This window comes from Massilia frigida, from assembly GCF_011682175.1.
GTDB classification, from domain to species: Bacteria; Pseudomonadota; Gammaproteobacteria; order Burkholderiales; family Burkholderiaceae_D; genus Telluria_A; species Telluria_A frigida.
In genome coordinates this window covers 1-113,056 of the sequence record NZ_WHJG01000003.1, presented here as the reverse complement: position 1 = coordinate 113,056, position 113,056 = coordinate 1, and the positions used below count along the sequence as shown (strand labels likewise).

Sequence of the window (113,056 nt, the reverse complement as noted above, 5' to 3'; positions counted from 1 at the left end):
GCGCCACCCGCGGCAGGTAGCGCTCCTTGTTGGCGGCGCTGCCGAACAGTGAAATCGCGCCCGATCCCAGGCCCTGCATGGCGAACGCGAAATCGGCCAGGCCATCGTGGCGCGCCAGCGTTTCGCGGATCAGGCAAATGGCGCGCGTGTCGATCGCGCCAACAGCATGCTCAAGCCAGCCGCCCGTGCCAAGCTGGCGCACCAATGCACGACAGGCGCCATCGACATCGCGTCCGTGCGTGGGCGACAGCTTGGCGCTCGCCCACGTGTCCAGTGCCTGTTCCAGCGCAGCGTGTCCGGCGTCAAAAAACGGCCAGTCCAGATACGTTTTGTCAGCCATCTCAATCCCCCTCGAATACCGGCCGCTGCTTGGCCACGAAGGCGTGATAAGCGCGGTGGAAGTCGTTTGTCGCCATGCAGATCGCCTGCGCCTGCGCTTCGGCCTCGATAGCCTCGTCCACGCCCATATTCCATTCCTGCTGCAGCATTTTCTTGGTCATCCCATGCGCAAAAGTCGGCCCCGAAGCGAGCGAAGCGGCCAGCGCCTGCGCATCGGCCAGCAGCGTTTCCGGCTCGCTGACGCTGTTGAAAAAGCCCCAGCGTTCGGCTTCAAGGCCCGACATCGAACGGCCCGTGTACAGCAGTTCGGCGGCGCGTCCCTGACCGATCACGCGCGGCAGCAGCGCGCACGCGCCCATGTCGCAACCGGCCAGGCCGACCCGCGTGAACAGAAACGCCGTCTTGCTGCGCGCAGTCCCGATCCGCATGTCCGACGACAGCGCCAGGATCGCACCGGCGCCGGCGCAGATGCCATCGACCGCGCTGATCACCGGCTGCGGGCAGGCACGCATCGCCTTGACCAGATCACCCGTCATGCGCGTAAACGCCAGCAGGCCGGGCATGTCGAGCTGCGTCAAGGGACCGATGATGTCGTGCACATCGCCGCCCGAGCAAAAATTCTCGCCCGCGCCGGTAATGACGACCACCTTCACATCGTCCGCATACGCCAGCGCGCGAAACAGGTCGCGCAGCTCGGCGTAGGACTCGAAGGTGAGCGGATTCTTGCGCTGCGGCCGGTTCAGGGTCAGGGTCGCGGCCGCGCCCTCGACCTCGAAACGAAAGTGGCTGGCCCGGTACGACGCCAGCGCGCTGCGGTTGCCGGGCAATTGCTGTGCCTGGCCTGGTAGGTAACGCATGGTATTCCTTATTGAAGATGCTGTTTCATTTGCGAGAGCAGCGCGATGAGCTGCCCCTTGTCGTCGGGCGACATATCCTTGAGCAGGTCGGCGATCCACTCCTCATGCACCACCGCCATTTTGGCGAACGCGATGTGGCCTTCGCGCGTCAGCTTGACGCTGTAGGCGCGCCGGTCCTTCGGGTCGGGCACGCGCACCACCAGCGCTTCCTGTTCCAGCTGGTCGGTGATGCCGGTGATGTTCCCGCCGGTGACCATCATGCGCTTGGACAGCTCGCCCATGCGCAGCCCGTCCGGATGGCGCTCCAGCTGCGCCATCAGGTCGAACCGCGGCAAGGTGATGTCGAAGGTGGTGCGCAGGCGGCTGCGAATCTCGTTCTCGATGCGCACCGTGCACGAAAGCATGCGCAGCCACAGCTTGAGCGACTGGTGATGATCCTGCGTCAGGCGGCTGGCCAGGTCCAGCGCCGTGCCATCGTCCTGCGCTGAGAGGTCGTCCATCAGCCCTCCAGCAATCTGGCCGCGACCTGCTGCGGACTCAAACCGGCACCGGCGGCGGCCAGCTGGCGTTCGCGTTCCAGGTTGCGCTCCAGCTGCAGCTTGGCCGGCCGGTACTGCTTCGGCCAGTCGATCGCGGAAAAGCCGATGCGCGCCGCCTCGGTCAGGGTCCACGCCGGGTTGGCCAGGTGCGGCCGCCCCACCGCGCACAGATCGGCGCGGCCGGCCGCGATGATGCTGTTGGCGTGATCGGCCTCGAAAATCGAGCCCACCGCGATGGTCGGAATCTTCGCCTCATTGCGCACGCGGTCGGCGAACGGGGTCTGGAACATGCGTCCGTACACCGGTTTTTCGCGCTTGCTGACCTGCCCCGACGAGCAGTCGATCAGGTCGGCGCCGGCATCCTTGAACAGGCGCGCGATCAGCACCGCGTCGTCGGGCGTGATGCCGCCGTCGACCCAGTCGTGCGCCGAAATGCGCACGCTGATCGGCCGGTCGGCCGGCCAGGCGGCGCGCATCGCGCGAAACACCCGCAGCGGATAGCGGCAGCGGTTTTCCAGGCTGCCGCCGAATTCGTCGCCGCGCCGGTTGGTCAGCGGCGAAATGAACGACGACAGCAGATAGCCGTGCGCGCAGTGCAGCTCCAGCCAGTCGAAGCCCGCGTCAAACGCCGCGCGCGTGGCGCGCACGAAATCGGCTGCGATGCGGTCCATGTCGTCGACCGTGGCGGCGCGCGCGGTCTGCGAAACGCCCTCCAGATACTGTTCGCCCGAGGCGGCCACCAGCGGCCAGTTACCGCTTTCGAGCGGCTGGTCGATCCCGTCCCACATCGCGCGGGTCGATCCTTTCGGCCCCGCGTGGCCCAGTTGCAGCGCGATCCTGGCGTCCGAACCGGCATGCACGAAGTCGACGATGCGCTTCCACGCCGCCGTGTGTTCGGGCGCGTACATGCCCGGGCAGCCTGGGGTGATGCGCGCATCGGCCGACACGCATGTCATTTCGGCGAACACCAGTCCCGCGCCACCCAGGGCGCGCGCGCCAAGGTGCACCAGATGATAGTCGCCCGCCACGCCGTCAACCGCCGAATACTGCGCCATGGGCGAGACCACGATGCGGTTTTTCAGCGTGACGCCGCGCAGTTTGAAGGGAGTGAGCATCGGCGGCATGCGTGCGCCGGCCGGCAATGCCAATCCCGCCTGCTCGCAGGCGCGCCGCGCTATCCAGGCCTCGAAACCGGCGACGTAACCGGGGTCACGCAGGCGCAGGTTTTCGTGCGACAGGCGCTGGCTGCGCGTGAGCATCGAGTACGCGAACTGCGGCGCCTCCATGGCGGTGTAGCGCTCCACGTTTTCGAACCACTCCATCGAGTTGCGCGCCGCGCTTTGCAGCTTGAGCACTTCAACCGCGCGCACTTCCTGGTAGGCCGCCAGCGCCTGCGCCGCATCCGCGTGCGCGCCGAAACAGCGCGCCAGCTCGATCGCGTCTTCCAGCGCCAGCTTGGTGCCCGAACCGATCGAATAATGCGCCGAATGGGCCGCGTCGCCCATCAGCACCACGGGAACCGCCCCGTTCCAGTGCACCCACTGCGCGCACACCACGCGCGGAAACGTAATCCACATGGCCGAACCGCGCAAATGCGGCGCATTGGACATCAGTGCATGCCCGTCCAGCTGGCCGGCGAACAGGCGCTCGCAGTACGCGATGCTCTCGTCCTGCGTCATCTGGTCCAGTCCCGCGCGGCGCCACACCTGCTCCGGCGTTTCGACGATGAAGGTCGAGGTATCGCCATCGTACTGATATATATGGGCCTGGAACCAGCCGTGCTCGGTCTCGGCGAAGGCGAACGTGAACGCATCGAACTTCTTGCGCGTGCCAAGCCACACGAAGCGGCAGCGGCGCGCCTCGATCTCGGGCCGATAGGTGCCGGCGTAGCGCTTGCGGGTACGGCTATTCAAGCCGTCCGAAGCAATCACCAGGTCGGCCCCGTACCTGGCGGCCAGCGCCTGGTCGTCCTCGACCTCGTTTTCGAACACCAGCTGCACGCCCAGTTCCTCGCAGCGCTGCTGCAGGATGTTGAGCAGGCGCTTGCGGCCGATGCCGCAAAAGCCATGCCCGCCCGACGTCACTTTCTCGCCCTTGAAGAAGATATCGATATCGTCCCAGTGATTGAACGATTGCAGAATCTCGCGCGCGCTCTGCTCGTCGGCGTTCACCAGGTTGCCCAGCGTCTGGTCGGAAAACACCACGCCCCAGCCGAAGGTATCGTAAGGCCGGTTGCGTTCGACGACGGTGATCTGGTGGGACGGGTCCTGCTTTTTCATCAGCAGGCTGAAATACAGTCCGGCGGGGCCGCCGCCGATGCACACAATATTCATGAGGTTCGTCTTCGGTTTAGTTTGCGCGCAGCTTGAAGCGCTGCAGCTTGCCGGTTTCGGTACGCGGCAGTTTGTCGATGAACCTGAGCGAGCGGGGATATTTATAGGGAGCGATCTGCAGCTTGACGAACTCCTGCAACTGGGCGGCCAGCGCCTCGGTCGGCTCGAAACCGGGCCTGAGCACCACGTGCGCCTCCACCACCTGGCCACGCTCCTCGCAAGGACGCCCGATCACGCCGCATTCGGCCACCGCGTCGTGGCGCAGCAGCACTTCTTCGACTTCGGCGCCGGCGATGTTGTAGCCGGCCGAGATGATCATGTCGTCGGTGCGCGAACGGTAGTGGAAATAGCCGTCGGCGTCCATCTCGTAGGCGTCGCCGGTGAGGTTCCAGCCGCCGACCACGTAATCCTTCTGGCGCTCGTCGGCCAGGTAGCGGCAGCCGGTCGGCCCCTTCACCGCCAGCCGGCCGATCACGCCCGGCCCCACCTGCTGGCCGTTGGCATCGAGGATGCAGGCCTGGTAACCCGGCACCGGTTTGCCGGTCGCGCCGGGCCGGATCGCGTCGCCCGCCGCCGATATGAAGATGTGCAGCAGTTCGGTCGCACCGATGCCGTCGATCATGCGCAGCCCGGTGGCCGCCTGCCAGGCTTGGCGCGTGGCCAGCGGCAGCGCCTCGCCGGCCGACACGGTGCGCGTCAGGCTCGACAGGTCGTAATTCGCCGCCAGCGGTGCCATCTGGCGGTAAAAGGTCGGCGCGGTAAAGCACACCGTGGCGCGGTATTTTTCGATGGCGGCCAGCAGCGTCTCGGGCGTGAGTTTTTCCAGCAGCACCCCGGCCGCGCCAACGCGCATCGGGAACAGCAGCAGCCCGCCCAGCCCGAAGGTGAAGGCCAGCGGCGGCGTGCCGATGAAGATATCGTCCGCGCGCGCGGCCAGCGTATGGCGCGGAAAGCAGTCGCAGATGGCCAGCACGTCGCGGTGAAAATGCATGGTCCCCTTGGGAACGCCAGTGGTGCCCGAGGTAAAACTGATCAGGCACACGTCGTCGGCGGCACTGGCGTGCGCGGCGAACGGCACCGGATGGCGCGCCATCATGGCCTCCAGCGAGGCCGGATTATCAGGGTCGTTGAACGTCACCACATGGCGCGGCAAGGCGGCGATGGCGTCGATCTCGCCGCGCAGGCTGGCCGCGCACAGCACCGCGTCCACGCTGGCCTTGTCGACGATGGCGGTCAGCTCGCGCGCGCGCAGCAGCGGCATGGTGGGCACCGCGATCAGGCCGGCCTTGAGCACGGCCAGCAGGCAAGCGGCCATCATTGGATTGTTCGCGCCACGCAGCAGCACGCGGTTGCCGGTGACCAGTCCCAGGTCGGCGCGCAGCACGTGGGCGATGCGGTCGACCCGCCGTTGCAGCTCCGCGTAAGTCCAGCTTTCGTGCTCGCCGGCGATGGCGGTGCGCTCCCCCCAGCCGCGCTCCACGGCGGCGTCGAGCAGTTCGGCGGCGCAGTTCAGCTGCGCCGGATAGTGCAGCTCCGGCAGGTCGAACAAAAAGTCGGGCCACTGGCCCGGCGGCGGCAGGTGTTCGCGCGCAAAGCCGTCCTGGTAGGCCGAAGCGCTCAGTAGCGATGCTGTCAATCGTGTCATGGTCGCCCCGAAAAAAGTATCAGTGGTCGGGTCCTCGTTCACCCGACGGATACTTTAGACTTAAACTATCACAACATCAAGCGCTTTCGCGCATCGTCGTCAGGAAGCGATTCCCAGGCGTTTGAGCGCCTCGCTCTGGTGCATCGCCGAGCGCACCACCTCGGCCAGTGCCAGCTTGACCTGGGCGCCATCGAGATCGCCGGGCGGCAGCGCCTTGAGCGTGTCGGCCGCGCCGTTCAGGCCCAGCGTGACGCAGCCGGCGTGCAGGCGGTCGATGCGCACATGGGCCGCGCCATGCTCGCCGCGTTCGAGCATGGCGGCGATGTCGGTGCCGGCCGCCGCCGCCTGCGATTGCAAGCCGCCCAGGTAGACCAGCAGGCGTTCGGCGCCGATCCCGAGGCGCAGCAGCGTGGCCTGTACCTTTTCGGCGCGCAGCGGTACCGCGATCGGGGCGTGCCTGGCCAGGCCGGCCATGTGCTCGCGCACCTGCTCACCCTGGAACGGTTTGACGATATAGCCCGACGCGCCAAGGCCGCTGGCCTGGTCGACCGTGTCGCGGTCGGTGGCCGAGGACACCAGCACGAAGGGCATCGCGCCCAGAGCGCCGTCGGCGCGCACGCGCTGCAGCAGGTCCATGCCGGACAGGCGCGGCATGCGCAGGTCGCAAAAACAGATTGCAGGGCGCAAGCCCTGTTCGAGCTGGTTCCAGGCGTCGACCCCGTCCTCTGCTTCGAGGATTTCGAATTGGCCGCAGGAGTCGATCAGGTGCATCAGCACCATGCGCGATACGATGTCGTCATCCACCACCAGAACCTTCATTCGGCCACCTCCCGTACGCAACAACGCCAAAAAACCCGCAACAACCGATTCCGGAAGTTTATACCAATAGTTTATACGCCAATATTACAGCATATGCATAGCGGGTCGGCACTTGAGGAGCTACGCGTTGTCGTAAGCGGACAGCAGTTCGCGCAAGCGCGGCATGGCCACGGCGATCAGGTCCCAGCGGCGCGCGTCGGCCGCTTCTTCCATCTCGCCCGACAGCTGGTGCAGTTCGGTCGCCTCCAGGTAGGAAGAGCTGCCCTTGAAGCCGTGCAGCAGGCGCCCGGCCGTCTCGGAATCATGGGTGACAATGGCTTCTTCCAGGTCGGCGCGGCGGCTCGGCAGGTCGCTGGCGAAGGCGGCCCGCATGCGCGCTTTCAGGTCGCTGGCGCGGCGCCCGGCATTGTGGGCCGCCGGTCCGGCCAGCGGCGCAGGGCCGGTATCGACGCCGAACATGGCGTCCAGTTCGGCCGTGGTGGGCGGGCGTTCCACGCGCGGCTGCGGCATCGGCGCCAGGCTGATGCCACGCTGGAGCTGGCGCTCGATGGCGCGGCTCAGGTGATGATGCAGGGCCGCTTCGTCGATCGGCTTGGTCAGGAAGTCGTCCATGCCGCAGGCCAGGTAGCGGCTGCGGTCTTCCTCGCTGGCGTTGGCAGTCAGCGCCACGATCATCAGCTCCTGGTCGCGCACGGGCGCTTCCGGCGGGCCGCCGGCGCGGATCAGGCGCGTGGCGCTGGCGCCATCCATCTCGGGCATGCGCCCGTCCATCAGGATCAGGTCATAGCGCGTGCGCGCGCAGGCCGCCACCGCCAGCAAGCCATTGTCGGCGATGTCGACCTTGTGCCCCAGGTCTTCCAGCATCATGCGGATGATGATCTGGTTGGTCGGGAAGTCTTCCGCACACAGGACCTTCAGGCGGTGGCTGTGCGGCTCGCGCGGCACGTGCTGCACCATCGGCGGGGCCACGCCGTCGGCCAGCGGCAGCAGCACGCTGAAGGTGCTGCCCACGCCCTCGGTGCTGTCGACGCTGATGGACCCGCCCATCAGGTCGACCAGCTGGCGGCAGATCGCCAGTCCCAGCCCGGTGCCGCCGTAGCGGCGCGTGGTGGTACTGTCGGCCTGCTCGAACTTCTGGAACAGGCGTTCCACCGCATCCGGGGCGATGCCGATGCCGGTGTCGCTCACCGCAAAGCGGATGGTGTTGACGCCCGGCGCGCTGCCCGGCACCGGCGCCACGCGCTCGACCGCCAGGCGCACCGCGCCGTTGTTGGTAAACTTGAAGGCATTGCCGACCAGGTTGACCAGCACCTGGCGCAGGCGGGTCGGGTCGCCTACCACGAAGCGCGGCAAGTCATCGGCCAGCGACACATTGAAGCCCACGCTTTGCGCGGCGGCCTGCTCCTCGAACAGGCTGACCACGTTTTCGACGGCGCCGGTGAGCCCGAAATCGATATTCTCGATGGTCAGCTTACCCGCCTCGATCTTGGAAAAGTCGAGCAGATCGTTGATGATGGTCAGCAGCGACTGCGCATTGGCCTGGCCGCGCAATATCTGTTCGCGCGTGTTTTCCTGCAGCTGGCCGTCGCGCAGCGCAAACCCCAGCATGCCGATCACGCCCGCCAGCGGGGTGCGCATTTCGTGGCTCATATTGGCCAGAAACTCCGACTTCTGGCGGGTGGCGTCTTCCGCCTTCTGCTTGGCCAGGCGCAATCGCTCGTCGTTTTCCTGGAGCGCGCGGTTGGCCAGCGCCAGTTCGTCGGTGTTCAGGCGCACCTGGCGCTCCTGCTCGACCAGGCGCGCCTGGGTTTCTTCCAGCTCGCGGTAGGCGCGCGCGTTGTCGAGCGCCACCGCCGCGTGCGCGGCCAGCGTCTTGAGCATGTCCAGGTGCACGCGGTGGTAGGCATTGAGCTCCACGCTCTGCACGCACAGCACGCCCATCATGCGTTCCTTGACGATCAGCGGTACGTACATCATCGCCACCGGCAGCGAGCGCGGGCTGCCGTCCACGCGTAGCGGCGGGATCGGCACCGCACTCTGCTCGGCGTCCAGGTAGCGCCCATATTCGGCGTCCAGGTCGTTGATGAACACTTCGCGCCGGTGCTTCAGGCACCACACCGCGAACTGGTGCGGATCGTCCAGCGGGCGCGTATAGAACTGGCTGCGCAAGCCCTGGTCCATCGCGAACGGGAACTCGATCACGCCCTGGTCTTCGCGATAAAAGCCGATGCCGAAGATGCGCGCATCCATCAGGTGGTGCACATGGCGGTACACGGTGCTCATGATGGTTTCCATGTCGAGCGTGGCGGTCAGCTCGCGCCCGATCTCGGACAGCACCGAGATATTCCGGTGCGCCAGCTCCACGTTCTCTTTCTGGCGCTCGACTTCTTCTTTCTGGCGTTCGGCGTCGAAGCGGCGCTGCTCGGCCTCGGCGCGCTGGCTGTCGGCATCGCGCCGCTGCGCTTCGAGCTCGCCCTTCTGGCGCTCCAGCAGGCGGTTCTGCTGCTCGATTTCCTCGGTGCGCGCGGCCACCTGGGTTTCCAGCATGTCTTTCTGGCGCCGCAGTCCGGACATGCGCGCGCGGTAGGCCCAGTAAGCGCTGCCCAGCACCAGCAATGCCGACAGGGTGCGGAACCACCAGGTTTTCCAGACCGGCGGCAGGATCGTGATGGCCAGCGTGGCGCCCTCCTCGCTCCACACGCCATCCTTGTTGGCGGCGCGCAGGCGGAACGTATAGGTGCCGGGATCGAGGTTGGTGTAGGTGGCGAAGCGGCGGCTGGCGTCGGTGCTGACCCAGTTCTGGTCGAAGCCATCGAGCCGGTACGAGAACAGGTTGCGCTGCGGCGCGGCGTAGTGCAGGGCCGAGAATTCGAGCGAAAACACCGAATCGGCCGCGCCCAGCGTGACCGCGCGGGTCGACTCGATCGGCCCCTTGAACAGGCCCGGACGCGCCAGCGCGGCCGGCCGGTTGAAGATCTGGAAGCCGGTGATGACCGCGCGCGGGGCGATCCGGTTGTCGCTGATGGCCTTGGGATTGAAGGCGGTCACGCCATTGAAGCCGCCGAAATACATGGTGCCGTCCGGCGTGCGCAGGGCCGAGCCGTCGAAGTAGGCGCCTTCGATGGTGCCGTCGCCGGCGCTGTAGTTGCGGAATAGGCCGGTCAGGGGATCGAAGCGCGAAATGCCGGTATTCGTGCTGAGCCAGAGTTTGCCCTCTTCATCCTCCAGGATGGCGGCGATGGCGTCGTCGGCCACGCCGTCGGCCACCGTGTAGCGGCGAAAGCTCACCGCGCCGCCGGCGCCGATGCTCATCTTGTTCAAGCCGGCCGCGGTGCCGACCCACAAGACACCCTTCTTGTCTTCGTGCAGATAGTGCACCTCGTCGTGACTGATGCTGGCCGGGTTGGCCGGATCGTGGCGGAAGTGGCGGAACTTGCCGCTGGCGCGGTCGAGCATGTCGAGACCGTCGAAGGTGCCGATCCACAGCTGGCCGCGGCGGTCTTCCAGCAGCGGGCGCACCACGTTGTCGGCCAGGCTGGAACTGTCGGCGGCATCGTGGCGGTAGGTGACGACGGCGCGCGTGGCCGGATCGAGCCGGTGCAGGCCGCCGCGCGAAGCGATCCACATCACGCCGGCGCGGTCGGACAGCATGCCGCGGATATGGTTGCCGTCCGGGTCGCCCTCGGCGAAGGACTGGCGCGTGAAATTGCCGCTGGCCGGGTCGAAGCGCGCCACGCCCGAATGGCTGCCGATCCACAGCATGCCGTCGCGGTCGTGCGCCAGCGCGCTGGCCGGAATGCCGGCCAGGCTGTTGGGATTATCCGGGTCGTGCCGGTACAGGCGCGCCTGGCCGGTTTCCGGATCGAGCCGGTTCAAGCCGCTGTTCGCCCCGATCCACAGGTCGCCCCCGGGCGCGGCGGCGATCGCGCGCACCTTGTTGTCGGACAGGGTATCGGGAATCTCGGCATGGCGCGCAATGCGCGCGAAGCCGCCGCTGTTCAAGTCGACCCGGCTCACGCCGGCGTACCAGGTGCCGACCCAGAAGGTGCCGACGCGGTCGCGGTACATGGCCGAAATCTGGTTGTCGGCCACGCTATGCTTGTCGCCCGGCAGATGGCGGTAGTTGGCGAAGCGGCGCGTGGCCGGCTGCCAGCGATACAGGCCGTCGGTATGGCTGCCGACCCACACGTTGCGGTCCTGGTCCTGGTACAGGGTGGTGATGTAGCCGGAACGCAGGCCGTCCGCCACGCCCAGTTGGCGGCGCTGCGAGGCAGCGCTGCCGATCTTCCAGCTTTCCAGGCCACCCAGGCTGCCGATCCACAGGGTCTGGTCGGTGTCGACCAGCAGCGCCTGCACCATATTGTTCTTGTGGTCGACCCCGAGCGCGGGATAGTGCTCGAAGGCGCGCGCGCCGACCGCCAGGCTGTCCACGCCGGACGAGGTGCCGACCCACACGCGCCCGCCGGCGTCGACCGCCAGCGCATTGACCTGGTCGTCGGCCAGGCTACCCGGGTCGCCCGGCACGTGGTGCCAGACCTTGAATTTTCCGCTGACCATGTCGAAGTGCTGCAAGCCGTCGCTGGTGCCCAGCCACAGTCCCTGGCGGCCGTCGCCGGCGATGGCGCGCACGTGCAGGTTGCCGTTGCCGCGCTTGACCGGTTCGTCCGGCGCGTAATGGGTGAAGGTCTGGGTGGCCGGATCGAAGCGGTCAAGGCCGCCGTCGGTGCCGATCCACAGGCGGCCGCCCTCGTCCACGTGCAGCACGCGCACCCAGTTGTTGACCAGGCTGCGCGGGTTGCCGACCACGTTGCGGTAAGTGGTGACGCGGTAGCCGTCGAAGCGCGACAGGCCTGCCTGGCTGCCGAACCACATGAAGCCCTCGGCATCCTGGGCCACCGCCAGCACCGATTCCTGGGCCAGACCCTGTTCCACGCTCAGGTGCTCGAAGCGCAAGGTACGTGCGGGCGCGGCCTGGCTGCCCGCGAACGGCAGGCAGCACAGCAGGAGGAACAGCGCCGCCAGGGCGGCAAAACGTCGGATCGGGTTCAGGCAAGCGCTCCTTCGTTGTCGGCCGCGCCGGCGCGCAGGCGGCTCAGCTGGCGCCGCACCGATTCGCTCACCTCGTCCAGCACCGCCGCCACGGCGCGCGCGTCGGGCAAGCCGCGGCGCGCCGTATCGAGCTGCGAGGCGACATGCCACAGGCCGAGCGTCATGCAGCCGGTGTGCACCGAATCGATGCGCAGGCGGGCGTCGGCGCCCTCCCCGGCTTCGAGCAGCGCGACGATGGCGGCGCGCCCGGCCAGCAGCTGTTCGGCGAAAGCGTTCAGGTAGGCGCCCAGCCGGTCCGACCCGATGTTCAGGCGTTTCATGGTGGTGGCCGGGTCTTCGGCCAGCTTGTCGAGCGTAATGCGGAAGATTTTTTCCAGATGGGCGCGCGCTTCGGCCGCGTGCAGCGGTTTCAGGATGTAGCCGACCGCGCCCAGGGTCACCGCCTGCAGCACGGTGTCGCGGTCGGAGGCCGACGAAACCAGCACGAACGGCACCTGGGCCAGCGCCGGATCGCCCTTCATGCGCTCGAGCAGGGCGATGCCGGACATGCGCGGCATGCGCACGTCGCAAAAACAGATCACCGGATGCAAGCCTTGCTGGAGCATGGCCCAGGCCGCGGCGCCATCTTCCGCTTCGACCAGGTCGAAAATGCCATACACCGACAGCAGGTCCATCAGCGCGATGCGCGAGACCACGTCATCGTCAACAATCAGTGCTTTCATGAAGTTCTCCATGGCGGTTCCGGCGCGCGCGGCTCAGGAGCCGAAAAAAGTCAGGACATCGGCGCGCCGCGCATGGGTGTCGCGCTGGCCGAGCTGGATCAGTTCACAGGTGTAGCTCGATTCGAACAGCAGGTACGAGGCCAGCGCCGAACCGCGCGCCTCGGTCGCGCCTATCCCGGAGAGCATGGTGCGGATCGGCGCCGGCAGGCTGGCCGTGTGGCGGCTGGCGATCACGTCGAGCCGTTCGGACGGGGCGATCACCAGCAGCTCCACCGGTTTCAGGGGCATCTTCTGGCGGTATTCCTCCGGCAGCAGCGACAAGGTCAGGTTGATGCGGTTCAGGCGCTCGATGTCGACCGCCAGGCTGTCGAGAAAAATCGAGGACATGGCGTGGCCGGCGATCTGCGCCAGGCTCGGATAGCGCGCCTGGCCGGGCGTGTCGCGGTTCGGTTCGGACAGGCGCCCGGCGCCCACCACCAGCACCTTGGACGCGCCCAGGTGGATGGCCGGCGAAATGGGCGCGAGCTGGCGCATCGAGCCGTCGCCGCAAAATTCGCGGTGGCTGCCCAGGTACAGCGGCACGGCCGGAAAAATGAAGGGAATCGCCGACGACGCCAGCAGGTGCTCGACCCCGATCTGGTCTTGCAGCGCGATGCGCTGCATGCGCACCCAGGGCGCGATGTCGGCGGCGGTCTGGTAAAAGGTGATGTGGTTGCCGGCCGTGTAGGACGAGGCGGTGACCGCCAGCGCATGCAGCAGGCCGTCCGACATGGCCGCGTCCAGGCGCGGCAAGTCGAGCATGCGGTGCAGCAGGCCCACCAGCGGGGTGTTGTCCAGCAGCGAGGCCGGCGGCGCGGCGCGCCATTTGCGCAGCAGCCAGCCGAACGAGAGCAGCGACAGCCAGCGCGCGCCGGAGCGCAGCACGCCCAGCGAATCGGCGCGGTAGACCTGTTCGACGGTGAAGTTTTCCCACACGTCGAGCAGCTTTTGCACGCCCTCGCCAAAGTTATCGGCGCGGCAGGCCAGGGCCACGGCGTTGATGGCGCCGGCCGAGGTGCCGCAGATGATGTCGAAGGGGTTGCGCGCGGGCCGCCAGCCGGCCTCCCACAAGATTTGCGAGATCGCCTGCAGCACCCCCACCTGATAGGCGGCGCGCGCGCCACCGCCGGTGAGGATCAAGCCCGTTTTTTGTTCCGTTTCCATTCGCCAAGCGTATCAGGGTCTGCCCGCCTTGCGGGAGAAACTTAGGACTTGTACACTTTTTACAATAGCGCCTCAGTCGCCCCTGGCCACGCCTTCGCGGCGCGGATCGGCCCCGCCGAACCACCATGGCTGGCCGTGGATCAGGATGCGCTGCACGCCATGCAGGCCGGAAGTCATTTCGTAGCTGCGCAGGGAGTGGCCGCGCGCCTTCAGTTGATCCTGCAGGGCCGGACTGAAACGTCCCTGTTCCAGCTCGGTCGGCCCGTTGCGGCTGCCGAAGTTGGGCAGGCTGATGGCCTGCTGCACATTCAGGCCCCAGTCGAGCGTGCCGACCAGGGTCTTGGCCACGTAGTTGATGATGGCCGGGCCGCCCGGCGAACCGACCGCCAGCACCAGCTTGCCGGTCGCGCGGTCGAACACCACCGTCGGCGACATGGCGCTGCGCGGGCGCTTGCCGGCCTGGACCCGGTTGGCCACGGGGCCGCTGGCGTCGGCCGAATCGAAGGAGAAATCGGTGAGCTGGTTGTTCAGGATGAAGCCATCGACCATCTGGCGCGACCCAAAAGCGTCTTCCACCGTGGTCGTCATCGACAGGCCGGCGCCTTTGCCGTCGACCACCACGAAGTGCGAGGTGGACGCGGTTTCGATGGCGTTATCGAGACCCCACGCCACTTCCATGCCGGGCGGCGTGCCGGCTGCGGCGGTGCCCATCGACTTGTCGCCGATCAGGGCGGCGCGCTGGCGCAGATAGGTTTTGTCGATCAGGCTCGGAATGCCGCGTCCCGGCAGCGGCACGAAATCGGTGTCGGCCGCATAGCGGTTGCGGTCGGCGTAGGCCAGGCGCCCGGCTTCGGTAAACAGGTGCACCGCGTCGGCGCCCAGCACGCCATCGACCGGCGCGTAGGCGCGCATATCCTTCGTTTCCAGCATGCCAAGCATCTGCGCCACGGCGATCCCGCCCGACGACGGCGGCGGCATGCCGCACACGGTGTAGGCGCGGTAGTCGCTGCACACCGGCACCCGCACCTTGGGCTGGTAGCCGGCGATGTCCGCCGCGCTCAAGAGGCCCGGGTTGCTCGGATGGGCCGCCACCTTGGCCGCGATGTCTTTGGCGATGTGGCCCTTGTAGAAAGCGTCGGCGCCGCCGGCGGCGATCTCGCGCAGGGTCGACGCCAGCGCGGGATTGCGCAGCAGGTGGCCGATCGGCCAGGGCTTGCCATCCTTGTCGTAGAAATAGGCGGCGGCCACCGGGTCCTTGCGCAGGTGCTGGTCGAACATCAGCATGCCGTTCAGGCGCTGGCTGACCGGGAAACCCTTGTCGGCCATGGCGATGGCCGGCGCGAACAGCGCCTTCCACGGCAGCTTGCCGTGCTGGCGGTGCGCCAGTTCCAGCATGCGCAGCACGCCCGGCGCGCCCACCGAGCGCCCGCCCACCACGCCGGCGGTGCGCGAGAGCGGCGTGCCATCCTTGTTCTGGAACAGGTGTTCGTCGACCGCCGCGGGCGCGGTTTCGCGGCCATCGAAGGCTTGCACATTCTTGCCGTCGTAATGCATCAGGAAGGCGCCGCCGCCGATGCCGGACGATTGCGGTTCCACCAGCGTGAGCATCAGCTGGGTGGCGATGGCGGCGTCGATGGCGCTGCCGCCACGGCGCAGGATCTGATAGCCGGCATCGACCGCCAGCGGGTTGGCGGCGGCGACCATGAATTTCTTGGCGGCCCAGCCGGCCTTGTCGGCATAGGCGGTGTGAATTTCGGGCGAGTCGGCCGGACGCACGGCGGCATCCTGGGCCAACACGGGGGCGCTGAACACGAGCAGCGCGAAAGGAAGGTACTTCAACCTGAGCATGGATTCTCCAATGAGAAACGCGCGACCACAGCCGCGCGTCCGATCCCGCTATCGTACAGTAAATGAATTACTTCGGTTGCATGCGGATCGCGCCGTCAAGACGGATGGTTTCGCCGTTGAGCATGACGTTTTCGATGATGGCGCGGGCCAGGTGGGCATATTCGGCAGGGCGGCCGAGGCGCTGCGGGAACGGTACCATGTTGCCCAGCGCGCCGCGCACTTCTTCCGGCATGCCCATCAGCATGGGGGTCTCGAAAATGCCGGGAGCGATGGTCATCACGCGCACGCCGCTGCGGGCCAGGTCGCGCGCCATCGGCAGGGTCATGCCGGCCACCGCCGCCTTGGACGAGCCGTAGGCCGCCTGGCCGATCTGGCCGTCGAAGGCCGCCACCGACGCGGTATTGATGATGATGCCGCGCTCGCCGGAATCCATCGCTTCGGTCTTGCCCATGGCATCAGCCGCCAGGCGCGCCATATTGAAAGTGCCGACCAGGTTGATGTTCACGGTGCGCTGGAATACTTCCAGCGGATGCGGGCCATCCTTGCCCACGGTTTTCACCGCCGGCGCCACACCGGCGCAGTTGACCAGGCCGCGCAGGGTGCCCAGCGCGACAGCGGCGGCAACCACGGCCTGGCCATCGGCCTCGGAGGTCACGTCGCATTTGACGAACTTGCCCTTCAGTTCAGCGGCCAGCGCTTCGCCCGCCTCGACCTGCACGTCGGCCAGCACCACCTTGCCGCCCGCTTCGGTGATCATGCGCGCCGTCGCCGCGCCCAGGCCCGATGCGCCGCCCGTGATGATGAATACATTGTCTTGAATTTGCATGGTGTCCTCTTCTCTTATAAGTTCTTTTTGACGTTTACGTAAACGTCAACTAACCGGATTGTAGCGAACTTTTCACGGAAAACACCAATCGTGGTGCATTAAAAACACTGGATCGTGGCGCCATTGGCGGTGCAGGGGCGGCCCTGCGCGCCGATCACGGTGTTGCCGGCCGCGCCGTTGTAGCGCGTGCCGTTGACGTCGGTGCAACCTCCAGCGTCGCAGCGGTTGATGACGGCGGGCGGCGGGGCGATGGACGATGGCGACGTCGATGGCGCCGGCAAGGCGCTCACCGGCACCGCTGGCGGCGCGTGCAGGCGCGGCCCGTAGGCGGGCATGCCATCGACGATCTGGCGGACGGCGCGGCGCTCGATGGGTGATTTCTTGGGCGGTTTCTTGGGCGGCGCCGGTTTGGCCTGCGCGGGCGTGGGCGGGCGCTCCTCGCGCGCCAGGACGCCGCCCGCAGCCAGCGAAACCATCAGCACCAGGGCGATGTTCGGGACCAGCATCGTGCACCCCGCAAGAAGATGAGTAACCCAGCCAGCCTACCATGTTTGCCCGGAACGCGGCGCGTGCAGCCCGTACCGATGCTGGCCAAGCCGGAACCGGATATTTGCATAGACATAATGTTTATTGTTGACCAAAAGTATTGATAAGACGATAATTTCGGCACACTAAAAACGCGCACACCACTATCCATGCACACCATCCTTGACCCCATCAGCGCCAGCCAGCTCGACGCCTACCTCGACCAGACCGAAGCCGCCCTCGAACAGCAGGACGACGCCGACCTCGACCCCGAACTGATCCAGGCGGGCCTGAAGGCATCGATGGACGGCCAGCGCTTCCGCGCCGATACCCTGGCCAGCGCGGGCCGTTTGTTCAGGCTGTGGCTGCGCGCCGGCGACCCGGCCGCGGCGCTGCGCGTGATCGAGGGCGACGGCCGCGACGCCCTGGCCGCCCTGCCCGCCGCCGAACGCCCCGACTGGGACTTGACGCTGGCCTTCTGGCGCCTGGAACCGCTGTTCGCGCTGGACGACGCCGCCGCCCTGCGCGCCACGCTGGACGCCGCGTTCGCATTGCTGACATCGCTGCCGGGCGCCCTGCAGTACGACAAGGCCTGGGGACATCTGGACGAGCAAGCCACGCGGGCCGGCGCGCACGCCCTGTCGCGCCGCTGCGCCGCCGCGCGCAACGCGCTGCAGCACGCCGACCCGGAACGCGCCGCCTACCGCGCCTGGGACGATGCGCTGATGGCGGTGCGCCAGGCCCAGAGCTTTGCGCTGGAAGGGCAGGAAACGCAGGCCGGGGAAGCCGCCGCGCGCGCCACTGCCAGCCTTGCCACGGCCGGCCCGGAGCAGGATATCGACGTGGACGACTGGCTGCGCATCGGCCATGCCCTGTTCCAGATCGCGCCCGAGGCGATCGACGGCGTGGTGCGCCAGGTGCGCGCGCTGACCCCCGCCAGCACCGTGTTCTTTGCGCGGCGCGACATCGACGTGCGCGTCGCCCGGCTCGAAGCGCTGACCTTGCACCGCCAGGGCGCGCGCGACCAGGCACTGGCGCGGCTGGTCCTGGGGCGCTCCGTGATCAGGGGCGACGACGACGACCGCTATGCTGCCATCATGCTCGACTGGCTACTGGAAGCGGGACGGCACGACGATGCCGCCCGCCTGGCCTTCGAATCGGTGTTCCACGAACGCCAGGTCTCGGCCGAACATGGAACGCACGCCGCCCTGCGCGCCGTCAGCGAGGGCCTGGCCGGCCAGCTTTACTGGCAGCTGGCATTGGCGTACGCCGGCATGGCCGACGACACCATGGAGGTACGTGGCGACGAGAGCGAGGCCGCTTACGTGCACCGCCACCTGGCGCTGGCGCGCGCGCAGGCGCATGCCCATCCGGCCATCGATGCGGTCGAGGCCCTGTTCCTGATCAAATCGGCGGGCGACTACCACCAGGCCCTGCCCCTGCTCGAAACGGCGGCGCGCGACCTGTCGCTGGCCCAGTCGGATGTGCTATTCAAGCTGTGGGTGGCGCGCATCCGCGTGCACGGTGCGCAAGCCGCGCTGGCCATGCCGTTCGTGCCGGCGTCGAGCGCCGGCTCGTGCTACAACCTTGGCGTGAACCTCGGCTACAACCTCAAGGAACAGTTGCCGGAAGGGGTGACGGTACCGAAAGACGAAATAAAAGCGCTCGCCGCGCGCTACTACGAAATAGGCCTGGCGCGCTTCGAAGCCTTCGTCATGAGCGGCGAAGGCAATGCGCGCGACGGCCATGCGCATACCTACTCGATGCTGTGCAATAACCTGGCCATCTACTACCGCCACGACAAGTCCGATGCGGCCGCCGCGCTGCCGCTGCATCACAAGGGCATCGCCGCCAGCCCGTTCTCGGAACACTACCAGGGTGTACTGAACTGTCACCGCAATAGCGGCGACGATGCCGCCATGATCGACGGCGCCGAGCAGCTGTGGCACTACTCGGCCGACCATGGCTACAGCCGGCACGATCCGGCCGACTACATCGACGACGTGGCCGCCGCCCTGCACCGCCTGGGGCGCGGCACCGACATCGCCATCTGGCTGCAGCGGCTCGACGAATGGTGGGCCAGCCTGGAGCAGGACGAGCGCGCCGAATACGAGAAGCCGTATGTGCGGGCGGTGACGTCGGTGCTGTACCACCTGGCGCATTCCCAGCCGGACGACGCCATGCTGCGCCTGGACGCCATGCTGCCGCGGGTGCGCACGGCCGCCACGCCCTACACCAGCCGCATGGCGGCGCACGCGCTGCGCACGGCCGGCCGGTTCGAGCGCGCCCAGGCGATGTACGCGGAAGCGCTGCGCCAGGTCAAGCCGGACGATGCCTGGCACGAAACGCAGCGCAAGGCGATCGTCGAGGGCGTGGCCGAATGCAAGCGCCTGCAGCGCGCGGCCAAGCCCTGGTGGAAGGTCTGGTAATGGCGGCGGCAAGGATGGGCCGGGCCAGCGCCTACGGCGCGCGCGACGTGGTCAACGCGCCGGCGCTCAAGCAGGCCATCGCCAGGCGCAGCGCGCAGCGCGGCGATGCGCCCGAGGTGGCCGCATGGCTGGCCAACCACTTCTTCCGCTACGCGGTCGGCAACCTCGACGCGCCCGAGCCGGCGCTGGCGCGCATCGCCTCCAGCGCGCAGGCGCGCTCCCTGTTCGCTCCCGCCGCGGTGCCCGAGTGGGTGTCCGCACGCCTGCACCAGGCCGACGGCGACGCCATGTGGTGGGTGGTGCCCGATGGCGCCGAACTGCTGGCGCTGGAAGCGAAACTGGTCGAATTCCTGGGGGCGCGCCACGGTACCGCGCTCGAAGGCAAGCTACAGCGCATCAACTGCCGCCAGGCGCTGGCGCTGTGGAGCGCGGAGCATGCCGCCTTCGAGGCGAAAAGCGCGGCCGGCTGGCGCGAGCACCAGCCCGAGGCGGTGGCGACCCGCTGGGAGGGCGAGGCCGGCAGCGTGGTCGAGCTGCTGGGGTCCAACCCGCTGCTGCGCGCGGAGATGGCGTTCGAGAGCCAGGTGATGCGTCATTGCCTGGGCCAGTTCAGCGACCGGCGCCAGCTCAGCGGCGGCTACGGTGAGCACTATGCGGCAGCCTGTGAGCAGGGCAAGATGCGCCTGTTCAGCTACCGTGGCCGCAACGGCCATGCACACATCACCATCAGCGCCAACGTCGTGGCCGACGGCCGCCTGCGCCTCGAACAGATCAAGGGCAAGCACAATCGCCCGCCGGTGGAGCGCTACCGGGGCGAGCTGCTGGCGTTCTTGCGCAGCGTCGATAGCGACCTGCACACGCCGCCGGACGCCCTGAGCATGGGCATGGTGCGCCTGCCCTCGGGCTGGGCGATGGTGGAAGATGCGCGCGACGAGGCCGACCAGTTGTTCGTCGCGCACCACTTCCCCGCCCTGTTCCGGCAATTGCCGGCGCCCTCGGTGCTGGCCCAGTGGATCGCCGCCGCGCGCGCGCCGGGGCAGTTGCAGGGCATGGCGCTGCACCCGGTGGTGGCGCACGCGGTCAGGGGCGCGGCATGAACTGGCTGATTCTTTTACTGTTCCTGTGGGTGATGCGGCGCCTGTATGTGCTGATCCGCAACCGCATCCGGTCCTGGACGGGAAGCGCCACGCGCGTGCGCTACAAATTCGACGCGCGCCAGAACCGCGCGCTGGCCCTGGCGCACCCGATTGCCAGCGCGCGCGCGCTGGTCGCCTACGCCAACCCAAAAGCGCCGGCGCCGACGGCGGAGCAGGCGCAGGCACTGCGCGCCAGCCTGCTGCACATCATCGGCCTGCGCGCCAGCATGCAGGACGACGCCGTCAAAGCCGCCCTGCCGGAGCTGCTGCGGCGCCACTGGTTCCGCATCGACCTGGACCGCCTGCGGCCGGAAGACGATCCGCGCGCGGCGATGGCGTTCGCCTCGGCACGGGTGGCCTTCGCGGTGCGCACCGCGAGCTTGCTCGGCTGGCTCGATCCGGCGCTGCAATGGGAAGTGCTGTTCCAGAACGCCCAGCGCGCCAACGACTGCTTCGCCAGTTGGGAGGAGTTCGGCGCGGCGCTGGCGCGCGGGCGCCAGCAATGGATCGCCGGCGCGCGCGCCGACAGCCTTGGTGCCGCCTTCGACGAGGCGACGTTGGCACAGTGGCTGGCCAGCCGCAGCCACCCGTGGCGCAGCATGCCCTGGCGCGGCCAGGTGCTGTTCGAGCCGCCGGCCACGGCATGAACATTCTCTACCATCCGCTCAAATGCAGCGGCTGCGCGCAGGAGTTTGCGTTTCCTTCGATAGGACGCGCCTACACCGATTTACCGCAAACGGGGGGACGCTGCGGCGCCCATTTCAGCCAGATGCTCCTGCTGCCGGTCTGGTGCCACCAATGCGAAGGCGCTTCCTGGGGCGAACGCATCCCCAGCGCGCGCGAATTTGCGCTGGCCGCCGGCTTGCGGCGCATGCCAGGGCGCGCGAGGCAGGAAGGCATCGACGATGATTTGCTCGATCTCGATGACGCCGATTTCGCCTGGCTGTTCCAGCACCTCGCCGGGCGCAACGCGCCGCCCTTCTGCCTTGAGTGCGGCAGCACCCGCGTGGTGCCGATCGACACCACGCAACGCGACACGGGCTTGCTGCACGAGGGGTGCTGGGACAGCCCGATTCTGTTTCATGGCTTCCCGATCGGGAGCGCCGGCCTTCGCACCGGCAGAGAGCCGTACGCGCGCCAGTTTCATGACGTCATGGGCCAGATCGCCTGGACCAGGATGCTGGTCCAGGAATTTTTTCGGTACAGGCTCAGTACCGTCCTCGAGGTGCGCCGTGACGATCCCTTTCATGCCGTCCTGGCGTCAACGATCCGGCTGATCGCCAACGGGTCCGCTGAACGCGCCCTCGGCGCGCTTGCGCCGCTGGTGGACGCACAGGTGCCGGCCGCACTCGGACTGCTTGGCGCGCTACACGTACTGGGAGAAGGCGTTCCCCATTGCGGATCGACGGCGGCACCGTTGCTGGAAGACGCCAAGGCCCTGGGCGACGCCTGCGCCGCGCACAACCTGGCGTCGCTGTACGCCACAGGCGCGCCTGGCGTTCCCCAGGACGTGCCGCGCGCGCGCCAGCTATTTGGCGATGCGCTGTCGATGGGTGGGCAGTATGAGGGCGATGACTTCTATGCGCAGGACGATTACGCGGCCATGACGGGCCACTTTTACCGCCCGGCCTGATGTCCGCTCCATTGCGGCGCTTGCAGTAAGCGCTCGGTCAGTTTCCCGGGGTACTATTTACCCATAATAAAGGAGACAGCCATGCAAACCCCGCACCAGCTTTATCAGCAAAAACTGACCACGCCCGCCGAGGCCCTGCGCCTCGTGCGCGACGGCGACATGATCGTGGTGCCGACCGGCGTGGGCGAGCCGCCCGCGCTGCTCACCGCCTTGTCAAGCCAGCGCCAGCAGTTCCACGACGTGAAAGTGGCGCAGATCCTGGCCATGCGCAAATTTGGCTACTTCGACCAGGATACCGCGCATCACGTACGCCACGCTTCGCTGTTTTTCGGCGGCGCCTCGCGCGCGTCCGGCCAGGGCGGCTGGTGCGATTTCATCCCGAACTATTTTTCCGAGCTGCCCGGCCTGATCGAGCAGGGCCTGATGCCGGCCGACGTGGTCTTCGCCATGGCCTCGCCCATGAACGAGCAGGGGTTTTTCTCACTGAGCCTGGCGGTCGACTACACCATGGCGGCCATCGCCAAGGCACGCGCGGTCGTCCTCGAAGTCAATCCGCACGTGCCGTTCGCGCACGGCCAATGCCATGTGCATGTGTCGCAGGTAAGCGCGCTGGTCGAGAGCAGCGAAGCGATCCTGGAAGTGGGATTGCCGAAAATCGGCGCGGTGCAGGAAGCCATCGGCAAGTACGTGGCCGACATGATCGACGACGGCTCGACCCTGCAGATCGGCTATGGCGGCATTCCGGACGCGGTGGTGATGCAGCTCACCTCCAAGCACGACCTCGGCATCCACACCGAAATGATCGGCGACGGCATCCTGACCCTGATCGAAGCGGGCGCGGTCACCAACCGCAAGAAGACCTTCTTGCCGGGCAAGATGGTGGCGACCTTTGCGCTAGGTTCGCAAAAGCTGTACAAATTCTTGCATCACAATCCGATGATCGAGATGCATCCGTCGAACTTTACCAACGACCCCTACCTGGCGGCGCAAAACGACAAGCTGATGACGATCAACGCGACCCTGCAGATCGACCTGCTGGGCCAGTGCGGCTCGGAGAGTATCGCGCACCTGCCTTATTCCGGCACCGGCGGCCAGGTCGATTTTGTCAGGGCGGGCAACCGTTCGCGCGGCGGCAAGTCGTTCATCGTGCTGCCGTCGACGGCCAAGGACAACACCATTTCGCGCATCGTGCCCATGCTTACGCCCGGCACGCACGCAACGACCAGCAAGAATGACATCAATTATGTGGTGACCGAGTATGGCGTGGCGCAGTTGCGCGGCAAGTCGGCCAAGCAGCGCGCGCAGGCGCTGATTGCGATCGCCCATCCGGACTTCCGCGCGTCGCTGCGCGCGGAAGCGAACCGGATGTGCGTGCTGTAATCCGGGTTCAGGCAAGCCGGCGGCGACGGCGCACCAGGCCAATGACAGCAACGCCGGCCAGCAGCATGCCGTAGGTTTCCGGCTCCGGCACGGCCGAGGTGTAGATGGTCAGGGTCGGGTTCAGGACTTGCATCGAGGCCAGGGTGAGCACTTGCGGGCCCGAGCTGCCATCAGGAGCTCCCGGCGGGGAGTAAGGCCTCGACGACACGTACACCGGACTCCACATCCCCACGTAGACCAGGCCCGTCAGCGACATGGGGCCGCTGTTCATCACGAAGGGAATCGCACCGTCAACCATGCTGTGCTGCATGGTCTGCTTCATGGACCAGGCGCTGTCGCGCGCTGACGCGGACAGATCGATTTTCGTGGAGTTGGTGGTAAAGCCGTCGCCCGGTTTGCCGCGCGGCGTCGTGACCGGTCCCAGTTCGCCCAGCACGGTACCCGATAGGGAAAAGCCCGTCATCCGATACCCGGGGCGCAGCGTGATGCTGAACCAGCCATTGTAAGCGTCGCCATTGTCGTAGTGGGTGGTGGCGGTCTTGAGGGTGCTTGCGGCGTCGATCAAGGCGATCTTGGTGACGCCGTTGGCGTCCGACGTGATCACGTCGGACGTGGAGGTCCAATCATTTTCCATCGAGAAGGTGGTGGCGTCGATGGTGATCGGGCCATTGGCGAACGCAGGGGTGGCGGCGCGAATGCGAACAGCGCCGCGCGCGGCAGTAGTGAAGTCATCAGATTCTTTCTTTTATGGCTACATTGCATGATCTGCATGCAGAATCATTCTGTCAATTTTATAAAATTGCCTATATTTTTTTTGGCGACGCCGCAGCACGCCCACCAGAGCCAGCCCGGCCAACAGCATGGCGTAGTGATCGGGCTCGGGCACAGCCATGGTGTAGATCGTAAAGACCGGGTTGACGACCCGCAAACTGGCAAACGCATCGATCCCGGACGGATTCTCCGGCGTGACCGTCGGGTAGGCCGATACCAGGATCAGGCCTTGCATCGACAGGTTGAAATCGGTGGTCAGCGACAGCTGTCCGATCGACATGTCGAACGGCATGGCGCCGTCGAGCATGTCGACGCGCATGGAATGTTCTCCATAAAGGATGCCGTACGGACGCGAACCGGCGCTGAACTCGACGTTGCCGGAGTTGTAGGCAAGGCCGTTGCCGGGTGTGCCGTCCGGATTGGGCGGGACGTGGAGCAGCCCTTCAAAGCTGCCGGAAAAGGAAAAACCGGTGACCCGGTAGCCGTCGTGCACGGAGAATTCGAACAGGCCGCCGTAAAAGTTCCCGTCCAGGTAAGCCGAGGTGGCGGCGTTCAGGCTGGCGGCGGCGGAGTTCAGGCTGATGCGGGTGACGCCGTTGGCGTCCGACAGCAGCGCGTCGGTCGCATCGCCCCACTGGTTCACCATGGAAAAGGCGGCGGTCTCGATCCGTTCGGGGGTTTGCGCATTGGCGGGCACAGCGAGCACCAGCGCTGCCATCGCGGACAGCCGAGTCATCAAGTTCATCGTTCATCCTTCCGGTCACAGTGGGGAGCGGCCGGGTTTCCGGCCGGGACAGGTCGTCTTGCCGGAAACTGAAATGATGAGCGTCAAGAACGACCAAGAAATAGTACGTTGATCTTGCAAACGGAAAATCATCTCGATGATGATTTTTTGCAATCGTAGCGATAAAACATCAGCTTCGCGCGGTAACAAAGCAATGGCCGTCCAGTCGAGCGACCGGACGGCGTAAAAAGGCGCGAGGCGCCCCGGATTACGGCAAGACCAGCTTGAGCACGCGGCCGTTGGCGCTGAGGTACAGCGCGCCGGCGGCGTCGGTCGCCAGGCCGACCGGCTTGCCGGTCGCCAGGCCGGCTGGCTTTTCGAGCCCGGCGGCACCAGTGAAGCGTTCATCGCTGCCGTTCGGATCGGCCGCTACCGACAGCTTGCCGTCCGCCGCAATCTTGCCGATGGCGCCGGCGGGCCAGCTGCTCTGGCGGCCGCTGAACGGTTCGGTCGTGAAGAACAGGTTGCCGCCGGCATCGACCGCGATGGCGCTGATGAACGCCTGGCTGTTGTCCATCAGCGTGACAGCGACGCCGGCGGCATCGAGCGTGCGGATACCCCTGTCGTCGAGCACGTACAGCTTGCCATTCTTGTCGACAGCCAGGTCGGTGATGGTGGCGCTGGCGGAGTGCGGGCCCAGGTTTTCGAACACGGTCGTCACCGTGCCATTCGGAGCCACTTTACGCACGATGGCGCGTTTAAAGCACGAACTGCATGCTGGCTCGCCGGGACGCGTGACTTCGCTCGCGACGTACAGATTGCCGGCAGCGTCGCTCGTAATCGCGGTAAACGCCGGCGGCGCGATGCCGGTCCCGGCCGGGTCGCCTTGCGTGGTGCCCAGCTCGATGGTGCTGGCCGCGCCGTCGGCGCCGATCTTGCGCACCAAGGTCGACGCCGAACCGTCGGCGCTGTCGATCACATACGTGACGCCGTTTGCGCCGGCGGCGACATCGCGCGGGGAACGCAGTGCCGATGCGGTCGTGCCGCCAATGATGGCGGTGCTCACCACGCCGGCGGGCGTGATCTTGCGCACCGACTTGAGGCCGGTATCGACCAGCAGCAGGTTGCCGGCGCCATCGCTCGCAAGCGCTCCGGCGTTCAGAAAACGCGCCAGCTTGCCGACGCCGTCGACCTGGGCGCGGGTCGGTTCGACCGCGCCGCCAGCCAGCACGCGTGCGCCGATGCCTTCCACCTGCAGGGCGACAGCGTCGCTGGTGCTGGTGCCGCCATCGTTACGCACGACAACGCTCAGCACGTCGCCGCTGTCGGCCAAGGTGGTCGCCAGCGTGGTGTAAATGGCGCTGGTGGCGCCAGGGATCGCCACACCGTTGCGCCACCATTGGTAAGCCAGCGTGCCGGTGCCGGCGGCCACCACCGAAAACGTGGCAGGCTGGCCGGCCTGCACTGCTTGCGTCTTGGGCTCGATTGTGATGCTGGCCACAGTGGCCGGTTGCGACGTGAGGATCGGGTCGGGCTGTTTCACGGGCGTCGTGCTGTCGTCGTCGCCGCCGCAGGCGGTCATGCCAGCGAGACAAATCAAGCCACCGGCGAGGGCGCCGCCCCGCATGAAGCGGGATTTCAAGTTACTCATACTGGCATTCCCTCCAAAAAAGAAACATTAATAAAGAAGGAACATTACTCCAATAATAAGTTTGATGCCAGATATATCTGGCCCGGCTGGACACCGGGCCAAGGAGGCAACAGCGCTCAGGGCGCGGGCGCGGCAGCCAGGGTGGCTGGCACGGGCGCCGGCGCGCTGTGGGCGACCGGACCCGGCACCACGGTATTGAGGGGCGCATGCACCGGCACCGTCACCGCGATCCAGCCGGTAACCGGCAGCAGCGGCACCAGCAGCAAGGCCACGATATTGATGATCTTGATCAGCGGATTGACGGCCGGGCCGGCGGTGTCCTTGTACGGGTCGCCCACGGTGTCGCCGGTCACGGCGGCCTTGTGCGCTTCCGAGCCCTTGCCGCCGAAGTGGCCATCCTCGATGTATTTCTTGGCGTTATCCCAGGCGCCGCCGCCGGTGGTCATGGAAATGGCCACGAACAGGCCGGTGACGATGGTACCCATCAGCAGCCCGCCCAGCGCGGCCGGCCCGAGCAGCATGCCGACCACCACCGGCACCACCACCGGCAGCAAGGATGGCAAGATCATTTCCTTGATGGCCGAGGCGGTCAGCATGTCGACCGCCTTGTCGTATTCCGGCTTGCCGGTGCCATCCATGATGCCCTTGATGTCGCGGAACTGGCGCCGCACTTCGACCACCACGGCGCCGGCGGCGCGCCCCACCGCTTCCATCGCCATGGCCCCGAACAGGTAGGGAATCAGGCCGCCGATGAACAGGCCCACGATCACCATCGGGTTCGACAGGTCGAACGAGACTTGCTTGCCGACCGATTCGAGCGCGTGGGTATAGTCGGCGAACAGGACCAGCGCGGCCAGCCCGGCCGAACCGATCGCGTACCCCTTGGTGACGGCCTTGGTGGTATTGCCCACGGCGTCGAGCGGGTCGGTGATGGCGCGCACCGATTCGGGCATGCCCGACATTTCGGCGATGCCGCCGGCGTTGTCGGTGATCGGTCCGTAGGCGTCGAGCGCAACCACGATGCCGGCCATCGACAGCATCGAGGTGGCGGCAATCGCGATGCCGTACAACTGCGCCATCTGGTAGGACGCCAGGATGGCGGCGCACACGGCCAGCACCGGGTAGGCGGTCGACTTCATCGACACGCCCAGGCCGGCGATGATGTTGGTGCCGTGGCCGGTGGTGGAGGCTTCGGCGATGTGCTTGACCGGTTTGAAGTCGGTGCCGGTGTAGTACTCGGTGATATACACCATCAGGCCGGTCAGGACGATGCCGACCAGGGCGCAGCCCATCATCTTCATGCGCATGGCCTCGTCGCCCCAGACCAGCCAGGTGACGCCGGCAAAGCCGATCAGCGACAGGCCGGCGGCCCACCACAGGCCGGTGTACAGGGCCGACATGATTTTCTTGCCCGGCTTGGCCTTGACCAGCGAGCAGCCGACGATCGAACCGATGATCGACACCGCACCCAGCAGCAGCGGATAGATGACCGCTTCGCCACCCGGGGTGGCCATCATCAGCGCGCCCAGCAGCATGGTGGCGATCAGGGTCACCACATAGGTCTCGAACAGGTCGGCGGCCATGCCGGCGCAGTCGCCGACGTTGTCGCCCACGTTATCGGCGATCACGGCCGGGTTGCGCGGATCGTCCTCGGGAATGCCGGCTTCGACCTTCCCGACCAGGTCGGCGCCGACGTCGGCGCCCTTGGTGAAGATGCCGCCGCCGAGGCGGGCGAAAATGGAAATGAGCGAAGCGCCGAAGGCCAGGCCGATCAGGGGCTTGATGACGTCATGCTGGCTGGCGCTGCTGCCGGCCGCCTGGGCCGTCAACATCCAGTAGAACAGGGTCACGCCGAGCAGGCCGAGCCCGACCACCAGCATGCCGGTGATGGCCCCGCCCTTGAAGGCGACGTCGAGCGCTTCGTTCATGCCGCGCGTGGCGGCCTGGGCGGTACGCACATTGGCGCGCACCGACACGTTCATGCCGATGAAGCCGCAAGCGCCGGAAAGCACCGCGCCGATCAGGAAGCCGATTGCGGTATTGAGGTCGAGCAGGACGCCGATGGCGATCAGCAGCACCACGCCGACCATGCCGATGGTGCGGTACTGGCGCCCGAGGTAGGCGGCGGCGCCTTCCTGGATGGCCTGGGCGATGGCCTGCATGCGGGCATTGCCCGGGTCCTGGCGCAGGATCCAGCTGCGCGTGACCAATCCATAAATCACGGCAATGACGCCGCACACAACTGCAAAGACAAGAAATCTTGCTGCCATATCGTCCCCTCGCTTTTTTATCAAGTAACACAACAACACATTTGAAAGACCGCTCCAACCACATGTGAAAGAGATGGGCCAACCTCACTGCGTACTGCAAAACGTTGAATCCAAAAAAACCGGGAACGCCCGCCGCGCGGGGCGGCATGGCAAGACAAGACATTCAGTGCACCACATGGCCGCAGGGCGCGGCCATCAAAAAAGCGGACCGAAGTCCGCTCTTGTACCGTTTATTCCGACAGCGCCGCGAAAGCCGCCTCGCGGATGTGCTCCACAGGGCCGATGCCGGAGATGCGGCGGTATTTCGGCGCGCCGGGCAAGCCCGATTGCGCCCACTGGTTGTAGTAGCCCAGCAGCACTTCGGTCTGGTTGTGGTAGACCGACAGGCGCTGCTTGACGATGTCTTCCTTGTCGTCGTCGCGCTGGATCAGCGCTTCGCCGGTGATATCGTCCACGTTATCCACTTTTGGCGGATTGTTCGTGATGTGGTACACGCGGCCGGAACCCGGATGGGAACGGCGGCCGCTCATGCGCTCGACGATGAATTCGTCGGGCACGTTAATTTCGAGCACGTAATCGACGTCGATGCCGGCTTCTTTCATGGCATCGGCCTGCGCGATGGTGCGCGGGAAGCCGTCGAACAGGTAACCGTTCTGGCAATCCGATTCCTTGAGGCGATTCTTGACTAGGCCGATCATGATGTCATCCGACACCAATCCGCCCGCATCCATCACTTTTTTAGCCGCAAGGCCCAGCTCGGTGCCGGCCTTGATCGCCGCCCGCAGCATGTCGCCGGTGGAAATTTGCGGAATATTATATTTTTCCTTGATGAAGTTAGCTTGGGTGCCTTTGCCGGCTCCAGGAGCTCCTAACAGAATCAGACGCATGAACATTCCTAAAACAGATTTTAAAATTGGGGGCGATGCATACTTGACTACCTTGGTACGAAACTTACCACAAAAGTCGCGGAAAACGCCAATCGGAGGGCGTATTCGCCTTTTTTTTGCTTGATCTGGCGCAAGCTATGCGTCGGTTACTGATGAGAACCGCCACAAGTGCTGCGCCGTAGCAAAGCTATTCCGGGTAATGCCGGCGTACCCGTTCGAGATCTTCGGGGGTGTCGACGCCGGCCGCCGGGGCGCTGCCGGTCACGTGCACGGCGATCGGATAGCCATGCCATAGCACGCGCAACTGCTCCAGCGCTTCGAGCGCTTCGAGCGGCGCCGGTTCCAGGGTCGGATAGGTTTGCAGGAAGGCGTTGGTGTACGCGTACAGGCCGATATGGCGCAGCGCGACATACGACGCCGGCAAGCTTTCTTTCGACTGCGCGAAGCCGTCGCGGTGCCAGGGAATGGTGGCGCGCGAAAAATACAGGGCGCGCCCGGCCTTGTCGAGCACCACCTTGACCACGTTCGGATTGAAGGCGTCGGCGGCCTCGTGCAGCGGATGGGCGCAGGTGGCCATCGGCACGTCCACGCCCACGCGGGCCGCGGTGGCGGCCAGCAGCGCCGGGTCGATCAGCGGCTCGTCGCCCTGCAGGTTGACCACCACGGCGTCGGGCGCCAGGTTCAGCGCGCGCGCCACTTCGGCGATGCGGTCGGTGCCGGACGGATGGTCGGCACGCGTCATGCATACTTCCACCCCGTGTTCACGGCAGGCGGCGGCGATGGTCTCGTGGTCGGTGGCGACGATGATGCGCGACGCACCGGACGCGGCCGCGCGTTCGGCCACGCGCACCACCATCGGTTTGCCGCCCAGGTCGGCCAGCGGTTTGTTCGGCAGCCGGGTCGAGGCCAGGCGCGCCGGAATGATGACGATGAAACCCATCGCTTACAGCGCTTCGATCTTGCGCGCCTGGTCGGCCCACATGATGGGAATGCCGTCGCGGATCGGAAACGCCAGGCGGTCGCCACGGCAAATCAGTTCCTGGGCCTTTTTGTCCAGTTCGAGCGGGCCCTTGCATACAGGGCAGACCAGGATATCAAGCAGTCGAGCATCCACGACATTTCTCCACAATGTGTTCGGCCAGCGCGCTATCAAGCTGCGCCGTCACCGGTACGACCCACAGTCTCGGGTCGTTTTTGAGATTTTCAATTTGCGCACATTTTACTGCATCCTTCTCGGTGATCAGGATGCAGTCCGCTTCGATGGCGGCAAATGGCTGGTCGAGGAAATCGTGATGGTCCGGCAGCGGCAGTTCGGCGACCTCCAGGCCGGCGCCGCGCAGCAGGGTGAAGAAGCGCTGCGGATTGCCGATGCCGCAGGCGGCCACCAAGCGGCGGCCAGCCAGGCTGGCCAGCGGCACGCGCTGGCCGGGGCGCGCCAACGGCTCGGCGAACTCGCCTGCCAGTTGCATGCGGAATGGCTGGCCGCCGACCGCCTGGCGCAAGGCCGGCGTCAGTTCGGGCGCGTTGACGATGGTGAAGTCGCGCCGGCGCGACGGCGCTTCGCGCAAGGGCCCGGCCGGCAGCAGCCAGCCATTGCCCACGCCGCGTCCGTCGAACAGCATGATTTCGATATCGCGCCGCAGGGCGTAGTGCTGCAAGCCATCGTCGGTGAGGATCACGTCGACGTCGGGATGGGCGGCCAGCAAGGCGCGTCCGGCGGCGCCGCGGTCGCGCCCCACCACCACCGGACAGCCGGTGCGGCGCGCAATCAGGAGCGGCTCGTCGCCGACATCGCGCGCGCTGGAGTCGGCCGTGACCGCGCGCGGGGCGCTATGCGGGGCGCTATGCGGCGCGCTATGCGGCGCGCTATGCGGCGCGCTATGCGACGCGCTATGCGGCGCGCTGTCACCGCCGCCGTGGCCGCGCGAAATGATGCCGGGCGTGAAGCCGGCGCCGCGCAAGGCCTCGGCCAGCCAGATCGTCAGCGGGGTCTTGCCGGTGCCGCCGATAAAAATATTGCCGACCACGATGACCGGGACCGGCAGCCGGGTCGAGCCCAGCACACCGAAGCGAAACAGCAGCGCGCGCAGGCCGCTCACGCAGCGGAACAGCAAGGACAGGGGCCACAGCGCGCAAGCGAGCGCGCCACGGCGCTGCCAGGCACGCTGAAGCGTCGTTGCGAGGGAAGAGGAGGAGGAGGCCATGTGGCGGCAGGCGAATCGCTTCGCCTGCGCTGCTTACTTCTTCTCGCCGGTCTGGGCGGCGAAGGTCAGCTTGTCGTAGCCTGCCATGCGCGCCGCTTCCAGCACGTTGATGACCATCTGGTGCATCGCGAACTGGTCGGCGTTGACGACCACGACCGGGCCTTTTTCGCCGCTCGGCGCCGGCTGGCCGTTGTTGCCGGTACGGGCCGCCGCCTTCAGATCTTCCGCCAGGCCAGCCACGTTGTTGAACGAGACTGGCTGGTTGTTGATCGTGTAGTTACCCTTGGCGTCGACCGTGACGTTCAGTTCGAACGGCTTTTCCAGCGCTTTTTCGGCGTCGGCGGTCGGCAGGGTAATTTTCAACTCGGTAAACTTGCTGTAGGTGGTCGTGACCATCAGGAAAATCAGCACCACCAGCAGCACGTCGATGAAGGGGATCAGGTTGATCTCTGGATCTTCACGTTTCTGGCCGCGGCGAAAGTTCATCATTTGCGGGCACCGTGCACGATGTCGACGAACTTAACTGCCTGCATTTCCATGTCGATGATGAAGCTGTCGACCAGGGCGCGGAAGTGGCGATAGGCAATCAGGGCCGGCATGGCGATGGCGATACCGAAGGCGGTGTTGTACAGCGCGACCGAAATACCATGAGCCAGCTGGGCCGGATTGGCGCCCGTGGAATTGGTGGAGCCGAAAATCTCGATCATGCCGATCACCGTGCCGAACAGACCCATCAGAGGGGCCAGCGAAGCGATGGTGCCGAGCGTGGTCAGGAAGCGTTCCAGCACGTGGGCCACGCCGCGCCCTGCTTCTTCGATCGATTCCTTCATCACTTCGCGCGGGGCGTCGACGTTGCGCAGGGCAGCGGCGAGCACGGCGCCGAGCGGCGAGTTCTTTTCCAGCGACTCGACCACGTCCTTGGTGATTTTGCCGTTGTGATACACGCGCACCACTTCGTCAAGCAACTGCGGTGGGAGGATCTTGGCGCGGCGCAGATAAATAATGCGCTCGACGATCAAGGCCAAGGCCACCAGAGAGGCGATCAGCAATGGAATGACAGGCAAACCTGCAGCTTGAAGAATGGGCAGCAAAACAAACTCCTGAGTGAATGGTAATTCTTGATAAGAACGAACTCCGGCAATGTAACGTGTTGCCCGTCACTCGGCAAGTCCACTTCTGCACACCTTCTGTGGATAAGATTGTGTGCAAGCGGCCCCAATGGGCAGGATGTGCTTGATTTTAAAGGGAAAGTTTTCCATGCGTAAAAACAAGGCATGTGGAAAATTAAAAATTCAGCCAGTGTTCTGAACAAAAACTGTGGATAAGATTGTTAGCAATACCGGGGGTGGATGGTCAAGTCCCTGATTAAAAAGGGAAAAAGGTCCCAGCGTAAAAATAAGGCAGGCTGGCGCGCAAATCTTCTGCACATCTTTTGTGGATAAGATTGTGCGCAAGGGCGCGCAAGTCCCTCGAAGTCCTTGATTCCATTGACTAATACGGTCGTGCACAAATATGCGGCAAACAGGGATAACCCGCTGTTTGGGCGCCCAAAATGCCATCATGGGCGCCCATTTTCCGGCTTGTGGACGGCGCTGGACAAGTCGGCGCGTTCTGCACACCTTTTGTGGACAAGATTGTGAGCAAGCCAGCCGACACTGCATCAAGCCACTGATTTCAAAGGGAAAAACCATTGTGCTTAAAAGAATGGCAGGGCCGGCGCGGCGGCTTGGCAGTGGATAAGCCAGGCAGTTCTGCACAGCTTCTGTGGACAAGATTGTGTGCAAGGCGTTGCAGAACCACGTAAGTGCCTGATTACAAACAGATAGCTAGGCGGTGCGCACGCGGCAGGCAGGTGCCCGCGTGTACGTACAGAAAAACTTCTACACAATTTCTGTGGATAACTTTGTGAGCAACTCCCGCCCGGACCGCCAAAGTGCTTGATTTAGAAGGGATTTCAGGCATTGCGTTGAAAACCAGCACATTCGCTTTTTCGTTTAAAATCATCGACTTAGAAAAAAGTCTTGTTGTTTTACGCGATATGTGACATAAGCATGACCGCTTTAAAATTTTGTGGACAGTTATTCCGGAACTCTTCCCATGCACACCGATTTCGACCAAGACCCGCCCCTCGCCGCCCCGCCGGTGCTGACCGTCACCGCGCTCAATGCGCAAGTGGCGCGCCTGCTGGAGCGCTCCTTTCCGCTGACCTGGATCAGCGGTGAAATATCGAACTTCACACGCGCCAGTTCCGGCCACTGGTATTTCACGCTCAAGGATGACGCGGCCCAGGTGCGCGCCGTGATGTTCCGTGGCCGCGCCCAGTACGCCGGCTTCATTCCGCGCGAAGGCGACAAGGTCGAGGTGCGCGCCCTGGTGACCCTGTACGGCGCGCGCGGCGATTACCAGATCAACGTCGAGGCGATCCGCCGCGCCGGCGTGGGGGCGCTGTACGAAGCCTTCCTGCGCCTCAAGGACAAGCTGGGCGCGCAGGGCCTGTTCGACCAGGAGCGCAAGCGTCCCCTGCCGATGTTCACGCGCAGCGTCGGCATTGTCACCAGCCCGCAGGCGGCGGCGCTGCGCGACATCCTCTCCGCGCTCAAGCGGCGCGCGCCGCACCTGCGCATCGTGCTCTACCCTGCCCCGGTGCAGGGCCAGGGCGCGGCCGAGCGGATTGCCGGCGCCATTCAAACGGCCTCGCGCCGGGCGGAAGTGGACGTGCTGCTGGTATGCCGTGGCGGCGGTTCGATCGAAGACTTGTGGAGCTTTAACGAAGAAGTGGTGGCCCACGCGATCGCCAACTGCGGCATGCCCGTCATTTCCGGGGTCGGCCACGAGACCGACTTCACCATCGCCGATTTTGCCGCCGACCTGCGCGCGGCCACTCCGACCGCCGCCGCCGAACTGGCCGCCACCCCGCGCGCGGACTGGCTCGCCTCGCTGTCGGCCGATGCCGGCGACCTGCGGCGCGCCATGCGCCACACCCTCAACGAAGCGCACCAGGGCCTGGACAACTGGCAGCGCCGGCTGCTGAGCCCATCGGCACGCATCGGCCACCAGCGCCTGGAGCTGGTGGCCTTGTCGACCGCGATGACGCACGCGCTGCGCGCGCCGGTGCAGCGCCAGGCCTATGTGCTGGCACAATTACGCGCGCGCTGGGCCAGCCACCGGCCGGACGTGCGCGCCCTGCGCGCCGACATCGCCTCGCAGCAGCGCCGCACCAGCAGCAGCCTGGCCAGCCAGATGCAACAGAAGCGCGATGCGCTCGGCGCGCTGGCGTCTCAACTCGAACTGCTCAATCCCCAGCGCACGCTCGAACGCGGTTACGCCATCGTGCACGACGCCAAGGGCAAGGTGGTGCGCTCGCCCTTGCAGATCAAGCCGAACGAGGTGCTCACGGTACGCCTGGCCGAGGGCAGCGCCGAGGTGGGCGTGTCGAGCGTCCAGACCCAGCTGGAGTAAGCTGACTGGCTCCTGGGCAAGCGCGCTTTCCGGCGCGAAGCAAATAAGCAACGAACGCCCATCCGAATTACAATAAGCACCGGTTCAGAATCATTGACGCTTTTCCAAACAAAAAGGACACAACATGGAACACACACTGCCGCCTCTGCCGTATGAAATGGACGCCCTGGCTCCCCACATTTCGAAAGAAACGCTGGAATACCACTACGGCAAGCATCACCAGACCTATGTGACCAACCTGAACAACCTGATCAAGGGCACCGAGTTCGAGAACCTGTCGCTCGAAGAGATCATCAAGAAATCCTCCGGCGGCGTGTTCAACAACGCAGCCCAGGTGTGGAACCACACCTTCTACTGGAACGGCATGAAGCCGAACGGTGGCGGCGCGCCAAGCGGCAAGGTCGCCGACGCGATCAACGCCAAGTGGGGTTCGTTCGACAAATTCAAGGAAGAATTCACCAAGTCGTGCCTCGGCAACTTCGGTTCCGGCTGGACCTGGCTGGTGCAGAAAGCCGACGGCGGCGTTGACATCGTCAACACCGCCAACGCCGGCTGCCCGCTGACCAGCGGCGACCAGCCACTGCTGACCTGCGACGTCTGGGAGCACGCTTACTACATCGACTACCGCAACGCCCGCGCCAAGTATGTCGAAACCTTCTGGGGCCTGGTCAACTGGGACTTCGTCGCGCAAAACGCGGCCTGATTGCGCGGCAAGCGCCGCGCTCAGGCACGCTTGCCGACGATCCAGAAAAGAAGCCTGCGCGCTTAGCGCAGGCTTCTTTTTTTATTGGCGCTTCAAATCTTGATGCACCTTCACGTCCAGGCGCTTGAAGGCCTTGACCACGCGCGCAGCGGGAACCAGCTCGCGCACCACCGGACTCGCATGGCGGCCTTGCAAATCGCCTCCCTTGATGCGGCAGGCGGCCAGCGGGTTGCCGGTCCCTGGCATCAGCCGATGCGGGATCGAGGAAAATGACCGGCTTGGTGCCGTCGATCACGCGATGAGGCGATGGAGGCCGGGCCGGCCAAGCGCCATATCGAGCAATTGGTGTGCTGCGCGTGTCGCGTTTTGGTGCGTATCGAGCGCTCGGGTATGCTCAATTGCACCAGAATGGACCCAGGATTCACCAGCTTGGTGATGGACCACGGCCAAGTTCACCAAGAAGCAACACTTCGATGAAATTCTGTGCGTGCAAAATCCTAAGGTGTGGTTGCATTTAAGACACAAAACAGTAATTTTGCTCGAATGGATTCGCATTCATCCATGAAATATTAAGCATATTTCGCCATATACCAAATTTTCATAATGCTTACTGGCGTTGCTTTTCATACACACAAATGTCCACAGATCAGTCATAATGTTCGCTAATACGGCTGATTTAACCCTTCCGCATGACTTGGCGTGCCCACGCTGTTGATAGGAAAGTGACTTGAGAAGAATGGACGGTGACATGAATTCCCCACACAAAGCCTGCTTATTGCAGACGCGTCGTTTAACCACGGGTATTTCTGCACTGTCTGGACCTCGCATGGCCACGCTATTGTTTCCGCTAGCCTTGCTGCTGGGCGGCGCGGCGCAGGCGCAAACCATCAACCCGGCCACCGCCGCCGTCTTCTCCAAACCCGCCCTGCTCGGCGTGCAACTGTCGATGAAGGCCGGGGCCAAACAGGGCAAGGTCACGGCCGACCAGTTGAAATGCGTGCAAGGGCTCGACCCCGCCAGTTTCGACGAGGTCTACAAGCAATTGCTGCTCGCCAATCTCGACAGCAATGAATTGATGCGCACCCAATCCTTCCTGACCAAGTCGGTCGGCAAGAAGTTCGCCAAGCACGGTTACCTGGGCGTCTTTGCGGCCGCCGGCGAGCCGCTGCCGGAAGCGCTTCCGCGCTTTACCGAGGATGAGATGGTCGATTTCGAGCAATTCCGCACCAGCTCGGCCGGCGAAAAACTGGTGACCAACCGTGTCCTCGAAGCGCCCGCCGCCCGCACCATCCTCAACGAGCGCATCGAAAAAGTGCTGGAAGTCTGTATTCCCCAGCAGTAAGGTAGCCAGAGTGTCATGAAAGTGTAGCAAATTGTCCGCGCCGGCCTGCAACTGACTTTTTTTGGTAGTAGCTCTTATACAATGGGCGGCTAGGAGAAAATTCATGTTTCGTGTAATGCTGGTGGAGGACGATGCGCGCCTGGCGCAATTGGTCACGGAGTACCTGAGCGGGTACGAGTTCACGGTCGACCTGGTTACGCGCGGCGACGCCGCGCTGGACCGCTTCAAGGCGCTCACCCCGGATGTGGTCATTCTCGACCTGATGCTGCCCGGCCTGGACGGCATGGTGGTGTGCCGCCAGATCCGCGAACTGAGCGAAACACCCATCCTGATCCTGACCGCGCGCGAAGATTCCTACGACGAAGTGTCGGTGCTGGAACAGGGCGCGGACGATTTCGTCAACAAGCCGGTGCAGCCGCGGGTGCTGCTGGCGCGCCTGCGCGCCCTGCTGCGGCGTGCCCAGGGCAAACCGGGCGGCGACCCGGCGGCGCTCGAATTCGGCGCCCTGTCGATCATCGCCAGCGACCGCATCGTCACCTGGCGCGGCGAGCAATGCCTGCTCAGCAATACCGAATACAAGCTGCTGCTGGTGCTGGCCGAATCGGCCGGACGGGTGCTCTCGCGCGATGCATTGCTGAAAAAAATGCGCGGCATCGAGTTCGACGGGCTGGACCGCAGCATCGATAACTGCATTTCCAAGCTGCGGCGCAAGTTCGACGACGTCGATTCCGAAAAAATCAAGACTGTGTGGGGCGAAGGCTATCTGTTCTCGCCCTCGGCCTGGGCCTGATGCGCAACGGGGCGCCGCCAGGACGCCCCGCCATTCCGGCTAGCGCTTGTAGAACAACTGCTCCACGAACTCGACCGGGTCGTCCGAGCGCGCCACCAGCGCCGCCGCGCCGGCATTGGTGATCGCCGCTGGCGCCAGGCCCAGGCTGTAGCGTCCCATCGTTTTTTCGACCATGGTCACGCGCAGCTTGCCCCCAATGCGCTCGACATCGCTGACCGCCAACTTGTACGCTAGCACCGGCCGGTCGCCGATGGTGGCGAACAACACCATGTGCTTGCTGAAGTCCACCTCCGGCGGCAGCGGTTCGCCGCTATGCCGTTTCCACAATGCGGCCCAAGCCTGCGCATCCTTGATCACCAGCTGGGTGCGCTCGTGCATCTGCGATTTGCCGTAGCCCTCGACCGGCGTGAACGCCACCCGCAGCGGCGCGACTTTTTCAAACGTCACGCTGGCGTAGCTGCGGTCGACCATGACCATCTGCATCGGCGTGCTGACGGTCGGCGCGCAGGCGGTACCGGGCGCATGAATACGCTTTGCGGCGAAAATATTAATTTAATTTAAATATTTCTTAAATATATACCAGTCGTTCTGCGGACTGGCGTCCATCCCCGGCGGGTGGGGACGGTCAGCGCAGCGCCAGCACGGCGCTTGACTTTGGACGACAAGGGCACAATAGTTGATGCGGAATATAGGCGCGCCCGCGATGCCTTCGCGCGGCGTTCGACCCGACTCCGCATGACGACTTAGGGCAGACATGAAAATCCTTGTTTACGCCGCATGCCTGGTGTGCGCCGCCTGGTTGACGAATGCGCGCTCCGAGACGTTCAAGGTCGGCTTCTACAATTACCCGCCCATGATGATCGAGAGCGGGCGGACGGGCATTTACCAGGAGCTCCTCGACGAACTGGGCCAGATTACAGGGCATCGCTTCCAGGCCGAGTACCTTCCCTACGCGCGTCTTGCCAAACGCTTCGACCTGGGACAAATCGATCTCGAACTTGGCGTGTTCCCCGGCTGGGTAAAGCAGGAAAGAATCCCCGGCGTGTTTTCAATACCGTTTGGCAAAGTGATCGACGTACTCGTGTTTGCCCCTGGAAAACATTTCAAAGTGAGCACGCCAAGGGATTTGAGTGGCAAGACAGTGGGATTGGTCAGGGGTTATAGCTATCCGGAATTGCGCGAGCTGTTTGCCAGTGGCGTCGTGCATCGCGCCGACGCCGTGAACGAGCAGCAGCTCATGGCCATGCTCGCTGCCGGGCGGATGGACCAGATCCTGATCAACAAGGCGGTCGCGCAATACAGCGTGCTCCAAGTACCCAATTACAGTGAGTTGGTCATCGGTGACGTGCTGGGTTCGTATGATGTCTCGATACGCGTCCAGCCCAGCAAGAAAGCCTTGTTGCCGAAACTGGACGAAGCGATCCTCATCATGAAACGCTCGGGGGCGATCGCCCGGATCTACGGCAAATACGGCGTGAGTCCCTGAGCCGCGGGGCCTTGTCGCCACATGCAAAACCCATCTGGCGGGCCCGAGCTATTCCAGCAGCGGCGCGATCGCCAGCGGCGCGCTCCGGGTCACCAGCTGGCCCTTGTCGGCATGGTCGCCGAAACGGTAATTGACGACCCGGAAGCCCTCGTTGTTGTCGTCCCCGAAGGTGGTGCCCTCGGCCACCGACAGCAGGGCCACGTCGCCGCTACCGTTGCGCAGCTTGACCACCGGGTCCGGCCCCTTGCGCAGGTAGCTCAGGCGCACTCCGCCGCAACGGCGCGTGCGCGCCGACGCATCCACATGGCGCAGATACGTGAGCGCTTGCTCGCAGGCCGCGCGCAGGTCGCTGGTTTCGTACACGCCGTCGGAGCGCACCACGATCGATACGCGCGCCCGGAACACGTACTGGGCGGCATTGCGGGTGAGCATCAGCGTGGCATTGTCGTCATACGCGGCCTTGAGCAGCGGGAAGACGGTGCGGCCGGTCGGATCGAGCGGCAGGTTCAGGCTGCTGGCCTTGCTTAGCAGGCTCAACTGCAAACCGTCGGTCAGCACGCCCTTCTCTTTCAACATGACCTGGAAATGGTTCTGCAAGAAATTCTTGGGCCTGCCGTATTTCTCAAACACCACCATCGCGCGGTAAGCGTCGCGATAGCTGAGCCATTCGCCGCCAACCTCATTGGCCGTCGTGCCGCCTGCCGTAAACAGCAAGGCAAGGATGGCGGAAACGTGGCGTACAAATGGCATGATCAGAATCGGTAAGCAAGTCCGGTGGACACGGTGACATGATTGGGGCGTTCGACCAGCGGGCTGCGCCGCGCATCGCCCTGCAGGCGCGCGGCGCGCACCGTGCTGCCGAGCATCCAGGAAGGCGACAGCGCCCAGTTCCAGCGCGCAGCCACCGCTACCTCCTTGAGGCCGCCCGACGGCGCATACACGTCATTGCCGCTGCGCAAGCTCTCGACCTCGGTCACGCCGAAGTAGCTGCGGTTGTAGCTGCCGTTCACCAGCGTCAGATCGGCCGATAGCGATACCGTGTGGTGCGGCGAGATGGCCCGCGCCACGTGCTGCAGGCCCACGGTCCAGGTGGCGCCATGGCGGTCCCGTCCCGAGCCTGCCAGCAAGTTATTGGTGATGCGCAAGGATGGCGTCAGATAATAATGGAAAAAAAACCCGCCTTGCAGGCGCGCACCGATGGCGTCGGTGCCGCTGAGCCGGTTGCCGCTGCGCTTTTCCGCCGCCGGTGGCGTTGGGCGGTCCGGCTGGCCGGTCTTCGGATCGGTCGCGCCGAAGGTCGGCACCGACTCGCCCGCAAACCCGGCCACGGGCGCCCCCAGCCACTCGCCGTCGTTGCCGGAATGGTTGCGGCGTGGCAGCAGCGCAAGCAGGGGGCCGTATTCGAGCACCGGATTGGTCGACAAGTGCATCCCCGCGCTCATGCCCGAGACAAACACGCCATTGCTCCACTCGACCTGCAGCAGCGGCAAGGCTGTCACGCGGCGCGCGTGCGCCCCCTGGTAGCGCGGCGCAGAGACGGCGCCCAGCCCGACATACATGTCGCGGCTGCCGTCCGGCATCGGATTGGTGGCAGGGGTCTGGGCCCAGGCGGCAGGCAAGACGCCGGCCAGGACGAGGGCAAAAAGGGTTCTCATGAAGTTCGCCGAAAAGATGATCAGCCGCCATTTTACGGCCTGCCGCCGACATCGCCGAAATCGCTGAGTTTTCGTCAAGACCGCACGCGCCTCGCCTGCGCGCCACGGCGTCCCACGATGCGCGGCTGGCGGGCGCCTTCATGCGTCCCGCTGCATCGCCATCATGCTGTTATTGCGAAGAAAAAAAGCCCACGACACCGGAGAGCATCGAGGGCGAACGGAAAACCCGATGCGCATAGCTTAGGCGCTTCGCGCTTCCCTTTCCGCCTCGAAATGTCTGGCAATTGTCGTAAATATGTATTCGACATCACCGAACTGCTGAGTACGCTATTCGATGAGGGGCGTGATCGCCAGCGGCGTACTGCTGGTGATGAGCTGGCGCGCTTCGGCGCCACGACTGAAACGATAATGAACGATGCGAAAGCCATTTTGTCCATCGCCGGGAAATGCGCCGCCCTCGGTCACCGGCAGCGCCACCGCGTCGGCCGCGCCGCTGCGCACGCGCACCGGCGCGGGGGCGCCTATCTCGTGCGGAAAGACGAAGCGTACGCCCACGCAGGCGCGCGTGCGGGCACTGGCATCGGCATAGCGCAGGTAGTCGAGCGCCTGGCCGCAGGCGGCGCGCAGCTCGGCGCTGTCGTACAGGCCGTTGGCACGCGGCACGATCGACACGCGCGCGCGAAAACCGACCGGTCCGGCGCCGCCGCTGACCAGCAAGGGCGCGTTCTCGTTATAGGCCGCCGTGCTGAGGGGAAATACCGCGCGCCCGCTGGGATCGAGCGCAAGGTACTGGTCGCCGTCCCGGGTCTGCAAGATCAGCTGTACATTCGGCGCCACCGCGCCCTGCCGCGCCGGCACCAGCTGCAACTGGTTTTGCAGATAGTGTTTCGGGCCGCCGTATTTCTGGAACACCACCATGGCGCGGTAAGCGTCGCGATAGCTGAGCCATTCCGGCGCGGGCGCATGCGCCGTGCTGGCGCCGGCCGACAACAGCAGCGCGATCAGGAGGGCGACGTGGCGTGGGGCATTCATCATCAAAACCGGTAAGCGAGCGCAGTGGACAAGACAAAGCCGTTGGGACGCTCCACCAAGGGACTCTTTTGCGCAGCGCCCAGTACCCGGGTCGCTTGCACGTTATTAATCAGCAGCCACGATGGCGACAAGGCCCAGTGCCATCTCAGGCCCGCGCTGGCGCCGTTCAGGCCGCCGCCGGGCGCGTACGCCGGGTTGCCGCTGCGCAGGGATTCAGCCGCGCTGACGCCGAAAAAGCTGGTGTTGTAGTGACGGTTGACCACGCTCACGCCAGCCGACAGCGACACGCTGTGGTGCGGCGAAAACTGCTGCACCACATGCTGGATGCCGAGGTTCCACAGCAAGCCGTTGGCATCCCGGCCGGCGCCGTACAGCACGCTGTTGGTCAGGCGCAGGCTGGGGCTGAGATAGACGTTGACGAAGCCGCCCGCCTGCAGGCGCGCGCCAACCACGTCCATGCCGGACAGGCGGTTGGGGCCGCTGCTGCGCGCGCCCAAACCGGGGGTGGCAGTTGGCTCGGCCGGCGTGCTGTCGATCGGCGCCAGCGGCGCACCGCCGTCAGTCATGGAGGTGAGCGAGGTGCCGCCCAGCGCGGTCCCGTTGCCCGATTCGCTGCGCCGCGCCTGGACCGACAGCAGCGGGCCGAATTCGAGCGATGGCTGGTCCGACAGGTGCACGCCTGCGTTCATACCGGAAATAAACACGCCATTGCTCCACTCACCCTGCAGCACCGGCACCGCCATGCGGCGCGGCCGGCGCGCGCCTTCATAGGCGGGCGCCGCCACGAAGCCCAGCCCGACATACATGTCGCGGCTGCCGTCCGGCATCGGATTGACGGCCGGGGTACGGGCGGTGGCGCTGGCGCACGCCGCCCCGAGCACAAAGGTCAACAGGATTTTCATACATCGGGGTCCGGGCCCGGCGGCGCTTGCGCGCCACCAGGGAAACGGAAAACTGCCTTAACGTTGCCGCGATTGGGTCGAAAACTCGACCGTGTCATCCGAGCGCGCCAGCTTCACCAGATGCCCGGGGTGCGAGATCGCCGCCGGACACATGGCGCCGTTGTCGGGCTTGAGCGACCAGTTCACGCTGGACACCTGGATCTTGCCGCTCTCGCGGTAGATGCTCTCGATTTCGGTGGTATGGCAACCGTTCGAGCCGCCACGGCCGAAGACCGCGACCACCATGTCCTTGCTGAAATCGACAGCCGGCAGGTCGGCGTTGTCATGCGACTGGCGCCACACGGTGGCGAAGGTGGCGGCATCCTTGATCACGATATTGCGCGGCGTATCGATGTGCGAAAACGGGCTGCGCCACAGATCGGTGAAGGCGATATTCTGCGTCGTCACCTTCACGAAGTCGACCACTGCGTCGATGCGCGGCACCGTGATCATGTGCATCGGATTGGCCACCACGGCGATGCAGATGGTGCCGGGATCGGGTGCCTTGTCCTCGTAACGGATCACCAGATGCCCGTCGCTGGCGTTGGCGCGGCGCACGCCGAAGCTGCCGCAGGCCGAGCCGTTGCCGCCGAACAAGGCGATGACCATCTCTTTCGTGAAGTCGACCTTGGGCGCCGGCGGCGGCGGGATGCGGATGGCGCTGTGTTCGGCCCACAGCGCGTCGAGCGCCGCCTGGTCGCGCACTACGACGTTGCGGGCCGTGCCCACGCCCGAAAAGGTATCGCTGGCGATGGTATTGAAATCCACACTCAATCCGTTTGCAGGGAGGAACTTGATCTCTTCGACCACATGGCCGGCGCCAAGGCCGAAACCTTCTTCATTGCTCTTCTCGATGATCGTGTTAAAAATGGGCAGCATGACTGCGTCGCTGCATTCCCGCTTGGGGCCGGCGATGGAGTCACTCAGGCTGCATACTTTCGCGTCCGGTGTCAGGGCGAACAGTTCGGTGCTGTAGCGCTTGTCGGCGCAATCGCCCGACTGGTTCCACAGGACGTATTTGTGATCGATCACGAACAGGCGGTTGGTCACGCTGGCGCACGAGGCTTGCTGGGCGCGCGCGATGAAGGGGGTGATCACGGTGACCGGAACCGGCGTCGGCGTCGGCGTTGGTGTCGGCGTCGGCGTCGGCGTCGGCACGACGATGTCCGGTTGCGTTTTCGGTGGGACGGGCGTGCTGCCGCCGTTGTCGCCGCCGCCGCAACCGGCAAGCGCGACAGCGCCAGCCAGCGGGAGGCAGGAAAGTGCGCGAATCAAAACAGACATGGCAAATCCTTTCATAAGGGAAGCGATACCTGCCAGCGCGCAAGCGCGGCGGGCAGACCTGGAATTCGAGTAAGGCCATGATATCGAGAATCGCGCCACACTTCCGCCATGAACTGTCCCCTATTTGTCACTTATTTGTAATACCCCGATCCGCCCCGCTCTTATACAATGCTGCGCAAGGAGAAGCGATGGCGACGGCAACAGTTATTGAACAACGTTGTGGCGGGAAACACGCGTGAACCGGATCTTCTTCCGCTTCTTCGTGCTGGTCATGCTGTCGATTACGATTGCGACCTTCGCCATCTATTTCGCCACCAGCCGCCTGTTCGGCGATCCGCTGGACGATATCGCGCGGCGCCAGGCGGCCGCCCAGATTTTCCTGCTTGAACAATACATCGACAAAGCCCCGGCCGACGACTGGCTGGTGCGGCTCAACAAGGTGCGCGAAGTGTCGGGCGTCAAGTTCTACCTGGTGCCGCTGAGCAGCGTGCGCGCCTCGCTGCCGGTCCAGCAGCACGCCGCGCTCAACCGCGGCGAACTGGTGCTCGATACCGCCAACAAAGCCTTTTACCGCCGCGTCGACCTGCATGGCGAAAGCTATATCGGCAGCGCCGAGGAAGTCATCCATGCGCAAGAGCTGCCGATCGACATCGACCTGGCGCTGAAGATGGAAGCGGTGCGCTACGTGATCGTGGCGCTGTTCCTGCTGGTGCCGATCGCCCTGTGGTCGCGCTCGCACTGGCTGGGGCTGCAGGAACTCTCGCGCGTGGCCGACGAAGTCGGTGCCGGCAAGCTGTCGGCGCGCGCCAGCTTCAAGACCGGCGCCATCATTTATCCGCTGGCCGAGCGGCTCAACCACATGGCCGGGCGCATCGAAGGCTTGCTCGACGCGCAGAAAAACCTGCTCCATTCCGTTTCGCACGAACTGCGCACCCCGATCGCGCGCCTGGAATTCGCACTGGAACTACTCAGGTCGGCAGCGGACGATCCGGCGCTGGAACAGCGCATCGTGGCGATGGAAGGCGATGTCGCCGAGCTGAACGGGTTGGTGAATGAACTGCTGGGCATGATCCGGCTCGACAGCCGCCAGGCCTTGCAGCAAGCCAGCTTCGAGCTGGCGCCGGCGCTGCTGGGCTGCGTGGACGCGCTCGACCCGCTGGCGGCCCAGCCCCAGGTCCGGCTCGACAGTGCGCTGGGCAGCATGACCGGCGACCGGCGCCTGCTGCTGCGGGCGGTGGGCAACCTGCTGCGCAATGCGCAAAAATACGGCAATGGCCGGATTGCGCTGTCGGCGCGGCGCGTGGACGGCGTGGAAATCGTGGTGGAGGATGACGGGCCCGGCATTCCGGAGGCGGAACGGGGCAAGGTGTTCGAACCGTTTTACCGGCTCGACCGCAGCCGCGACCGCAGTACCGGCGGTTTCGGGCTGGGATTATCGATTGCACAGAAGGCGGTAGCGCTGCATGGCGGCACGATTGCGGTGGAACAGTCGGCGCTGGGCGGGGCGCGCTTCGTGATTGCCTTGCCGGCCTGAGAACTGCCGTTTCTGCGAAGGCAAAAACGGCAGTGCAATGACTGCTGTTACTTTTCCGCCGGCTTCAGATGCGTGATGCCGTACCAGAGGTGTTCCCACCAGTGCGGACGCGAACTGACCACCTGCATGCAGCGCGTGTCGACCTCGCCCTTGAACACCGGATCGGCGCATTGCTTGGTGATAAGCGCATGGCGCTGGTTCTCGGCATTGACGATCGCTATCGAAAACCACACCACGACGCTGCACAGCACGACCACCAGGCTCCATGCCAGCTGGTTAATCCAGTTGCGCTCGAACAAATCTTCCTCTATGGGGCGCGAGGCGTCGTAGATTTTGATGATTTTCTCTTCAGGATCGCTCATTTTCCGGCGGACTTGGCAGGTGTGGTACTCGCTTTGGCAGGCGCCTTGGCCGGTGCTGCGGCAGCGCCCTTCTCTTTCTGGGCCTTGGTCACGAGCGCGTCGAGCGCCTGCATGAACACCACGTACTCGGTGGCCTTGGTCACGCCCGGATTGGCTTCGGCAACGACCGATGGCGAGGTCACGAAACGGCCATCGACCACCACCGTTGGCGCACTGTCGACCTTGTAGTTCTGGGTCAGCTGCGATGCGCTTTTCAGCTTGGTCAGCACGCCGAACGAATTCCAGTATTCCAGGAACTTGGCCTGGTCGATGCCCTGCTTGGGAATCCACTCAAGAATGGCCGCGTCCTTGTTCAGGCGAAGGCGCTCGACATGAAAGGCATGCAGCACTTTCGGATGCATTTCTTCGGCCTTGCCCATCGCTTCGAGCGTCAGGTGCAGATGCGCCTCCGGATCGGTACCGCTGGAGGCGAAGTGCACGCGCCGCAACAGGACGTTGTCGCCCTGCTTTTTGACCCATTCGGCCAGATGCGGTTCAAGCGTATAGCAATGCGGGCAGTGGTACATGAAAAATTCGATGACTTCGACTTTCTTGCCGGTCGCCTTGGTCGGCTGCGGCGCGGCCAGCGTCACGAACTCGACACCGTTTTTCGGATCGGTGGGCGAAGCGAACGCCGTACTGACGGCCAGACTGGCCACGGCCAGAGCAATACGCAGGAAACGCATAAATATCCTTCATGTTAAGTTGAGACGACGATCGCGAGATTACCACTTTTTGCGGCAGGTCAGAGGCCAGGGACCCGCATTTTACATTGCGTTGCACATGCCGGCCCAGTGATCGCCCGGTCATGCAGTAAACGCAGGCCTACCTGCGGCGTTGACGCGCCAGGTCGAGTTTTTCGCACAGGATGGCGGCGCCGTCGGGCAGGCGCGGCCCGGCGCGGGTCAGCAATTCCCCATCCAGGGTGAACAGATTGCCCTGGCGCACCGCCAACAGAGTTTTGTAAGGCGCCCAGATCGCCAGGCCCTGTTCCGAGGCATCGTGCGGCTCGCTGCCGACGATCGCTTCCGGATTGGCCTGCAACACCGCCTCGATGCCAACCGAGGGCGCCTTGACCGCCAGCGCGGCGAAGATATTCTCGCCGCCGCACAGGCGGATGGCGTCGCTGGCGATCTGCTGGCCATTGAGGGTGTACAGCGGCTTTTCCCACACCTGGTAAAACACCGTGACCGGCGCTCGCTTGCTGTAGCGCGCCGCCAGCGCCGCGATGCGGGCGCGGAACGACGCTGCCGCCGCCTGCGCCACTGTTTCAGTGCCGAGCAGCTGGCCGAAGCGCAGCATGCTGCCGGCCACCTGGTCCATCCGCGCCGGCTCGCTGTAAAACATTGGAATGCCGAGCTGGCGCAGCTGCTCCAGCTGGCGCGCCGTGTTCCCGCTCTGCCAGACCACCAGCAGGTCGGGTTTGAGCGCCAGCACGCGTTCGATGTCGATCTGGCTGTTGTCGCCGACCAGCGGGATGCCGCGGGCGGCCGGCGGATAGTCGCTGTAGCTCATCGCCCCGACGATGCGCGCGCCGCCGCCGGCCGCGAACAGCAGCTCGGTGACGTGCGGCGCCATCGACACGATGCGCCGGGCCGGCGCGGCCAGCGCCACGCGCCGGCCGGCGTCGTCGACCACCGTGATGGCGGCGCCGGCAACACCGGCCCACAGGGCCAGCGCGGCGAAGACGAGGCGCTGGCGCATCAGAAGTCGTAGCGCGCCGAGACCTTGATCTGGCGCCCGTCGCTCGGATAGATGCCGCTGTTGCAGCCGTAGGCATTGCTGGTGTAATGCTTGTCGGCCAGGTTCAGGCCCGCCACCGCGAATTCCCAGGCGCCGATCTGGCGCGCGTAACGGGCCTCGAAGGTGGTGCTTGATGCCATGCGCGCACCGCAGTTGTTGGCGAAGTCGGCGCCGAAACGCTGGCTGCCGGCCCATTGAAAGCCGATATCGGCGCTGTGGCCATTGCCCGGTACCCAGGCCAGGCGCGCCGAGACCACGTTCTTCGGCACCAGCACCATCGCGCGCCCGGCGTTCGGGCCGTCGGTGAAGCGCGCCAGCACATGCTGCCAGTTGCCGCTCACGCGCCAGTCGCGCGCGATGCTGGCGTGGACATCGAACTCCACGCCTTTGCGCTCGGTCGGATCGAGGTTGGTGTTGGCGCCGTAGCCGCCGTTCACGGTCGGGTCGTAGAAAATTTCATTACGCAGCTGATGGCGGAACACGCGCGTATTCGCGCCCAGGGCCGCGTCGCCGTAAGCGACGCCCAGTTCCAGGTCGCGCGAGGTTTGCGGCGCCAGCACGCCGGGCGCGGCGCGGTAGCCGTTCTCGTCGACGTTGGCCACGCGGTAGCTGCGCCCGGCCTTGGCGTACAGGTTCACCAGCGGCATGACATCAACGCTGCCCTGCACTTCCCAGGCGTTGAGGGTGGTCTTGCTGGCGTACGGCGCGGCGAAGGCGCGCGCGTCGGTGGCATCCTTCTCGAAGCGTTCGCGGCGCGCGCCCACGGCCACGCGGGCCTTGTGCGCGCCGCCGAACTTGAGCTCATCGCGCACATACAGCGCCCTCGATTTTTGCGTGGCGTCGGCATCCGAATACGCCGAATCGGTCACGCGCGACCACTTGACCATATCGACGCCGGCCACCAGCTCATTGAGCACGCCGCCCATTTGCGCCAGATGGCGCAGGCGCGGCGAAAACTGGGTCTGGGCGCTGTCATAGGTCGCCTTCGACGCCATGCGCTTGCCCTCGATGGTGTAGAAATAGGTCGAACGGGTGGTGCGCTCGCGGCGCGACAGTTCGGCAGCCAGGTCGACGCTGCCGACGCGCTGCTCCACGAACGCGGTCCGGCGGTCCGAATCGAGCGAGCCAATATCGTCAGGCGTATTGGCCTGGCGCGGGTTCTCGCCGAACTGGCGTGCGCTCAGGGCGCCCGGCAGGTCCGACTCCTGGCGCGCGCGGTCGTAGCGCACCCCGGCGCGGCCGCCCTGGTAGGCCCACTGGGCGCCGCCGCTGAAGGTATCGAGCGCGAACTCGTTATGGTCACGGTAATTGTCGGTGCGCTGGCTGCCGACCGAAGCGTCGAGCGCGAAGCCGTTCCACGACTGGGCCATGGCGGCGCGCAGGTCGCGCAGGCCGAACTGGCCGGCTTCGGCGCGCAGCATGCCGCGCCGGCCGTTCGCTTCCGGACGGCGCGTGATGATGTGGATCACGCCGCCGGTGGCGCCTTCGCCATACAGCACGCTGGCGCCGCCGCGAATGATTTCGATGCGTTCGACGGTCTCGATCGGGATCGACGACAGCGTCGCATTGCTCAATTCACTCTCGGACATGCGCACGCCGTCGAGCGTGACCACCATGTTCTGGCTGCTGTTGGTGCCGAAGCCGCGCAGATCGAGACTGAAATCGGGCGAGCCGTCCAGGCTCTGGCGGCCGTACACGCCGCCGATCTGGCGGATGGCCTGGTTGACGTCGGCCGCACCGGCGCGGCGGATCTCGTCGGCGCTGATGACGGTCGCGCCGATCGGGGCCAGCGCCGGGTCGCTGGCGAAGCGGGCGCCGGTCACGGTCACGGCGGGCAGGGTTTGGGTTTCAGCGGACAGCGCGGCGCTGGACAGGAAACACAGGGACAGGGCGGAAACCAGCGCGAGCGGCCTGGCGGAGAGCGCGCGGCGCGGCGATACTGCAGAAATCATGATGTCGTCTTCAGAAAAAAGAGTCCTGGCCTGCGTCCCCGCAAGCCGGATTGCACGGAACCGACGCGCGTTGCGGCATCGGGTCCACCTGTTTTGGCCGGTATCCGGGCTCGCAAGCCACGATGAGCGGCTTGCAGTACCGTTGCGGGGGCAGCACACTGGGTGTTTCCCGTTTAACTGCCGGCGTGAGGACGCGGGCGGGCACCAAAACTGCGCCATTATAATCGGATACGCCAGCCGGACTGCGGCCCGGCGGGCGTTGTGGCATGCTGTGCGGCTGGCCGCCGGCCCCCTCTACCCCATCGCAAGCGCCCAGCGGCGCAGGAGAATGCATGCAAGCGCGTACCCTAACCATGGCCCTCAAGGCGCTCCTGCTGGCGGCAGCCGCCATCGCCGGCGCCGAGCTGCTGGCCCAGGGCGACATCACCATCACCCCGATCCCGCAACCGGTGACCGACGTCGGCATCGGCCTGGCCCTGCCGTCGGCCAGCGCGGTGAGCGTGCCGAGCGCCGCGGATGCGTGGGGCGGGCCGCGCAGCGGCAGCGAAGCGACCCTGTCGGAGCGCGTGGTCGACTACCGCATCGAAGCCACGCTCGACCCGGTCGCCCACACGGTCGACGGCAAGCAGAAACTCACCTGGCGCAACCGCAGCAAGGAGACCGTGCGCAGCGTCTACCTGCACCTGTACATGAACGCCTTCAAAAGCGCCGGCAGCACCTACTTCACCGAACAGCGCGAGGCCGGCGGCAGCGTCACCACCGCCCCCGGCGAATGGGGCCAGATCGACCTGCGCAGCGTGACCCAGGGCGGGGCCAAGGTCGACTGGTCGTTCGTCCATCCCGACAATGGCCCCGCCTCCGACCAGACGGTGGTGCGCTTCGACCTGCCGGCGCCGGTGGCGCCGGGCGCCTCCACCAGTTTCGACATATCCTTCCTGACCCAGTTGCCGCGGGTGGTGTGCAGCACCGGCTACTTCGGCAGCTTTCACCTGGTGGGCCAGTGGTTCCCCAAGATCGCCGTGCTGGAACTGCCGGGCGAACGCGGCGCCACCCGGACCCGCTGGAACGCCCACGAATACCACCACGAGACCGAGTTCTACGCCGACTTCGGCCGCTTCGACGTCAAGCTGACCGCGCCCAAGGGCTACACCGTGGGCGCGACCGGCGAGCTGCAGGGCGCGCCGGTGGAGCGCGGCGGCATGCTGACCCACCACTACGTGCAGGGCGACGTCCACGATTTCGCCTGGACCGCCGACAAGCGCACCGCCCCGCCACTGCGCGCCACCTGGAGCGCGCCGGGCAGCCCGCTTGTGCAGCTGTCGGTGCTGTTCCCGCCCGACCGCGCGGCCAGCGCCGCACCGGCGCTCAAGGCAGCCACCGATGCGCTGACCTATTTTTCAAAAACGCTGGGGCCGTATCCGTACAAGACGCTGACCATCGTGATCCCGCCGCTCAATGCCGACGAAGCCGGCGCCATGGAGTACCCGACCTTCATCACCACCGCCGGCCACGACAAGGTGGTGCCGCAGACGGCCGCCGCCTTCGACCTCGATTTCGTCACCATCCACGAAGTCGGCCACGGCTACTTCTACGGCATCCTGGCATCGAACGAATTCGAAGAACCGCTGCTCGACGAAGGCTTGAACGAATTCTGGAACTACCGCATGCTGCGCGATACCGGCCAGCAGTCGTATCTCGGTTCGCCGCTGCTCAAGGCGCTCGGCTTCGCGCCGGGTTTCAAGGGCTTCGACGTCGAGCGCCACGAGGCGCCGCGCCTGGAACCGGCCGACGCGATCGGACAGAATGCCCACATGCGCCTGCAGGGCATTGGCCCGGTGTACGTGCGCAGCTCCACCATGCTGCGCGACCTGGAGGCGCGCATCGGCCAGGAGGCGACCGAACGCGCCTTCAAGGAATACTACCGGCGCTGGAAATTCCGCCATCCGAGCACCGCCGATTTGCGCGAGACGCTGGCCGAGGTGAGCGGCCAGCGCGCCGCCGTCAACGCCATGTTCGCGCAGCAGGTGTACGCCACGGCCCCCATCGACGACCGCGTCTCGCGCTTTTCGAGCGAGGAAGAGGCGGCGGCCAAGCCCGGCGCCGCGCGCACCTGGCGCACCAGCGTCACGGTGCAGCGGCGCGGCGCCCCGGTCGCGCAAAGCGTGCTGGTCAAATTCGCCGACGGCAGCAGCGAAACGGCGGTGTGGGACGACCAGCAGCGCTGGCGCACCTTCAGCTGGGTCAAGCCGGCCAGGGCGGTGTCGGCCGAACTCGATCCGCAGCGCCTGCACTACCTCGACACCAGCAAGCTCGATGACAGCCGCACCCTGGAGCCAAGCGGGCGCGCCGCGCGCCGCTGGGCCGGCGATGTGGCCGCGTTTTTCAATATCCTGTTTTCCCTGATTGCGACCGTGTGATGCATCCATCTCCTGCCTTTTCGATCGCCTCCGTTCCACGGGCGGCACGCGCGGCGCTGCAATGGCGCCTGCTGCTGCTGTGGGTGTTGTGGATGCTGGTGCCGGCCCTGATCATGGCGCTGCCAGCCTGGCACCTGTTGTCGGCCAGCCTCGATTACTCGGTCCACGCGGCGGCGCTGGCGCGCGCGCTCGACATGACGGCATTGAGCGACCTGATGGCCGTGCACGCGCGTCACCAGGTGGTGTTTACCCAGGCCGGCAGCATGGCGCTGCTGGCCACCCTGCTGATTTCACCGATGCTGTCGGGGATGGTGGCGACGGCGGCGCGCGCGCAGCAGGTGCCCGGCTTTGCGGCGCTCACGCGCGGCGGCGCCGACTATTACGCACCCATGCTGCGCCTGCTGGCCTGGGGCGCGCTGCCGCTCGGCCTGGCCTTCGTGGCCGGCATGGGCGCCATCGACGCCGCGACAGCCTACGCCGCCAAGGTCATCTCGGCGGACGACGCGGCGCTGGCGCTGATGCTGGCGCAGGCGCTGATGGTGCTGCTCATCGGGCTGGTGACTGTCTCGCTCGACGCCGGCCGCGCTTTTTTGGCCTACGACCCGCGCAAACGCTCCGCGCTGGCGGCCTGGCTGTCGGGCTGCATGCTGCTGGTGCGCCATCCGCTGGCGGCGCTGGGCAGCTACGCCGGTATCAGCATCGTCGGCCTTGCCCTGGCCGGCCTGCTGTCGCTGGCGCGCGCGAACATGGCGGGGATCGATGCGCTGGGTTTTACCGGCGCCCTGCTGCTGACCCAAGCGGCGGTCATCGCCATCGGCTGGATGCGCAGCGCGCGCCTGTTCGCGCTGATCGACCTGGCGCGCACGCGCATGACTTGATAAAGAGCGCGCACGTCCCTATATTGGATAGATAAACCACCGTCTGGAGCACTGCCATGAGCCACCGCCTGCCGACCTATTTCGTCTCCCACGGCGGCGGTCCGTGGCCATTCATGAAAGAGCAGTACGGTGAAACCTACGACGTGCTGGAAGCGTCGCTGGTCGATATCCGGCGCCAGATCGGCGACGTCAAGCCGGCCGCGGTGCTGGTCATTTCCGGTCACTGGGAAGAAAAGGAGCTGATGCTCTCGTCCGGCGCGCAGCCGCCGATGATCTACGATTACGGCGGCTTTCCGGCCCATACCTACCAGATCAAATACCCTGCGCCAGGTTCGCCGCAACTGGCAGAACGCGCCGCCGCCCTGCTGGCAGCGGCCGGGCACGCGGTGTCGCTCGATCCGCAGCGCGGTTTCGACCATGGGACGTTTTCGATGCTGTATCCGGTCTACCCGGAGGCCGACGTGCCGGTGGTGCAGCTGTCGCTGCAGCACGGCTTCGATCCGCTGACGCACGTGAAGATCGGGCGCGCGCTGGCGCCGCTGCGCGATGAAGGGGTACTCATTATCGGCAGTGGCCTGAGCTACCATAACCTGCGCCAGTTCGGCCCCGAAGGCAGGCTGGCATCGCACCAGTTCGACGGCTGGCTGCAATTGGTGCTCAAGCTGCCGCCGTCGGAGCGCACCATCGCCCTGCTGCACTGGGGCCAGGCGCCGTATGCGCGCAATGCCCATCCACGCGAAGAGCATCTGCTGCCGCTGATGGTGGCGCTGGGCGCGGCCGAATCCGAGGATGCGGCCTGCGTGTATCACGAAGATGAATTTTTCGGCCACCTGGCCGTGTCGAGTTTTCGCTTCGGCGAACCGGTGGCGCCGTAACAGCGCCACCGGTTTGACCAGGCCTCGTCAGAACTGGTTGCTGCCCTTGACGACCAGGCCGCCCTGGGGCTCGGGCAACGTTTGCAGCAGGGTGGCGCCACCCAGACCTGTGATGCGAACCTGCATCGGACCTGCCGCAATCGGGCTCGGATACACGAAGTAATTGTATTCTTCGCGCTTGACGGCGATCCAGTTGGTGCTGCCGTTCGGGCGGATCTCGAGTTTGGTGATCGGCAGGCGGTGGTTGAGCACCTGGATGCCCTGCCAGTAGATGGTGCTGCCTTCCTTGAAGCGGTAGCTGACCGTCCCCGTCGTCTCGCCGGCGACCACATACCAGCTGATCGGCACCCTGCCCGCCGACTTCTCGGCCACCTTGACGAAAGCCTGCTCGCTCAGGTCAACGTCACCCGGTTTGCATTCCGGGCAGCGGTCGGTGATGCGCACCGTGACCTTGCCTTTGGGACCGGTGACGGCGATGTACTCGCCGCACGCCCCGCTGTTGGCGTAATCCGTCTGGTTCATCGCGGCCACCATCAGGTTGCCGGGACTGGCGTCGTAGCTGCAATTGCCCTCGCCCGTTGCGCCGTAAAAGGTGCCTTCGCCTTTGTAGACTGGGGAGAGCGCGCCTGTCGGCGTTGGCGTTGGTGTCGGAGTAGGCGTCGGTGTCGGTGTTGGTGTTGGCGTCGGTGTCGGTGTTGGTGTCGGTGTTGGCGTCGGAGTAGGAGTCGGTGTTGGCGTCGGAGTAGGAGTTGGCGTCGGCGTGACGGCATCCGTCGCGCAAAAGCCGATCGACTCCATCGTCGACTTGCCCTGGATGATCTTGTTCCAATCGAGCCCGCCGGTGAAAACGATGGCGCCGCCGGACTGCTGGCCGACCGCGTTCCATAGCGACGTCACCGTGCCCCGTATCGGGAGCGAACCGCTCCACTGGACCGCCTGCGCATTCGGATTGGACACCTTGACGATGGCGCAGTACCCGCCCACCCACGGATTGTTGACGACATACGTCAGCGACACTGGCATTGCAGCCTGTGCCGAGGTGGCAAACAGGCCGGCGACGATGGTTTGACAGACGACGGTGGAACGCAGCATGAATCGCATTCGGACTCCATTTCGGTTGAAGTAATCGGTGTGCGCCAGAGCTGGGCGCAGGCAAGCGACACATTCGCCAACCGAGAGACCGATGTTCGGATATCCGCTCAGTCAACCCTCGGCCGCCTCTGAAATCCTTTGCACGATGCTTTCATTAAGCGCCATAGTTGAACAGATGTCAATGCAATGCGGGAAGCGCCGCATGCCGGCGCACGCCTTGTTCAGCGGTTCTGGACGGCATCGAAGCGCGCAAACAGGTCTTCCAGGATAGCATCCTGGTCCATTTTGGCGCCGGATATCGGCCGGATGCCCGGCGTCATGAAGCTGAACATTTTGTGTTTCCCGACCATGCTGATGTTGCCGCCCACCGTGGTCAGGCAGAACGCCCGCCGCAAACTGCGTCCAGCCTGTTTGACCGCCACGTCGGGATTCACGTAAAAGACGATATTGAGGAAACTGCCGAAAACATTCGGAAATGGATTGATGGTTGTAATTTTTTCCATGTCCGAGAACGCCACGGACAAGCCATCGGCAAAGCGGACGCCCTCGTCGCTCACCGTCATCGTGGCGTGCCTGCCATTCATGGCAAATTGAAGCACGCCCATCACGGCGGCCCACCCGCCCAGCAGGAGCCCGGCGATGAAAAAGCCCGTCTTGCCTTCCCTGAATGCTGCCACACTGAGCGCCAGGACGATGGCACTGACTGGAATACACGCCCAGGCAAATCGTTTGCCTTCGGTATAGGTGATCGGGGGACGCGCTACGTTCATGGAGGACTCCAGGCAAATGAACGGAAAGTATAGCATGTTGACGAATATGCAATATTCGTCAACATGCGCTCCCGCTCATCGGGAGATGGCGGCGCTCAGGTACCGCGCTTGCCGCGCGCCGAATTCGCCGCTTTTTCGGCTGCAATCGCTGCCGCCTTGGCGGCCTTGGCGGCCATCTCGGCCTCATGCTGGGCCAGGCGCACGGCGCGCGTTTCCGGCGTTTCGAGGCTGATGCGACCGAGCGCGCCGGTGCGGTAATCCTGCAGGAAGATGTGCGAGGCCTTTTCGAAATCGAGGTCGCCGCCCTTCTGGCGGTAGCCGCGCCGCGCCGCCACGCCTTCGACCACGGCGATGCCGTCCATGCCCTCGGTCTTGAAGCCGTAGCGCGCCGTCAGCAGCGCCGGATAGCGCACCAGCAGTTCGTCGGCCAGGAACACGGCCACTTCATCTTCGATCAGCGCGTTCGAGCCGATGGCGTGGCTGGCGGCCAGCATCAGGCCATCGCTGGCCAGCGCGATCTTCGGCCACAGCATGCCGGGGGTATCGACCAGGATCGTGTTCTTGCCGAGGTAAAGCTTTTGCTGCATCTTGGTGACGGCCGGCTCGTCGCCCACCTTCGCCACTTTTTTCTTGAGCAGCGCGTTCATCAGGGTCGATTTGCCGACGTTGGGAATCCCCATGATCATGATGCGCAGCGGCTTGGTCGGTACGCCCCGGTGCGGCGCCAGCGACTGGCACAGGTCGGGAATCCGGGCCACCTCGCCCGGCTTCTTGGTGGTCATCGCGTAGGCGGTCACGCCTTCCTGCGCGTTGTAGTAGGCGCTCCAGGCGGCGGTGGCGGCCGGGTCGGCCAGGTCGACCTTGTTGAGGATCTTGAGGCAGGGGCGCTGGCGGAACAGGCGCAGCTCTTCGACCATCGGGTTGCAGCTCGCCTCGGGCAGGCGCGCATCGAGCACCTCGATCACCAGATCGGTGTTCTCCATCTGTTCGGCCGCCTTCTTGCGGGCGGCGTTCATGTGGCCCGGGTACCATTGTATCGACATGCTGTGCTTTCGGAATTCTCGTATAAGGCGCTATTTTACCCGCCCCCGGAAAACACTACTCCAGATCGGCCAGCACCTTGACGTGCGCCACCACGCTGCGGCCCAGGGCCGACAGGTTGTAGCCGCCTTCGAGGCAGCTGACGATGCGTCCGCGCGCGTACAGGCGCGCCACCGTCATCACCTGGCGCGTGATCCAGGCGTAATCGGCTTCCACCAGGCCCATGCCGCCCACATCGTCTTCGCGGTGGGCGTCGAAACCGGCCGAGATGAAGATCATTTCCGGCTTGAAGTCGTGCAGCGCCGGCAGCCAGTGTTCGGTGATCAGCTGGCGTACCACGTCGCCCCCGCTGCGCGCCGGTACCGGAATATTGATCATGGTGGCGGTGCGCGGCTCCGGTTCGGTGTACGGATAAAACGGATGCTGGTAGAAGCTGGCCATCAGCACGCGCGGGTCGTCCCGGAACGAGGCGGCGGTGCCATTGCCGTGATGGACGTCGAAGTCGATGATCGCCACCCGTTCCAGGCCATGCGAATCGAGCGCGTGGCGCGCCGCGATGGCCACATTGTTAAACAGGCAGAAGCCCATCGGCTCGGTCGGCATGGCGTGGTGGCCGGGCGGGCGGACCGCGCAGAAGGCGTTGGCTATGCTGCCGGCAATGACCGCGTCGGTGGCGGCCAGCGCGGCGCCGGCGGCGCGCAGCGCGGCCTGGTAGCTGTACGAACACAGCGAGGTGTCGCCATCGAGCGGATAGGTGTCGCCCTCGGCCGTGGGCGTATTGTCGCGCACCAGGGCAATGGCTTCCGGCGTGTGATTGCGGCCGATCGCGGGAATTTCGGCCAGCGGTGCCTCGCGCCGTTCCAGCAGGCCATCGAGGCGGGCCGAAATCAACTGGTCTTCGATCGCCTGCAGGCGCGCCGGGGATTCCGGATGCCATTCGCCCATGTCGTGGCGGCGGCAGTCGGGGTGGCTGTAGATTGCTGTGCTCATGTGCGTCATTTCAATAGCGGTGTCATCAATGTTGCACCGGACATGCCGTTCTCGCATAGAATCCTGAGAACGGGTCGTGATGACGGAATAGTCGGTGCCGATGGCGCTAATCTACCATGCCGTGCCCCACGCGGGTGCGCGCGACCACCCACAGCACACTGTAAAGATAACCACCATGTTCAAAAAGATGCACGCCGTCGCCCGCCAGGTCAGCCAGATTGTCGTCGGCAAGGACCTGCAAGTGCGCCAGGCGCTCACCTGCCTGCTGGCCAACGGCCACCTGCTGATCGAAGACGTGCCCGGCGTCGGCAAGACCACCCTGGCCCACGCGCTGGCCATTTCGCTGGGCCTGAAATTCAACCGCGTGCAGTTCACCAGCGACCTGCTGCCGGCCGACGTGGCCGGCATCTCGGTGTACGAACGCGAAAAGAATGGTTTCGTGTTCCATCCCGGCCCGATCTTCACGCAAGTGCTGCTGGCCGATGAAATCAACCGCGCCACGCCGAAAACCCAATCCGGCCTGCTGGAAGCGATGGAAGAGCGCCAGGTGACCGCCGACGGTGCCACGCGCGCCCTGCCCTCGCCATTTTTTGTCATCGCGACCCAGAATCCGCTGCACCAGGTGGGCACCTTCGCCCTGCCGGAATCGCAGCTGGACCGCTTTCTGATGTGCCTGTCGCTGGGCTACCCGGACGCCGCCGCCGAACGCGCGCTGCTGATGGGGGACGACCGCCGCAGCATGCTCAAGACGCTGCCGGCGGCCATGCAGCCGGCCGAACTGACGGTGGCGCAGAAAGCGCTGCGCGAGATCCACGCCTCGGCCTCGCTGATCGATTACGTGCAGGCGCTGGCGCAAGCGTCGCGCCAGAACGGCATGTTCGCCGAGGGCTTGTCGCCGCGCGCCTCGATCGCGCTGCTGCAAGCCGCGCGCGCCTGGGCCGCCATGGAAGGACGCGACCATGTGGTGCCGGAAGATATCCAGGCGGTGCTGGTGCCGGTTTGCGCGCACCGCCTGCGTCCTCTGAAGTCGGCGCACGGGGTGGCGCTGGCCAGCCGCGACCTGGTCCTGCAGCTGCAGAAATCCGTACCGGTGTGAGGCAATGGCTGCCTCCCTGAACCGCTTCATTCCCGCCGCGGTGCGCGCCAAGGCCGACACCTGGCTGTTCCAGAAGCGCGGCGTCGACCCCGGCGAAACCTTGCTGACCCAGCGCCGCGTGTTCATCCTGCCTTCCGGTGCCGGCATGGGATTTGCCGCGCTGATCCTGATCCTGCTGATCGGCTCGATCAACTATTCGCTCGGCCTGGGTTTCGCGCTGACCTTCACCATGGGCACCTGCGCCATGGTCGACATCTACATGACCTATAAAAACCTGGCGCACCTGCACCTGCGCCCGGGCCGCGCGCAGCCGGTGTTCGCGGGCGAAGTGGCGCAGTTCGAACTGCACCTGGTCAACCGCACCAAACTGGACCGCTACGCGCTGTGGGTCGACTTCATGGAGGCCGGCGATGCGCGCCACGTGACCGACGTGGCGGCTGGCGCGAGCAGCGCCGTGCTGCTGTCGGCGCCGAGCACGGAACGCGGCTGGCTGGCCGCGCCGCGCATCCGCCTGACCACGCGTTTTCCGCTCGGCCTGTTGCGCGCGTGGAGCTATTGGCAGCCGGACCTGAACGCGCTGGTGTATCCCTTCCCCGAGGAAAACGCGCCGCCGCTGCCGATATCGGGCGTCGAGAGCGCCGACGGCCATGGCCACGCCGGCCACGACGACTTTGCCGGCATCCGCAGCTACCAGCCGGGCGACTCGCCGCGCCACATGGCCTGGCGCCAGATCGCGCGGCTCGACCCGGCCGACGGCGGCCAACTGGTGACCAAGCATTTCGAGGGCGGCGCGGTGGACGAACTGGTGCTCGACTTTAACGCCATGCCCGCCATCATGAACCTCGAACTGCGCCTGTCGCGCATGACGCGCTGGGTGCTCGACGCCGAACAGCGCGCCCTGCCCTACGCCTTTCGCATCGGCGCCACCGACTTCGAGGCGGCGCTCGGCGAAGCGCACCAGGCGGCCTGCCTGCGCGCACTGGCGCTGCATGGCCTGAAGCAGGCGCCATGAGCGGCGCCAGCGTCGGCGCACCGCGCGCCAGCCTGGCGCGCCTGGCCGCCCAACTACCGCGCGACAAGGCCGACACCCTGCTGCTGCTGGGCGCGGCCCTGATGGTGCTGGCGCCCCACGCCGGGCACCTGCCGCTGTGGGTCTCGAGCCTGTGCGCCCTGACCCTGCTGTGGCGTACCCTGGCCACCGTGCGCGGCACCCGCATGCCATCGGCCTACCTGCTGCTGCCGCTATCGATGGCGGCCATGGCGGGCGTGTTCATGAGCTACCGCACCCTGTTCGGCCGCGATGCCGGGGTGGCCATGCTGGTGCTGCTGGTCGCTTTCAAGATGCTGGAAATGCACGCCAAACGCGACCTGTTCGTGGTGGTCTTCCTGTCGCTGTTCCTGGTGCTGACCAATTTCTTTTATTCGCAGAGCATCCTGACGGCGCTGATGATGGTGGCCTCGGTCATCGCGCTGCTGACCGCCCAGCTATCGTTCCAGTTTACCGGCAGCGTGCCGCCGCTGGGCCGGCGCCTGTGGATGGGCGCGCGCGTGTTCCTGCTGGCCGCGCCGCTGGCACTGATGCTGTTCTTCCTGTTCCCGCGCATCCAGGGGCCGCTGTGGGGCATGCCGAGCGACGCCCAGGGCGGGCGCACCGGACTGTCGAACAGCATGGCGCCGGGGAATCTGTCGAACCTGGCGCAGTCGGACGACCCGGTGTTCCAGGTGCGCTTTCTCGATCCGGTGCCGCCCAAGCCGCAACTGTACTGGCGCGGCGTGGTGATGGGCGACTTCGACGGCCGCACCTGGACCCCGCTGCGGCGGCGTGGCCGGCGCTTCCCCGACCAGGTGTCGCTGACCGTGCGCGGGGAAGCCGTGCGCTACGAACTGACCCTGGAACCGTCGTCGAACAACTGGCTGTTCGCACTCGACCTGCCGGACCGCTTGCCTGTCCTGAGCGAGAATGCGGCCGCCGTGTCGAGCGAGATGGAACTGACGTCCAGCCTGCCAACGAGCAAGCGCGTGCGCTACGAGCTGTCGTCGCACACGGATTACGGCCTTGACGATGGCGCCGAACTGAAAGACCGCGCACGCTGGCTGGCCCTGCCGGACGGCTTCAATCCGCGGGCGCTCGAGACCGGCGCGCAGATCGCGCAGATGAGCGCCGATCCGGCCGCGCGCGCCAATGCGGTGCTGGGCATGTTCACCAGGCTGCCGTTCTCGTACACGCTGCAGCCGCCCCTGCTGGGACGCGACTCGGTCGACGAATTCCTGTTCAAGACGCGCGCCGGCTTTTGCGAGCACTTCGCCAGCGCGTTCGTGGTCTTGATGCGCGCGGCCGAGGTGCCGGCGCGCGTGGTGATCGGCTACCAGGGCGGCGAACTCAATCCCATCGACGGCTTCCTGATGGTGCGCCAGTCGGAAGCGCATGCCTGGGCGGAAATCTGGATCGCCGGGCGCGGCTGGATCCGGGTCGACCCGACCGCCGCGGTGGCGCCGGAACGGGTGCAGCGTGGCCTGTCGAGCGCGCTGGCGCAGAATACCCCGGCCTTCGCCGGCCTGGGCGGCCTGCTCGATTTCGGCGGCGAGCGCAATGCGCTGTTCGAACAGCTGCGCTTTCGCATCGGGGCGATCAACACGGGCTGGAACCAGTGGATCCTGAACTACACCCCGGAACGCCAGAGCGGGTTCCTGGAAAGCCTCAAGCTCAGCCTGATGCACTGGCGCAGCCTCGCCATCCTGGCCGCGCTCGGCGCCGTGTTGCTGCTGTGGCGCGCGGTACGCCAGCGGCGCGAGACAGACCCGGTCGATGCGCTATACTCGGCCCTGGGTCGACGGATGAGCCAGCTTGGCATGGCGCGCGCCGCCGACGAGGGCCCGAACGCGTACGCGGCGCGGCTCGCGCACGGCACGCTGGGGCAAGACAAGCTGGCGGCCATCGACCGCTTCCTGGCGCTCTACAGCGCCCATAAATACAGTGCCCGGCCACCCGCTCCCGGGCTGGCTTCCACCTTGAAAAGTTTGCTGAACAACATTTAATGAAACTGATATCTCTCTTGCTGGCACTGGCTGTGTCGGCAAGTCCCCTGAGCCAGGCGGCGCCTGCCAAGAAACCCGGCAAGAAAAGCGCGCATAGCCGCGCCAAGGCGGGGGCCAAGGCGGGGGCCAGGGCCGCAGCGCGCACGGCGGCGCCGCTCGTGGCCGCGCCCGCTGCGGCCGCAGCCCTGGCCGGCGACGCCATCGTGTTCAGCGAGTCGGAGGCGGTCATTGCTTTCGCCGACGAGCTGGCCTTGCGGCACGGCTTTCCGCGCGCCGAGCTGGGTGCGCTGATCGGCCAGATCCGCTATATCGATGCGGCGGTCCAGCTGGTCAAACCGGCGCCCAAGGGCAAGCCCAAGAACTGGCAAAACTATAGCCGGGTGACCATCGAACCGATCCGCATCCGGGCTGGCGTGGCGTTCTGGAACCAGCACGCCGCCGTACTGGCGCGCGCCCAGGCCGAATACGGCGTGCCGGCCGAGGTTATCGTCGGCATCATCGGCGTGGAAACGATTTATGGGAAGAATACGGGGCGCTTCCGCGTGCTGGACGTGCTCACGACGCTCGCCTTCGCCTATCCCGAGGCGCCCAACCAGGCGGCGCGCATGGCGTTCTTCCGGGGCGAACTGGAAAACGCGCTGCTGCTGGCGCGCAAGTCGAATATCGACCCGCTGTCCATGCTCGGCTCCTTCGCCGGCGCCATCGGCATGCCGCAGTTCATGCCGGGCAGCGTGCTGGCCTACGGGGTCGACTACGACAACGATGGCAATATCGACTTGCGCAACTCGGCGGTCGATGTGATCGGCAGCGTGGCCAGTTTCCTGGTGCAGCACGGCTGGCAGCCCAAACAGGGCGGCCCGATCGTCTATCCGGCGCGCGTGTCCGACGACCGGGTGTGGGAAAGCTTCCTCAACCAGGGCCTGGCGGCCAAGTTCCGGGGCGACGAATTGCGCGCCGGCGGCGTGAGCAGCAGCGCCGCCCTGCCCGCCAGCCAGCGCTACGGCTTGATCGACCTGCCCAACGGCAGCGAGCCGACCGAGTACCGCATCGCCACCGATAATTTTTTCGCTATCACGCAATACAACCGCTCTTACTTCTACGCCATGTCGGTCATCGAACTGGGGCGCGCCATCCGCCTGGCCCGGTCGGGACAGCCTCTTGCCTCCGGGGAAACTTTGTAAAGGAATGTCACGCGCAGGGCCGGTTTTTGGCGCGCAAAGCGCGCCTTGTCCGGCTCATGCGGCTGCGGCGCATGCGCACGCATATTCATTCGTGCCCCATAGAAACCCCTCTTGCGTTAATATACTCAGAAACATGTTGCTAATAAGCCAGTTCTGTTTAGAATTGTGCGGCGGAGGCATCTAAATTGTCTTACACTTAAGTTTTCTTGGAAAACAATTAGCTTTTCAGTGATTTTGTGAGAGAATTGCAATGCGGCTATGTTGCGATCAGACAACACAACCGACATCATTTTGTAATCTGTTATTGCTTATCGGTATTAGATTACAAAACGTTGTACAATTGTGTATATTTTTTAAAAAGTGTTACCCAAGATAAATTCGCAAGCGCACTTCGACGGTGGTTGACCAGCAGCGAGAGCTCCGCGTGTTTGACTTAGCAGCACCACTCACAATAGGAATTATTGACATCATGACAAACCAAGTCGGCATTGATATGAACAGCGATTCGGACTCCGATGATCTGCTGCAATACAACCCAAATCGTTTATTGGACACGCTGATCGAAAATCTGCGTCTCAAGAACGATGCAGCCCTGTCGCGCGCGCTGGAAGTGGCGCCGCCAGTGATCTCGAAGATCCGTCACCACCGCCTGCCGGTCGGCGCCTCCCTGCTGATCCGCATGCACGAAGTAAGCGACCTGTCGATCCGCGACCTGCGCTACTTGATGGGCGACCGCCGCAACAAGTTCCGCATCAGCGACAAGCAGTTCAAGCCAAAAGAAGGCGATCCAGCGTAATAGCGGGATTGGTCGGGCCGCGCAGGCCGGGCCGCGCAGGCCGGGCCGCGCAGGCCGGGCCGCGCAGGCCAGGCCGGAAAAGCCCGTGCATTGCCCTGTGGGGGGCGGCGCGCGGGAAGCATGCAAAAACGCCTTCCACCATGAACGGGTCCTCGACTCGTTCGCGGTGGAAGGCGTTTGTTTTTTTGTGCGGGCCACCGTGCAGGCCCGCGCCGCCGCTTATGCGGGGAATACGCCGGTCGACAGGTAACGGTCGCCGCGGTCGCACACGATGAACACGATGGTGGCATTTTCCACCGTTTGTGAAATGCGCAGGGCGATCTCGCAGGCGCCGGCGGCCGAGATGCCGCAAAAGATGCCTTCTTCGGCCGCCATGCGGCGCGCCATCTGCTCGGCCGCGGCCTGGCTCACGTTCTCGACCTGGTCGACCCTGGCCTTGTCGAAGATCTTGGGCAGGTAGGCTTCGGGCCACTTGCGAATGCCCGGGATCTGCGAGCCTTCTTCCGGCTGGGCGCCGATGATCTGCACCGCCGGGTTTTGCTCCTTGAGGTACTGCGACACGCCCATGATGGTGCCGGTGGTGCCCATGGCGCTGACAAAGTGGGTGACGCCGCCCTTGGTATCGCGCCAGATCTCGGGACCGGTCGATTCGTAGTGGGCGCGCGGATTGTCGGCGTTGCCGAACTGGTCGAGGATGATGCCCTTGCCGTCGCGCTGCAACTGCTCGGCCATGTCGCGCGCGTATTCCATGCCGCCCGTCTTGGGCGTGAGGATGATCTGGGCGCCGTATGCCGCCATGCTCTGGCGCCGCTCGATCGACAGGTATTCGGGCATTAGCAGCAGCATCTTGTAGCCGCGGATCGCCGCCGCCATCGCCAGCGCGATGCCGGTGTTGCCGCTGGTCGCTTCGATCAGGGTGTCGCCCGGCTTGATCTGGCCGCGTTCTTCGGCGCGGCGCAGCATCGACATGGCGGCGCGGTCCTTGACCGACCCGGCCGGATTATCGCCTTCCATCTTGCCGAGGATGATATTGTTACGCGCGGCCGCATCGGCGCCCGGCAGGCGCACCAGGCGTACCAGCGGGGTGTTGCCGATCGTGTCTTCGATGGTCATGTAAGGCATGGGCTACTCTTTGCAGTTCAACAAAACACCATTCTAATCCACGATGCGCTTGTCCGTTTGAGACAGGCTGGCTTGCGGCCAGCTTGCTGCTAGACTGACAGCTGTTTCCCCTACCAGAGCCGATCTCCCATGAGCACCCTGCCCGCCCCCGACTTCTTTCCCGACAACAGCATCAACGAGCGCGTCCAGAGTTCGATGAGCAAATACGAATCGCGCCGCGACCAGATGTTCCCGGTGCTGACAGAAGCCGAAATTGCGCGCCTGCGCCGCTTTGGCAGCGAGGGACACTGGCACGACGGCGAAGCCATTTTCGTGGCCGGCGCCGCCAATCCCGGCATGATGATCGTGCTGGCGGGCGAAGTGCGCATCAGCCAGCGCGACGGCATGGGCAACAGCCACAAGATCGTCGACCACGCTCACGGCCACTTCACGGCGGACGTCGGCCAGCTGTCGGGCAGCCCGGCGCTGGTCAGCGCGCATGCGGTCGGCGAGGTGGACGCGCTGATCATCACACCGGAAGCGCTGCGCGCACTGGTGGTGGCCGAAGCCGAGCTGGGCGAACGCATCATGCGCGCCCTGATCCTGCGCCGGGTGGGCCTGATTGAAGCGGGCAGCAGCGCGCCGGTGCTGGTCGGCCCGCCCGGCGGCGCCGATCTGTTCCGCCTGCAAACCTTTTTGACCAGCAACGGCCATCCGCACATGGTGCTCGATCCGGCCACCAGCCCGAACGCCGAAGCGCTGATCCGCATGTACCAGCCCGGTCCGCACGAACTGCCGCTGGTGGTGTGCCCGGACGGGGTGGTGAAGAAAAATCCCAGCCTGGCCGAGCTGGGATATTGCCTCGGCCTGCTGCCCGACCTGGCCCCGGACAAGGTGTACGACGTGCTGGTGGTCGGCGCCGGGCCGTCCGGGCTGGCGACGGCGGTGTATGCGGCCTCGGAAGGCTTGTCGGTGCTGGTGCTGGAAAACCGCGCCTTCGGCGGCCAGGCCGGCGCCAGCGCGCGCATCGAAAACTACCTGGGTTTCCCGACCGGGATTTCGGGGCGGGCGCTGGCGGGGCGCGCTTTCGTGCAATCGCAAAAATTCGGCGCCCAAGTGGCGATTCCGGCGGTGGCCGAGAAACTGCTGTGCGACCAGTATCCGCTGCGCCTGTCGCTGGCCGGCGGCGGCCAGGTACAGGCGCGCGCGGTGGTGCTGGCCTGCGGGGCGCGCTACCGCAAGCCGGACCTGGCCGACTTGGCCACCTATGAAGGCTGCGGGGTGTATTACTGGGCCTCGCCGCTGGAAGGACGCCAGTGCCAGGGCGACGAGGTAGTGCTGGTCGGCGGCGGCAATTCGGCCGGGCAGGCGGCCGTGTTTTTGTCGGGGCATGCGAAGACGGTGCACATGCTGATCCGCGGGGCGGGACTGGCGGCGAGCATGTCGAGTTATCTGATCGAGCGGATTGCGGCCACGCCGAATATCGTGCTGCACACGCATACCAAATTGACCGGGCTGGAAGGCGATGGGCAACGGCTGACGGGCGTGCGCTGGCAGCATCGCGACGAGGAGGAAGAAAGCCACGCGGTGCGCAGCGTGTTTTTGTTCGTGGGGGCCGATCCGAATTCGGGCTGGCTGGAGGACTGCGGCGTGCAGGTCGACCAGCACGGGTTCGTAATGACGGGGACCGATGTGATGATGGCGCGCTGCCGGGTGACCGGCCAGATGCTCAATACCGATGGGACGCTGCACGGGCATCTGGAGACCACGGTGCCGGGGGTGTTTGCGATTGGCGATGTGCGGGCGGGGTCGACCAAGCGGGTGGCTGCGGCCGTGGGCGAAGGCGCGGCGGTGGTGGCGCAGTTGCATGCGTACTTGGCGGTGAAGTAGCGCTCCTCGTCGTTGCCAACACCACCTCAGTCGTTCGCGCCGCCATCTCTGTCGTACCCGCCCCTACCCTCGTCGTTCCCGCCGAGTGCTGCCTTGGCGCGGGAAGTCGGTTCTGGCAATGCCAGAGACGACGGAGTTAAGTGTCGCGAATCCGCCGAGTGCGTACTAGCGCAGCGGCGTCGGATACGTCGCCACGCTCACATTGCCATCCTTGTCCACCGCCTGCACGCCGAAGAAGTAGTTATCCTTCGACAGTTTCACCGTCGCCTCGGTCACATTCCCCACATACAAAGCCCCCTGCCACTGCGCGGCGGTGGTCTCGCGCCAGACGATGCGGTAGCCTGCCAGATCCGGCTCGCCGTTGGCCTGCCACACCAACGACGAATCGTTCTCCAGCTTCGCGGTGCGCATCTGCACCTTCTGCGGCGCGGCGGGTGCCAGCGACAGTGTCGCCAGCGCCGCCGCGTTCACCCGCGCCACGCGCGCGATGTAGTTGTAGTCATTGAACTCGGGCAGGTCGCCATACTGCAGCGCGCCTTCCTTGCGCACGTTCTGGTGCTGGTGCGTGAAGTCTTCGTTCGGCTCCGTGAAGCGCAGCGCCGGATAACCGCGCTCCAGGAACGGCATATGGTCGCCGCCACGCAGATAACGGTCGCGCCGCTGGATCACATTCACCGTAAAGCCAGGCACGTAGCGCTCCCCCGCTTCCTTCACATGGCGCGCCAGCTGGCGCGAGGTCGAATCGTTCTCGCCGCCGGTCGCCAGCAAGGCGCGGCTGGTTTCGCTGTTCTCCTTCGTCGCCGGAATCGATTCGGCGAACAGGCGCACCTGCTTGTCGTCCACGCGGCCGTCATCGGCGCGCGAGCTGCCGATGATATCGTTGGTGAACATACCCTGCAGATTCAGGTTCTTCAGCCTTGCCTGTTCGGCCCAATGCGCGGCGCCCAGCAAGCCCTGCTCCTCGGCGGCCACCGTCATGAAGACCAGGGTCGCGTCGAACTGGTGGCGCGCCATCACGCACGCCATTTCCATCACGGCCGCGGTGCCGGAAGCGTCGTCATTGGAGCCGGGCGAATCGCCCGTGGCATCCATGATCTCGGTATTGCGCGAGTCGTAATGGCCGCTGACGACATAGATGCGCTCTTTGGATGCCGCCTGCGTGCCGGGCAGGGTCGCCACCACGTTGACGATTTCGGTCGGGCGCGAGATGCGCGCCGATATTGGCGTGATGTGGCTGTCGAAACTCACTTGCAGGCGTCCCCCGGCGGCCGCACCGCAGCGTTCCAGTTCGGCCTTGATCCAGCGCCGCGCGGCGCCGATGCCGGCCGTGTCGGACACGGTGTCGGACATGGTGTGGCGCGTCTTGAAGCCCACCAGCTTGCGCACATGCGCCTCGATGCGCTGCGGCGAAATGTCGCCGACGATCTTGTCGATCTGCGCCTGGTGGCGCATCACGTCGGGGCCGGCGGGAGCGGCGTCGGTGTCGGCGCATGCGCCCGCAATGGCGGCGGCGATCAGGACAGCCAGCAGGGATTTGGTGAGCGGAACAGATGCCATGAGGGGTCCTTTGCGACGGGCGACAGTTGAATGGGCGCCGTTATCTTCTCACGACCCGGCGCGCGCAAGTGCGTCCATACAGCGAAAAAACTTTGCCCGTACCGCGCAGGTACGCATGAAAAAACCCCGCGGCGTAACGGCGGGGTTTTTGGCAAGACGCGCAAGGCTTACATTTTCGCCGGCGCTGGCGCAGGCTTGGCGGCTGGCGCGGGTTTGCCCGCCGCAGCGGGCGGTTTGGCCGCGCCGGCGCCGTCGAACGACTTGCCCGCTACCTGCAGCCCCGCCTGCGACAGCTTGGCGGCGCGCTTGTCACCCACACCCTTGACGCGCTTGGAAAAGTCGGCCCAGTCCTTGAACTCGCCGCCCTTGGTGCGCTCCTCCAGGATCAGCTTGGAGGTGGTAGGCCCGACACCCTTCACACTGTCGAGTGCGGCTGCGTCCGCCTTGTTTACGTCGACTTGGGCAAACGCCATGCTCATCGCGGCCACCAGCGCTGCAACTGCAAGCATCAATTTACGGATCATGTTGTGTCTCCATCAGATTGCAGGGACGCGGTTGCGCCCCCAACAAGCTAACGGACGATGCAGCACAATGTTGACCGCTCCGATTGAGCGCTATCAGAACAGCAAAATGCCAATCGTGTAGGCAGGCTCAGCCTACTTACAGGCCGAACAGTTCCTCGCGCGTCACGGTCGCCGTGCCGAGCTTGCCTACGACAATGCCGCCGGCGCGGTTGGCGGTCATGATGGCGTCGGCCATCGGCATGCCGGCGCCGAGCATCGAGGCCATGGTCGCAATCACCGTATCGCCGGCGCCGGAAACGTCGAACACTTCACGCGCATCGGCGTGCATGTGCAGCACTTCGGTGGCGGTGTACAGACTCATGCCCTCTTCCGAGCGCGTGAGCAGCAGCGCGTCCAGGCGCAGTTCGGCGCGCAGGGCCTGGGCCTTGGCGGTGAGCTGGTCTTCGGACGACCAGCTGCCGACGATGCGGCGGAACTCCGACTTGTTCGGCGTGAGCACGGTGGCGCCGGCGTAGCGCGAAAAATCGTCGCCCTTGGGATCGACCATGACGACCTTGCCGGCCGCGCGGCCCGCCTCGATCATGTGCGCCACGTTCACCAGGCTGCCCTTGTTGTAGTCGGACAGGATCACCACGTCGTAATCGGGCAGCAGCGCGTTGAACTGGGTGAGCTTGTCGCGCAGGACGGTGTCGGTGGGCGCGTCTTCGAAATCGATGCGCAGCAGCTGCTGCTGGCGGCCGATGACGCGCAGCTTGATGATGGTGGAAATGGCGGCGTCGCGCTGCAGGTAGCTGTCGATGCGCGATTCGGCCAGCAGCTGCGCCACCTGCTCGCCCGCTTCGTCGGCGCCGACCACGCCCAACAAGCCACAGCGGGCACCGAGAGCGGCCGCATTGCGCGCCACGTTGGCGGCGCCGCCCAGGCGCTCTTCGCGCTTTTCGATGCGCACGATCGGCACCGGCGCTTCCGGCGAAATGCGGCTCACGTCGCCAAACCAGTAACGGTCCAGCATCACGTCGCCGACGACCAGGATGCGCACCGATGCCAGGTCGGGCACGGCGATGAAGGGATGGCTGTCGGCGCTGAGCAGGCGCGCGGGAGTGGCAGTGAGATTGGTCATCGGTTTCAAATACGCTTAGTTCATGACATTGAGTTCTTCGGTGCGGCGCGGCGGGTAGGTCTCCCAACGGCTGCATCCCGGGCACTGCCAATAGAACTGGCGCGCCTTGAAGCCGCAGTGGCTGCACTGGTAGCGCGCCAGCTTCTGCGTGTAGCCGCGCACCAGGTTCTTCACCATCGACAGCTCGTCCCAGACATCGGCGGGTGCGTCCATCAGGCGCGCTTCGAGCAGCTTGTCGAGGCCGAGCAGGGTTGGGTTGCGGCGCAGTTCCTCAACCATCAGCTGCTTGGCCGCGTCCACGCCATCGAGTTCGATGACGGCCTTGAACACCACTTCGATCAGGTCGATCGAGGATGCTTCGGCCAGGTAGGAACGCAACAGGTTCACGCCTTCCTGCGGGCGGCCGACCTTGCGGTAGCCATCCATCAGGCGCTGCGCGACCAGGGCCACGTGCGGCACGCTTTGCTGCTCGACGCGGCGCCAGGTGACCAGCGCGCCTTCGGCGTCGCCCTTCTCCAGCTGGGCGTCGCCGGTCAGCAGCGTCGCGCGCACGTTCTTGCGGTCCGCGTGCAGGGCCTTGTCGAGCAGCGCCAGGGCGTCATCGGTGTGCATGTGGACCAGCGCATCCTGGGCCAGCTCGCAGTAGAACTGGGCGATTTCCTTCTGGCGCGCACCGGCGCCCGATTCCTGCAGGCCGAGCGCGGCTTCGATGGCGCGCGGCCACTCCTTTTCGCGCTGGTAGATTTCGAGCAGGGCGCGACGGGCCTGGGCGCCGTACGAGGTTTCGAGCAGCAGGTTGAAGGTTTCCTCGGCGCGGTCGAGCAGGCCGGCCTTGAGATAATCCATGCCCAGTTCGTACTGGCCGTGGGCTTTCTCATCGGCCGGCAAATCGGGGCGCGAAAGCAGATTCTGGTGGACGCGGATGGCGCGCTCGATCTCGCCGCGGCGGCGGAACAGGTTGCCCAGGGCGAAGTGCATCTCGACCGTTTCCGGATCGAGCTTGACGATATCGATGAAGGCATCGATGGCCTTGTCGGGCTGCTCGTTGAGCAGGAAATTCAAGCCGCGGAAGTACCCGCGCGGCAAGGTGCGCGATTCGGAGAGCAGCTGCTTGATATCGACGCGCGCGGCGATCCATCCCAGGGCAAAAAACAATGGGATGCCAAGCAACATCCAGATTTCAAATTCCATGCGGTTCTTTTTGTTGGTTTTTCAGATGGGTTACTGCTGGGTGTTGACGCTGTCCGGCTGCGGTTGCGACACATTGGTACGCGCCACGGTTTGCAGGGCGACGATGGTGCTCTTGTGTTTCGACGTTTCGCGGCGATGGCGGAACACGGTGGGCGTGACGGCCAGGATACCGAGGGCGGCGCCGGCGACAAAAAAGCCCAGCAGCATCAGCACCAGGGGGCCGCGCAGTTCGTAATTCAGGAAAAAGTGCAGGTCGACTTCCTGGGTATTTTTCAGCGCGAAGCCGAAAAACAGGATAAACAGAATAAATCCAACGATGGTGGATACAAATTTCATCAGCCAGGTCCAGTCTGAAAAGGTCGCAAGTGTCGCATATTACACCAAAACAAAGGGGGGCCGGGGCAGCCAGGCAACTCCTGCGACGCCCCGTAAAGGCACAACGTTTCCCAACCGGGGTCAGACCTCCGAGGCGAAGGTGGCTCTCGGCAGGGTGCCATAGCACCTTGGATCATAGGTACTATGGATCCCCGCCTTCGCGGGGATGACGGAGCCTAAGTTAGCGCGATAAAGCCGGCCAACAGTGCGCGACTTTGCGGACGAAAAAAAACGGCATCCGTGGATGCCGTTCTTCTGTGTCGACAAACGACTCAGTCTTCAATAATCGGCTGCCCGACCATCGCATCTACCCGTTCGCGCAATTGCTTGCCCGGCTTGAAGTGGGGAACCCGTTTTTCGGGAACCATCACCTTGTCGCCGGACTTGGGATTGCGTCCGATGCGCGGCGGCCGGCTGTTCAGGGCAAAACTGCCGAAACCACGGATCTCGATGCGCTGACCAGTCGCCAGGGCGTTGGTCATGGCATCGAGAATGGTCTTGACAGCGTACTCCGCATCCTTGGCCACCAGCTGAGAATAGCGCTCAGCCAGGCGGTTAATCAACTCGGACTTCGTCATCTGTCGATTCCGAGTATCTTAGTTCTTGTTGTCGAACTTAGCTTTCAACAGCGCGCCCAGGCTGGTGGTGCCCGATGCTGCATTGTTGTCGGAGGTCGAAGCCATTTTCTGCATCGCTTCCTGGGTCTCGACATTGTCTTTCGCTTTGATCGACAGCTGGATGCTGCGCGCTTTGCGGTCAATGTTGATTACCAGAGCTTCAACCGAATCGCCAACCTTCAGGTGGGTACCGGCATCTTCAACGCGGTCGCGCGAGATTTCGGAAGCACGCAGGTAGCCTTCAACTTCTTCGGACAGCTGGATCACAGCGCCCTTAGGCTCGACCGACTTGACCGTACCCGTTACCAGGGAGCCTTTGTCGTTCATTGCAGCGAAGTTGTTGAATGGGTCGCCTTCGAGTTGCTTGACACCCAGGGAAACGCGCTCGCGCTCGACGTCGATCGCCAACACGATGGCTTCCAGTTCGTCGCCCTTTTTGAAACGGCGGACAGCTTCTTCGCCGGTTTCGGTCCAGGACAGGTCGGACAGGTGTACCAGACCATCGATGTTGCCGGCCAGGCCGATGAACACGCCGAAGTCGGTGATCGACTTGATCGCGCCGCGGACTTTGTCGCCCTTCTTGTGGGTAACGCCGAAGTCATCCCATGGATTTGCTTTGCACTGCTTCATGCCCAGCGAAATACGGCGACGCTCTTCGTCGATCTCGAGAACCATGACTTCCACTTCGTCGCCCAGCTGGACAACTTTGTTTGGTGCCACGTTCTTGTTGGTCCAGTCCATTTCGGAAACGTGAACCAGACCTTCGATACCCTGCTCGACTTCCACGAACGCGCCGTAGTCGGTGAGGTTGGTTACTTTGCCGAACAGACGGGTGCTTTGTGGGTAACGACGGGACAGACCGGTCCAAGGATCGTCGCCCAGTTGCTTCACGCCCAGCGAAACACGGTTCTTTTCCTGATCGTACTTCAGGACTTTGGCGGTGATTTCCTGGCCAACGGTCAGCACTTCCGACGGGTGACGCACGCGACGCCATGCCAGATCGGTGATGTGCAGCAAGCCGTCGATACCGCCCAGATCCACGAACGCGCCGTAGTCGGTGATGTTCTTGACGACGCCGGTAACCACGGTGCCTTCTTTCAGCGTTTCCATCAGTTTCTGACGCTCTTCGCCCATCGATGCTTCGATGACGGCGCGGCGGGACAGAACCACGTTGTTACGCTTACGGTCGAGCTTGATGACCTTGAATTCCAGGGTCTTGCCTTCGAACGGGGTGGTGTCCTTGACAGGACGGGTGTCGACCAGCGAACCCGGCAGGAACGCGCGGATGCCGTTGGTCAGAACGGTCAGGCCGCCCTTGACTTTGCCATTGACGGTACCGACGACGATCTCGCCCGATTCCATGGCTTTTTCCAGAGCCAGCCACGACGCCAGGCGTTTTGCCTTGTCGCGCGACAGGATGGTGTCGCCGAAGCCGTTTTCCAGCGATTCAATCGCTACGGAAACGAAATCGCCGACTTGAACTTCCAGTTCGCCCTGGTCGTTCTTGAATTCTTCGATAGGAATGAAAGCTTCGGATTTGAGGCCAGCGTTCACGATCACGAAATTGTGGTCGAGACGCACGACTTCAGCGGAAATAACTTCGCCGGAGCGCATATCTTGGCGCGACAACGATTCCTCGAAGAGCGCTGCAAAACTTTCCATACCGGTTGCTTCAGTTGTTGCTGTTGACATAGTTTGTACACGAGTTAGCCAGCAGAGATCGCACCATGCGACTTAAACTGGGTTATAGGTTGATTCAACGCTTGCAATGGCACTATTGCTACTGCAAGCACCCATTGCTACTTCAGACTACGACTGCTTAGCGTGCGCATACCATTTCAGCACTTCCTCGACCGCTTCGTCAGCGGTCATATTGGAAGTATCGAGCAGGTGCGCCCCTTCTGCCGGCATCAATGGCGCGATGGCCCGGTAAGTATCACGGTTGTCGCGCGCCTTCAAATCGGACAGGAGGTCTTCTATATTAGCAGAAAACCCCTTGTCAATCAATTGCTTATATCGGCGTTGCGCGCGCGCCTCTGTGCTGGCTGTCAAGAAGACTTTCAGTTGCGCGTGCGGAAAGATTACCGTACCCATGTCGCGGCCATCGGCGACCAGGCCGGGCGCGCGGCGAAAGCCGAGCTGGAGTGCGAACAAGGCTTGGCGCACGGCGGGCAGCGCGGCGATCTTCGATGCCATGTTGCCAACCTCTTCCGCGCGGATGAGTTGGGTGACATTTTCGTTGGCCAGCAAGATTTCGCCGCCGCTGAAGCTGGCGGGGAGGTGTTCGGCCAGCTTGGCGAGGGCGTGCTCGTCAGTAATGTCCGTAGCGCGGCGCAAGGCCATCAAGGCGGTGAGGCGGTACAGGGCACCCGAATCGAGGTAATGAAAGCCGAGGCGATCGGCCACCTTGTGCGCGACGGTGCCCTTGCCGGACGCGGTAGGGCCATCGATGGCGATGACGGGGATGTTCGAATGTGGCATGGGACGGTGTCCTGGTGAAATCACGATAAAACGTACAAAAACGGTGGTCTGGCAAAAATCCTACAACCGGAACCAAAATCCTACAACCGGGGTCAGAGCTCTGACTCGAAACATTGCAAAACCGCGCAACCGGGGTCTGACCTCTGATTAGAAATTAGTTGCCGAACCGAGAACAGCCACCGGTTCGCCAGCCAGCCAGCCGCCGGTTTTGCAACAATGTCCGACCGTGCTTGGGCGTTTGCGTGCGCGAACGAGACGGAGCTCAGTTTAGCGGCAACAGCTTCAATCGCTGTCATGCAATTAGTTTCAAATTAGAGCTCTGACCCCGGTTGTAGGACGTCGGAGCTACGCTGCAGGAGAAAACCGGGGACGGTTCCCGATTTTGCAACTATTCTGACTTTAAATCAGGTTCTCGTGGGCGATGCCGGCGAAGGCGTCGAAGTAATCGGGGAAGGTCTTGGCGACGCATTTCGGATCATTGATACGCATCGTGTTGCCGCGCCGCGCTTTGCCGTCCAGGCTCGCCAGCGAGAAGCACATCGCCATCCGGTGGTCGTCATAGGTGTCAATCGTCGCGGCGCTCAGCTCGCCCACCGGCGGCGTGACCGAGATGTAGTCCGGCCCCTCCTCCACTATCGCCCCCAGCTTGCGCAATTCGGTCGCCATCGCAGCCAGGCGGTCCGTCTCTTTCACCCGCCAGCTGGCGATGTTGCGCAAGGTGGTCGTGCCCTCAGCGTACAGCGCGGCCACGGCAATCGTCATGGCGGCGTCGGGAATGTGGTTGAAGTCGGCGTCGATGGCTTTCAGCACGCCGTTCGAGCGCGCTTCGATCCAGTTGTCGCCGCGCGTGATCGTCGCGCCCATCTGTTCCAGCGCTTCGGCAAAGCGCACGTCGCCCTGGATGCTGTCGCGCCCCACTCCTTCAACCCGGATCGGACCGCCGCCAATCGCGCCGGCCGCCAGGAAGTACGAGGCCGACGAGGCGTCGCCTTCGACGTGGATCGTGCCCGGACTGGCATAGCGCTGCCCCGGCTGCACCGTGAACGATTGCCAGCCATCCTGCTCCACCGTCACGCCGAAACGCCGCATCAGGTTCAGGGTGATTTCGATATACGGCTTGGAGATCAGCTCACCGACGACATCAATCGTCACCGGCTGCTCGCGCGCCATCAGCGGTGCGGACATCAGCAGCGCCGTCAGGAATTGGCTCGATACATTCCCGCGCACCGACAGGCGCTGCGCGTGGATATGCCCACGCCGGATGCGCAGCGGTGGAAAACCTTCCACGCCGGTGTACTCGATCTGCGCGCCGATCTCGTTCAAGGCGTCAACCAGGTCGCCGATCGGGCGCTCGTGCATGCGCGTGACGCCGTGCAGGGTGTAGTCGCCGCCAATGACCGCCAGCGCCGCCGTCAGCGGCCGGATCGCGGTGCCGGCATTGCCCATGAACAGATCGGCTTCGTGCACCGGCAAGGCGCCGCCACCGCCATGCACGATGTGAGTATGCTCGTCGACCTGCTCCCATGCCAGGCCCAGCGAGCGCAGTGCGCCCAGCATGACCAGGGTGTCGTCCGACGCCAGCAGGCCGACGATGGTGGTCGTGCCTTCGGCCAGCGCGGCCAGCAGCAAGGTGCGGTTGGAGATGCTCTTGGACCCCGGCAGCCGCACCACGCCCTCGACGTGCATGACGGGCTTGAGATCGATATGGTGCGGGTACTGCTTCTGCTGGGTCATGCTGGGGTTCCTTGAAATGCTGGGTTTATTCCGGGCTGCTGTCCTGCGCGGGCGGCGCTTCGGCCGTTTCGATCGCTTCGATCCAGCGGCAGCGCGCGCGCTGGGCGTTGGCGTAGACCGCTTCGATGGCGGCGCCGTCGCCATTGGCGAGCATCGCGCGCAATCCTGTTAATTGTGCCAGATATGCGTCCAACTCGCCCAGCAGGGCCGACTGGTTGGCCAGGCTGATGTCGCGCCACATCTCCGGCGAGGAGCCGGCGATGCGCGTGAAGTCCCTGAAGCCACTGGCGGCGTATTGGAACAAAAGGTCCGCGTGCGGCTTGCGCGCGATGTCGTCGACCAGCGCGTAGGCCAGCAAATGCGGGAGGTGGCTGACCGAGGCGAACACGGTGTCGTGTTCCTGCGGCGTGAGGCGGTGGATGATAGCGCCGCACGCGCTCCAGGCGGCGGCCACGCGGTCGATATCGCCGGCCGCGTTTTCCGGCAGCGGCGTGAGCACGGTCTTTTTGCCGTGGTACAGGTCGACGATGGCGGCGTCCGGGCCGTTGGTTTCGCGCCCGGCGATCGGGTGCCCGGGCACGAACTGGCCCACACGCTCTTTCATCACGGCGCGCGCGGCCGCCACCACGTCGGACTTGGTGCTGCCGGCGTCGGTGACGACGGTGCCCGCTTCCAGATACGGCAGCAGCGAGGCCAGGATCGTCGCGGTCTGGGCCACCGGCGCGGCGATCAGCACCAGGTCGGCGCCCGCCATCGCATCCTGCACCGAAGCCGCCACCTGGTCGATGATACCCAGTTCGAGCGCACGCGCCATCGCTTGCGGCGAGCGGCCCACACCCACCAGCGTGGTCACCACGCCGGCATGGCGCAGCGCGCGCGCGAACGAGCCGCCGATCAGCCCTACGCCGAAGATGACGACTTTATTGAACACGTCAGGCCAGCGCTTTCTTGAGGGCGGCGATGAAGATCGCGTTTTCCGCTGGCAGGCCGATGGAGATACGCAGCCATTGCGGCAGGCCGTAGTTGCCGACCGGGCGTACGATCACGCCTTGCTTGAGCAGCGCGAGGTTGATCCGCGCGCCGGCGCCGTCGTCGTCGCCAACCTTGACCAGCACGAAGTTACCAAACGACGGCACGTACTGCAGCCCCAGTTCGTCGAACGCTTCGACAAACTGGGCGTAGCCGGCGGCGTTGTTCTTGGCGCCCTGCTCCAGGAACGGCTTGTCGTTCAGGGCGGCGATGGCCGCGGCCTGGGCCAGCGAGTTCACGTTGAAGGGCTGGCGGATGCGGTTCATCAGGTCAGTCAGGGCTGGCTGCGCGATGGCGAAACCGACGCGCAGGCCGGCCAGGCCATAGGCCTTGGAGAAGGTGCGCGAAACCAGCAGATTAGGATGCTTGCGCGCCCACTGGGCCGATTCGAACTGGTGCTCGGGTGCCAGGAATTCGTTATAGGCTTCGTCCAGTACCACGACCACATTGGCCGGCACCTTGTTCAGGAACGCTTCGATCTGCGCAGCCGGAATGAAGGTGCCGGTCGGGTTGTTCGGGTTGGCAATGAAGACCAGGCGCGTGTCGGCGTCGATGGCCGCTGCCATGGCATCGAGGTCGTGGCCATATTCCCTGGCCGGCACCACGATGGCGCGCGCGCCCACGCCTTGGGTGGCCAACGCGTACACGGCGAACGAATACTGCGAATACACCACGGCCTGGCCTTTTTGCACGAACGCGTGGGCGGCGATTTCGAGGATGTCGTTGCTGCCGTTACCCAGCGTGATCCAGTCGGCCGGCACCTCGTAGCGCGTCGACAGCGCGGCTTTCAGGTCGAAGCCATTGGCGTCCGGGTAGCGTCCCAGGTCGGCCAGCGCGGCGGCCATGGCTTGCTGGCTCGATGCGGGTAGGCCGAACGGATTTTCGTTCGACGCCAGTTTGACGATGTTCGCTTCGTCGAGGCCGAATTCGCGCGCGACTTCGGCGATCGGTTTGCCCGCCTGGTAGGGAGCGATGGCACGGACGTATTCTGGACCGAATTGCTGGGACATGGTTTATCTCTGGGTAGTTGTTATAGGTTGCAAATCAAAGACTGAGCGGGTACGACCCGAGTACCTTGAAAAACGCGGCGTTATCGCGCAGTTCGTCGAGCGCCTTGGCCACCGCCGGGTCTTGCACGTGGCCTTCGATGTCGACATAGAAGTAGTATTCCCAGGTGCCGATGCGGGCCGGGCGCGACTCGAAACGCGTCATCGACACGCCGTTCACGGCCAGCGGTGCGAGCAGGTTGTAGACGGCGCCCGCCTTGTTCGGCACCGCCAGCACCAGCGAGGTCTGGTCGGCGCCCGAGGGGTTGGTCTGCAAGTGGCCGATGACGGCAAAGCGGGTACGGTTGTGCGGGTCGTCCTGGATGTGGCCCTTGACCACGCCCAGGCGGTACTGTTCGCCCGCCATTTCGCTGGCAATCGCCGCCATCGTCGGGTCCTTGCTGGCCATGACGGCCGCTTCGGCGTTCGATACCACCGCGCGCCGTTCGATGCCGGGGTAGTTCTGGTTCAGCCAGACCTGGCACTGGGCCAGCGCCTGCGAGTGCGCGCACACCACCGTCACGCCGTCCATGTTGCCGGTCTTGGTCATCAGGCTGTGGTGCACGGGGATCGAAATCTCGCCGCTGATGATGGTGGTGGTGCCGAGCATCAGGTCGAGCGTGCGGTTGACCGCCCCTTCGGACGAGTTTTCGACCGGGACCACGCCGAAATCGGCGGTGCCGGCTTCGGTGGCGCGGAACACTTCGTCGATCGAGATGCAGGGCAGCCCTTCGATGGCGCTGCCGAACTGCTGGAACGCGGCCTGCTCGGTGAAGGTGCCGGATGGCCCGAGGTAGGCCACGGTGACGCGCTTTTCGAGCGAGCGGCAGGCCGACATGATTTCGCGGAAGATGGTCTGCACTTCGGCCGCCTTGAGCGGACCGGGATTGCGTTCGGCCACGCCGCGCAGCACTTGCGCTTCGCGTTCGGGACGAAATACCGGAGCGCTGGTTTCGGCCTTGACGTGGCCGACTTCCTGCGCGAGGCGCGCGCGGGCGCTGAGAAGGCTGAGAATCTGGGCGTCGATCGCATCGATCTGTTCGCGCAATGGTGTGAGTTTGTCTGTCATGGATGCGGCATGGTTTGCGGTGAATCGGGTGTTCGCTTGGGCACAAGGCCCGCAGTTACGTACGGCCGGCGAACTCGTTCAGGTAATCGACCAGGGCTTGCACGCCCTCGATCGGCATCGCGTTGTAGATCGATGCGCGCATACCGCCCACGGACTTGTGGCCCTTGAGCTGCAGCAGGCCGCGCGCTTTTGCACCGGCCAGGAATTTGTCGTTCAGTGTTTCGTCGCGCAGGTAGAACGGTACGTTCATGCGCGAGCGGCAGTCTTTCGCCACGCGGTTCTGGTAAAAATCATCAAGGTCGAGCGCACCGTACAGCAGCTCGGCCTTGGCGATGTTGCGCTGCTCCATGGCGGCCACGCCGCCCTGGCGCAGCAGGTGCGCGAACACCAGGCCGGCGATGTAGATGCCGTAGGTCGGCGGCGTGTTGTACATCGAGTCGTGCGCGGCGACGATGCTCCAGTCGAAGGCGGACGGGCAAATCGGCAGCGCGTGCCCAAGCAGGTCTTCGCGCACGATGACCAGGGTCAGGCCGGCCGGGCCGATGTTCTTTTGCGCGCCGCCGAAAATGACGCCGTACTTGCTCACGTCGATCACGCGCGAGAGGATGTGCGAGGACATGTCGGCCACGATCGGGGTGTCGTCGCCCAGTTCGGGCACGAAGTTGTATTCGACGCCGTCGATGGTTTCGTTGGTGCAGATGTGCAGGTAGGCCGCGCCGGGCGTGCGCTTCCAGTCGCTTTGCGGCGGCACGCTGGTGAAGCGCCCTGCCTCGCCGCTGGCGGCGACGTTGACGTTGGCGTAGCGCGCCGCTTCCTTGATGGATTTACCGGACCAGGAGCCGGTCTGCACGAAGTCGATGGTGGCCGGCGCAGGCACGCGGCCGACGAGGTTCATCGGCACGATGGCGTTTTCGCCCAGGCCGCCGCCCTGCAGGAACAGGATCTTGTAGTTGGCGGGGACGTTCAGCAGCAGGCGCAGGTCGCGCACGGCCGCTTCGTAGATCGAGATGAACTCGGGACCGCGGTGACTCATTTCCATCACCGACATGCCGCTGCCGTGCCAGTCGAGCATGTCGGCGGCTGCCTGTTGCAGCACTTCCTTGGGCAGGACGGCGGGGCCGGCGGAGAAGTTGTAGATCTGGGTCACGGGCTTCCTTGCGTAAAAGTTGGCTATTTGGCGGCGGGGACGGCTTCTTGCATGATCTTGCCCATACGCGGGTTGATGACCCTCTGGCCAATCTGCATTGACTCATTCATGATCTGCGGCATTACCGACAGCATCTTGGCGCCCACCGGGCTACGGTGGAAGGCGGCGATCTGCTCGATCTCGGCCACCGTGAAGCGGCTGGCGTAGAGCGGCACCACTTCTTCGATCATCTCCTCGGCCAGGGCCGGATCTTCCAGCACGCGCTGGACGCGCGCGGCCACTTCCGGCACCTTTTTCTCGGCGGCGGCGATGGCGGTTTTCTTTTGCGCAGGGGTCAAGCGCGGATTGGCGTTGATGATGGCAGTGGCGTTACCGAGGATCATCTGCGGCATCGATCCGCGCATCTGGGCAAAGCTGTCCTTGATCAGCTTGCGGTAATTCATGGAATCGAGCAGCGAACGTACCGCTTTGTCGGCGCCAGGATCGATCGGCGCTTTCTCGGCAAATGCCGGCGCGGCAAGCAGTGCCAGCGCGGTGCACATGATGGCGGTCAGTTTTTTCATCATGGTTCTCCAAATGAAACCGTGGGTTGGCCTGGACGAGGGTCAAAAAAAAGGCCGGTATCATTTTCGCACGAAGTGCAAAAACAAGACCGGCCCCGCGCCGTTTTTTACTCCGGCGGGTTTTCGAGGTCGACGTCTTCGAGGTCGGTTTCGACGATGCGCTGCAAGCCACTCAGCTTGGTGCCGTCTTCGACCGCGATCAGGGTCACGCCTTGCGTGGCGCGGCCCATCTCGCGAATTTCCGACACGCGGGTGCGAATCAGCACGCCGCCGGTGGTGATCAGCATGATCTCGTCGCTTGGCTCGACCAGGGTGGCGGCGACCACGCGGCCGTTACGTTCGCTGGTCTGGATCGCGATCATGCCCTTGGTGCCGCGCCCGTGGCGGGTGTACTCGGTAATCGGAGTACGCTTGCCGAAGCCGTTCTCGGTGGCCGTCAGGACCGACTGCTGCTCGTTTTCGGCGACCAGCAGGGCGATCACGTTCTGGCCCTCTTCCAGGTTCATGCCGCGCACGCCGCGCGCGGTGCGGCCCATCGGACGCACATCGTTCTCGTCGAAGCGCACGGCCTTGCCGGAGTCGGAGAACAGCATCACATCGTGCTCGCCATCGGTCAGCGCGGCGCCGATCAGGAAGTCGCCGTCGTCCAGGTCGACCGCGATGATGCCGGCCTTGCGTGGATTGCTGAAGTCCTTCAGCGGCGTCTTTTTCACGGTACCCAGGCTGGTCGCCATGAACACGTAGTGGTCTTCCGGGAAGGTGCGGTTCACGCCCGACAGCGGCAGCACCACGGTGATCTTCTCGTTGTCCTGCAGCGGGAACATGTTGACGATCGGCTTGCCGCGCGAGTTGCGCGAGCCTTGCGGCACTTCCCACACCTTCAGCCAGTACATGCGGCCACGGTTCGAGAAGCACAGGATGTAATCGTGCGTGTTGGCGATGAACAGCTGGTCGATCCAGTCTTCTTCCTTGGTCGCCATGGCTTGCTTGCCGCGCCCGCCGCGCTTCTGGGCGCGGTATTCGGAGATCGGCTGCGACTTCATGTAGCCGGTGTGCGACAGGGTCACGACCATGTCCTGCGGCGTGATCAGGTCTTCGGTTTCCAGGTCGGTGGCGTTGTGCTCGATGGTCGAGCGGCGCACGTCCTTGTTGCCGACGCCGTACTCGTTCATCACCAGCGTCATTTCGTCGGTGATGATGACCGTCACGCGTTCCGGCTTGGCCAGGATGTCGAGCAGGTCGGCGATGTGCGCCATGATGTCTTTGTACTCGTTGACGATCTTGTCCTGCTCAAGGCCGGTCAGGCGCTGCAGGCGCATTTGCAGGATCTCTTGCGCCTGTTCGTCGGACAGCTTGTACAGGCCGTCCGGCTGCATGCCGTAGTGCTTCGGCAGGTGCTCGGGACGGAACGCTTCGATGCCGCCGACGGTAGTGCCTTCGGCGGTCCGTAGCAGCATTTCGCGCACCAGGGACGAATCCCAGGCGCGTGCCATCAGTTCAGTCTTGGCGATCGGTGGCGATGGCGCGGCCTTGATGATGGCGATGAAGTCGTCGATATTGGCCAGGGCGACAGCCAGGCCTTCGAGCATGTGGCCGCGTTCGCGCGCCTTGCGCAGTTCGAACACGGTGCGGCGCGTGACCACTTCGCGGCGGTGCGACAGGAAGCACTGCAGCATCTGCTTGAGGTTGAGCAGTTTCGGCTGGCCGTTGACCAGCGCGACCATGTTCATGCCGAAGGTATCCTGCAACTGGGTCTGCTTGTACAGATTGTTGAGGACCACTTCCGGCACTTCGCCACGTTTCAGTTCGATCACCACGCGCATGCCCGACTTGTCGGACTCGTCGCGGATGTCGGAAATGCCTTCGAGCTTCTTGTCGCGCACGTTCTCGGCGATGCGCTCGAGCAGCGATTTCTTGTTGACCTGGTACGGCAGTTCGTCGACGATGATGGCGATGCGGCCGCCATCCTTGCCGTATTCCTCGAAGTGGGTCTTGGCGCGCATCACCACGCGGCCACGGCCGGTGCGGTAGCCGTCGCGCACGCCCGAGACGCCGTAGATGATGCCGGCGGTCGGGAAGTCCGGCGCGGGAATGATCTCGATCAGTTCGTCGATGGTGCAGTCGGGATTGCGCAGCACGTGCAGCGCGGCGTTGACCACTTCGGTCAGGTTGTGCGGCGGGATGTTGGTGGCCATGCCGACCGCGATGCCGGACGAGCCGTTGATCAGCAGGTTGGGAATCCGGGTCGGCAGCACCGTCGGTTCTTTTTCCTTGCCATCGTAGTTGGGCTGGAAATCGACCGTGTCCTTGTCGATGTCGGCCAGGATTTCGCCGGCGATTTTATCCAGGCGGCACTCGGTGTAACGCATGGCGGCGGCGCTGTCGCCGTCGACCGAACCGAAGTTACCCTGGCCATCGACCAGCGTGTAGCGCAAGGAGAAATCCTGGGCCATGCGCACCAGCGTGTCGTAGATCGACGCGTCGCCGTGCGGGTGGTACTTACCCATCGTTTCGCCGACCACGCGCGCGCACTTCACGTACGGGCGGTTGTACACGTTGTTCATTTCGTGCATGGCGAACAAGACGCGGCGGTGCACCGGCTTCAAGCCGTCGCGCACATCCGGCAAGGCGCGCCCGACGATCACGCTCATCGCGTAATCGAGGTAGCTCTTGCGCATCTCTTCTTCGAGGGAAATAGGGATTGTTTCTTTTGCGAATTGATCCATTGGCGGGACTGATCTCAGGCTGTGGTTATATTAGCTGTACGCAAATGCTGCAGGTTCGATGCTGCCAGAGCGACGCGTGCACGATGATGGTGCGCGCGTCCACTTAGCGACAGACAAGCGTGGGATTTTAGCATGCGCCGTATAGCAGCTGCGCAATTGATCGATGGCCAGCAATGAGGGAAGCGTGATCGAAATCATAAAAACGTTCATCATTTGTCAACCCGCTCATGTCGCACGAGACACGATGTTGCGTGGATACAACATGATCTACCCCATTGCGGCGTGTTTGGTTTAACAGCCTTCGTGCTAATTAAGTGCATGTGGCAAAATGATTCAGAAGTTAATTGCCTGTTTCACAAGCTGTCACGGAACTGTCACGGGTAATGGCTGGGGCAAGCTGTTACTATCTTGTCCACGCTCGAAAAGTTGCGCAGCTATAAAGCTGCGGATATCACCCCCGAAAGGAAGAAAAACTATGAAAAAACTCGTCTCGCTCATGCTCGCGGCCTCCGCGATTGCAGGCAGCGCAATGGCTCAGCAATCGCCGCCGTTCGCTCCTGTAACCACCGACATCATGGCAACGAAACCAAACAGCGCCTATGTCCAGGATGCCCGTGGCGTGATCGCGCGCGATCCTTTCGGCCTGTGCTGGCGCACTGGCTACTGGACCCCGGCCGATGCGGTCCCAGGTTGCGACCTGCCCCTGTGCGTTGAGCCAGCTAAACTGGAAAACGGCAAATGCGTCACGCCGCCAGCGCCGGTAGCGCCGCCGCCAACCCCGGGCGCGGTCACGCCGCCGCCGGCAGTGGTAGTAGCGCCGGCAGTGACGTCGGAAAAAGTCAGCTTCTCCGCCGACGCCCTGTTCGATTTCGACAAGGCTGTCCTGAAAGCGGAAGGCAAAGGCAAGCTGGACGACCTGAGCTCGAAACTGCAAGGCATCAACCTGGAAGTGATCATCGCCGTCGGTCACACTGACTCGGTCGGTACCGATGCGTACAACCAGAAGCTGTCGATCCGCCGCGCTGAAGCTGTCAAGGCTTACCTGCAAGCCAAAGGCATCGAAGCGAACCGCATCTACACCGAAGGCAAGGGCGAATCGCAGCCAGTAGCAGACAACAAGTCCGCTGAAGGCCGCGCCAAGAACCGTCGCGTCGAAGTCGAAGTGGTTGGTACCCGCGCCAAGTAAGCTGCGCCTCTGCCAGCACACCCGCCCCGGCGCATGCGCCGGGGCGGGCCAGCATGGCAGCGCCGACGATCGCATCGTCAGTTGAACACCCCTCGTGCAGGGGTGTTTTTTTTCGCCTGCGACAAGGCCAAGCCAGCTTGAATTGCCGCGCCGCGGCTTGAAACATCGCCGCTCCTGGCGCCCGCAATGTATACCGGGAATATCGACGTGCGCCTTTGCTAGCTCGGCGCTACGAGATGGCCCCGGGCGGTTTTTTTATGCTTGCGTCCGTCGCATTCCCCGAATTCCCGCTATTATTCCGCGTATGAATGCCGACCCTCTCGAAATCCAGAAATTTAGCGAACTTGCCCACCGCTGGTGGGACCCGACGTCCGAGTTCAAGCCCCTGCACGAAATCAACCCGCTGCGCCTCGAATGGATCAACGCGCGTGCCGCGCTGGCGGGCAAGAAAGTGATCGATATCGGTTGCGGCGGCGGCATCCTGACCGAATCGATGGCGCGCAAAGGCGCCGACGCGACCGGCATCGACCTGTCCGACAAGGCGCTCAAGGTGGCCGACCTGCACAGCCTGGAATCGGGCGTGCAGGTGCGCTACGAGTTGATCGCCGCCGAAGACATGGCCGCGCGCGAAGCCGGCCAGTATGACGTCGTCACCTGCATGGAAATGCTCGAACACGTGCCCGACCCGGGCGCCATCGTCAAGGCTGCCGCGACCCTGGTCAAGCCGGGCGGGCATGTCTTTTTCTCGACCATCAACCGCCATCCCAAAGCCTATCTGTACGCCGTGGTCGGCGCCGAATACCTGCTGCGCATGCTGCCCAAGGGCACCCACGACTACGGCAAATTCATCACCCCGGCCGAGCTGGCGCAATTCGCGCGTGAAGCGGGCTTGCAGGTGGACGGACTGAAGGGCATGACCTACAATCCGCTGACCAAGATCTACTCCCTCAACAACGACACCAGCGTCAATTACATGGTGGCCTGCAGCCGCCCCCTGTAAGCCGCCGTTCCGAACCGCCGAGCAAGCCGCCATGACCCGATCCCACGCAACGCCGCCCCCGCGGGCCATCCTGTTCGACCTCGACGGCACCCTGGCCGACACCGCGCCCGACCTGGCGGCGGCGGTCAACCGCCTGCGCGCCGACCGTGGCCTGGAGCCGACGCCCTACGCCCTGCTGCGCCCGACCGCTTCGGCCGGTGCGCGCGGCATGATCGGCGCCGCCTTCGGCCTGGCGCCGGGCGACCCCGGCTACGAAGCGCTGCGGGTGAGCTGGTTCGATTACTACCAGGCCGACATGGCGTCGCACAGCACCTTGTTCGACGGCGTGCCGGAACTGCTCGATGGCATCGTCCAGGCTGGCATGGCCTGGGGCATCGTCACCAACAAACCGGCGCGCTTCACCGACCCGCTGATTCCCCTGATCGGGCTGGCGCACGCTGGCTGCATCGTGTCGGGCGACACCACGGCGCACGCCAAGCCGCATCCCTTGCCGCTGCTCGAAGGCGCGCGCCGGCTCGGCATTGCGCCGGAACAGTGCTGGTATGTGGGAGATGACTTGCGCGACATCGAAGCCGGGCGCGCGGCCGGCATGCTCACCGTGGCCTGCGGCTGGGGCTATTGCGGCGCGCTCGAACCGACCCAATGGGGCGCCGACTATCTGCTCGACACCCCGCTGGACTTGCTGGAACTGCTGCGCGCGAGCATGGCGCCGGGGGTGATGGTGGCCTGAGGCGCAGCCGGCCGGCACGCCTGGCGGGCCGGTGCTGGCGCGCGCGCTTAAAACAAAACGCCTGGCCCTGCTTCATCAGCAGCGGCCAGGCGTTTTGGATTCTACGAGAGACGATGCACCCGGCTCGGGCGCATGGTCCAGCGGTAATCGATCAGCTGATCAGCTGAGGGTCCAGTTGTATTCCACTTTGGTCCAGGTGCTGTCAGGACGGCCGTCTTTGCTGCCCGGCTTGAATTTGCAGGCGCTGATGGCGCTCATGGCGGCCTTGTCCAGGCTCTTGAAGCCGCTCGTCTTGTCCAGTTTCGCTTCCAGAACCTTGCCTTCGGCCGAGACCAGGAAAGCCATGCTGACCACGCCCTGCTCTTCATTCATCAACGATGCTTTCGGATAGTCGGCCTTGCAGCTCTTGGAGTCGAACACCGCTGGCACGTCAGCTGCGAATGCCATGTTGGCGCTGGCTGCTACGATCAGTGCTGCGCAAAGGCGGAAGGTCGTCTTGGTCATCATGATGCTGGTTCTCCTGGAGAGGGTGAGAGGGTTTGACTTGACTGCGGAGTCATCGTCACAGCCAAGAGAATAGCTCAGACAGTTCCATGTGGCAACTAATTTGATGCATTTCGGCAATTTGATTTTCTTTTGTGTTCATTTTTGGACAGTTCGAGGTGGTGTAGACACGGTACAGAGGCGGGTGTCATGCTGTCGCGCTTTCAGGTACAATAGGGGTTCTGTGGGGGCGACCTGGTTTCGACGTGGGTTGCAAAGCAGCGCAGGGCATACCGAGGGCGGGCTACCTCGTAAATACAACCTGAAAAACTTAACTGCAAACGATAACTCGTACGCACTCGCAGCTTAATTGCTGCTAGCTCTAGAACACCTCGTCCCTGGGGTGGGCCGTCAAAAGCTCTAGAGTCATTTACAGGGACTCGTCTTGAACTGGGTTACTTAGTTCCGGACTAAATAATAGGTAACTCGCTTGTACACAGCGTGCACGTCCGCGTTGTACCGGTTAAATTAAATGGCAGTGCTAAGTATGTAGAACTGTCTGTAGAGTGCTTGCGGACGCGGGTTCGATTCCCGCCGCCTCCACCACTAAACACTTTAGAATCAATGACTTAGAAATTTAGACTGGCTTTGTTTTAGGGTTATTTGGGGCTGTTTAGGCACCAGAATGACAACAAAATGACAGCCTGTAACGTATAAAGAAGCCGCCCTCCAGCGGCTTTTTTTACGGCCCAACATGTAGCGACAGATATGTAAGAAAATTGTAGGCCAGCCGCAAGATCGCACTGATCTGTCAACATAAAACAGGAATTTATCATTATGCCAAGAGGAAATTGCCGCCTTTGTCATGAGGAGTCGGAACTCAAGCTTAGCCATGTGGTTCCAGCATTTGTCTTCCGCTGGCAGCGTGAGTCTTCCGGAAACGGCCATTTACGTATGGCCTCCGCGCCCAATCGTAGAGTACAGGATGGCCCTAAGCTGCATTGGCTTTGTGATAATTGTGAGACCCTGCTCAGTTTGTCCGAGGGCATGTTTTCAAATAAAATATTCCATCCACTAATACTCGATGCTGGAAGGCCGGTACGATATGCCGAATGGATGATGCACTTTTGCACATCACTTTCTTGGCGAGTATTACAATACTTTATGACGGAAGTTGAGGCAAAGGAACGAACCCAGGAGCAGATCGAGCAAATGGCGCTTGCGGAGAAAGCATGGCGTGAAGTCCTATTGGGACAACGAAAACATGCTGGAGTGTTCGAACAACACTTTTTGCCATTCGATCAAATTCAGAATACGACTGGTACTTTCCCACCGAATATCAATCGGTATCTTATGAGAGCGGTGCAAATAGATCTGTGCTTTAGCGAAAAAGGTCTATACACATACGCGAAGCTTGGTCGGTTTATTATTCTAGGATTTGTGCATGAGCCCACTCCTCGCCACTGGATAGGAACAAAAGTTCACGCCACTGAAGGGGCGATTGGCCCTCGCGACTATACGGTTCCTCGAGGATTCGGCAGGTACCTTAATGCGAAAGCGTCGCAAGCAGCGAAGTCCCTTGCTAGTATGTCTGCAAGTCAACACGATAAAGTCGTTCAAGCGTTCAAGCAAAACATTGATAAAATTGACGGAAGCGACCTGTTCGTAGCGATGCAGGCAGATGTAGCTATGTTTGGAGATAAGGCCTTCATACAGAACATGCCGGCTACGAAAAACAGTTGATTTTCAGAAAATGCCGACGCCCGCAAATCCTACTCTCATGATGCAGCAGCGTTTTCTCCCTATGACGGTTTCATTGCATAGCAACAAAACTACGCCAAAAGCGACGCCAGCATTGATGCCGGATAACTTAACAGACCCCAAAAAAAACCGGCTTTGTAGCTAGCTCAGCTACTGTGCCGGTCTTCAGGTAACTCACGTGTCGCATCAAGCGTTACCTGATGAAAATATATCTATACGGACGTTCGATTGAACTAACTAATCGACAATCGGTTTGTCTGCTTAGCTGACTAGCTACTAGTTACCAACGCAAAATTATTGAAATATCAATTAAAAGAGGATCAAAGTCAGCCGGCCTCTTTAGACCCATGTCGTTATACACATCTTTTTTTATAATAAAATCAACGACTTGCGCCTGACATCGCTAGGGCGCCGTCGACATGAAACGACAGAGAATCAGTGCGGTTGATCTTAAAATACCCGCATTTCGCTTAATTTTTAGGCAAAACCTCATGGAAATTGCCGCCCCGGGCTGAAATGACGTTGCGCGGAAAAAGATGTGTATAACGATATGCTTTAGACCGGATAACCATTTTTTTGTTTACGATAACGGCTACTTTAACCCAACGATCGAATCATTGATATTTTTTCCGAACCCAATAAGAATTGAATTTCCTGGAAAAGAATCTATGTAAGTCTGTGCCCGCTCAACCGCTTTATCCAATTCCGAATTTTTTCCGAGCGACTTCATAAGTTTTTTACCTTCGTCCGAGCCCAGAAACGCCACCACTTTCCGCGGATCAGTCTGACTCGAATTCAACATTTTCAACACTGTCGCCGAATACAATTTTGCCGGCTCTATTTTTTCGCTCGCTAGTGCATAAGCATTCAGCCAATTAGTATATCTAATTACATCTCCAAAACCAAAAAAACCTATCGGCTTTGGAAAATTTGGTTCATTGGCAGCAAGGAAATTCCGTAAGGCCACTAGCGCCTCGGGAGAAATTTTCTCCATATATCCATGTCCAACTGCATTCATAGCTAAAACATCAACGCCATATTCCGATTTTTCTGATGCCAATATTTGAATAACTTCCTTCTGTTTGCTTTTTTCTGCAAAACGTAAGCTGTGAGCCAGTTCGCCTGAATACGCATCCTTATCCAAAATTCCATTTTTTCTTGAGCGAGCCAAAATGTCTAAAATATCTTGATTAGTCTCCAATCGTGAGACGGAAAAAACGGCTGCACGAGCTATATCTTGATCGTTCGACGTTGTTAACTTCTTTAGATCACCTAAAATTTCATTATTCATACCCGAAGTATTTTTCGGATTATATAAGCGACCAAGAGTGCGAATTAAAACAACTTTCTCCCCCGCCAATGTTTTACCACTAAGCGCAGTCCTGAGCGTCGTGACATTTGTATTGGTCGCAGATAGATTATTAACATCGATTTGCTCTAACCGCTCCTGCGCACCAGCAGTTCCTTTTACAGATGCATAACTTCTGAGCTGCTTTTCTGCTATTACAGCTTGAGGAGAAGAAGTTTGAGAAAAAACGGATGATACAGTTGTCAAAAGCAATGCAGCCAAAAGGCGATTTTTCATAAATATTCCCCGAAATTAGTTAAGTAGAATTATTTCTCACTATAAATTTAACGAAACGCGTCAAACACAGTTAGCGGCAATTTTGGTCCATTCCAAAGATTCCACACATAGTTTGACCATTGGGCTTGTTCATTGTTCGCATTTTGATGAGCGGTTGACGCAATAAGCAAATCCAGTACAAAGGTGTCGCAACGATAAGTCCCACGGGTTGCCCTCTGAGTTTCACTGGCCCAAGTTGCACGGGTAGCGAACCTACCCAAGGTGTAATCAGCGCCCAGCGCTCTAATTTGAGCTGCACGCTGTGCGATAGCTACGCGGCTTTCAAATACTCGATGGTCATATCCTTGATTTGTGCAATATGCTAGATAGCAACGGTTTTCTTGCAGTCCTGCAGGGATCTTTGGTGACGTTTTACCCCAATACTTAGACGCTGACTTAAATTCATTAAGCGACGAAGTTCGTATTGCATTTTGGGGTTGCCCTCCCATTGCTTCATAAACTTGTGTTCCATCCCACAGCCCAATATGTCCGGCAAACCCTGCGCCGGGAACGTCAAGATCTCGTCCAACGATGTCGCCCGCTTGCGTTGGATCTTGGTCGTGTCTCTCGGCTCCAATTTCCCAAACAGGCCATTGTACTGGGCCGAGAGGCATAATTCTCAAATTACCATCATCGAGAATTTCTATGTACATGCCACCCTGTCCGGCCGTGTTAGTCTGCCACAACTTAACAGTAAAGGCACTGTACAGAACAAAATTGCCGTCACCTTGCATAGCTGCAAATTGGCCATGTTTCCCCATGCTATATCGCACTGTTCCATCTCGGCGATACATCACTAAGCTTCCATCGGTTTGCATCATTAACGAATAAGCGCCACCAGGGGATTGCAAATATTGTCCTTTTTGTAGATTTTCATAGTGTCCCATCCTAGAGGCTGCTAAAACTGATGACGCAACTAGTGTCAATCCCAATGCCAAAACTATATTTTTCATGCGCATGAGCAATTTCCATATTTAAATAATCAAGTTAAATCATGAACGCAACTTCCATGTTACGAATGGAAGTTGCGCCATTACGCTAGTGTCTTTTGTGACAATGTTTACACTAACATAAAGTTGACTTGATTAAATTTTTAAATTTCTACGTCTAAATTGTCTGCAAAATAATATTTGATAGCATAGTACATAAATCTTTGCATAAACATGCAGACCGCATAAACGCCGCAGCAATCTGTAATTTAGGAGTGAAAATTTTCCATATGGAAATTTTCGAGGGCGTTAATGACGCATACCAAGTGATGGTGCATAGTCTATTTTTGATTACAGTGCCGGCGGTTCACGGCCTAGTCGGCGCGGTGGCTCGTGTACTTCCTAGTTCCGGAACCAGATCGTTGCTTAAACAAAACCATTATCTAATTATCGACAAGAAGCAATCATCTGACGTCGACGCGGTCGGCTACACTCTGTTTGGCAGTTAGAACAAACCAACGGGGTCGAGCTTCCGATCCCAACTATAGATAACTACCTCATTACGGGCTACTGCCTTACCACCGCCTCCAACGCTGTAAGATATCGGCACCGTATCCATGTCGAAAGTAGCAAAAATTCGCCGGATATCGGGATGATCGTTCAAGCTTAAAATAGCCTTCCCTTCTAGGCGTCTCATTATCCCCGCCATTTTTTCGTACTCCTGCAAGCCAAACTCGACCCCGTAGCCAGCTGTTTGCCAATATGGCGGGTCAAGGTAAAAGAACGTATGAGCTCGATCGTACCGCTCCATGAGCTTGTACCAGTCCATGTTCTCGATAAAGGCGCCAGATAGCCTCAAGTGGGCTGCAGATAGATTTTCTTCTATCCGCAAGAGGTTGACTGGTGGAGCAGTGGTTGCCGTGCCCCAGCTTTGTCCGTCAACCTTCCCACCGAAAGCGTGCTGCTGCAGGTAGAAGAAACGCACCGCACGTTGGATATCGGTCAGTGTTTCGGGTGGGGTCTCTTGGTGCCACTTGAACACCTCGCGACTTGCGAGAGCATATTTGAAGTGTCGAACGAATTCCTCCAAGTGATTCTGAACCACCCGATAGAGACGCACCAGCTCCCCGTTGATGTCATTGATGACTTCGACTTCTGCCGGCGGGCGCATGAAATAGAGCGCGGCGCCCCCAGCGAAAACCTCAACGTAGCATTTGTGTGCCGGGAACTGAGGGATAAGATGATCGGCCAGACGACGTTTGCCGCCAATCCAGGGAATGATAGGTGTTGCCATAAGTAAACCTTGTTGGAAAATTTTGTGCTAGACTCCGCGCGCCTTCCGGAAGGTACAGAGCCTTGCTTGGTTTACTGGACAGATCAGTGAATTGAGGCCCGGTGTTGTTGTTAGCGCAGCAGCACCGGGCGCTTTGTTTTTTCAACTACGTACATTCGGACGCTACAGGCATCCTGCGACGACCGCCTCTAGTGCAGCTTCATATTTCAGATGGAGTGGGATATCCCGCGCAATGGCAAGCACCTTCTCGCCGTCGCTGGCATCGAGCGCCAGGATGCGCGTGGCGAATGTCGGCCGGGCCGGCGCTGCCGCGACGCACGAGCGGTACACCGGCACCTTGACTTCTTGGACGACCGGCGCGCTCCCGCAGGCGGTAAGCAACGGCAGGGCGGCCAGCAGGAGATATTTCATCGGGTAGCCTCCAGAATCGTGTTCACCGTCGGCATGGCTTCATCGCAGGTGGTCGCGCGCGCGCCGGCGACCTTGGCCAGCGCCGCGTCGAAGCGTCGGCCAGCTGCTGCTGCCTGCTGCTGGGCGGCCTGCCCGCGTGCCTCTGCCGCTGCCTTGGCGGCGGCAGAGGCCTCAACCACGCTGTTCTGCAGTTGAATGGCGCCGCGCAACTGGGTCGTAATGCCCTGCTCGGCATGGAGGTCGGCCAGAGCCTGGTCGCGCGCGCCCGCAATCGCCCACCAGCCGGTACCGGCGGCAGACAGCACCATGAGCAGCGCAGCCGCCAGCACAATGGCCGCGATCTTCCAGATGCCGGCCACGGCGCCCGCCGCCAACTCGCCCAGGGGGCTCATATTGCCCCCACGAGGCAGAGATTACGCTCGGCCTGGCGCCGCTTCACCAGCCCCGGCAACCTGATGCCCTTGGCGAGCGTCCAACGCAGCAGCTCGTCGCACGCGCCAAGCGCGTCGCCGGCATTCATCTTGCGCGCCAGGGTGCTGCCGCACAGGTTGGCCTGGCCAACGTTGTAGGCGAAGCTGACCAGTGCGGCGCGCCGGTAATCAGGCAGCGGCGCCCGGATGCAGGCGTCGACCGCGCCGTTGGCGATGGCGAGCGAGTCGGCCAGCATGGCGTCGCACTGCGCAAGCGTCGCGCGCTGGCCCAGCCGCACGCCTTTAGTCTCGCCGAAGCAGATCGTCGGAATGCCGACCGGATCGGCGTACGCGGCCAGGCGTAACCCCTCAAAGCCGCCCACCAGGGTGACGGCGATTGCGCACCAGCCGGCGCGCTGCTTATTTGTCAGTGCCATGCAACTCCTTCTGCGCGAGCAAGCGCGAGACATTTGCGAAAATGGAGACTGCTGCGGCGCCCCCGGCGAAAACACCGTTCGGCACGCCAGCCGGTTGCCAGATGGCCACGGCCACCTCTGCGGCGCCGAAGGCCGTCGCCGCCAAATTGAATTTCACGCTCCAGGCCTTGCGCAGCACCGCGCGCCAGTCGTCGATGAGCCTCATTGCTTCACCGTGATCTTGAGCGCCTGCCACATCGCAAGCGCGATCCATGCGGCGCCCGCCAGCGCGCCCGCCTGCGTGACCTTGATCAGTGCCTCGCGGACCAACCGATTGCGCAGCTCGCGCCATTCGATTACAGCCTCGTGGTAGCGCCGGTGCCCGTCTGTATCGCCGGACGGAAATGCAGTCAGGATTTGCTCCGTTTTGCGCGTGTTGTCGGACAAATCCATCTTGATCGACACCAGCATCGCATCCCGCTCTTGGTCATTCATCATTCGTATCCTTGAATAAAAAAAGCCACCCGAAGGTGGCCATGTAGGGCATGACGAGGGAACTTATTGGTAATATGTGAACGTTATCGTCCCTCCAGGCGGCACCACGATGTCGTACGAGATTCCAGGTGCGACAGCAACGTTGGTGAAGTTGCCAGTTGGTGCCGGGCCACCAGTTCCGCCTGGGAAGGTTTTGCTAAACGCGGAACTCGGGTCACCATTCGTCGGCGGCCCGACGGAGTTCCAAGTTACTACGCCCTCACCTCCGTTGTTGATATTGCCAAATGGTGTCCATCCGCCGGTACCGTATGAGGCAGCTGAGCTACCGATGACACTTGAGAGGGGCCGACTGTGCGTGTCGACTCGATAGGTATTGTTGCTATATTGAACAATCTGATATTCCGTGTATGTCGGATTCCCGCCGGCACTGATCGTAGACTTAGTCGAATCCAATAACGAAACAGCACTGGCCCAGCCATAGTTACCAGCAGTGCTCCCACTACCGCTTGTAAGATAGTTCACGTACACCGTGATCGCGCTGGCAGCAACGACAGATGATGCGGTTCCGTTGCTGCCCCGTCCGGACAGCGTGTCGATCATGGTGGTCGTCGCCGGTGCGACCCACGTGCCACTGGCGTTAAAAGTTTGGGTCGTAGGTGTACGGGATTTTTTACCGTAGAACAACGAGCGCATGACGTCGATTGAACTTGCCATCTCATCCCCGCAGCACGGAAACGATGAGCGTGGTGCCGCCGTCGCGCGTCGACACCATTACATAATCGGTGCCGCCTGTTTGCCAGGTAATATTCGCGATGGCGGCCGTGGACACGACCGCCCCGTCGTACCTGATGAACCGCGCCCCGGCGGGCCAGGTTGGCGCGCCCCCCTGGCCAATGTTCACCAGCTCCAGGAATTGCATCGCATGTTTGCCGCTGGCCGGCCAGCCCGTGAAGCTCATCGTCTTTGCGCCTGAAGCCGGCGCCACGCGCTGGCTTCCGCCGTTCGCGTATGCCACAGCAGTGCTCGGGCCGTTATCGTAGTAGGTCATCGAACGCACCAGCTCCTGCAGGTCGGACAGCACCGCGATGGTGCCGCTGGCCGCCGGCACCGTCAACGCCACCACCGTGTTCGTTGGGATCAGCGTGTCGCACTCGAAGCGCACTTGTTTCGACGCGTCTAAGCTCCCCTTCGCAATCGAGTTAGAGTCGACGAAGGCCACGATTCCGCTGGCCATGGCCGCGCTCCCGACCGCCGCGTCACGGGCCTGCTCGGCCTGACCCTTGGCAGTCTCCGCAAGGCCCTTCGCGGTCTGGGCGGCGTCGCGGGCGGTTTCCGCTGCCCCCTTGGCTAGGTTCGCGTTCGCGAGGGACGTACCCGCGCTGCTCGCGCTGCTTGCGGCGTCCGTGGCGTTGCCGAACACGTTACTCGCCAGGGCGGCAAACTGCGTAACTGCCAAAATGAGCCAGGTGACGAATGCGTCCATTCGGTTGGAGAAGGTCGCACGGTCGTTGCGTTGAATTGCGGGCGTCGGTACAGGGGTGATTGGTGGAGGGGGAACTACAGCCATTAGATAAATCCTTTCACATCAAGGGAAACGGTGCAGAGGTCTGGACCGTCGAACGACAGGGTTGGGGTCGGCAAACCGAAAACACGAAGAGGCGAGTAATCCACGAGATCAGTCGCGATCACAACGCATGGAACCGACTGGACCTCTTTCAACGTTGCGTAGACAGCAGCGGCCTCCGCGATCCCGAGCTTCGCCGTCACCGACATATCCGTCGTGTTGGCCCCAGGCGTGATCTTGGTTCTACCAAATTTGTCGACATCAATGAAGCTGTAGGAATTCGGCGTCACCTTCGCGCCGTACTCTGTAAGCCCGATTGGCTTCATATCGCCCAGTGCAAGCAGGCCACACTTCGCAAGACCAGTAATCCGGGTCAGGGTTACGGTAATTTCAGCGTTGTTAAATGCGGCCAAGTCCGTCACTACGAAGTCAGTTTGCGGCTTAAACCGGTCAAAGAAATATTCGTAGTAGTCGCCGGGCTCAGACCCTTCAAGATCATCGGAGTAGGCGTAAATCACGTTCCCGCCTGGCGCATCGCGAACGGCGATGCTCAGCCCGTCCGCCTCCAACCCAAACAGTGCAAGTGAATTGAACGAGCCGGGGCGCAACGTTATAGACAAGGGCGAGGCGGCACTTTTAGTTGAAACGTAGCCGTCGAACATTGCCCACAAATTCGTTGGCCCTTGGTCCACCCACCACGGCACCGCGCCGAATTGGTTGATCAGATCGGTCGGATCATGACCAACATTCGACGACGCGGAGACGCTTTCGTAAATCCGGTGGGTCACGGTGCTGATGCACCGTTCACCGAGAGCGTACGCTTTCAACATCGAAAAAGTGGGGTAATCCGCTTCCGGAACGGCTGAGCTTACGATCATGGCGCCGGTAATCGCTACCGGTGCCAGGACACTACAGGGTTGGCTCATGCGGGCACCGCCTTCATTCGGACTGCGTTTCCACCGGAGCTGACGTTATTGAACTGCTTCGCCAACTGGTCGATGCTGCCGGCCGACTTGCCGGTGGCCACAGCGGTTCGTTCCATCGGCGCGCGCAGCTCGGCCAGCTCGCGCCGGACCTCGCGCAGCTCCGCGACCACATCGGCGTTTCCGCCGCCGCTCAGCATCGAACGGGTTTGGTCGGCGTTGAATATCCGCGCCGGCCCAGTCGCCTCCACCTCCGGACCGTTTTCGCCGACCAGGCGCAAGCCGCCGCCGAAATCACCGCCAGTGGCGTAACCAGGAACACCGTGAGTGCGCAGAAACTCCGACAGAGAGCCGTTTTTCCGCGCGTCGAGTTCTGGCTGTGCCGCCTTCATGAAATCAGCCAGCTCGGTGTTGTCCACCGACTCGCCGTACGCCTTCTTCCAGAAATCGATACCGCTCTTCTCTCCTTTGCGACCGAGCACCTTCTGGAACAAGCCCTCGACCGACAGCGGAGGCGGCGTGTCCTTCACGGCCTGCACCGCGATACCGAACGCGCGTAGCGCATCGGCGATCGACATCACCCCGGTATTGAGTCCCCGCGCGAGGTCGAGCTGGGTCTGTGCGTTCGTGATGATGCTGTCCTGCGCCGCCATTTCAGCCGCGTGCTGCTCCGCCATGAGCCGGAGCTGTGCCTCGCCGCCAGCCTGAGCGACGCCGGCGGCCTTGTTAATCGCGTCGACCGTCAGCGCTGCGAAGTCGATCTCGGCCTTGGCGTTGTCCTTCAACGCGGCGATATTGCTACCGGTCCGCGCCTGATCGCGTGCCCATTCCTCAAACGAGCCGAATAGCTGTTGGGACGGCTTCGCAATCGTGGACAATGCTTCGTCCAGACCTTGGATATCCGCAGTGCCGCCGCCGCGCGTGGTGATCGCCGCGCGCGCCAGCAACTCCTGGGCCGAACGACGCTGCGCGCGGTCGAAAAAGGTCGCCTCGATGACCGTCGACGCCAGCGCGCTGTTGAGCTTGTCGAAGACGCTCCGGACGGCATCGGCACGGGCATTGACCGCACTGATCTGATCCTTCGTGCCGTCTGCGAGGATTTTTAGGTCGTCAACCCGGTGCTGGTACTCCTGCTCGAGGAAAGCCTTGTCCCGATCAACCGCAGTTTTTATGTTGCCCAAGGCCGTATTGGCACCCGTGACGGCGTTGTCCGCTGCCGCCGCCTGGTCCTGCAGCGCGGTCCGGTTCTTGATGAGCGCGGCGGTTAATGCGTCCAAGCCAACAAGCTCGTCGGCCCGCGCCGCAGCGACCGCACCGACCTTGTCGCCGCCCAACTCCATGATCTGGATCTCGATCTTCCTGTTGGAAGCAGTCAGCGCAGCAGCGGTTGCTGCAGCAGTGGCAGCCGCAGCCTCATCCTGCAAGGCGTTACGCCGCCTGATGATCGCGACCGTCGAAGGGTCCATGCCCACGACCTCCTTCTCGCGCTGCTCCGTCAACGACCGGGTGGAATTTTCAAGCGCCTCGATCTGGTCCAAATACCTCTGATTTGTCTCGGCCAACGTCTTGGCCTTGCCCAAGCCCTGGACCTCGTCATAAACGTCCCAATTTGACTCGTCGACTTTTTTCCGCCGCTTTGTCTCCAACTCTTCCGGGGTCATCTTCAGCTCGTCGCGCTGGTCGATCAGGCCGTTTCGCTCGCTGAGTTTTTCCGCTGCCGTCTTCGTTTTCTCCAGCTCTGGCACCACAGCAGCAAACGCTTCCTGCAGGGCCATCAAACCGGAGTACATTTCCGAGCCGGCCTTCGTGGCGAGGGCGCCGCTCTGGGACAATCCCAGCACGGCAGACCTGAAATCGTCACGCGTTTTGATGCCCGCCTGTCCAAGCCGCGCCAGCTCGTCGGTCACGTATTTTTGGACAGGCGCCAGACGCTCGGCATCGGTGAGGAAGTTGTTCGCGAAGGCGCTGGACTGCTCGGACAGCTTGTCGATGCCGCCGACCAGGGCGATCAGGTTCTCGCGCGCAGCCAGGCTACCAACGCCGGTCGCGCCGAACGTCATACCAATCGAGGAAAGCGCGCCGTCCAGCGTGGCGTAATTCGACGCCAGACGAACGACGGTCTCGGTGTACCCTTCGCCCACTTGGCGAAACCGGTCCATGTCCGGAAACACAGCGGCGCTCATTTGGTCCATCGTTTTTGAGAGCACCGCATTCAGCGCCTCAGTCAGGGCGTCGCCGGTCAATCCTTTGAGGGAAATCTTGGTGACATCGATCTTCAAGGCATCAAGGGTCGCGGTGACGTGATCTGCCTCGATGCCGAGAACCACGGCTGCTTCTGAAAGCTCGGTCTCGACACCTTTGAAGATCAGGCCGAACTGCGAAGGTAGCTCACCGCCCAACGCGGCGGTGAGCGGCGCATTTGTCGTGCTCTTGCTCAATCCAAAGTAACTCGATTTCGTGGTGTCCACACTGGCGTACTGATCGAACCCCCTGCCACCTTGCAGATCGCGCACGCTGCCGCCAAACTGAATGCCGCTATCGACAATCGTTTGCTTCGTTTTCCCCCAAAGGTTATTGGCGAAGCTGGCGATCTTGTCGCCCAGACCAGGACCGAACAGACTCTTCGTGATTTTGGTCATTTCCGTCGACACGATATCGGTCGGCTTCCCGATGTTGAGTTGGCCGGTCTGGATTCCCAGATTGGTGCCGTTGGCCACACCTGGCGCACGCACGACTAAATTCGCCAGACCTTTCATCGACGCTTCGATGGCGCGCAGCGCGGACAGCATGCCCCGATTGATCGGGATCAGACTGCCAGAATGATCTTCCAGCAGTTCAAGCGAACGCTGAATCGAATCGGATTTCGCGCCCACGTCGCCAAACACACCGCCGGTTCCCTGCGCCGCTTGCGCGTCGGCTGCGGATTGTCCGCCACCAGACGCACCGCCACCACCGATACTGCCGACGATCTTGGCACCGACTGCAATCACAGCGGCCAAGGTCGCGGCGCCTGCGGCAAGGTTCGCAGGAAATGGCAGGGAAGCGAGCGCCTTCACGACAGCGGTAACACCCCAAGCCGTAGCCTGGGCAATCGAATTCAAAATCGAGCGTCCGGTGGATGCCTTCTCTGCGACTTCTTCTTTCGCTTTATTGGCAATAAACAGCCCGGTGAAGGCGGTCACAATTCCACTTTTCACCAGCATGTTTTCAATGGCCATCGCCATTTCCGCCGCGCGGAAAGCCTTTTCCGCGCCGTGCATCACCTTGTACCCTGCTGTGTTCTCCTTGAAAAAACCTTTCGCCGCGCTGGCCATGTCACCATACGAACGCACCTGCAGCTGCGCGGACTGCTGCGCGGCGATCATGTTCGCACGCTGAATCTTGCCCTGGTCGCCGCCGGCGTCCTTGGCGGATTTCTTCAGCTCGGCATCGATGGCCGCCTGCGCGCGCGCGTACCCTGACAGGGCTGTGGTGAGGCCACCAATGGCCGTGCCGACGCGGCCAAACGATTCGGCCATGCCCGCCGCTGCCGATTTGGTCACTTCATCGATAGCGGTCATGATTTCCAGCATATCCTTGGCCGCCGCTACACCACTGCCGGCGCCAACCTCGAGCGCGGCTTTCTTCCCCGTCAGCTCCCTAATCCTGGTCAGCTTGGCGATCTGTTCGTTCAGCGCGAACAGCTCCGCATAAGTCGCAGGACCAGCATCGAGCGCGGCCTGGGCCTTTGCCAGCGCCAGATCGACCACGGCGACCTCTGCCAGGCCGAATGTTTCGATCTGGTGTTCAAGCGTTTTGGTCTGCTCGTCGAGTGCGTTCTTTTCATTCCGGAGCCGGTCGAACGTCTCCTCATCGGTCTTCGCGGACGCTTTTGCAACGCTGTCCTTCAACGCCAGGGATTGCGCATGTGCCGCGACCGCATCCTCCTGTTGCGACAACAAGGCGATCGCCATGCGCGCGGCGGCAATCGATGCGGCGGACAGCCCGTTCTTGCCGGTCTTGATCTCGGCATCGAGCTTGATCGTCATTTTTTGCGATTCGGACAGTTTGTCGTAGCCGTCCAGTTCCAGCTTGTTGGCCGCGTTTTTTTCGGCGATTGACGTCATCAGGTTCTGATAGGCGGTCGCTTCTTTCTTGATCGCGGTCGCGTTGCCCTTGTCAGCATATTTCTCCTGAATCCGCTTGACCATGACGTCGTACTCGGCCGTTTTCCCCTTGAGGTCTTCAATGGTTTTGAGTTCGGCCTTCATCTGCTCGTCCTTCGTCGCGTACTCCTTCTTGAATGCAACTACCCGCTCATTGATCGACTGAGCCGCAACCGCCGCACCGGTTTGCTCGGCCTTCTGCATTTTCTGCGTCAGCTCCAGAATGTTCTGCATCACCTTTTCGCGTTCGCGGTCGATGGCATTGTTGCTCATACCCGTTTTATTCGGGTCGAACTCGCCCGTGCGCGTGTTGAGCGCATTCAAACGGCTCGTTGCCGCGCCCAGTTGTTCGTTTACCGGAATGGCCTTTTCCGCAGCGGCAGTGGTCATGCCAAGATTTTTCAGACGGATCAGTTTTTCGTTTTTGTCGATTTGCTCATCCAAGCCTTTGATAATGCGAGCCTGCGCTTCGTCGAACGACTCAACCACTTTATCGTTGGACTCCTTGGCATCCTTGCCCCACTTTGACCACGCAAGAGCGCCGGCACTAAGGGCAATGATGATTGCCCCAATGGGGCCACCCACGAGCGCCAGGCCTCCGCGCAACAGGCCCATTGCGCGCGTGGCCAAGCCAGCCGCGCCGGCCTGCGCGGCAATAGCTGCCGTGTTGGCGATCGACGCAGTCGTGGCGCCACCGGCGGCGACAGCCTGGGCCGCAAGCGCGATTGCGTGCGCCTCGGCTGCGGCTGCCGCACGAGCCTGTGCGGGAATCAGGCCGTTGGTAGTGATGGCCAGTGCAGCGGCGCCGTCGGCGGCCAGCACGGCAGCGCGTAACTCGGTCACGCGCGCGGCCGTGAGGGCGGTAGCGCTGGCCGTGGCCTGGACATCGGCCTGGGCCTCCGTCAATTTGGCCGCAGCGCCTATCGCCGCTGCCTCCGTTGTTGTGACGGCGGCTTGCAGTGTTGCCGTTGCCAGCGCACGCTTGGCGGCCACTGCGGCGTACGCATCCGTAGTCAGGCTGACGATCCAGTTCGTCGCCTTGATAGCGATCATGGTAGACATTGCCCAGGCTACGCCCGCCAGATTGCTGGACAGCAGGCCGATAGCCCCCGTGAGACCAGCAACGGCGCCGCTTGCGTTTGCCTGCACGCCTACCAGTTCCATTACGTTGTTCTTGAGGACCGTAAATGCGCCGGCGATGGTTTGCACCTGGGCCGCCTCTACGCGCAGCTTCTCCAACGCATCAGGGAGCACCGTTGCCATGATCTTTGAAGTGATCTGCCCTTCCTCGGCCATCTTCTTCAGCGCGCCGACCGGCATGCCCATACCATCAGCCAGCGCCTTCATCAATCGCGGTGCCGCCTCGTTAACAGCGTTAAATTCTTCGCCACGCAGTGTTCCAGAAGCAAACGCTTGGGAAAGCTGTAACTGTGCAGATGCCGATTCCGCTGCCGCAGCACCGCTCACCTTTAAGCTGAGATTGACTACCTCGGTAATCTCTGCAACCTTCTTTTGACTGGTTCCCAGCTCCCGTGTGCCGTTGGCGATCCGGGCGTAAAGCATGCCTGTGGCGCCAAGCTCCTGCTGCGCATCGTTAGCAATCCTTTTCACATCGCTATATGCCGCTGCATATTCTCGAGTGGAAGTCGACGCCAAACGGAGCTGAGCCGTAAATTTGGCGTAGGAGTCGGATAGCTGAATGAGCTGCGCCAACCCCATACCACCAAAGATGCCAGCGAGCGCGCCCTTCAGGACGTCCGCGGCCCTGCCCATCGCCATAGTGGAGTCTGAAACTACACGCCGCGCCATATCCATATCCTGCTGCAGCCGTGCGATGTCGGCACGCAGCCGAATTTCCATGTCGCCAACGATCATGTTGATCCCAAATAAAAACGGCCGCTATCGAAGCGGCCGGTGTGTAGCAATTACGAGAGGAAGTCGTCGAGGTTTCGCGCTGCATCCTCGACGTAAACCCGCTTGAGATATCCATCATCCCCAAACGGTGGCGGGCAGTCCCGCTTGATCGCCTGGTGTGACTCGCCCAGGTATGCCTTAGACATTCGGATCAACGTCGAGGCTTCCCACTCGCTCAGCTCGATGCCCGTATTGTGCTGACACGCAACAAGCTCGGAATGGTTTAATGGCGCCTCGCCCATGCTGCCGGACAGCGTCGGCCCCCAAGACCACAGGTAATCCAATAGATGCGATCCACATTCCAAGTCAGGCATCGCTGGCTGGTATTGATCGTCCTTATTGTCATCCTTGAGCTTTTGGAGTCGAGATCGACGCGGGGCTTTCGATTTGTCACCTTCGGAATTTTCCGGCACCGCACTAAGCCATGCACAGTGCCGGACGTGAAGGATTAGGCAGCCTGCGACGCCTTCGTAAAATTTGCGGTATCGCTCAGCAGCTTGTCGAGCTGCGCCGGGATGAAGCACAACTCCAGATCGCTGTAGACCGCCAGGTGCAGCGCCTTGTCGGTCAGCTCGTCGACCTCGATGTTCTCGAAGCGATCGGTCACGGCTGCCAGGAAATCGGCTGTGTCCTTGGTTTGATCTTCGGCGGTCAAGTCCGACTTGCCTTTCTTTTTGTAGCGATCCATGTTGCGGTTCGCCTGCGCCGCCTTGGCCTTCGCGTAGACCTTGGTGCCAGGCCCAAACACGTGCACGTTCATCGGCTTCGATTCGTCCGGCTTGCCGTCCGGGCCGTCTGCGAACATGGGGTCGTCATTGCCGTCGCGCAGTTGATGAATGGCAGTAGGGACGAGAGCGTATTTTTTGAGATTGGTCATGGTGTACTTTCTTTTCGTGGGTAAATAGATGCCCGTGCCAGCCGCTGCGCCTACGAAGGCGACAGCAACGTGCCGGGTATTGGCCGCGTGGCCATAATCGAATTGGGATGTTGCTTAGGCGGTGATGGTGTCGCTCTGGCGCAGCAGAGTGAAACTACCTTTCACCGCATCGTTGCCGGTGCCGTTGTTCTCGACGAACTTCATCACCTGGGCGGTAAAGTAACGGACCGCTTTGTTTTGCTTGACGAGTTTGAACGACAGAATGTCGTAGCTGTTTGCGCCTTTTTCGATGAGGATCTGGCCAGCATCGTCTTCGATCCATGCGCATTCAAAGTCGGCATTGGGCAGCTTGTACGTGCCCTTCTTTTCGCGGTCGCGCGCATTGCCTACGGTGGAGAGCGACGATGTCGAGTATTCACGTCCCTTGACGCCACCGACATTGGTGATGCTGCCGACCTCGACCCATTTCAGCTCAGCAAACGCAACTGCTGTATCGGCGGTCGGCCTTGTCGGGAAAGCGAATAACTGCGTACCGGCGACTGTATCGAAGTCATCTTCAAATGCCATGAGTGTTACCTTTCATAGATTGGCTCGCTCGCAAAATGCGAGGCGGGCGGGATGGGGAAAATCTGGACAAAAAAAGAGCCGCTACACAGCGACTCCCAGGTTGCGAACGGAATTCAGTTTGGCGCGATATAGGCGACTTTGAAGTCGCGAGTTTGTTGGTACAGGCCAGCAGCTTCATCCGTCATATCGGGGCCGACCACGTCACGCAATACACTGCGCACGACTACACCAGCGATCACACCGGTGTACACCCCGCTGCTTAGCTTGGCGGCCTCCAGGAGAGCCTTCTGTTCCGGATAAGTCTTTGCATGCACGGTGACCTGGATGCGGGAGGTAACCAGAACGCTTGCCTGCGTGCGTGAGGCAGTCCCCAGCTCGACGCGGGTAATTTCCTTGATGCTGATCGCAGGGATAACGCCGACGGGGACCGTGCCGGCACAGATGCTGTCCGCTTCGATGAGCGCGGCCAGCGGGGCGTGGTCGACGAGCAGAGCACGTATCACTTTTACCGCGCTCATTTCCCGGAACCTTTCGCTTTCAATCTCAGTAAGGGGATTGGGTCAACCGCCACCGCGATAGCGGCAACATCAACGCCCTCACCGACCTGCAGCACCTCGACCGCATCGCCACGGCGGATGTGGTACTGCGCGAGTCGATCGCCGCGCGGAGAATCGACCGTTTCGTACTCGAGACCTGCGACGAGGTCGATAACGTTGACGCCATCGATGGAACCCGGCTTGGAAGTCTCCATCCTGATTTTCATCTATCCTCCGGCGCCGGAACGTTCAGACCTTCCACGGTCAAGCGCTTGCGGATCTGGGTGCCGATGGCATGGATCGCAGCGTCCGCCTGGACGTCCATCGCCGGTCGTAGAAACGGGTGGGGACGAGCACCAGGGTGTTGGACGCGCTGGGTTACAGTGCCGCCAAAAGCAAGCGCTGATGCTCGCTTTGCTTCGATCACGTGCGGCGCAGTACCGAATTCGACGAATTGCCAGTACCACGCCTTTTTGTTCCCGGCCTTGACAGAAGCACTCACGCGGCCCTTCTTGTAGCCCGTGTTGACACGAATGCTTCGCCGCAGCGCGCCCAGCTCAACAGGGACACGCGACTTTGCTGCGTCTTTAAATACATTCGCGCCGGCGCGTAACGCTGAACGCATGATGTTCTTTTCCACCTTTGCTGACACCTGCTGGAGAAAGGCGTCCAGCTCAGCGCCGCCGGAAATATTGCGGTTATTGCTCATATTGAATAGCCCTCCAGAATATATTCGCTTCGCTCCCGGTCATCCAAGAGCGCCGGGCCGGCGATGATCTGCATCAAGCGATCACCCCGGCTGTGCAAAGTCACGCGCATCTCGGCAGTGATCGCGCTGTTATTACGGATTCGCAGGCGCGAGCGCTGCAACGCCAGGCGCAGACCGTCGTCTGTCGACTCCGCGCGGCTGGGCAGGATGTCCTGCACACTTGCCCATATTCGCGATTCGACCACCACCCAGCCATCAAGTGGCGTGTTGTACTCAGGATCACGTCCTGCCGCGCGGCGCTCGATTGTGACTTTGTCGTTTTCGGTAAAAGTCTTCATGTCAGCTGTACACCTTGAATCCGTCGAGAAGGCGTACGAGATGCGGCGACACAGCAGTACCGGCCGGCGCGTACATTTCCTTTATTTTCGCCAGCAGGTACTTCTTTATTGGCGCTGGCGTCGAGGCATCAGTGAGGCCGTAGCCGCTCACGAACACAATGGTGACGGCGCCAGTTCGTGGCAGGGTTGCCGGCCACTGCTTCCCGAGCGTCGGCTCGACCCAGCCAGGCGTCGCCACCGTGTTGACGAAGTAGTCCGCTATCGGAACTGTGCGTTCAATGCCTTCAATGTCGAGATACTTAACGCTCGTTACCGATTGCAGCGGCGACGGCGCAAGCCGTATCCTGCTTTCAAACCGGTCGAGCGTTGCGAGGTATGAGCGCGCGATGATCGCCCGCTGCATTTCAAACTCCGCGTCTTCGGTGATTGCCAGGATGTCGATTTCCAGCTCAGCATCGAAGTCGCTTCCATTGAGCCGCGCGGCATTGCGCGCGGCAGAAAGCGACACCGCCATGCCCACTGGTGCAGTTATAAGTCGCGTGGTCATGGTTTTTACCCGTTGGTGTTGAGATATGCAGTCAGCGAGCGCGCCATGACTGTTTCAATGCAAAATTCGCTCGGATGAAACTTATCGCCCTTGTGGTTCATCATGGGAACCCAACGCTCTGGCACTGCACCGTCACCGATACCAGGGAACGAAAGTACGCTCGCGCCCGCTACCGTTGCGAGCCATGCGTTGAACTCGACTCGGTAACGATCTTGGAGGGCATTGAGGTCGTTATAAGGCAGCAGCGGGATGAAGCACACGTAACGAATGCCGTTTGCTCGCGCAAAACGAACGATCTCCATAGCGCGGCTTCTGTGCTCTGCGAAAGTCCGCGCCAGATTTGCGATCACGTAGCCGTCGTTCACTGATGCCGGACTGATCACCAATCTGTCCGGGATGATGCCGGCGGCGACCAATTCTTGCGTGCGCGCCCAAAATTCTGCTGCGCCTTTGCTGGAGCAGCCGAGATTCACATAATTAACCGGACGAGCTGGAGTAGAGGCGTCGGCACAACCACGGTAACCCCACGACGTAAAAATACCGCTGACCAGCTGGTCGTTCTGGCCGGTCGAATCAGTCGCGACTACGCAGGTTATTGAAGGGACCGCATAGTGAAAGATTGGAAAAATCAGGTGCGATTCAGCGCTGAGAGCGACATTGATACCGGGGTTGGTCAAAGCGTCGGCCCCGTAGTTAAACGTCTGGACGATGCGGCCACGGTTCTCCAAAGTAGCCGTACGCATCGCGGCGGATGCCGCTACGAACCAAAATTTTCCGCCCACTCCGGGATCGTGATCGATACGAAATACGGCTGCGTGCAAGCCGCCTGGAACATCAGCACGCGGGACGGAATTGAGTGCGAGAACATCCGATGCAACGATTTGTGACGATGTCGCGGACGCCGGGATCGTGGGTGTCGGTGCACCGCCCCAAGTCAGCGGAAAGAACCCGTTGATCGTACCCGGAGCGGCCATTACACCGTACGTAACGCCGTTGATTACCGGCTTGCAGAGATTCGCCTGGATATTGAGCGAGACCGTTTCTGTCACGCCGGCAATCGCTCTCAACCCGGTAATCTGATTGTTGGCCAGATTGACATACACGAGCTGTACGGCGTAAAACGGTGCCTCGGCAACGCAGGTCAGCCCCCAGGTGGCGCGATAGGGGGACGCACTCGCAATAAGGCCACCGAAGGTGACACCTGCGATAGCGCTGCCAAACCACTTCGCCGCACCCTTAATATTGGCCATCCCCAGGCGCTTGGCACGGCCGTTGCCTTGCAGGGCAACATCTGCTGCAATCGGGCTTAGAGTCGGCGCAGGATAGTAAGGCGTGCCGCCTACCAGATTCGTGGTCGCCATTTTTTCTGCAACCAGCCCTGCTTCAGTTCCGGTATCCAATATGACGATGGCGTTCGCGGGATAGTTCGCGTACCCGCAGAGAAGACGAATAGTCATCGTTACACGCTCACCAGGCTAATGGCGTACGCGACTGCGGAAGGATCTGGATCGACAACGCCGACCAGGCCATCGAGCAACGCTGCATCGATTTCGACGACGTCGTTACAATTGCCGTGCTCGCACTGGACCAGCACCCGCACACGGACGAATTCAAGCGGCACTGAATGCTGGACTTCATCGTCGAATACCGGTGTCCCAGCCGGCTGGACTGCATCGCTTGGCGGTGGCGTCATCGCATCCAGCTGCCGCTTATCGTCGGGCGGCGACTCTGTCGCATCCAGACGGGGTGCAACAATCGTTTTTTTGGACATTGGATTCTCCTGTTGCCCCAAGGGGCAGATTTGCGACTCGGGGCGCCGCTGGTTAGGTTGGGGAATGCTGGTAGACCTTGATGCCGTTCAGGTCGAGCAGATTGCCCCCCGCACGCGCCCAGGCCAGAAAACCGACTTGCCCCTTGCTGGTGTAGACCGAGTCCTCAAAGCGGAACAGCAGCAGCTCCAGAACGTCGCGGATCATGTATTTGGAAAAATCGCCGTAGCCAATCGACTTGGCATTCGCGCCTGGCTGCGCCATGTCGTTGTTGATGGCGACATCCTCGCCCAGCAGTTGGGCCGGGGTGCCGGTCTTGATGCCGGCTTCGTACGAATCGGCCCAGATGGGGCGCCCGGCGCCGTCCTTGAGCTTGCGGACCATCTTGCGGGTCTGTTGGTGCATCATGAAGCGGCAGTTCCCTGCGTCCTGATAAGCCGCATCGATGGACTCTTGCAGATCGACCAGATCTTCCCAGGTGACCAAGACGGTTTGTCCAGTGGCGCCGATTTTTCCGATTGGCGCTACCGTCGAGAATCCCGTTGGCTGGCCAATGCCGGTTCCGCTGGTAAAGCCCTTGTTCATCGTGCGGCCAATACGGTCATTGATACGCTTGACGACCATCGCGATGATGTCGATTGAGCTGTCCTGCAGCAGTTCCATAGGGATCGTGATGATCTTGGAGCTTGCTTTGAAAGCGGCCAGGCTGGCCGCACCAACGGTCGGGTCGGCGGACGATGCCTGCGTGTTTTCCGGAACCCATTCTCCTTCTTCGGACGTGCCATCGGAAGTTGGGTAGCTCAGGGGATTGCCCTGGGACGTGGTGATGCTGGACGCAACATTGCGCATGCCGCCGAACGCCTTCAGCGAGTCGATTAGCTCCTTGGCTACGTCAGTCTGCACAGTGTAGCCGCCCTGCCCCGGCGTGCCGACGGACATGGTGTTGCGAATTTCCTTCATTTCTTCGTTCGACATTCCCTGCGGGCCATCGCGCAGCAGCTTGGCAAACAGGACGCGCGATTTGTTGTTCTCGGCGCGCGCGCCGGGGTTGGTACGGAAATGCTCGACGTCGCGGTTGTGCTCTTCGATATCGAGCGCCATGACTTTCTCGATGTTCGAGATTTCGGTTTCCAGCGCTTCGATCTTGTCGCTGCGCGCATCGAAAATCGCCTGGTCTTCTTTCGTCCAGAGGCGGTCGCCTTTCTGGCTCATCTGGCTGCGTGCTTCTTTCGCGAGTTGCTGACGTTCCTCGCGCAATGCTTGAATCGATTTCATCTTTTTCCTTTAATGATGGTCGTAAAAAAAGCCGCTCAAGGCGGCTAAGGTCGGGATTGCGCGAGCGCGTTATCCGATTTCGTGGAGGCGCAGCCGGTTGAGGTTGCGCTGACGAACGGCTTCCCAATCGGGGATTGCGTCCTCAATCGGCGCAATCCGCGGAGCATTGCTGTAGGCCGAAAGGTTCCATTGGTTCTCGACTTTGGCGGTGCCGGTGATCGAGTCCACGAACCCGTTTTCGACCGCCTCGTCTGCCGTGAACCACGTCTCGGCGTTCATCCACGCCGCGATCTCGTCTTTCGCTTTACCGGTCTTGCGCATGTAGTCGGCCACAATCGACTCATCAATTTTGCCGAGAAGCGCAGCAGTCTCGGTCAGATCGTCCTTGTTCCCGTACGCCATCGTCCAGGCGTTATGGATCATGTAGAAGCTGCCGGCAGCGATCGTCACGGTCGCGCACGCTGCAGTGACGTATGTCGCCGCGCTGGCGGCCAGTCCTTCGATCACCGCATGCACGTTGCCGTGCTGGGCAATCGCAGCGGCCATGGCCCGACCGTCGAACACGTCGCCACCTGGCGAGTTCACGCGCAGGGTGATTTTTTTGCCATGCATGCCGGCCAGTTCCTTGTTGAACGCGGCAGCGCCCACCCCCCAATATGGGTCGATCACGTCGTACAGGAACAGCGTTTCCGGATCAGTCTCCGAGCGGATCAGCGCCGGTGCTCGCGTCGCGTTGTTCCGGATCAGTTGCACTATCTTTTTCATTTTCATCCTTAGTTTTTTCGGCCTGCGGAGCCGGTTTATCCGGGCGGAACAACACATCGCCGCCGTCGACAGGTGGCAGATTCTTGATGCGTCGCACTTCGTTCACGGTCATCCATCCAGGGCCTTGCGAGCCACCGATGTACTGGCGCATGTACTCGCCCTCGGCCTTTGAATCGCCTGACAGTAGAGACTCCATGCGGTGCTCAACGAACGGAGAAGCGCGACGGAACAGCTTGCGGTTAAGCTCCTGGCGAATCACATCGAGGTGATGCTGCATCGAGAACTTGATGAACCCAAGTGTCTGCTGCTGCACGCCGCTCCCCCAAGAAGTGGTGGTTTCCTGGGCGCCGATCATGTGTGGCGGAACCCCCAGGGCACGCGCAATATCGATCACCTGAAACTTTCGCGATTCAAGAAGCTGAGCGTCGCCGGCCGTCATGCTCATTTCCTTGATGTCCAGACCTTGCGTGAGCACCATCGGCAAGCCGGCGTTGTTCACGCCGGCGTATCGTTTCTTGTATTCCTCGCGCAGCTGCTCGACCTGCTCGGGGTCCATGCGCGCCGCTGCCTTGATGACATGCTTAGGGGCCGCACCATTGGAAAAGAAATTGCCGGAGAAGGTGTCTGCCGCTAACGCAACTCCAATGGATTGGAAGGCGCCCCATTGGATCGCGGACATGCTATGTGTGCCGTTAAATCCGAAGCCAGTGAAGTGCAGCATGTCATCCTGATGCACTGCATACACCCGGCCCTCCTCGTCACAGACCGTGTAAATCAGAAAATCGCCGTGCTTTTTTCCACTTACGCGGTCGGGATGAAGAGGCCGCAACGCCTTGATGGCGGCGCCGGCACGGACGATTTCAACATAGCCGTCTCCGCGCAGCATCCGGCTTTGCATTATCCAGCTCCACATTGAGGCAGCAGTCCAGTTGCCAATCGGCTGTTCGTTCAGCAACCACCACAATTCTGGCTGGATGCTTTCACGTGCACCGGCCACTTCCCGATAGACCGAAATCGGAATCGAAGCCAGGGTGCCGGCGAGAAGCCGCACCCCGGCGTACACAGCGGATACGCGCATTGCGGATTGCGGCGTAACCGCAAACCCCGATGCCGATGCGGTGCCGCCCAGAACAGCGATTACCTGCGGGTCACTGGATTTGATCACTTGGGTGGCATTGGCGATCTGTGCAGACGTCTGCACACTCGACTCGGACAGGTCGGGGAAGTCGAAGCTATGCACCGCCGTTGACATAGGCAGCGGTTCGACTGTATCCCCACCAAAAAAGCCATCAAATATTTTCCACATTAAAGCCCCACGTAGCCTTGGTCGATATACTCATCAACAAACACGAGCGCCCGGCCCATGCCAATCAGCATGGCAACGGGGCCGTCAATTTTTTCACTCAGTTTTTCTTTGGTCGGATGTTTAAGCCCGCTGAACTTCGACTCACGCAGGACGACGTTACCCATCATCCACTCCATGCAGGTATTGCCCTGGTGGACCAGGTCTCCAGTCAGTACCTTGTTCTCGATCTCGATGATGGGCATGGTGAAGTGCGTCGAAGTTTGCGAAATCTCGACCATGGGCAAACCCTTCTCGATGAGCTTTGCCACGAAATACGATGAAAATTTCGGGTCGTACGGCAGTTCCTTGACTTGGAACCGTGCTGCGTACGCCTCGATGTCTGTGCGGATCACATCGAAATCGGTGGCATTACCTGGGTTGATATGCAGCTCGTCGAGCAGCGCATAGCGCCGGTAGTGGTCGTTCTCCTTTTTTTCCGCCTCGTACTCGTTGAGATAGAAACGGAAGAACACGTAAAACTTGTTGCCACGTTTGAAAATCAGGCAAAGCGCGGCGATGTCGCTCTTTTCCGCCAGGTCCAGACTAATCCAGCATTCCTCGCCTTCAAAATGCTCCAGCCTAATGGTGG

The 113,056-nt window shown here is 62.9% G+C and carries 104 protein-coding genes, 1 other RNA gene and 1 riboswitch (1 of these 106 cut by a window edge); of the genes, 25 read left to right on the top strand and 80 right to left on the bottom strand.

Translation table 11 applies throughout. The features are described from left to right. The 12 genes from F2P44_RS04435 to F2P44_RS04380 form a co-directional block, all read right to left on the bottom strand. A protein-coding gene (locus F2P44_RS04435; RefSeq protein ID WP_167085407.1) for an acyl-CoA dehydrogenase family protein crosses the window boundary here: on the bottom strand, window positions 1-340 show its start. 818 nt of this gene lie to the left of the window's left edge; 340 of the gene's 1,158 nt are visible here — the first part of the coding sequence; it begins with the start codon at window positions 338-340; its stop codon lies beyond the left edge, outside the window. Window position 341: 1 nt separating this feature from the next. Beyond that, the gene (locus tag F2P44_RS04430; protein ID WP_167085405.1) at window positions 342-1,196 is read right to left on the bottom strand and encodes an enoyl-CoA hydratase family protein; all 855 of its coding nucleotides are present in this window, start codon (window positions 1,194-1,196) and stop codon (window positions 342-344) included. An 8-nt stretch (window positions 1,197-1,204) separates the two neighbouring features. After that, window positions 1,205-1,696 carry a MarR family winged helix-turn-helix transcriptional regulator gene (locus F2P44_RS04425; protein WP_167085403.1) on the bottom strand — a complete coding sequence of 164 codons (492 nt, stop codon included), beginning with the start codon at window positions 1,694-1,696 and terminating at the stop codon, window positions 1,205-1,207. Continuing rightward, window positions 1,696-4,068 carry a bifunctional salicylyl-CoA 5-hydroxylase/oxidoreductase gene (locus F2P44_RS04420; protein ID WP_167085401.1) on the bottom strand — a complete coding sequence of 791 codons (2,373 nt, stop codon included), beginning with the start codon at window positions 4,066-4,068 and terminating at the stop codon, window positions 1,696-1,698. The genes F2P44_RS04425 and F2P44_RS04420 overlap by 1 nt, the downstream gene beginning before the upstream one ends. Before the next feature lie 16 nt (window positions 4,069-4,084). Beyond that, window positions 4,085-5,713 (bottom strand): AMP-binding protein, encoded by a 1,629-nt coding sequence (locus F2P44_RS04415; RefSeq protein ID WP_229423373.1) that lies wholly within the window; start codon window positions 5,711-5,713, stop codon window positions 4,085-4,087. Between the two features lie 99 nt (window positions 5,714-5,812). Continuing rightward, a complete protein-coding gene (locus F2P44_RS04410; RefSeq protein WP_167085399.1) occupies window positions 5,813-6,532 on the bottom strand; it encodes a response regulator in 720 nt (239 codons plus the stop codon). 120 nt (window positions 6,533-6,652) lie between these two features. After that, window positions 6,653-11,485, bottom strand: coding sequence for a two-component regulator propeller domain-containing protein (locus tag F2P44_RS04405; protein WP_229423372.1), 4,833 nt, complete (start codon window positions 11,483-11,485; stop codon window positions 6,653-6,655). Window positions 11,486-11,577: 92 nt separating this feature from the next. After that, the gene (locus tag F2P44_RS04400; protein WP_167085397.1) at window positions 11,578-12,303 is read right to left on the bottom strand and encodes a response regulator; all 726 of its coding nucleotides are present in this window, start codon (window positions 12,301-12,303) and stop codon (window positions 11,578-11,580) included. A gap of 33 nt (window positions 12,304-12,336) precedes the next feature. Next, window positions 12,337-13,506, bottom strand: coding sequence for a patatin-like phospholipase family protein (locus F2P44_RS04395; protein ID WP_167085395.1), 1,170 nt, complete (start codon window positions 13,504-13,506; stop codon window positions 12,337-12,339). A 72-nt stretch (window positions 13,507-13,578) separates the two neighbouring features. Then, a complete protein-coding gene (gene ggt, locus F2P44_RS04390; RefSeq protein WP_167085393.1) occupies window positions 13,579-15,354 on the bottom strand; it encodes a gamma-glutamyltransferase in 1,776 nt (591 codons plus the stop codon). A gap of 67 nt (window positions 15,355-15,421) precedes the next feature. Then, window positions 15,422-16,180, bottom strand: coding sequence for a 3-hydroxyacyl-CoA dehydrogenase (locus F2P44_RS04385; RefSeq protein ID WP_167085391.1), 759 nt, complete (start codon window positions 16,178-16,180; stop codon window positions 15,422-15,424). A 98-nt stretch (window positions 16,181-16,278) separates the two neighbouring features. After that, on the bottom strand, window positions 16,279-16,686 hold the full coding sequence (locus F2P44_RS04380) for a hypothetical protein (RefSeq protein ID WP_167085389.1): 408 nt from the start codon (window positions 16,684-16,686) through the stop codon (window positions 16,279-16,281). A gap of 189 nt (window positions 16,687-16,875) precedes the next feature. Here F2P44_RS04380 and F2P44_RS04375 point away from each other — a divergent pair, with 189 nt between their 5' ends. From F2P44_RS04375 to F2P44_RS04355, 5 genes are all read left to right on the top strand, one after another. Then, the gene (locus F2P44_RS04375; RefSeq protein ID WP_167085387.1) at window positions 16,876-19,134 is read left to right on the top strand and encodes a hypothetical protein; all 2,259 of its coding nucleotides are present in this window, start codon (window positions 16,876-16,878) and stop codon (window positions 19,132-19,134) included. Then, window positions 19,086-20,231 carry a hypothetical protein gene (locus tag F2P44_RS04370; RefSeq protein WP_229423371.1) on the top strand — a complete coding sequence of 382 codons (1,146 nt, stop codon included), beginning with the start codon at window positions 19,086-19,088 and terminating at the stop codon, window positions 20,229-20,231. Before F2P44_RS04375 ends, F2P44_RS04370 begins: the two co-directional genes overlap by 49 nt. Beyond that, the gene (locus tag F2P44_RS04365) at window positions 20,228-20,917 is read left to right on the top strand and encodes a DUF1266 domain-containing protein (RefSeq protein WP_167085385.1); all 690 of its coding nucleotides are present in this window, start codon (window positions 20,228-20,230) and stop codon (window positions 20,915-20,917) included. Before F2P44_RS04370 ends, F2P44_RS04365 begins: the two co-directional genes overlap by 4 nt. After that, window positions 20,914-21,903, top strand: a complete 990-nt coding sequence (locus F2P44_RS04360; RefSeq protein ID WP_167085383.1) for an SEL1-like repeat protein — start codon at window positions 20,914-20,916, stop codon at window positions 21,901-21,903. Before F2P44_RS04365 ends, F2P44_RS04360 begins: the two co-directional genes overlap by 4 nt. Before the next feature lie 81 nt (window positions 21,904-21,984). Then, window positions 21,985-23,283 carry an acetyl-CoA hydrolase/transferase family protein gene (locus tag F2P44_RS04355; protein WP_167085381.1) on the top strand — a complete coding sequence of 433 codons (1,299 nt, stop codon included), beginning with the start codon at window positions 21,985-21,987 and terminating at the stop codon, window positions 23,281-23,283. 7 nt (window positions 23,284-23,290) lie between these two features. Here the strand turns inward: F2P44_RS04355 and F2P44_RS35350 are convergent, their stop codons facing one another. The 10 genes from F2P44_RS35350 to F2P44_RS04305 form a co-directional block, all read right to left on the bottom strand. Further along, entirely contained in the window at window positions 23,291-23,917 is a 627-nt protein-coding gene (locus tag F2P44_RS35350; protein ID WP_229423370.1) for a PEP-CTERM sorting domain-containing protein, read from the bottom strand. Between the two features lie 117 nt (window positions 23,918-24,034). Beyond that, entirely contained in the window at window positions 24,035-24,772 is a 738-nt protein-coding gene (locus F2P44_RS04345) for a PEP-CTERM sorting domain-containing protein (protein WP_229423369.1), read from the bottom strand. 274 nt (window positions 24,773-25,046) lie between these two features. Continuing rightward, entirely contained in the window at window positions 25,047-26,429 is a 1,383-nt protein-coding gene (locus F2P44_RS04340) for a hypothetical protein (RefSeq protein ID WP_167085377.1), read from the bottom strand. A gap of 116 nt (window positions 26,430-26,545) precedes the next feature. Next, the gene (locus F2P44_RS04335) at window positions 26,546-28,699 is read right to left on the bottom strand and encodes a sodium-translocating pyrophosphatase (protein ID WP_229423368.1); all 2,154 of its coding nucleotides are present in this window, start codon (window positions 28,697-28,699) and stop codon (window positions 26,546-26,548) included. 230 nt (window positions 28,700-28,929) lie between these two features. Further along, on the bottom strand, window positions 28,930-29,586 hold the full coding sequence (gene adk / locus F2P44_RS04330; RefSeq protein WP_167085375.1) for an adenylate kinase: 657 nt from the start codon (window positions 29,584-29,586) through the stop codon (window positions 28,930-28,932). A gap of 187 nt (window positions 29,587-29,773) precedes the next feature. Next, window positions 29,774-30,526: a 3-deoxy-manno-octulosonate cytidylyltransferase gene (gene kdsB, locus F2P44_RS04325; RefSeq protein WP_167085373.1), complete on the bottom strand. Its 753-nt coding sequence runs from the start codon at window positions 30,524-30,526 to the stop codon at window positions 29,774-29,776. 3 nt (window positions 30,527-30,529) lie between these two features. Continuing rightward, window positions 30,530-30,700 carry a Trm112 family protein gene (locus F2P44_RS04320; protein ID WP_099881687.1) on the bottom strand — a complete coding sequence of 57 codons (171 nt, stop codon included), beginning with the start codon at window positions 30,698-30,700 and terminating at the stop codon, window positions 30,530-30,532. After that, entirely contained in the window at window positions 30,681-31,790 is a 1,110-nt protein-coding gene (gene lpxK, locus F2P44_RS04315; protein WP_167085371.1) for a tetraacyldisaccharide 4'-kinase, read from the bottom strand. The genes F2P44_RS04320 and lpxK overlap by 20 nt, the downstream gene beginning before the upstream one ends. Before the next feature lie 33 nt (window positions 31,791-31,823). Further along, entirely contained in the window at window positions 31,824-32,276 is a 453-nt protein-coding gene (locus tag F2P44_RS04310) for an ExbD/TolR family protein (RefSeq protein WP_167085675.1), read from the bottom strand. Beyond that, window positions 32,276-32,881, bottom strand: coding sequence for a MotA/TolQ/ExbB proton channel family protein (locus tag F2P44_RS04305; protein ID WP_167085369.1), 606 nt, complete (start codon window positions 32,879-32,881; stop codon window positions 32,276-32,278). The genes F2P44_RS04310 and F2P44_RS04305 overlap by 1 nt, the downstream gene beginning before the upstream one ends. Window positions 32,882-33,887: 1,006 nt before the next feature. Here F2P44_RS04305 and xseA point away from each other — a divergent pair. Both xseA and sodB read left to right on the top strand, forming a co-directional pair. After that, window positions 33,888-35,249: an exodeoxyribonuclease VII large subunit gene (gene xseA / locus F2P44_RS04300; RefSeq protein ID WP_167085367.1), complete on the top strand. Its 1,362-nt coding sequence runs from the start codon at window positions 33,888-33,890 to the stop codon at window positions 35,247-35,249. A 124-nt stretch (window positions 35,250-35,373) separates the two neighbouring features. Then, window positions 35,374-35,952: a superoxide dismutase [Fe] gene (gene sodB / locus F2P44_RS04295; protein WP_167085365.1), complete on the top strand. Its 579-nt coding sequence runs from the start codon at window positions 35,374-35,376 to the stop codon at window positions 35,950-35,952. A gap of 81 nt (window positions 35,953-36,033) precedes the next feature. On the opposite strand, the gene F2P44_RS04290 is transcribed toward sodB, so the two are convergent. Then, window positions 36,034-36,198: a hypothetical protein gene (locus tag F2P44_RS04290; protein ID WP_167085363.1), complete on the bottom strand. Its 165-nt coding sequence runs from the start codon at window positions 36,196-36,198 to the stop codon at window positions 36,034-36,036. 580 nt (window positions 36,199-36,778) lie between these two features. Here F2P44_RS04290 and F2P44_RS04285 point away from each other — a divergent pair. Together F2P44_RS04285 and F2P44_RS04280 are read left to right on the top strand one after the other, a co-directional pair. Beyond that, window positions 36,779-37,294, top strand: coding sequence for a hypothetical protein (locus F2P44_RS04285; RefSeq protein ID WP_167085361.1), 516 nt, complete (start codon window positions 36,779-36,781; stop codon window positions 37,292-37,294). Window positions 37,295-37,397: 103 nt separating this feature from the next. After that, window positions 37,398-38,084 carry a response regulator gene (locus F2P44_RS04280; RefSeq protein WP_167085359.1) on the top strand — a complete coding sequence of 229 codons (687 nt, stop codon included), beginning with the start codon at window positions 37,398-37,400 and terminating at the stop codon, window positions 38,082-38,084. Between the two features lie 39 nt (window positions 38,085-38,123). Here F2P44_RS04280 and F2P44_RS04275 read toward each other — a convergent pair whose 3' ends face one another. Then, on the bottom strand, window positions 38,124-38,555 hold the full coding sequence (locus tag F2P44_RS04275) for a hypothetical protein (protein WP_167085357.1): 432 nt from the start codon (window positions 38,553-38,555) through the stop codon (window positions 38,124-38,126). A gap of 283 nt (window positions 38,556-38,838) precedes the next feature. Between F2P44_RS04275 and F2P44_RS04270 the strand changes: the two genes are divergently transcribed. After that, window positions 38,839-39,570, top strand: a complete 732-nt coding sequence (locus tag F2P44_RS04270; protein ID WP_167085355.1) for a substrate-binding periplasmic protein — start codon at window positions 38,839-38,841, stop codon at window positions 39,568-39,570. A 48-nt stretch (window positions 39,571-39,618) separates the two neighbouring features. On the opposite strand, the gene F2P44_RS04265 is transcribed toward F2P44_RS04270, so the two are convergent. The 5 genes from F2P44_RS04265 to F2P44_RS34875 form a co-directional block, all read right to left on the bottom strand. After that, window positions 39,619-40,320, bottom strand: coding sequence for a hypothetical protein (locus tag F2P44_RS04265; RefSeq protein ID WP_229423367.1), 702 nt, complete (start codon window positions 40,318-40,320; stop codon window positions 39,619-39,621). Window positions 40,321-40,322: 2 nt separating this feature from the next. Beyond that, a complete protein-coding gene (locus F2P44_RS04260; protein ID WP_167085353.1) occupies window positions 40,323-41,225 on the bottom strand; it encodes a MipA/OmpV family protein in 903 nt (300 codons plus the stop codon). 327 nt (window positions 41,226-41,552) lie between these two features. Next, window positions 41,553-42,257 carry a hypothetical protein gene (locus F2P44_RS04255; RefSeq protein WP_167085351.1) on the bottom strand — a complete coding sequence of 235 codons (705 nt, stop codon included), beginning with the start codon at window positions 42,255-42,257 and terminating at the stop codon, window positions 41,553-41,555. Between the two features lie 2 nt (window positions 42,258-42,259). Next, window positions 42,260-43,159 (bottom strand): MipA/OmpV family protein, encoded by a 900-nt coding sequence (locus F2P44_RS04250; RefSeq protein ID WP_167085349.1) that lies wholly within the window; start codon window positions 43,157-43,159, stop codon window positions 42,260-42,262. Between the two features lie 57 nt (window positions 43,160-43,216). Then, entirely contained in the window at window positions 43,217-44,482 is a 1,266-nt protein-coding gene (locus F2P44_RS34875) for a hypothetical protein (RefSeq protein ID WP_187363235.1), read from the bottom strand. Between the two features lie 235 nt (window positions 44,483-44,717). On the opposite strand from F2P44_RS34875, the gene F2P44_RS04240 reads away from it, so the two are divergent. Next, window positions 44,718-46,016, top strand: a complete 1,299-nt coding sequence (locus F2P44_RS04240; RefSeq protein WP_167085347.1) for an ATP-binding protein — start codon at window positions 44,718-44,720, stop codon at window positions 46,014-46,016. 47 nt (window positions 46,017-46,063) lie between these two features. On the opposite strand, the gene F2P44_RS04235 is transcribed toward F2P44_RS04240, so the two are convergent. The 4 genes from F2P44_RS04235 to F2P44_RS04220 all read right to left on the bottom strand — a co-directional run bounded on the left by F2P44_RS04235 (window position 46,064) and on the right by F2P44_RS04220 (window position 50,112). After that, window positions 46,064-46,378: a hypothetical protein gene (locus tag F2P44_RS04235; RefSeq protein ID WP_167085345.1), complete on the bottom strand. Its 315-nt coding sequence runs from the start codon at window positions 46,376-46,378 to the stop codon at window positions 46,064-46,066. Continuing rightward, a complete protein-coding gene (locus F2P44_RS04230; protein ID WP_167085343.1) occupies window positions 46,375-47,103 on the bottom strand; it encodes a thiol:disulfide interchange protein DsbA/DsbL in 729 nt (242 codons plus the stop codon). Before F2P44_RS04230 ends, F2P44_RS04235 begins: the two co-directional genes overlap by 4 nt. 139 nt (window positions 47,104-47,242) lie before the next feature. After that, window positions 47,243-48,121 carry a cobalamin-binding protein gene (locus F2P44_RS04225; RefSeq protein ID WP_167085341.1) on the bottom strand — a complete coding sequence of 293 codons (879 nt, stop codon included), beginning with the start codon at window positions 48,119-48,121 and terminating at the stop codon, window positions 47,243-47,245. After that, window positions 48,121-50,112, bottom strand: a complete 1,992-nt coding sequence (locus tag F2P44_RS04220; RefSeq protein WP_167085339.1) for a TonB-dependent receptor — start codon at window positions 50,110-50,112, stop codon at window positions 48,121-48,123. Before F2P44_RS04220 ends, F2P44_RS04225 begins: the two co-directional genes overlap by 1 nt. A gap of 78 nt (window positions 50,113-50,190) precedes the next feature. Beyond that, a riboswitch (cobalamin riboswitch) is annotated at window positions 50,191-50,336 on the bottom strand. Window positions 50,337-50,444: 108 nt separating this feature from the next. Between F2P44_RS04220 and F2P44_RS04215 the strand changes: the two genes are divergently transcribed. The 3 genes from F2P44_RS04215 to F2P44_RS04205 are packed head-to-tail and all read left to right on the top strand — an operon-like array spanning window position 50,445 to window position 54,282. Next, on the top strand, window positions 50,445-52,529 hold the full coding sequence (locus F2P44_RS04215) for a M1 family metallopeptidase (protein WP_167085337.1): 2,085 nt from the start codon (window positions 50,445-50,447) through the stop codon (window positions 52,527-52,529). Further along, window positions 52,529-53,407, top strand: coding sequence for a hypothetical protein (locus F2P44_RS04210; protein WP_167085335.1), 879 nt, complete (start codon window positions 52,529-52,531; stop codon window positions 53,405-53,407). Before F2P44_RS04215 ends, F2P44_RS04210 begins: the two co-directional genes overlap by 1 nt. A gap of 56 nt (window positions 53,408-53,463) precedes the next feature. Then, window positions 53,464-54,282 (top strand): DODA-type extradiol aromatic ring-opening family dioxygenase, encoded by an 819-nt coding sequence (locus F2P44_RS04205; protein WP_167085333.1) that lies wholly within the window; start codon window positions 53,464-53,466, stop codon window positions 54,280-54,282. A 27-nt stretch (window positions 54,283-54,309) separates the two neighbouring features. On the opposite strand, the gene F2P44_RS04200 is transcribed toward F2P44_RS04205, so the two are convergent. From F2P44_RS04200 to F2P44_RS04185, 4 genes are all read right to left on the bottom strand, one after another. Further along, window positions 54,310-55,383 (bottom strand): expansin EXLX1 family cellulose-binding protein, encoded by a 1,074-nt coding sequence (locus F2P44_RS04200; RefSeq protein WP_167085331.1) that lies wholly within the window; start codon window positions 55,381-55,383, stop codon window positions 54,310-54,312. Window positions 55,384-55,595: 212 nt separating this feature from the next. Next, complete coding sequence (locus F2P44_RS04195) at window positions 55,596-56,144, bottom strand: hypothetical protein (RefSeq protein ID WP_167085329.1); 549 nt, start codon at window positions 56,142-56,144, stop codon at window positions 55,596-55,598. A 95-nt stretch (window positions 56,145-56,239) separates the two neighbouring features. Continuing rightward, a complete protein-coding gene (ylqF, locus tag F2P44_RS04190; protein ID WP_229423389.1) occupies window positions 56,240-57,160 on the bottom strand; it encodes a ribosome biogenesis GTPase YlqF in 921 nt (306 codons plus the stop codon). 82 nt (window positions 57,161-57,242) lie between these two features. After that, entirely contained in the window at window positions 57,243-58,175 is a 933-nt protein-coding gene (locus F2P44_RS04185) for a histone deacetylase family protein (RefSeq protein ID WP_167085326.1), read from the bottom strand. A 175-nt stretch (window positions 58,176-58,350) separates the two neighbouring features. Between F2P44_RS04185 and F2P44_RS04180 the strand changes: the two genes are divergently transcribed. From F2P44_RS04180 to F2P44_RS04160, 5 genes are all read left to right on the top strand, one after another. Next, window positions 58,351-59,271, top strand: a complete 921-nt coding sequence (locus F2P44_RS04180) for an AAA family ATPase (RefSeq protein ID WP_167085324.1) — start codon at window positions 58,351-58,353, stop codon at window positions 59,269-59,271. 4 nt (window positions 59,272-59,275) lie between these two features. Continuing rightward, window positions 59,276-60,283, top strand: coding sequence for a DUF58 domain-containing protein (locus F2P44_RS04175; protein ID WP_167085322.1), 1,008 nt, complete (start codon window positions 59,276-59,278; stop codon window positions 60,281-60,283). After that, the gene (locus tag F2P44_RS04170) at window positions 60,280-62,307 is read left to right on the top strand and encodes a transglutaminase TgpA family protein (protein ID WP_167085320.1); all 2,028 of its coding nucleotides are present in this window, start codon (window positions 60,280-60,282) and stop codon (window positions 62,305-62,307) included. The genes F2P44_RS04175 and F2P44_RS04170 overlap by 4 nt, the downstream gene beginning before the upstream one ends. After that, a complete protein-coding gene (mltB, locus tag F2P44_RS04165; RefSeq protein ID WP_167085318.1) occupies window positions 62,307-63,488 on the top strand; it encodes a lytic murein transglycosylase B in 1,182 nt (393 codons plus the stop codon). The genes F2P44_RS04170 and mltB overlap by 1 nt, the downstream gene beginning before the upstream one ends. A gap of 469 nt (window positions 63,489-63,957) precedes the next feature. Further along, window positions 63,958-64,284: a hypothetical protein gene (locus F2P44_RS04160; RefSeq protein WP_054266941.1), complete on the top strand. Its 327-nt coding sequence runs from the start codon at window positions 63,958-63,960 to the stop codon at window positions 64,282-64,284. A gap of 219 nt (window positions 64,285-64,503) precedes the next feature. Here the strand turns inward: F2P44_RS04160 and cysM are convergent, their stop codons facing one another. Continuing rightward, window positions 64,504-65,406 carry a cysteine synthase CysM gene (gene cysM, locus F2P44_RS04155; RefSeq protein ID WP_167085316.1) on the bottom strand — a complete coding sequence of 301 codons (903 nt, stop codon included), beginning with the start codon at window positions 65,404-65,406 and terminating at the stop codon, window positions 64,504-64,506. 129 nt (window positions 65,407-65,535) lie between these two features. Between cysM and F2P44_RS04150 the strand changes: the two genes are divergently transcribed. Next, complete coding sequence (locus tag F2P44_RS04150; protein ID WP_167085314.1) at window positions 65,536-67,275, top strand: FAD-dependent oxidoreductase; 1,740 nt, start codon at window positions 65,536-65,538, stop codon at window positions 67,273-67,275. Between the two features lie 165 nt (window positions 67,276-67,440). On the opposite strand, the gene F2P44_RS04145 is transcribed toward F2P44_RS04150, so the two are convergent. The 15 genes from F2P44_RS04145 to gyrA form a co-directional block, all read right to left on the bottom strand. After that, window positions 67,441-68,832 carry a M20/M25/M40 family metallo-hydrolase gene (locus F2P44_RS04145; protein ID WP_167085312.1) on the bottom strand — a complete coding sequence of 464 codons (1,392 nt, stop codon included), beginning with the start codon at window positions 68,830-68,832 and terminating at the stop codon, window positions 67,441-67,443. A 167-nt stretch (window positions 68,833-68,999) separates the two neighbouring features. After that, the gene (locus tag F2P44_RS04140) at window positions 69,000-69,356 is read right to left on the bottom strand and encodes a ComEA family DNA-binding protein (RefSeq protein WP_167085310.1); all 357 of its coding nucleotides are present in this window, start codon (window positions 69,354-69,356) and stop codon (window positions 69,000-69,002) included. Between the two features lie 136 nt (window positions 69,357-69,492). After that, window positions 69,493-70,476 (bottom strand): D-glycero-beta-D-manno-heptose-7-phosphate kinase, encoded by a 984-nt coding sequence (gene rfaE1 / locus F2P44_RS04135; RefSeq protein ID WP_167085308.1) that lies wholly within the window; start codon window positions 70,474-70,476, stop codon window positions 69,493-69,495. A gap of 15 nt (window positions 70,477-70,491) precedes the next feature. Continuing rightward, on the bottom strand, window positions 70,492-71,667 hold the full coding sequence (gene lapB / locus F2P44_RS04130; RefSeq protein ID WP_167085306.1) for a lipopolysaccharide assembly protein LapB: 1,176 nt from the start codon (window positions 71,665-71,667) through the stop codon (window positions 70,492-70,494). 30 nt (window positions 71,668-71,697) lie between these two features. Then, window positions 71,698-72,003, bottom strand: a complete 306-nt coding sequence (locus F2P44_RS04125) for a LapA family protein (RefSeq protein WP_167085304.1) — start codon at window positions 72,001-72,003, stop codon at window positions 71,698-71,700. Between the two features lie 311 nt (window positions 72,004-72,314). Continuing rightward, window positions 72,315-72,620 carry an integration host factor subunit beta gene (locus tag F2P44_RS04120; protein WP_008446215.1) on the bottom strand — a complete coding sequence of 102 codons (306 nt, stop codon included), beginning with the start codon at window positions 72,618-72,620 and terminating at the stop codon, window positions 72,315-72,317. An 18-nt stretch (window positions 72,621-72,638) separates the two neighbouring features. After that, window positions 72,639-74,351: a 30S ribosomal protein S1 gene (rpsA, locus tag F2P44_RS04115; protein ID WP_267876789.1), complete on the bottom strand. Its 1,713-nt coding sequence runs from the start codon at window positions 74,349-74,351 to the stop codon at window positions 72,639-72,641. Window positions 74,352-74,468: 117 nt separating this feature from the next. Beyond that, on the bottom strand, window positions 74,469-75,140 hold the full coding sequence (gene cmk, locus F2P44_RS04110) for a (d)CMP kinase (protein ID WP_167085297.1): 672 nt from the start codon (window positions 75,138-75,140) through the stop codon (window positions 74,469-74,471). Window positions 75,141-75,539: 399 nt separating this feature from the next. After that, entirely contained in the window at window positions 75,540-76,874 is a 1,335-nt protein-coding gene (gene aroA, locus F2P44_RS04105) for a 3-phosphoshikimate 1-carboxyvinyltransferase (RefSeq protein WP_167085295.1), read from the bottom strand. Between the two features lie 25 nt (window positions 76,875-76,899). Next, a complete protein-coding gene (locus F2P44_RS04100; RefSeq protein WP_167085293.1) occupies window positions 76,900-77,805 on the bottom strand; it encodes a prephenate dehydrogenase in 906 nt (301 codons plus the stop codon). A gap of 1 nt (window position 77,806) precedes the next feature. Continuing rightward, entirely contained in the window at window positions 77,807-78,913 is a 1,107-nt protein-coding gene (hisC, locus tag F2P44_RS04095) for a histidinol-phosphate transaminase (RefSeq protein ID WP_167085291.1), read from the bottom strand. Between the two features lie 34 nt (window positions 78,914-78,947). Beyond that, a complete protein-coding gene (pheA, locus tag F2P44_RS04090) occupies window positions 78,948-80,018 on the bottom strand; it encodes a prephenate dehydratase (protein ID WP_167085290.1) in 1,071 nt (356 codons plus the stop codon). 55 nt (window positions 80,019-80,073) lie between these two features. Then, window positions 80,074-81,165, bottom strand: coding sequence for a 3-phosphoserine/phosphohydroxythreonine transaminase (serC, locus tag F2P44_RS04085; RefSeq protein WP_167085288.1), 1,092 nt, complete (start codon window positions 81,163-81,165; stop codon window positions 80,074-80,076). A gap of 23 nt (window positions 81,166-81,188) precedes the next feature. After that, a complete protein-coding gene (locus tag F2P44_RS04080) occupies window positions 81,189-81,728 on the bottom strand; it encodes a DUF2059 domain-containing protein (protein WP_167085286.1) in 540 nt (179 codons plus the stop codon). Window positions 81,729-81,835: 107 nt separating this feature from the next. Then, complete coding sequence (gene gyrA / locus F2P44_RS04075) at window positions 81,836-84,454, bottom strand: DNA gyrase subunit A (RefSeq protein ID WP_167085284.1); 2,619 nt, start codon at window positions 84,452-84,454, stop codon at window positions 81,836-81,838. Between the two features lie 475 nt (window positions 84,455-84,929). On the opposite strand from gyrA, the gene ompA reads away from it, so the two are divergent. From ompA to F2P44_RS04060, 3 genes are all read left to right on the top strand, one after another. Then, the gene (ompA, locus tag F2P44_RS04070; RefSeq protein ID WP_167085282.1) at window positions 84,930-85,640 is read left to right on the top strand and encodes an outer membrane protein OmpA; all 711 of its coding nucleotides are present in this window, start codon (window positions 84,930-84,932) and stop codon (window positions 85,638-85,640) included. Window positions 85,641-85,944: 304 nt separating this feature from the next. After that, a complete protein-coding gene (gene ubiG / locus F2P44_RS04065; RefSeq protein WP_167085280.1) occupies window positions 85,945-86,640 on the top strand; it encodes a bifunctional 2-polyprenyl-6-hydroxyphenol methylase/3-demethylubiquinol 3-O-methyltransferase UbiG in 696 nt (231 codons plus the stop codon). A gap of 31 nt (window positions 86,641-86,671) precedes the next feature. Beyond that, complete coding sequence (locus F2P44_RS04060; protein ID WP_167085278.1) at window positions 86,672-87,370, top strand: HAD family hydrolase; 699 nt, start codon at window positions 86,672-86,674, stop codon at window positions 87,368-87,370. Between the two features lie 159 nt (window positions 87,371-87,529). On the opposite strand, the gene F2P44_RS04055 is transcribed toward F2P44_RS04060, so the two are convergent. Beyond that, the gene (locus F2P44_RS04055) at window positions 87,530-87,874 is read right to left on the bottom strand and encodes an energy transducer TonB (RefSeq protein WP_167085673.1); all 345 of its coding nucleotides are present in this window, start codon (window positions 87,872-87,874) and stop codon (window positions 87,530-87,532) included. A gap of 225 nt (window positions 87,875-88,099) precedes the next feature. On the opposite strand from F2P44_RS04055, the gene ssrA reads away from it, so the two are divergent. Next, window positions 88,100-88,459, top strand: a transfer-messenger RNA (tmRNA) gene (gene ssrA, locus F2P44_RS04050). A 231-nt stretch (window positions 88,460-88,690) separates the two neighbouring features. Next, window positions 88,691-89,596, top strand: coding sequence for a hypothetical protein (locus tag F2P44_RS04045; RefSeq protein ID WP_167085277.1), 906 nt, complete (start codon window positions 88,691-88,693; stop codon window positions 89,594-89,596). A gap of 610 nt (window positions 89,597-90,206) precedes the next feature. Here F2P44_RS04045 and F2P44_RS04040 read toward each other — a convergent pair. The 26 genes from F2P44_RS04040 to F2P44_RS03915 all read right to left on the bottom strand — a co-directional run. Then, window positions 90,207-91,199: a hypothetical protein gene (locus F2P44_RS04040; RefSeq protein ID WP_167085275.1), complete on the bottom strand. Its 993-nt coding sequence runs from the start codon at window positions 91,197-91,199 to the stop codon at window positions 90,207-90,209. Window positions 91,200-91,246: 47 nt separating this feature from the next. Then, entirely contained in the window at window positions 91,247-92,197 is a 951-nt protein-coding gene (locus F2P44_RS04035; RefSeq protein ID WP_167085273.1) for a hypothetical protein, read from the bottom strand. A 475-nt stretch (window positions 92,198-92,672) separates the two neighbouring features. Continuing rightward, window positions 92,673-93,461: a DNA adenine methylase gene (locus F2P44_RS04030; RefSeq protein WP_167085271.1), complete on the bottom strand. Its 789-nt coding sequence runs from the start codon at window positions 93,459-93,461 to the stop codon at window positions 92,673-92,675. 162 nt (window positions 93,462-93,623) lie between these two features. Beyond that, on the bottom strand, window positions 93,624-93,872 hold the full coding sequence (locus F2P44_RS04025; protein WP_167085269.1) for a hypothetical protein: 249 nt from the start codon (window positions 93,870-93,872) through the stop codon (window positions 93,624-93,626). After that, window positions 93,869-94,264, bottom strand: coding sequence for a hypothetical protein (locus F2P44_RS04020; protein ID WP_167085267.1), 396 nt, complete (start codon window positions 94,262-94,264; stop codon window positions 93,869-93,871). Before F2P44_RS04020 ends, F2P44_RS04025 begins: the two co-directional genes overlap by 4 nt. Then, window positions 94,261-94,719: a lysozyme gene (locus F2P44_RS04015; protein ID WP_167085265.1), complete on the bottom strand. Its 459-nt coding sequence runs from the start codon at window positions 94,717-94,719 to the stop codon at window positions 94,261-94,263. Before F2P44_RS04015 ends, F2P44_RS04020 begins: the two co-directional genes overlap by 4 nt. Further along, window positions 94,703-94,924 (bottom strand): DUF7940 domain-containing protein, encoded by a 222-nt coding sequence (locus F2P44_RS04010; RefSeq protein ID WP_167085263.1) that lies wholly within the window; start codon window positions 94,922-94,924, stop codon window positions 94,703-94,705. The genes F2P44_RS04015 and F2P44_RS04010 overlap by 17 nt, the downstream gene beginning before the upstream one ends. After that, window positions 94,921-95,193, bottom strand: coding sequence for a hypothetical protein (locus tag F2P44_RS04005; protein WP_167085261.1), 273 nt, complete (start codon window positions 95,191-95,193; stop codon window positions 94,921-94,923). Before F2P44_RS04005 ends, F2P44_RS04010 begins: the two co-directional genes overlap by 4 nt. Window positions 95,194-95,256: 63 nt before the next feature. Further along, entirely contained in the window at window positions 95,257-95,793 is a 537-nt protein-coding gene (locus tag F2P44_RS04000; RefSeq protein WP_167085258.1) for a hypothetical protein, read from the bottom strand. Window positions 95,794-95,908: 115 nt separating this feature from the next. Then, window positions 95,909-96,676, bottom strand: a complete 768-nt coding sequence (locus F2P44_RS03995; protein WP_167085256.1) for a hypothetical protein — start codon at window positions 96,674-96,676, stop codon at window positions 95,909-95,911. A gap of 83 nt (window positions 96,677-96,759) precedes the next feature. Next, on the bottom strand, window positions 96,760-97,683 hold the full coding sequence (locus F2P44_RS03990) for a hypothetical protein (RefSeq protein ID WP_167085254.1): 924 nt from the start codon (window positions 97,681-97,683) through the stop codon (window positions 96,760-96,762). Next, window positions 97,680-103,700 (bottom strand): tape measure protein, encoded by a 6,021-nt coding sequence (locus tag F2P44_RS03985; RefSeq protein WP_167085252.1) that lies wholly within the window; start codon window positions 103,698-103,700, stop codon window positions 97,680-97,682. Before F2P44_RS03985 ends, F2P44_RS03990 begins: the two co-directional genes overlap by 4 nt. A gap of 50 nt (window positions 103,701-103,750) precedes the next feature. Continuing rightward, complete coding sequence (locus F2P44_RS03980) at window positions 103,751-104,152, bottom strand: hypothetical protein (protein ID WP_167085250.1); 402 nt, start codon at window positions 104,150-104,152, stop codon at window positions 103,751-103,753. A 35-nt stretch (window positions 104,153-104,187) separates the two neighbouring features. Next, complete coding sequence (locus tag F2P44_RS03975; RefSeq protein ID WP_167085248.1) at window positions 104,188-104,616, bottom strand: hypothetical protein; 429 nt, start codon at window positions 104,614-104,616, stop codon at window positions 104,188-104,190. 114 nt (window positions 104,617-104,730) lie between these two features. Next, entirely contained in the window at window positions 104,731-105,183 is a 453-nt protein-coding gene (locus F2P44_RS03970) for a hypothetical protein (protein ID WP_167085246.1), read from the bottom strand. Window positions 105,184-105,296: 113 nt separating this feature from the next. Next, entirely contained in the window at window positions 105,297-105,701 is a 405-nt protein-coding gene (locus tag F2P44_RS03965) for a hypothetical protein (protein ID WP_167085244.1), read from the bottom strand. Further along, the gene (locus tag F2P44_RS03960; RefSeq protein ID WP_167085242.1) at window positions 105,698-105,946 is read right to left on the bottom strand and encodes a hypothetical protein; all 249 of its coding nucleotides are present in this window, start codon (window positions 105,944-105,946) and stop codon (window positions 105,698-105,700) included. Before F2P44_RS03960 ends, F2P44_RS03965 begins: the two co-directional genes overlap by 4 nt. Continuing rightward, on the bottom strand, window positions 105,943-106,428 hold the full coding sequence (locus tag F2P44_RS03955; protein WP_167085240.1) for an HK97-gp10 family putative phage morphogenesis protein: 486 nt from the start codon (window positions 106,426-106,428) through the stop codon (window positions 105,943-105,945). The genes F2P44_RS03960 and F2P44_RS03955 overlap by 4 nt, the downstream gene beginning before the upstream one ends. Further along, window positions 106,425-106,766, bottom strand: a complete 342-nt coding sequence (locus F2P44_RS03950; protein ID WP_167085238.1) for a head-tail adaptor protein — start codon at window positions 106,764-106,766, stop codon at window positions 106,425-106,427. Before F2P44_RS03950 ends, F2P44_RS03955 begins: the two co-directional genes overlap by 4 nt. Before the next feature lies 1 nt (window position 106,767). After that, window positions 106,768-107,313, bottom strand: a complete 546-nt coding sequence (locus F2P44_RS03945; RefSeq protein WP_167085236.1) for a head-tail connector protein — start codon at window positions 107,311-107,313, stop codon at window positions 106,768-106,770. A 5-nt stretch (window positions 107,314-107,318) separates the two neighbouring features. After that, on the bottom strand, window positions 107,319-108,770 hold the full coding sequence (locus F2P44_RS03940; RefSeq protein WP_167085234.1) for an SGNH/GDSL hydrolase family protein: 1,452 nt from the start codon (window positions 108,768-108,770) through the stop codon (window positions 107,319-107,321). A 2-nt stretch (window positions 108,771-108,772) separates the two neighbouring features. Further along, window positions 108,773-109,084: a hypothetical protein gene (locus F2P44_RS03935; RefSeq protein WP_167085233.1), complete on the bottom strand. Its 312-nt coding sequence runs from the start codon at window positions 109,082-109,084 to the stop codon at window positions 108,773-108,775. Window positions 109,085-109,136: 52 nt separating this feature from the next. Further along, entirely contained in the window at window positions 109,137-110,357 is a 1,221-nt protein-coding gene (locus tag F2P44_RS03930) for a phage major capsid protein (RefSeq protein WP_167085232.1), read from the bottom strand. A gap of 69 nt (window positions 110,358-110,426) precedes the next feature. Next, on the bottom strand, window positions 110,427-111,122 hold the full coding sequence (locus tag F2P44_RS03925; RefSeq protein ID WP_167085231.1) for a head maturation protease, ClpP-related: 696 nt from the start codon (window positions 111,120-111,122) through the stop codon (window positions 110,427-110,429). After that, window positions 111,052-112,428, bottom strand: a complete 1,377-nt coding sequence (locus tag F2P44_RS03920) for a phage portal protein (RefSeq protein ID WP_167085230.1) — start codon at window positions 112,426-112,428, stop codon at window positions 111,052-111,054. The genes F2P44_RS03925 and F2P44_RS03920 overlap by 71 nt, the downstream gene beginning before the upstream one ends. Beyond that, on the bottom strand, window positions 112,428-113,056 hold a 629-nt coding region (locus F2P44_RS03915; protein ID WP_229423366.1), incomplete at its 5' end, for a terminase TerL endonuclease subunit. The genes F2P44_RS03915 and F2P44_RS03920, both read right to left, overlap by 1 nt.

Excerpts from the sequence above, each read along its gene's own strand:
- F2P44_RS04430 (WP_167085405.1), bottom strand. The coding sequence starts at position 1,196 with ATGCGTTACCTACCAGGCCAGGCACAGCAATTGCCCGGCAACCGCAGC.
- F2P44_RS04425 (WP_167085403.1), bottom strand. The coding sequence starts at position 1,696 with ATGGACGACCTCTCAGCGCAGGACGATGGCACGGCGCTGGACCTGGCC.
- F2P44_RS04420 (WP_167085401.1), bottom strand. The coding sequence starts at position 4,068 with ATGAATATTGTGTGCATCGGCGGCGGCCCCGCCGGACTGTATTTCAGC.
- F2P44_RS04415 (WP_229423373.1), bottom strand. The coding sequence starts at position 5,713 with ATGACACGATTGACAGCATCGCTACTGAGCGCTTCGGCCTACCAGGAC.
- F2P44_RS04410 (WP_167085399.1), bottom strand. The coding sequence starts at position 6,532 with ATGAAGGTTCTGGTGGTGGATGACGACATCGTATCGCGCATGGTGCTG.
- F2P44_RS04400 (WP_167085397.1), bottom strand. The coding sequence starts at position 12,303 with ATGAAAGCACTGATTGTTGACGATGACGTGGTCTCGCGCATCGCGCTG.
- F2P44_RS04395 (WP_167085395.1), bottom strand. The coding sequence starts at position 13,506 with ATGGAAACGGAACAAAAAACGGGCTTGATCCTCACCGGCGGTGGCGCG.
- ggt (WP_167085393.1), bottom strand. The coding sequence starts at position 15,354 with ATGCTCAGGTTGAAGTACCTTCCTTTCGCGCTGCTCGTGTTCAGCGCC.
- F2P44_RS04385 (WP_167085391.1), bottom strand. The coding sequence starts at position 16,180 with ATGCAAATTCAAGACAATGTATTCATCATCACGGGCGGCGCATCGGGC.
- F2P44_RS04380 (WP_167085389.1), bottom strand. The coding sequence starts at position 16,686 with ATGCTGGTCCCGAACATCGCCCTGGTGCTGATGGTTTCGCTGGCTGCG.
- F2P44_RS04375 (WP_167085387.1), top strand. The coding sequence starts at position 16,876 with ATGCACACCATCCTTGACCCCATCAGCGCCAGCCAGCTCGACGCCTAC.
- F2P44_RS04370 (WP_229423371.1), top strand. The coding sequence starts at position 19,086 with ATGCAAGCGCCTGCAGCGCGCGGCCAAGCCCTGGTGGAAGGTCTGGTA.
- F2P44_RS04365 (WP_167085385.1), top strand. The coding sequence starts at position 20,228 with ATGAACTGGCTGATTCTTTTACTGTTCCTGTGGGTGATGCGGCGCCTG.
- F2P44_RS04360 (WP_167085383.1), top strand. The coding sequence starts at position 20,914 with ATGAACATTCTCTACCATCCGCTCAAATGCAGCGGCTGCGCGCAGGAG.
- F2P44_RS04355 (WP_167085381.1), top strand. The coding sequence starts at position 21,985 with ATGCAAACCCCGCACCAGCTTTATCAGCAAAAACTGACCACGCCCGCC.
- F2P44_RS35350 (WP_229423370.1), bottom strand. The coding sequence starts at position 23,917 with ATGGAAAATGATTGGACCTCCACGTCCGACGTGATCACGTCGGACGCC.
- F2P44_RS04345 (WP_229423369.1), bottom strand. The coding sequence starts at position 24,772 with ATGGCAGCGCTGGTGCTCGCTGTGCCCGCCAATGCGCAAACCCCCGAA.
- F2P44_RS04340 (WP_167085377.1), bottom strand. The coding sequence starts at position 26,429 with ATGAGTAACTTGAAATCCCGCTTCATGCGGGGCGGCGCCCTCGCCGGT.
- F2P44_RS04335 (WP_229423368.1), bottom strand. The coding sequence starts at position 28,699 with ATGGCAGCAAGATTTCTTGTCTTTGCAGTTGTGTGCGGCGTCATTGCC.
- adk (WP_167085375.1), bottom strand. The coding sequence starts at position 29,586 with ATGCGTCTGATTCTGTTAGGAGCTCCTGGAGCCGGCAAAGGCACCCAA.
- kdsB (WP_167085373.1), bottom strand. The coding sequence starts at position 30,526 with ATGGGTTTCATCGTCATCATTCCGGCGCGCCTGGCCTCGACCCGGCTG.
- lpxK (WP_167085371.1), bottom strand. The coding sequence starts at position 31,790 with ATGGCCTCCTCCTCCTCTTCCCTCGCAACGACGCTTCAGCGTGCCTGG.
- F2P44_RS04310 (WP_167085675.1), bottom strand. The coding sequence starts at position 32,276 with ATGAACTTTCGCCGCGGCCAGAAACGTGAAGATCCAGAGATCAACCTG.
- xseA (WP_167085367.1), top strand. The coding sequence starts at position 33,888 with ATGCACACCGATTTCGACCAAGACCCGCCCCTCGCCGCCCCGCCGGTG.
- sodB (WP_167085365.1), top strand. The coding sequence starts at position 35,374 with ATGGAACACACACTGCCGCCTCTGCCGTATGAAATGGACGCCCTGGCT.
- F2P44_RS04290 (WP_167085363.1), bottom strand. The coding sequence starts at position 36,198 with ATGCCAGGGACCGGCAACCCGCTGGCCGCCTGCCGCATCAAGGGAGGC.
- F2P44_RS04285 (WP_167085361.1), top strand. The coding sequence starts at position 36,779 with ATGGCCACGCTATTGTTTCCGCTAGCCTTGCTGCTGGGCGGCGCGGCG.
- F2P44_RS04280 (WP_167085359.1), top strand. The coding sequence starts at position 37,398 with ATGTTTCGTGTAATGCTGGTGGAGGACGATGCGCGCCTGGCGCAATTG.
- F2P44_RS04275 (WP_167085357.1), bottom strand. The coding sequence starts at position 38,555 with ATGGTCGACCGCAGCTACGCCAGCGTGACGTTTGAAAAAGTCGCGCCG.
- F2P44_RS04270 (WP_167085355.1), top strand. The coding sequence starts at position 38,839 with ATGAAAATCCTTGTTTACGCCGCATGCCTGGTGTGCGCCGCCTGGTTG.
- F2P44_RS04265 (WP_229423367.1), bottom strand. The coding sequence starts at position 40,320 with ATGCCATTTGTACGCCACGTTTCCGCCATCCTTGCCTTGCTGTTTACG.
- F2P44_RS04260 (WP_167085353.1), bottom strand. The coding sequence starts at position 41,225 with ATGAGAACCCTTTTTGCCCTCGTCCTGGCCGGCGTCTTGCCTGCCGCC.
- F2P44_RS04255 (WP_167085351.1), bottom strand. The coding sequence starts at position 42,257 with ATGAATGCCCCACGCCACGTCGCCCTCCTGATCGCGCTGCTGTTGTCG.
- F2P44_RS04250 (WP_167085349.1), bottom strand. The coding sequence starts at position 43,159 with ATGAAAATCCTGTTGACCTTTGTGCTCGGGGCGGCGTGCGCCAGCGCC.
- F2P44_RS34875 (WP_187363235.1), bottom strand. The coding sequence starts at position 44,482 with ATGTCTGTTTTGATTCGCGCACTTTCCTGCCTCCCGCTGGCTGGCGCT.
- F2P44_RS04235 (WP_167085345.1), bottom strand. The coding sequence starts at position 46,378 with ATGAGCGATCCTGAAGAGAAAATCATCAAAATCTACGACGCCTCGCGC.
- F2P44_RS04230 (WP_167085343.1), bottom strand. The coding sequence starts at position 47,103 with ATGCGTTTCCTGCGTATTGCTCTGGCCGTGGCCAGTCTGGCCGTCAGT.
- F2P44_RS04225 (WP_167085341.1), bottom strand. The coding sequence starts at position 48,121 with ATGCGCCAGCGCCTCGTCTTCGCCGCGCTGGCCCTGTGGGCCGGTGTT.
- F2P44_RS04220 (WP_167085339.1), bottom strand. The coding sequence starts at position 50,112 with ATGATTTCTGCAGTATCGCCGCGCCGCGCGCTCTCCGCCAGGCCGCTC.
- F2P44_RS04215 (WP_167085337.1), top strand. The coding sequence starts at position 50,445 with ATGCAAGCGCGTACCCTAACCATGGCCCTCAAGGCGCTCCTGCTGGCG.
- F2P44_RS04210 (WP_167085335.1), top strand. The coding sequence starts at position 52,529 with ATGCATCCATCTCCTGCCTTTTCGATCGCCTCCGTTCCACGGGCGGCA.
- F2P44_RS04205 (WP_167085333.1), top strand. The coding sequence starts at position 53,464 with ATGAGCCACCGCCTGCCGACCTATTTCGTCTCCCACGGCGGCGGTCCG.
- F2P44_RS04200 (WP_167085331.1), bottom strand. The coding sequence starts at position 55,383 with ATGCGATTCATGCTGCGTTCCACCGTCGTCTGTCAAACCATCGTCGCC.
- F2P44_RS04195 (WP_167085329.1), bottom strand. The coding sequence starts at position 56,144 with ATGAACGTAGCGCGTCCCCCGATCACCTATACCGAAGGCAAACGATTT.
- ylqF (WP_229423389.1), bottom strand. The coding sequence starts at position 57,160 with ATGAACGCCGCCCGCAAGAAGGCGGCCGAACAGATGGAGAACACCGAT.
- F2P44_RS04185 (WP_167085326.1), bottom strand. The coding sequence starts at position 58,175 with ATGAGCACAGCAATCTACAGCCACCCCGACTGCCGCCGCCACGACATG.
- F2P44_RS04180 (WP_167085324.1), top strand. The coding sequence starts at position 58,351 with ATGTTCAAAAAGATGCACGCCGTCGCCCGCCAGGTCAGCCAGATTGTC.
- F2P44_RS04175 (WP_167085322.1), top strand. The coding sequence starts at position 59,276 with ATGGCTGCCTCCCTGAACCGCTTCATTCCCGCCGCGGTGCGCGCCAAG.
- F2P44_RS04170 (WP_167085320.1), top strand. The coding sequence starts at position 60,280 with ATGAGCGGCGCCAGCGTCGGCGCACCGCGCGCCAGCCTGGCGCGCCTG.
- mltB (WP_167085318.1), top strand. The coding sequence starts at position 62,307 with ATGAAACTGATATCTCTCTTGCTGGCACTGGCTGTGTCGGCAAGTCCC.
- F2P44_RS04160 (WP_054266941.1), top strand. The coding sequence starts at position 63,958 with ATGACAAACCAAGTCGGCATTGATATGAACAGCGATTCGGACTCCGAT.
- cysM (WP_167085316.1), bottom strand. The coding sequence starts at position 65,406 with ATGCCTTACATGACCATCGAAGACACGATCGGCAACACCCCGCTGGTA.
- F2P44_RS04150 (WP_167085314.1), top strand. The coding sequence starts at position 65,536 with ATGAGCACCCTGCCCGCCCCCGACTTCTTTCCCGACAACAGCATCAAC.
- F2P44_RS04145 (WP_167085312.1), bottom strand. The coding sequence starts at position 68,832 with ATGGCATCTGTTCCGCTCACCAAATCCCTGCTGGCTGTCCTGATCGCC.
- F2P44_RS04140 (WP_167085310.1), bottom strand. The coding sequence starts at position 69,356 with ATGATCCGTAAATTGATGCTTGCAGTTGCAGCGCTGGTGGCCGCGATG.
- rfaE1 (WP_167085308.1), bottom strand. The coding sequence starts at position 70,476 with ATGACCAATCTCACTGCCACTCCCGCGCGCCTGCTCAGCGCCGACAGC.
- lapB (WP_167085306.1), bottom strand. The coding sequence starts at position 71,667 with ATGGAATTTGAAATCTGGATGTTGCTTGGCATCCCATTGTTTTTTGCC.
- F2P44_RS04125 (WP_167085304.1), bottom strand. The coding sequence starts at position 72,003 with ATGAAATTTGTATCCACCATCGTTGGATTTATTCTGTTTATCCTGTTT.
- F2P44_RS04120 (WP_008446215.1), bottom strand. The coding sequence starts at position 72,620 with ATGACGAAGTCCGAGTTGATTAACCGCCTGGCTGAGCGCTATTCTCAG.
- rpsA (WP_267876789.1), bottom strand. The coding sequence starts at position 74,351 with ATGTCAACAGCAACAACTGAAGCAACCGGTATGGAAAGTTTTGCAGCG.
- cmk (WP_167085297.1), bottom strand. The coding sequence starts at position 75,140 with ATGCCACATTCGAACATCCCCGTCATCGCCATCGATGGCCCTACCGCG.
- aroA (WP_167085295.1), bottom strand. The coding sequence starts at position 76,874 with ATGACCCAGCAGAAGCAGTACCCGCACCATATCGATCTCAAGCCCGTC.
- hisC (WP_167085291.1), bottom strand. The coding sequence starts at position 78,913 with ATGTCCCAGCAATTCGGTCCAGAATACGTCCGTGCCATCGCTCCCTAC.
- pheA (WP_167085290.1), bottom strand. The coding sequence starts at position 80,018 with ATGACAGACAAACTCACACCATTGCGCGAACAGATCGATGCGATCGAC.
- F2P44_RS04080 (WP_167085286.1), bottom strand. The coding sequence starts at position 81,728 with ATGAAAAAACTGACCGCCATCATGTGCACCGCGCTGGCACTGCTTGCC.
- gyrA (WP_167085284.1), bottom strand. The coding sequence starts at position 84,454 with ATGGATCAATTCGCAAAAGAAACAATCCCTATTTCCCTCGAAGAAGAG.
- ompA (WP_167085282.1), top strand. The coding sequence starts at position 84,930 with ATGAAAAAACTCGTCTCGCTCATGCTCGCGGCCTCCGCGATTGCAGGC.
- ubiG (WP_167085280.1), top strand. The coding sequence starts at position 85,945 with ATGAATGCCGACCCTCTCGAAATCCAGAAATTTAGCGAACTTGCCCAC.
- F2P44_RS04060 (WP_167085278.1), top strand. The coding sequence starts at position 86,672 with ATGACCCGATCCCACGCAACGCCGCCCCCGCGGGCCATCCTGTTCGAC.
- F2P44_RS04055 (WP_167085673.1), bottom strand. The coding sequence starts at position 87,874 with ATGACCAAGACGACCTTCCGCCTTTGCGCAGCACTGATCGTAGCAGCC.
- F2P44_RS04045 (WP_167085277.1), top strand. The coding sequence starts at position 88,691 with ATGCCAAGAGGAAATTGCCGCCTTTGTCATGAGGAGTCGGAACTCAAG.
- F2P44_RS04040 (WP_167085275.1), bottom strand. The coding sequence starts at position 91,199 with ATGAAAAATCGCCTTTTGGCTGCATTGCTTTTGACAACTGTATCATCC.
- F2P44_RS04035 (WP_167085273.1), bottom strand. The coding sequence starts at position 92,197 with ATGCGCATGAAAAATATAGTTTTGGCATTGGGATTGACACTAGTTGCG.
- F2P44_RS04030 (WP_167085271.1), bottom strand. The coding sequence starts at position 93,461 with ATGGCAACACCTATCATTCCCTGGATTGGCGGCAAACGTCGTCTGGCC.
- F2P44_RS04025 (WP_167085269.1), bottom strand. The coding sequence starts at position 93,872 with ATGAAATATCTCCTGCTGGCCGCCCTGCCGTTGCTTACCGCCTGCGGG.
- F2P44_RS04020 (WP_167085267.1), bottom strand. The coding sequence starts at position 94,264 with ATGAGCCCCCTGGGCGAGTTGGCGGCGGGCGCCGTGGCCGGCATCTGG.
- F2P44_RS04015 (WP_167085265.1), bottom strand. The coding sequence starts at position 94,719 with ATGGCACTGACAAATAAGCAGCGCGCCGGCTGGTGCGCAATCGCCGTC.
- F2P44_RS04010 (WP_167085263.1), bottom strand. The coding sequence starts at position 94,924 with ATGAGGCTCATCGACGACTGGCGCGCGGTGCTGCGCAAGGCCTGGAGC.
- F2P44_RS04005 (WP_167085261.1), bottom strand. The coding sequence starts at position 95,193 with ATGAATGACCAAGAGCGGGATGCGATGCTGGTGTCGATCAAGATGGAT.
- F2P44_RS04000 (WP_167085258.1), bottom strand. The coding sequence starts at position 95,793 with ATGATCGACACGCTGTCCGGACGGGGCAGCAACGGAACCGCATCATCT.
- F2P44_RS03995 (WP_167085256.1), bottom strand. The coding sequence starts at position 96,676 with ATGGACGCATTCGTCACCTGGCTCATTTTGGCAGTTACGCAGTTTGCC.
- F2P44_RS03990 (WP_167085254.1), bottom strand. The coding sequence starts at position 97,683 with ATGAGCCAACCCTGTAGTGTCCTGGCACCGGTAGCGATTACCGGCGCC.
- F2P44_RS03985 (WP_167085252.1), bottom strand. The coding sequence starts at position 103,700 with ATGATCGTTGGCGACATGGAAATTCGGCTGCGTGCCGACATCGCACGG.
- F2P44_RS03975 (WP_167085248.1), bottom strand. The coding sequence starts at position 104,616 with ATGACCAATCTCAAAAAATACGCTCTCGTCCCTACTGCCATTCATCAA.
- F2P44_RS03970 (WP_167085246.1), bottom strand. The coding sequence starts at position 105,183 with ATGGCATTTGAAGATGACTTCGATACAGTCGCCGGTACGCAGTTATTC.
- F2P44_RS03965 (WP_167085244.1), bottom strand. The coding sequence starts at position 105,701 with ATGAGCGCGGTAAAAGTGATACGTGCTCTGCTCGTCGACCACGCCCCG.
- F2P44_RS03960 (WP_167085242.1), bottom strand. The coding sequence starts at position 105,946 with ATGAAAATCAGGATGGAGACTTCCAAGCCGGGTTCCATCGATGGCGTC.
- F2P44_RS03955 (WP_167085240.1), bottom strand. The coding sequence starts at position 106,428 with ATGAGCAATAACCGCAATATTTCCGGCGGCGCTGAGCTGGACGCCTTT.
- F2P44_RS03950 (WP_167085238.1), bottom strand. The coding sequence starts at position 106,766 with ATGAAGACTTTTACCGAAAACGACAAAGTCACAATCGAGCGCCGCGCG.
- F2P44_RS03945 (WP_167085236.1), bottom strand. The coding sequence starts at position 107,313 with ATGACCACGCGACTTATAACTGCACCAGTGGGCATGGCGGTGTCGCTT.
- F2P44_RS03940 (WP_167085234.1), bottom strand. The coding sequence starts at position 108,770 with ATGACTATTCGTCTTCTCTGCGGGTACGCGAACTATCCCGCGAACGCC.
- F2P44_RS03935 (WP_167085233.1), bottom strand. The coding sequence starts at position 109,084 with ATGTCCAAAAAAACGATTGTTGCACCCCGTCTGGATGCGACAGAGTCG.
- F2P44_RS03930 (WP_167085232.1), bottom strand. The coding sequence starts at position 110,357 with ATGAAATCGATTCAAGCATTGCGCGAGGAACGTCAGCAACTCGCGAAA.
- F2P44_RS03925 (WP_167085231.1), bottom strand. The coding sequence starts at position 111,122 with ATGAAAAAGATAGTGCAACTGATCCGGAACAACGCGACGCGAGCACCG.
- F2P44_RS03920 (WP_167085230.1), bottom strand. The coding sequence starts at position 112,428 with ATGTGGAAAATATTTGATGGCTTTTTTGGTGGGGATACAGTCGAACCG.